Below are 113492 nucleotides of genomic sequence, written 5' to 3' on the forward strand. Positions count from 1 at the left end.
TGACGCAAACGCACCTGGGCTTGGTAGAGGATTTCACCGAAGAGGCGTTGGCGTACTTAGAACAGGTCTATGACCATGTGTTCTTCATCCCGGTTGAGTTTCCGTTACCCCGGGACAACGCGCCGATCAGCGACAGGTTCCAGTTGGAGGCAGGCCAGCAGTTGTTCGGTTTGTTGACCCTGGGCGCCAAACCGGTCCATGTGCTCACGGGTTCGGTGGAGGAGCGCTTGGCGGCCACACTCGGTGTCCTGGGCCTGCGGGAGGCGGCCGTGGCCACGTAACTCCTGATCACGCCGCTGGTCTTGGGCGCCAGGAAAGAAAATTAGTCAGCTTGCTTACTAACTCCGCTATCCCTAGGCTGGATCGCGTCAGACAAACAACTCTCGCAGCAGCGGCACGCGCCCAAAAAGCCGGCCGCACAAGGAGGAGGAACAGTGTCAGAGCACAGTATCGCAGGCAAGAAAGTCGCCTTCCTGTTGACCGATGGCGTGGAGCAGGTAGAGCTGACCAGCCCATGGCAAGCCGTGGAGGAAGCCGGCGGCGAGCCCACCCTTATTGCGCCCGAAAAAGGCAAGATCCAGGGCTTCAACGGCGTGGACAAGGGTGACACCTTCGACGCAACGCTGGCCGTCGCCGACGCCAACGCCTCGGACTTCGACGCACTGGTTCTGCCGGGCGGCGTCGTGAATGCAGACCACCTGCGCGTCGACAAGGACGCCCAGAACTTCACCCGGGCCTTCTTCGAGCAGCACAAGCCCGTGGCGTCGATCTGCCACGGGCCGTGGATCCTGATCGAAGCCGGCGTGATCAAGGGCCGCAACGTCACGTCCTACCACACGCTCCAAACGGACCTTCGGAATGCCGGCGCCAGCTGGAGCGACCAGGAAGTGGTGGTGGATCAAGGCCTCGTCACCAGCCGCAACCCGGACGATCTCCCGGCCTTCAACAGCAAGGTCGTCGAGGAAATCTCCGAGGGCCAGCATGCTGGCCAGACCGCGTAGCGGTCACCGCACCACAGCATCGCAAGGCGGGTGCCGCCGTCGTACTTTCCCGTAAAGCACGACGGCGGCACCCGCCTTGCGCACCCGACCCACCAAACAAGCAACCCAGCAAAATTACACCGTCGTAATGTTGCGTAGATCACATTAGATGCCTAGGCTGGGGGACGCTGCAGCGTGGCAGCACACCAAGGAAAGGCAACACATTGGCCAGCGAGAAGCTCTCCGTAGTTGTTCGAGTGGATGTAGACGGCGAACAAATCCAGATCGCAGCAACCGGTCACGTGACGACGTCGAGCATCCAAGGGCTCTACCCGGTGGTTCAGCGCACCAAGAGCCTGGGTGGCGGACTGGATGTGGAGATGGACCTGTCCGAGGCAATCGTTGACGCGGACGCCTTGGATGAACTGCAGGTCTACTCAGAGCTCTACGAAGTGCCCCTCCGCCTGCCGGAACTCGACAACGTCACAGCGCTGCCGAGTCGCCACCTTGCCACAGCGGGCCGCGCGGCTTAGTTACTGCGCCATCAGCGGGGGTTCCGCCCCGGAAAACGCCTGGTCAAACGTCCGAGGTCTTCCTTCATCCCTCCCCGCCGCCTAACGTGACTCCTGACAATCGATTTGGAGGCTACACATGCGCAAAGTCACTGCCGGACTCTTTCACTCCGTGGATGGCGTGGTTCAGGATCCGTTCAAGTTCCAGTTCGACAGCTTCGACGAGGACCTGGGCAAGGGCCTGACCAAGATGATCAACACCGTGGACACTGTGGTGCTTGGCCGAGTGAGCTACCAGGAGTGGGCGCAGTATTGGCCTAACGCCTCCCGGGACGAGGATTTCGCGGCGTTCATCAACCCCGTCGAAAAGTTCGTGGCCTCACGATCCCTCGATGGACCCCTCGAATGGGAGAACTCCCATCTGATCGAGGGCGATGTGGAGGAGTTCGTGTCCGACCTCAAGTCGCGTGACGGCGGCGAGATCGCAGTCTGCGGCAGTATCTCCCTGGTCCGTCAACTGTTCTTCGCCGGCGTCCTTGACGAGCTGACGCTCATGACGCATCCAGTGATTGCCGGCAGCGGGCGCCGCATTTTCGAAGAGGGCGACCCCGTACACCGGCTGGTGCTTGAGGACCAATACGCCACCAGCAAGGGCAATGTAGTGACCACGTACAGCCTGCGGAAAGACTGAAAGGCCCCGGGACGGACTACTTCTTCCCGGCTTTCAGGTCCGCCACGACCTTCGCTATGCGGCGTGCCCGCGTCTCGGGGGTCTTGGCGTCCCCGATCGGCTCAACATAACGCCGCTGCGCGCTGTAATTGAGGGTTCCATAGAAGGCCTTGGCGTCAGGCTCGGCATCCAGGGCGGCAGCGAGGTCCTCCGGAACTTCGACGACGCGGGGCTGGGTGTCGACTTCGAGGCCCACCTCGAGCGTGTCCCCGGACGAGACACCGGTCAGCTCGCGGTTGGCCGAACTGACGCCCACCATGTACTTTCCGCCCATCACCGCGATGCTGCTGCGATAGCTTTGGCCATTCATCGTCACCACCACCGGCGGCCGTTTGCCTGCTCCCAGCGCCTCGACGATTTCCTCGGGTACGACGATGCCGGCCTTGTTGCCATCGCCAACGATGGTGGTGGTGAACTCCATGTGCCCAGTATGCCGGTAGACGTGCAACTTAAGCAGGACTACGTTCGAACATAACCGTCCCACCAAGCGTAGGAGTCAGAACCATGGACAATCAGGACATCCTGGAACGCATCCAGTCATTGGTGGAAGAGGAACACCAGCTCCGCGATGCCTCCACTCCGGAGGATGGCAAAGCCCGGCTGGCGCAGGTGGAAGCCCAGCTTGATCAATGCTGGGACCTGCTCCGCCAACGCCGCGCCAAGCGCGACGCCGGCGAAAACCCCGATGACGCCGAAGCCCGTCCCGTCAGCGAAGTCGAGGGCTACCGGCAATAGGCGTTACGCGCCCTCGAGGACCTGGTTGGTGGCCCACGCCACGTACTTGCCGGCGTTGGCAACCGCGTCGGCAATGTCCGGGACACCGTCCTTGCGCTGCGCCACGTCCAGCAGCTGGGCAGCCGCCACGATCCCGTGCTTCGCCAGGTCTTCCGGCGTTACGGTGATCCGGCCGGCAACAGCCACCACCGGAATCCCGTGGACGCTCGCGGCATCAGCGAGAGCGATGGGCGCCTTGCCCGTAAGCGACTGCTCGTCCATGGAACCCTCGCCCGTGATCACCAGGTCAGCTTCGCCCAAGTGTTTGGCAAGCCCGGTCAGGCCGGCGACCAAGGCGAAGCCACCTTCCAGCGCGGAATCGGTGAAGGCAAGGAACGACGCCGGGAACCCGCCTGCCGCTCCGGCTCCCGGCACGTTGACGTCACGGCCGGTGGCTTCCCGAAGGAGCGACGCCCAGTTGCGTAGACCGGCGTCGAGCTTTTCCACCGCATCCTCATCGGCGCCCTTCTGCGGGCCGAAGACATGCGCGGCACCTTCCGTGCCGTACAACGGGTTCTGGACGTCGACGGCGATGCGGAACTTCACGCCCGAAAGGCGCGGATCCAGCTCGGAGACATCCAGGGAAACGACGTCGATCAGGGAGCCTCCGCCCAACGGCGCGACGTTTCCCGCGGCATCGAGGGGTTTGAGCCCCAACGCACGCAGGGCACCGCTGCCGCCGTCGGACATGGCAGAACCGCCAAGGCCCAAGACGATTTCGGTAGCACCAGCGTCGAGCGCCGCGGCGATCAGCTGGCCGCAACCGTAACTGTGCGCGCGAAGGGAGTTCTCCGGGGTGGGTTCCATGTGGGCCAGGCCGGATGCCTGGGCGGTTTCGATGACGGCGGTGGTCCCGCCGGACTCCTTCTTGAGCGCCCAGGACGCTCCAACCGGCTTGAGGATGGGACCAACAACGGCGTTGTTCCTTTCCTCGTAGCCTGCGGCGATGGCGGCGTCGAGGGTGCCCTCGCCGCCGTCGGCCACGGGGAACTGGGTGGTTACGGCATCGGGGTAGACGCGGAGGGCGCCTTCGGCCATGGCTGACGCGGCTTCGGCGGCGGTCAGGGATCCCTTGAACTTGTCAGGGGCAATGAGGATACGCATGAGATATATCATGCCAGCTAGCGTGGGAAAGCGCTTGCCGAGCGCGTAATGTTCCGTCCTGCGGCGATGGGTTCATGGGGGCTGGGGGCGTCGCTACCGTTTCCGCCAAGCGCACCCGTAACACCGGGAGCACACAGCGCGAACGGGTGCGCCGCCTGAGCAGAAGGGGAGCACACAGCGCGAACGGGTGCGCCGCCTGGCCACAAGGGGAGCGCACAGGGCGAACGGGTGCGCCGCCTGGCCACAAGGGGAGCGCACAGGGCGAACGGGTGCGCCGCCTGAGCAGAAGGGGGGCGCACGGCGCGAACAGGAGCGCGCAGTGATCCCCCGATTCAGCCGTTCAGCACCCGCACCGGCGAGCCCGCCAGCCACTCCGTCACATCCTCGTATGCTCCGCCGTAAAACTGCCGGTAGCTCTCATGCGTCACATAACCGATGTGCGGGGAAAGCACTGTCCGCCGCGAACGCAGCAAAGCGTGTCCGGCCGGCAGCGGTTCCTCGTCGTAGACATCCAATGCCGCGCCGCGGATCCAGCCCTCGTCCAAGGCACGTATGAGCGCAGCCTCGTCCACCAAGGGGCCCCGGGCGGTGTTCACGAGGAGTCCTTCCGGGCCAAGGAGCCGCAATTCGTTCGCTCCCACAATGCCCTCGGTCCGCTCCGACAAACGCACGTGGAGAGTGACGACGTCGGACTCCCGGAAGAGCTCCTCCTTGGTGACCTTGCGCGCGCCGGCCGCCGATGCGGCCTCGGCCGTGAGGTTCTGGCTCCAGGCGAGCACCTCCATGCCGAAGGCCTGGGCATACCGCGCCATGCGCGAACCGATCTTTCCCAAGCCGACGATCCCGAGGGTCTTGCCTTCCAGTTCAAATCCGACGGCGGATTGCCAGTCGCCTGCGCGCAACGAGTTCTCCTCTACCACCAGGTTCCGGGCGAAGGCCAGCAGCAATGCCCAGGTCATCTCGGGCGCAGCCGCCGGCGATCCGCCGGTGCCGCACACAACAACGCCCCGCTCGGAGGCGGCTTCCATGTCGATGGCAGCATTCGCCATGCCGGTGGTGACCAGGAGCTTCAGATTGACCAGTGAATCAAGGACGCGCCGCGGGAAACGCGTCCGCTCACGCATGGCCACGATGATATCGAAGGGTGCCAAGGCGGCCACAGCCTGCTCCTCCGAAACGAAAGGTGCACTGAAAACCGTGACTTTCACGCCGTCGTCGAGCAGTGACTCCCACGGCGCGTAGTCGCCGGAGACCTGCTGGTAGTCGTCAAGGATGGCCAAACGGTACTGGGTCACGTGAATCTCCTTGGCTCAGAGGCTGGACGCGTAGGTCCAGCCTCTCACGGCGGGCTAGTCCTGGATGGCCTCGTCCAGCAACTGCCGGAACTGCTCCTCCGTGTCCAGGGTGAGTTTCTTGCCGTTGAGGAAGAACGTGGGCGTGCCTGTAACGCCAAGCGCCCGGCCGTCGGCGACATCGCGACTGATCCTGTCCTTCACCGAGGGGTCGGCGAGGGCGGCATCGTAGCGCGGCATGTCCAGGCCGAATTGCTGTGCGTAAGTCCTGAACAGCCCTGCCTGGGAGTCCGTTTTCTCACCCCACTGCGGCTGTGTTTCGAACAGCTTGGCGGCCATTTCCTGGTACTTCCCCTGTTGCGCAGCCGCTTCGACAGCGACGGCAGCCGTCCCGGAGTTACGGTGGCCAGGGAGCGGGTAATAGCGGTGGACGAACGAGATCCGGTCCCCGTACTCCTTCTTCAACTCAGCCAGCAAGGGTTCAGCGGCACGGCAGGATTCGCACTCGAAATCCAGGAACTCCACCAGCTGGGCCTTCTCGGCGGGCGGACTGGTGACGCGGTGGCTGTCGGCCCGGACGAGCTGCGCGTCCGCTGCCGCGAGCGGCTCCGGCTTGCTGGAGGTGATGACGGCATAGGAGATGGCTCCGACCCCAATCACCGCTGCCAGGAGGATCCAGATGGCAAGGCGGACGCGCCGGCCCGTTACGGCCACGCTCATCGGTCAGCCGGCTTGCTGCCGAGGGTCAGGGACACGTTGCTTGGTCGATCCTTGGAGCAGTCGTCACAGCAAGCGTCCGGTGCGCTCTGAGCCACAACGTCTCCCTGGCGGCCGGCCGGCACCGCACAGCACACGTCGCCCTTCCATGCATTGAAGCCTTCACGAACGGCGATGCCTGCGATCACCAGCGCCGCCATGGCGTCCGCCCACCACCACCCAAGGGTGCTGTTCAGCAGCAAGCCCACCAGCAGGACAGCGGACAGGTACGTGCAGAGGAGCGTCTGTTTCGAATCGGCCACGGCGGTCCGGGAACCTAATTCCCTGCCGGCGCGGCGCTGCGCCCAGGACAGCACGGGCATGATCGCGAGGCTCAACGCTGCGATCACGAGTCCTGGCGTCGAGTGCTGGGCCTCCCCCGCCCCCAACAGCGATCTGGCCGCATCCACTGTGACGAAGGCAGCCAGGGCGAAGAAGGAAATGGCGATGATCCGCAGGGTCAGGTGCTCGCGCCGCTCAGGATCCTTGGCGGAAAACTGCCAGGACAACGCGAGCGCCGAGGTCACCTCAATGACGGAATCCAATCCAAAGCTCAGGAGCGCGGAGGAGTCGGCCACTCCACCGGCCCACAGTGCTGCGACGGCCTCAATGACGTTGTAAGTGATGGTGGCGGCGGCGAAGAGCCTGATCCGTCGGGTCAGGACAATGCGGCGGTCCACGGTAAGAGCAGCAAGTGTCACGCGAAGCACTCTCCGTTCGGCGCGCAGCAGGACGGGTCCACCGCCAGGACCACTCCCAGCAGGTCCCGGATGGCGTGGCCGAGCCGCGCGTCCGCGAGTTCGTAACGGCTCCTGCGCCCGTCGGGCACGGCAACCACCAGTCCGCAGCCACGCAGGCAGGTCAGGTGGTTGGACATGCTCTGCCGCGAAACGCCCAAAGTGTCTGCCAGATCGGAAGGGTAGGACGGCGTCTCGGACAAGGCCAGGAGGATCCGGGCACGGGTGGGGTCTGAGACGGCGTACCCGAAACGGGCCAACACGGGAGCTTGCATGAGCGTTTCCATTACCTCAAAGTACAGCCAATCATGTATTCAGCCAAGCTGTATTGAAAGAACCCTTGGAATCGGAAGGCCGAAGATTCTAACGTTGTAAATGATGATTCTTTCCGCTTCAGAAGGAGATATCTTGACCGAGACCGCCCTCCCCAAGCCCGAACACCCCCGCCCCCAACTGGTCCGCGACACCTGGCTCAACCTCAACGGCACGTGGGGTTTCGAGATCGACGCCGGAGACTCAGGTCTGGAGCGAGGCCTCCTGACGCGTGAACTCGCCGGGGAAATTCTGGTCCCGTTTGCGCCGGAATCTGCGCTCTCCGGAGTGGAGAATGTCGATTTCATGGAGGCCGTCTGGTACCGGAAGAGCGTGAGCATTCCGCGGGATTGGGAAGGCCTCAAAGTCCTGCTGCACTTCGGAGCCGTGGACCACGACGCAACGGTATGGGTCAACGGCGTGGAAGTTGCCCGGCACAGGGGCGGATTCACTCCCTTCACCGCCGACCTCAGCGAAGTCACCGAACCCGGCGCTGCCGCCGACATCGTGGTGCGGGCACGCGATTCCCGCCACGACATGCAGGCCAGGGGCAAGCAAGCCACCTGGTACAACAACACGCATTGCCAGTACACGCGCACCACGGGCATCTGGCAGACGGTGTGGCTGGAAGCAGTTCCGGATGTCCACATCAAGCGCCTTCGCATGACCCCAGGCCTGGCCGATTCCAGCCTGACACTTGAGGTGCCCGTCTCCCGGAACCGCACAGGCCACACCGTCGAAGCCGTCCTCACCAACCCCCAATCCAAGGTGCGGATGGAGGCATCGGCGAGGGCCGACGTCGACCTTTCCCCCGCGCTTCGGTTCGAGATCCCTGAAGCGCAGCTCCGTCCGTGGTCCCACGAGGACCCGTTCCTGTATGACCTCCAGGTCACACTCAAGAACGACGTGGGACAAACAGTGGATGAAGTCAGCAGCTATGCGGCAGTCCGTTCCATAGCCTTGGACGGCAGGGTGGTCCGCATCAATGGGAAGGCCGTGTTCCAGCGCCTGGTTCTCGATCAAGGCTATTGGCCCGGGTCCCTCATGACCGCGCCGGATGATGCCGCGCTCGTCAAGGACATCGAACTGGCCAAATCTGCAGGTTTCAACGGCGCCCGGCTCCACCAGAAGGTCTTCGAAGAGCGGTTCCTGTACCACGCGGACCGCTTGGGCTACTTGGTCTGGGGCGAGTTCGGCGATTGGGGTGTCTCCGGCGGTGGCACCCTTGGCCACAACCAACAGCCCACAGCAAGCTTTGTGGCGCAGTGGCTGGAAGTCCTCCAGCGCGACTACAACCACCCGAGCATCATCGGCTGGTGTCCGCTCAATGAAACCCACCAGCATCTGCATGACAGGATCACGGTGCTGGACGACGTCACCCAGGCCATGTTCCTGGCCACCAAGCTCGCCGATCCAACGCGGCCCGTCATCGACGCCTCCGGATACTCCCACCGGGTCCGGGAGACGGACATCTACGACTCGCATTCGTATGAGCAGGACCCGGACACCTTCCGCGTGGAGCAGGCGGGCCTGGCCGGTGGCAAGCCCTTCGTAAACCGCGCGCATGACGGAGTGGAGTACTCCGTTCCCTACAACGGGCAGCCCTTCTTTGTCTCCGAGTTCGGCGGCATTTGGTGGAACGAGGCTGAGGCCCGGCAAGCGGCGGCCGCGGGCAACGACGTCGAAACGTCCTGGGGCTATGGTCAGCGCGTCGCCAGCGAGGAGGAGTTCTACGAGCGGTTCGAAGGCCTCTGCGGCGTTCTGCTGGATAACCCGGAGATGTTCGGCTACTGCTACACGCAGCTCACTGATGTATTCCAGGAAAAGAACGGGATCTTCACCTTCGATCGCTCCGCCAAACTGGACCTCTCCCGGATCAGGGCGGTACAGCAGCGCCGGGCGGCCATCGAGAGGGAGTAGCTGCGAGTGCGTCCGGTAGAAGGGGCGATTCCGTGAGAGAGCGTCCGGGGGAAAGGGCGATTCCGTGAAAGAGCGTCCGGCGGAAAGGGCGATTACGTGAGAGAGCGTCCGGCAGAAAGGGCGATTCCGTGAGAGAGCGTCCGGCGGAAAGGGCGATTACGTGAGAGAGCGTCCGGCAGAAAGGGCGATTCCGTGAGAGAGCGTCCGGCGGAAAGGGCGATTCCGTGAGAGAGCGTCCGATCCTCTCTCACGGAATCGCCCCTTCAGGCAAACGCTCTCTCACCGGCGCGGTTTAGCGCTCCCGCGCTAAACCCACTGGCGTCGATTGATGAGGACTTCTTTGAGCAGGTCCAGCCGGTCGGAAACCAGTCCGTCCACGCCAAGGTCCAGCAAACGGTTCATCTCACCGGGTTCGTTGATGGTCCACACATGGACCTGCCGGCCCACGCGATGAGCCCGGCGGACGAAGCCCCGGGTGACTACCGGGAACCGGCCGTAGCGGGCAGGCACCTGGAAAGCGTCGACGCCGGCAAGCAGCCTGCGTGCCAACGGCGCGGGAAGGACAGGGCCAATGAAGACGAACAGCGCCGTGAGGGTGCTCCCCGCCGAAGAGGCTGTCCTCTCGCTGAGCTTCTTCAACACCGCCCTGCGACGACGGTCGGAGAAGCTCGTCACCAGCACGCGCCCGTGGATACCGTGGCGCTCGATGGCCTCCGCCAAGGGAACCACTGAATTCCAGTCCTTCACGTCCAGGTTCAACCTGGCCTGCGGGAAGGCCACAACGAGCTCATCGAACGTGGGTACCGGCTCACGCCCTCCAATACGGGCTGCGGAGACCTCGCCCGCCGTCAGCTCAGCGATACGCCCTGTGGAATCGGTCACCCGGTCCAGGGACTCATCGTGGAAGACCAACAGGACGCCGTCCTTTGTCGTGTGGACGTCCGTTTCAAGGTGGACGGTTCCCAGCTCAACGGCTGCGCGGAACGCTGCCATCGAATTTTCCAGGCCGTCCAGGGAGAAGCCCCGGTGGGCAAAGGCCAAGGGCCCAGCCGAGCCGTCTTTGCGCAGGAAGTAGGGCAGCGTCACACCCGTAGCGTAACTGACTGCTCCAGTCGGGAGAGCGTGCTCAGGACTCCTGCGGGACGATCGCCACGCCGTCGCTGACGTGCACCAGCGTCCGGCCGCGACCGCCGTCGAGCTCCACCCAAACTGCAGTGGCATCTCCCGTGACGTCGTCCACCACGCCGTGTTCCGCGAAGCCGGGGGTCAGCGTGACGCTGACTCGATCGCCGCGGCGGAGTGAACGCCATTGGTGGTCCGGCTCGATGCGACGAACCGGCGCGGAAGTGAAGTCGTTGATTCGGCGCTTGGCCATGGTTGCCCCCTGGATTCCAACTGCTGGGACGCGATGCGAACGGGTCCTTGGCTGGAAGCCTATGGGCACAAGTTGAACGGCGGTTGTATGGAGTCTGGGAAGTCGGTGACGGCTGCGCGGCTGGCAAACTAAGGGAATGACTGTGTTGATTGCCGGCTGCGGCGACTTGGGAACCGAAGCCGGCCTGCGATTCGCTGCGGCGGGCCACCAGGTGTACGGGATACGGCGGTCTCCGGAGAAGCTGCCGCCGGAAATTCGCGGGGTGAAGGCTGACGTGGCCAACGACGTTCCGGAGGTGCCCGACGCCGACATCGTGGTCGTCGCCCTGGCCGCTGACGCTTCCACCGAGGAGGCCTACCGCGCCGCGTACGTGGACGGCCTGCGGAACGTGCTGGACGCCGTCGGGCGCCAACAGGTGGCGCCCAAGCGGATCATCTTCGTGTCCTCCACCGCTGTGTACAAGGATGCCGGCGGCGCGGTTGTGGACGAATCCACGCCGGCGGAGCCGGACAGGTTCAGCGGAAGGATCCTGCTGGAGGCTGAGGAATTGTTGTTCTCACGTCACCCGCACGCCACCGTGGTGCGGCTCGGCGGGATCTATGGCCCTGGACGCACGCGGTTGATCGACCAGGTCCGCTCGGGCAAGGCGGTGATTCCCGGTCAGCCGAAACACACCAACCGCATCCACCGCGACGACGCTGCAGCCATGATCGTCCACCTCGCCACCATGTCCCCGGACCCCGGACCCGTGTATCTCGGCGTGGATGACGAGTCGGCAGAGCTGGGCGACGTTTTGCGCTTCCTCGCAGCTGAACTCCGGCTTCCGGAACCGCCCGTGGGGCCGGCGTCCGACGGCGGTGCGGGCGACAAACGCTGTTCCAACCAGCGCCTCAGGTCCACCGGTTTCCAGTTCACGTATCCCAGCTACACAGAGGGGTACCGCGCCATCCTGGCCGGAGAAGGCGTGCGGCACCCATGAGTCTTTAGACGGTCTGCCCGGTCAGCTTCGCCTCGAGGATCTGGGCCACTCCGTCATCATCGAAATGCGGAGCCTGCTGCCCGGCCGCGAGGATGGCCTCGGGGTGCCCACTGGCCATGGCATACCCGTGGCCGGCCCAACGGAGCATCTCGATGTCATTGGGCATATCCCCGAAAGCAACCACGTCCGCAGCCTCGATCCCCAGCGACTCCGCGTACTTCGCCAACGTGACGGCCTTGTTGATGCCGGGCACCGACATTTCCAGCAGGGCAGTCCGCGGCGCCGAGTGGGTGGTGGACACCAGGTGGGAGACAGCCGGAGCCACTTCGGCCAGGAACTCATCCGGCGTGCCATTGCGGGTAATCGCCAGGAACTTCACGACGGCGTCGTCCGCAGTGAGCGTCTGGTACAGCGGTGCGGGGGTAAATTCGGCGAGCAGCTCGCTGGTTTCGTTTTCGATGAAGCCCGGCTCGAGGTGGAATCCGAAGAGCGTCTCGGCGCCGAACAAGGCATCTGGACGGATCGACTTGATGATGCGGCGTGCTTCGAGGACGGACGCCAGATCCAGGCCGGTGGACGAGATCGGCTTCTCTGTTGCAAGGTCCCACACCACGGCGCCGTTGGAACAAATGACGATCCCGCTGTGCCCCAACTGTTCCTGGAGCGGGTACAACCACCGCGGCGGCCTGCCCGTGACGAACACGAGTTCCACCCCGGCATCGCGGCAGTCCTGGAACGCCTTGATGGTCCTGGCGCTGATTTTTCCGTCATGGCCGAGGATGGTTCCGTCTATGTCACTTGCTACGAGCCGCATGATGCCAGTCTACGTGGGTGGTATCGGAGCGGGTTCGGGCGCAGGCCCTCGCGGCCCGCAGGGAGTCCGCCATAGTGTGGGTCCATGAGTGAAAAGACGAAGGAAGAGCACAGCACCAAAGGCGCATACGTTACAGGCGGAGAATTCAACCGGGACACCAACTACATCGAAGACCGCATCACTCGCAATGGAACTCCGGGACCGAACGGTGAACCCGGATGGGCCGTGGAGCCCGGACGTTACAGGCTCATCGCGGCGCGGGCGTGTCCGTGGGCCAACCGTTCCGTCATTGTCCGGCGGCTGTTGGGCCTCGAGGACGCCATCAGCCTCGGCCAGCCCGGACCTACCCACGACGCCCGGTCATGGACCTTTGACCTGGACCAGGACGGCAAGGATCCCGTCCTGGGAATCGAACGCCTGCAGGAGGCCTACTTCCAGCGCTTCCCGGACTATCCCCGCGGAATCACGGTTCCAGCCCTGGTGGATATTCCCAGTGGAGCAGTGGTCACCAACAATTACCCGCAGATCACCCTGGATTTCTCCACGGAGTGGACGGAGTTCCATCGGCCGGGTGCTCCGGAACTGTACCCGGAGCACCTTCGCGCCGAGATCGACGAGGTCAACAAGCGCGTCTTTACCGAGGTCAACAACGGCGTGTACCGCTGTGGTTTCGCAGGTTCGCAGGAGGCCTATGACGCTGCCTACTCCCGCCTCTGGACTGCCATGGACTGGCTTGAGGAACGGCTCTCAGCCCAACGGTTCCTGGTTGGCGAGACCATCACCGAGGCGGACGTCCGGCTGTTCACCACGCTGGCCCGCTTTGACGCGGTGTACCACGGCCATTTCAAGTGCAACCGGAACAAGCTCACCGAAATGCCAGCGCTCTGGGCCTACGCAAGGGACTTGTTCCAGACGCCCGGGTTCGGGGACACCATCGACTTCGTGCAGATCAAGAAGCACTACTACGTGGTCCACGAGGACATCAATCCCACACAGATCATCCCTGCCGGCCCGGACCTGTCAGGATGGCTGACTCCGCATGGCCGCGAGTCGATGGACGGCCGGCCTTTCGGCGACGGAACACCTCCCGGACCGGTCAAGACCGGAGAGGAAGTGGCACCCGGTCACGGAGCCCACTGACGTTCTAACCGTGGTTGAGTTCAGCCCTCGACGGCGGATTGGCTCCGGGGCGTGACACCGTGACGGCCGCTGCCCTCGCTGCGTGCTGCATGATCGCAGCCAAAGTCTCGGCCGGCATGGCCCGCAATTCCTCCCTGTTCTGCGCGCCGTCCAGTCCCCGGTCCACGATCGCGGAGAGGAGCCCCGCCATGAAGGAATCCCCGGCACCCACTGTGTCCACTACATCGACCTTGGGTGCGGGAACCTCGGCCTCGCCTGCCTTGGTAATGCCCCAGGGACCTTTGACGCCGCGAGTCACCACCACCAGCGCAGGCCCCTCACTTCCACCCAAGGACAGCCAACGACGCGCCGATTCCAAAGGATCCACACCGGGATACAGCCACTCCAGGTCCTCGTCGGAGGCTTTGACGACGTCGGCCAGGACAACAAAGCGTTCGGCCTGCGTCCGCGCATATTCCTGATCGGTAATGATGGACGGGCGGCAGTTCGGATCGAAACTGATGGTACTGCTCGGATGGGCATGCTCGACGGCGGCCAGCACCTCGGCAGCTCCAGGCTCCAAGGCGGTGGCAATCGAACCCGTATGCAGCAAAGTGGCGCCCTGCAGCATGAGCGGCAACCGGGCGCTGAGTCCGGGCAATTCCCAGGCGAGATCGAAGGTGTAGGTGGCGGCGCCGTCGTCGTCGATCAGGGCGGTGGCCACGCTGGTTGGTTTGTTGTCCGGCGGAATCGGCACCATCACTGAACTGGACCGTAAGTGGGCGCCGACGGAATCGCCGTAGGCGTCCTGGCCGAACCGTCCCAGGAACTGCACGGGGTGGTCCAGCCGCGCCAGGCCCACGGCAACGTTGAGCGGGCTCCCGCCAACATGCGCTTCGATCCCGGTGGGGCGCTGGACGACGTCAACAAGGGCCTCGCCAATCACAGTCAGCATGGGATTACTCTGCCAGAGCAGACCCGCCGCGACCAGCACTCAGGAGAGGAGCCTCTGAATGAGTTCGCGGCACTTCTTGTACGCCACAGCCTTGGGGTCGATGAGATCGAAGTGGTCTCCCGGGACCCTCAAAAGCTGGGCAGCCCCGCCGGAAGCGTTGCTCGCCGCGACGTAGGCCTCCGACTGGCTGGCCGGGACGTCCTCATCTTCCATGGCGTGAACGGCATATACCGGAACATCGATGGGCAGCGATGTCATGGGGTCTGCATATTTATGCCGTTTCGGGTATCTGGCTGAGTCACCACCCATGAGGTTGCAGACCGCTCCGTTGCTGAGGTTCAGGCGCTCAGCGGCCGCCAGGTTCAGCAGACCGGACTGGCTGACCACGCCCGTCAGGTGCACGGCGTTCTCCTCCGGTCCCCGCACAAGTTGGCGGTCGGCGTCGGGATTACCCATCGACGAAAGCCGTTCGCGCCCGGCGGCCCACACTGCCAAGTGGCCACCCGCGGAGTGCCCCAAGGCCACCACTTTGCCCAACTGCAATTCGTGGTCGCCGGCAATCTCGGCCAGGTGGTCAATGCCGGCCAGGATGTCTTCGAAGGTATGGGGCCAACCACCCCCGTTGCCGGCCCTGCGGTATTCAAGGTTCCAAGCGGTAATTCCATGGGCCGCCAGGTCACGGGCCAGGGGCTCGCCCAGCTCGGCACCGTACTGTGAGCGCCAGTATCCGCCATGGATAACCACCGCCACGCCGCCGGAAATCGACGCCGGACCACGATGGTTTCCGTTGCTTGGTTCAGGTATGAAGAGTTCGCCCCACTGACTGGGGTGTTCGCCGTAGCTGTACTTGTGCCGCAACATTGCGCCCTCCTTTGTACCGAGCCTATCGCGAGGTTCCGCTGGTTTGGCTAGATGCATTTAGACGGCGGAGTGTCCGGCTTCGGTGTCGGACCTGCACCGTAAGCTGGGGGCATGGCAAGCAACTGGGACAGCCTGGATCCGGATCAGCGCAAAGCGGTAGAGGCGAACGTAGCACTCTACGAGCGGGTCCGCCCTGCCCTCAAGCGGGTTACCCGGGATGTTTTGCTGACGTTGCGGGACATGCTTAACGACGCAGAAGTGACGCCTTTGTTCGTCACCGGACGCACCAAAACCGTGGATTCGTTCCGCGAAAAGATCTCGCGCACGGATGATCCCATCGAGCCCGGCGGCCCGCGTGTCCTCAAATTTCCAGACCCCTTCCGGACCCTGAATGACATGGTGGGAATCCGCGTCATCACCAAGCTCCCTGCCGAGAATGCCGCGGTGGCCAACATCATCAAGCGCCAGCGCCAACTCTTCGACTGCCGCGGGGACCGGGAGAAGGACATCGGCTCCATCGAATCCGGAACCTACGGCTACTCCAGCCGGCACCTCATTCTGCGCACCATCCAGAACGAGACCGTGAAGGAGTACCAACAGGTCTTCAACCCTGACCTCCCGGCCAACGGCAGCTACTTCTTTGAGTGCCAGATCCGTACGGTCTTCGCCCACGCCTGGAGCGAGATCGAGCACGACATCCGCTTCAAGGCCGAGGATCCCCGTGCATGGACTCCGCACTTCGACCGGCAGTTCACAGCCACGGCCGCGATGCTGGAGACCGTGGAAAGCGCATTTGCCGATCTCCACGAGCGCTATGAAGAAGTCCGGGGCTACTGGGACCTGGAAGGCGAAGGTGGCTCGCCGCTCACTCCCAACCGCGTTCGTGACGTTTGGCGTACCCTGCTTCCCCACGTTGACCGTAAAGTAGATGATGACTGGGGATGGGCAGCCGAACTCCTCGCGGCCCACGGACTGACCAAGACCGTGGAACTTGCCGGACTGCTCAGTGCCAACCGGATCACCGAGGTCCGCAAGGCCCTGGACCACCGCTACTCCCCCGGCCCCGACCGCCTCCTGGACGACCTCCTGCTGTGGCAGTACGGAACCGAACACATTGTTCTCACTGCCGAGGCACCCGACGTCGTTCCGCACCCGCGGCGCGACAGCCTCCAGCGGCGCCTTAAGCAGATTGAGCGATACCGCCAGACTGCCCTGTAACAGGCTGCACTTTAAGGACCCATGACTCCCGAGCAACTCATGTCACTGCGGGTGACCTTCCGTTCACCCCGCCGCCTCCTGACGGAATCCCTTGCCGGACTCGTGGTTGCTTTGGCGCTCATCCCGGAGGCCATCGCGTTCTCGGTGATCGCCGGAGTGGATCCCCGCATCGGCTTGTTTGCTTCCTTCACCATGGGCGTGGTGACGGCCATTGTGGGCGGGCGTCCTGCAATGATTTCGGCGGCGACCGGCGCCGTCGCGTTGGTGATCGCTCCGGTCATGAAGGAACACGGCCTCGACTACCTGATTGCCACGATTATCCTGGCCGGAGTCTTCCAGATCATCCTCGCCGCCCTCGGTGTGACCCGGCTTATGCGGTTCATTCCTCGCTCCGTGATGATCGGCTTCGTCAACGCGCTGGCCATCCTGGTGTTCATGTCGCAGATGCCGGAGCTCTTCAACGTTCCGTGGATGGTCTATCCGATCGTTGCCGTCGGCCTGGCCATCGTGTTTTTCTTGCCGCGGTTAGCCAAGGCTGTTCCGGCTCCGTTGGTGGCGATTGTGCTGATCACCCTGGTCACGGTGTTGGGTGGCATCGATGTGCCCACCGTCAGCGACAAGGGCGAACTGCCCCACAGCCTGCCCGGTTTCTTCTTGCCCCATGTGCCGCTGAACCTGGAGACCTTCCAGATCATCGCGCCCTTCTCCCTCTCCATGGCGCTTGTTGGGCTGTTGGAATCCCTCATGACCGCCAAACTCGTGGACGACATCACGGATACCCGCTCCAACAAGACGCGGGTTTCCTGGGGCCAGGGTGCCGCGAATATCGTCACCGGTTTCCTGGGCGGCCTGGGCGGTTGCGCAGTGATTGGGCAGACCATGATCAACGTCAAGGGGTCTGGCGCACGGAGTCGTCTCTCGACCTTCCTGGCCGGCGTGTTCCTGCTCATCCTGGTTTTGGTGCTGGGCGACGTGGTGGGCATGATCCCCATGGCAGCCCTGGTTGCCGTCATGATCTTCGTTTCCCTGATTACCTTCGACTGGCACTCCATCCGGCCGTCCACCTTGAAGCGCCTGCCCAAGTCCGAGACGGCGGTCATGGTGCTCACTGTTGCCGCAGTGGTGGCGACGCACAACCTCGCGGTGGGTGTCGGCGTCGGGGTTTTGACGGCGAGCGTGCTGTTCGCGCGGCGGGTGGCGCACTTCGCCACCGTGGAGCGGACCGAACTGGAGCTGAACGGCGAAACCGTGGCGACGTACACCGTGAACGGAGAGCTCTTCTTTGCGTCCTCCAACGATCTCTACACGCAGTTCGACTACGCGAAAGATTCCGCAGAAGGCATAGATCGCGTGGTCATCGACCTGCACGCCTCCCATCTCTGGGACGCGTCCACCATTGCCGTGCTGGATTCCGTCACCGAGAAGTACCGGAATCATGGCCGCGAGGTGGAGTTCATCGGTCTCAACGAGGCCAGCATCCGCATGCGTGAACGCCTGGCGGGCAAACTCAACTCCTAACCCATCTGAGTCGCAATAGTGCGCGTTTTGGACGTTCAAAACGCGCACTAATGCGACCCAGTTGGGCGGGGATGACGGATGTCTGACATATACGGCTCGCTGCAAGTAACGAACTCGCCCTCTCCGACCCGCGGGTGTGAGCATGGATGAATGCTTGAGGCAACGAATTCTCCCTCCGAAACCACCACGCCGGCCAACGCAGCCCTCGCCGCAGAGGCCAAGATCGCGCGCATCGCGGTCACGATCTTCCCGATCCTGGTGGTAGTTGCCGGCGTTCTTGGCTTCCTTCTTCCGGACCTGTTCAAGCCCCTCGGCGTCAGCGTTCCCTACCTCCTGGGCGTCATCATGTTCTGCATGGGCCTCACCCTGACGCCGCCGGACTTCGCTTCCGTGGCGCGCCGGCCGTGGGCTGTGGCGTTGGGAATCGTTGCGCACTACGTGATCATGCCCGGCGCCGGCTGGCTCATCGCCGTCTTGCTCCAACTGCCGCCTGAGCTCGCAGTGGGCCTGATCCTGGTGGGATGCGCTCCGTCCGGAACAGCGTCCAACGTCATGGCGTTCCTGGCCAAGGGTGACGTGGCACTGTCCGTTGCGGTTGCTTCGGTGTCCACCTTGATCGCACCACTGGTTACCCCGGCACTCACCCTGCTCCTGGCCGGATCCTTCCTCCACATCGACGCCGGCGCCATGGTTCTGGACATCGTCAAGACCGTCTTGCTTCCCGTCATCGCCGGCCTCGTGGCCCGCCTCTTCCTGTCCAAGCTGGTGGCGAAGGTCCTTCCCGCCCTTCCGTGGGCGTCCGCCGTCGTGATTTCACTGATCGTTGCGATCGTGGTGGCCGGCAGCGCAAGCAAGATCGTCGCCGCAGGCGGAATCGTGTTCCTGGCAGTGGTGCTGCACAACGGCTTTGGGCTGGGCCTCGGCTACCTTGCAGGCAAGCTCGGCCGCCTGGACGACAAGGCCCGCCGTGCCCTGGCTTTCGAGGTTGGCATGCAGAACTCAGGCCTGGCCGCGACCCTCGCTACGGCACACTTCAGCCCACTTGCGGCATTGCCTTCTGCGGTGTTCTCCCTGTGGCACAACATCTCCGGGGCGATCGTGGCCGCGTGGCTGGCTCGTCGCCCGCTGAAGGGCTAACGCCCCTTCCACTGGGCGGGCCGCCACGACCCACATTGGCCGGACTGCCTCGGCGGCACGCCGCAGTAACCCGCGAAGTGGGAGAGAGCGGCGCTCAAAGTAGGTGGCGGCGGCACAGGCTCCCCAGCGGGGCAGGCGCAGCGCCACCCAAGTACGGCAGCAGATGGCTAGCCGAGCGTAGTACCGCGGCGGTGCAGCTTCCAAGGGCTCGCCACGCGGACACCCGCTGCGGGGGCTTTCCCGGCCAAACGATCCAGCAGCATACGCACCACCTGTTCGAAGATCGGTTCCGGGCCGACGGTGGTGAGGGGTGGATCGAAGTCCTGGCCCTCAGTCGAATTGCCCACTCCAACAATCTGGACATCTTCCGGGACCCTGAGCCCCAGGCGGTAGGCCGCGCGAATCGCCTGCAAGGCTTCCATGTCGTCGGTGCAGAAAATGGCGGTGGGCCGGTCCGGCAATTGGAGCAGCTCAAGCGCGGATTGGTAGGCAATCGGCGGCCGGTGCTGCGATGTCCGCACCAGCGATTCATCCAGACGGATTCCAGCCCTCTCGAGCCCGGCAGCATACGCGGTGAAGCGGCTCTTGGGGCGGCCTTCAGGTTCAGCCCTGCGAATGCACCCGATCCGGCGGTGCTCTGCGGTGAGGAACTCAATGCACTCCTGCAAGCCGGCGTCCTGCTCGGGAGCCAGGACATCGAATCCATCCGGCTTCAGGCTTCCGGAAATGATCACTTGGGCCACACCGCGCCTGGCAAGCTCACTGACGGTCTGGTCCGATTCGCGAGCCTCCGGAAAGAAGCCGATGATGACACCGTCGGCGCCACCTGACATGACGAACCTCCGCCAATCGTCACCGAGCAGGATCACGGGCTGGAAGCCGTGGTCCGGGAGGATCCTCGCAGCAGCGGTGGCAAGGGCGCGGTCCCACGGCCAGTCAAGGTTTCCAATGGCAACAGCCACCACGTCCGTCTTTCCGCGGCGCATTCCGCGGGCAGCTTGGTTGGGCACGTAGCCCAAATCCTTGACGGCAGCGAGGACCCTCTCTTGCGTGGGCTGGCTGATCCGGGTGGTTCCGCCGTGCCGGCCGGAAAGGACATAGGAAACCGTGGTCAAGGAAACGTTCGCGGCGGTGGCCACATCCCGGATGGTGGGCTTGGATGCCTTGCTCACGTGCTGCTCCTGATCAACGGACGAATTTCTTGAACTCTATCCGCCCCAGCGCGGACGTACCTTGACGCGCATTGTTGTGAGCGCTAACAATCAGAACTAAACACATCAGCAACATGGGAAGATCAGTCGATGAAGAACTGGGCAGGGAACCTCGAGTACTCCTCCGCGAATGTCTACCAACCCACCTCCGTCCAGGAGGTCCAGCAACTTGTGGCCGACGCCACCCGGGTCAAGGCGCTGGGCTCGCGTCACTCCTTCAACCGCGTTGCCGATACTGAGGGCACCCACATCCTGCTGGACGCCCTCCCCCAGGACATCGCTCTCTCAGCGGACAAGACCACGGTGAAGGTGGGCGGCGGCATCAGCTACGGTGCCCTGTGCAGGGCTCTGGAAGAGAGCGGCTACGCCATCCATAACCTCGCTTCGCTGCCGCACATCTCCGTCGCGGGTGCTATCCAAACCGGCACCCATGGCAGCGGAGTCAACAACGCCTCCCTGGCTGCCGCCGTCGTGGGTATCGACCTGGTGCGCCCCTCGGGCGAGCTGGTGACACTCACCCGGGACGACGACGAATTCCTCGCCAGCGTGGTGGGGCTCGGTGCCCTGGGAATTGTCACAGGACTGGAGTTGGCAATCCAGCCCAGTTTCGAGATGCGTCAGCGCGTCCTCACCAACCTGCCGTGGGACCGGGCCCTGGCTGACTTTGAGGCGATTGCGTCGAGCGCGTACAGCGTCAGTTTCTTCACGGATTACACCGGCGACGCGATCCCCCAGGTCTGGTTCAAGGCGCTCGACTCCGAGCCTGCCCTGCCGGACCTCTTCGGAGCGACCGCTGCCGCAGCAGCGCTGCATCCGTTGCCGGGGATGTCGGCCGAGAACTGCACCGTCCAACTGGATGAACCGGGTAAGTGGCTGGACCGGCTTCCGCACTTCCGGCACGAGTTCACCCCGAGCAACGGCGAAGAGTTGCAGAGCGAGTTCATCCTGCCGCTGCGTGAAGCTCCAGCCGCACTCGAAGCGGTCCGCGCTCTCTCCGGGAAGCTCTCGCCGCTGCTCTTCATCTCGGAAATCCGCACAATCGCCGCCGACGAGTTCTGGCTCAGCCCGTTCCACCGGCAGCAAAGCGTCGCGCTCCACTTCACCTGGAAGCCGCTGCAGGACGAGGTGGAGGCCGTTCTGCCCGAACTCGAATCGGCGTTGGCACCCTTCGGATCGCGTCCGCACTGGGGCAAACTTTTCACGCCGGGCTTGTACAACTTCGCTGCCCTCTACCCGCGTTTTGACGACTTCCGGGTCCTCGTCCACGCCAACGACCCTTCCGGCAAGTTCCGGAACGGGCTGCTGGACAGCGTCCTCGGCGTTCCTGCCCCGGCAGGCAACTAAAGCACGACGGCGGTCCCGTCGCCTTGCGCTGCTCGCGGCAACCCGCGGGTTGCCCGCTCTTCCGTTGCCCGGCAACGAGGGAACGCAGACGTCCGACGGCGGCACCCGTCGCCCTGCGCTGCTCGGCGCCCGCGGCTTGCGGCGACTGGATGACGTTGAAGTGCTACTCGATGTGAGCCAAGACTGCGCCGGTGGTAACCACTCCCCCGGGTGCTGACAGCACTTCCGTGAGCTTCCCCGCCCGGTGCGCAGGGACCTGGGTTTCCATCTTCATGGCTTCGAGCACCACCAACGGATCCCCTGCGGCAACCTCGGCTCCGGGTTCAACGAGCCACTTGACCACGGTGCCGGACATTGCGGCCACGAGGGCTGAGTCGGCAGGTGATGCCACACCGTTGGTGACAGAACCCGGCGTATCGGTCAGGCCGGAGACAGGCGGCAGGCCCTGCCCTGAGCGTGCCCAGCCGTCCAGGAGGTCCGCCGGCAACCCAACGGCCAAGCGCTTTCCGTCGACGTCCACGGTGATGGTCCGCCGCTCACCGGACGGAGCCGCCGCACTGTATTCGGGGTCAACAGGGATCTGGTCCGCGAAGTCCGTCTCGATCCAGCGGGTATGAACGCGCAGCCCTTCCGAAGACGTGAAGTCCTCCGATTCCAGGACAGCCCGGTGGAACGGCAGCACTGTTGCCAAGCCGGCAATGTTCATTTCTGCCAGAGCCCGGCGCGCCCGGCGCAGGGCTTGCTGCCGGTCAACCCCGGTCACGACCAATTTGGCGAGCAGGGAGTCGAACTGAGGAGCCACGATCGAGCCTGCACGGACGCCCGAATCCAAGCGGATGCCGGGGCCGGTGGGCGCCACCACCGAGTCAACGGTTCCTGGCGACGGAAGGAAACCGCGGCCTACGTCCTCGGCGTTGATGCGGAACTCGAAGGAGTGACCCTGTGCCGCGGGGTCCTCGGTGATGCTCAGGGGCAGCCCGGCGGCTATGCGGAACTGCTCCTGCACCAAGTCGACTCCCGCAGTCTCCTCGGTGATGGGGTGCTCCACCTGCAGTCGGGTGTTGACCTCAAGGAAGGCCACGGCCCCGTTGGCTGAGACAAGGAATTCGACAGTGCCCGCACCGTAATACCCGGCCTCGCGAACGATCGCCTTGGCTCCGTCGTAAATCTGCTGCCGTTGGGATTCGCTGAGGAACGGCGCAGGAGCTTCCTCAACAAGCTTCTGGTGGCGGCGCTGCAACGAGCAGTCCCGGGTTCCAACCACAACGACGTTGCCGTGTTTGTCCGCAATGACCTGCGCTTCCACGTGCCGGGGACGGTCCAGGTATTGCTCAACAAAGCACTCGCCCCGCCCAAAGGCCACCACGGCTTCACGGACTGCGGAATCGAACGCTTCCTCCACTTCGGCGAGCTCGCGGACCACCTTGAGGCCACGACCGCCACCGCCGAAGGCTGCCTTGATAGCAAGGGGCAATCCATGCTGCTCGGCGAAAGCCCTGGCTTCGGCCGAAGACTCCACAGGCCCCTCACTGCCGGCCACGAGTGGGGCACCGGCCCGCACGGCGATCTCACGAGCTGTGATTTTGTTGCCCAACTGGCGGATCGACTCCGGCGACGGACCGATCCACTCCAGTCCGGCGTCGAGCACTGCCTGGGCGAAGTCCGCATTCTCGGAAAGGAATCCGTACCCCGGGTGGACGGCGTCCGCGCCGGACCGGGAAGCAACGTCGAGCAGTTTGCCGATGTTCAAGTAGGTGTCAGCCGGGCTGTTTCCGCCCAGGCTGAAGGCTTCGTCGGCAACTGCCACGTGCATGGCGTCCGCGTCGATGTCTGCGTAAACGGCTACCGAGGAGATTCCGGCATCATCGCAGGCTCGGGCGACGCGGACGGCGATCTCGCCGCGGTTCGCAATCAGGACCTTGCGCATCAAGTACTCACTTTTCTGGGATCGGGGTGAAGTCTGGGGAATCGGGGACGAAGCGGAAGCGGATCCGTCCGCCGATGGGGACCTGTGCGGCAAGGTCCAAGTGCTCGTCGCGCACCACGCCAATCACGGGATACCCACCGGTGATCGGGTGGTCGGCCAGGAACAGGACCGGAAGCCCGGCGGGCGGAATCTGAAGGGCACCAGCCATGGTGCCCTCGCTGGGGAGCTCACCTTCACGGTTCCGCTCGAGGGGCGTGCCGTCCAGTCGCATTCCCACACGGTTCGACTGCGGCGTGACCACCCATTCCTGGCCGGTCAGTGATTCAAGGGCAGCCTGATCGAACCAATCGGCGCGCGGGCCTGCGACCACATCAAGGACAGTGACGCCCTGGCCGGGGAATTCGGGCTGGAGCTCGGGGCTGCCGACTGCCGTGGACACCGTCTCCGTTCCCACCTGCAGTATTTGCCTGGGCACAAGGGGCGCGGGCCCAATGCCGGACATAGTGTCCGCTGAACGGCTGCCGAGTACCACTGGCGCGTCGATTCCGCCACGGAGTGCCAGATAGTTCCGGAAGCCGGACGCGGGTGCGCCGAGGGTGAGCACTTCACCGTCGAGCAGCGCGAAAGGCGTGGTCATGGGTACCGAACGTGTGGCGCCTGGCTCCTCGCCGCCGTCGGGCCCTTCCGTATCAGCCCACGACGGCGACTGGACAGTCAGCGTTGTAGGCGCACCTGTCACGGCAATCACCTGGTCGCCGACGGCCTCGACGGTGAGCCCGCCTCCGACGGATTCGATGGCAGCGGACGTCGACGCGTTCCCCACCAGGCGGTTAGCGCGGCGGAGGGACGCGCGATCCAGGGCGCCGGCGGCGGACACTCCCAGGGGGCCGTAGCCTCGGCGGCCGAGGTCCTCAATGAGGCTCTGCGCTCCGGGGCTGAGGATCCTCAGACCGGCAGCCGCGTGGTGTTCAGCGTCGGACTCGGAGTCATGCGAGGAGGCGGTGACCACTTCACGGACAGCACGGTACTGGACCCTGTCGCCAGGCCGAACCAGCGCCGGTTGGGCGCGGTCCAAATCCCACATCCGGGCACCCGTGCGACCGATGAGCTGCCAGCCTCCAGGCGAACGCCGCGGATAAACGGCCGAGTACTGCCCGCCCAAGGCCACCGAACCGGCGGGGACGGCGGTACGTGGCGAGGCCCTGCGCGGAACGGTCAATGACTGGTTTTCTCCCACCATGTAGCCAAAGCCGGGAGCGAAGCCGGCAAAGGCGACGGTCCAGATCTGGCCGGTATGGGAAGCAATCACGCCGTCCATGCTGAGGCCGGTAAGCTCCGCGACATCGGCGAGGTCTTCGCCGTCGTAAACGGTCTCGATGACCACCAGTCGGGAATCCGTATCCTCCGGTGTCGTGAGCTCCAGCTCCAGCAGCCGCTCCCCGATGGCCCGGGTTGCGGACGCTGATTCGCCCACCACCATGACCGTCTCGGCAGCAGCCAGTACGTCAACCTGCCCCGGAAGCGGAGACTTGTTGAGCATGGCCTGCAAGGCAAGCACGTCCGGGAGTCCGTCCAATTCGGCGAGGACTGCTCGCGTGCCCACGGGCCTCACGGAGCGGACCTTCTTGGTGGTTGCGGTTTCCATCACGGTATCCATCATTCATTTCGCCAGCCGTCAGGCGCGCGAACCCTCCAGGAGATGGGCTTCTTCTTCGGGCTTAGGGTCGCGTCCCATGAGCATTCCCACGATGGTCACAATGGCCGCAAGGAGGAGGTAGCCGGCGATGAGGTACCAGCCGTGGTTGGCTGCACCGTAGAGGGCCGTGAAGATGATGGGGGCAAACCCGCCGCCGATGACACCTGCCAGGGTGTAGGCAAGGGAGCTTCCGGCGTACCGGAGCCTTGCCGGGAATTGCTCCGTGATGAAGGCGGCCTGCGGACCGTACATAAAGGCATGCAGCGCCAGGCCAATCACGACGCCGATGGTCAGCATCACCGTGGATTTTCCTTGGATCATCAAGAAGAAGATCGGGATGAAGACTGCAGTGGCAGCGGCCGTAACTCCGTACACCAAGCGACGGTTGATGCGGTCGGTGAGAGCTCCGGCCAGCGGGATAAGGAAAAGTTGGAAGGCGGAGCCGATAAGGATCGCGGCCAGCACGTTTCCTGTAGTCATGCCCAATTCCTTGGTGGCGTAGACGTACAGGAAGACGGTGAAGAGCCCATACAGGATGTCCGGGCAAACGCGGGAGAGTGCCGCTGCGACCAAAGCCTTGGGTTGCGTGGTGAAGACTTCCTTAAGAGGTGCGTTGGGACGTTCGCCCTGCGCTTGGATGGCCTTGAAAACGGGAGTCTCTTCCAGCTTCAAACGGATAATCAGGCCGAAGATGACCAGCAGCGCGGAGGACAAGAAGGCAATGCGCCAACCCCAGGAAAGGAGAGCATCTTCGCTCAGGGAAGCAGCCAATACGGCGAGGACCCCGTTAGCCATCAGGTTGCCTGCGGGTGGGCCGATCTGAGCAGCAGAAGACCAGAAACCGCGCTTGTTGGGATCGCCGAATTCGCTGGACAACAACACCGCGCCGCCCCACTCACCGCCCACACCGATTCCTTGGGCCAACCGCAATAGCACCAATATGGCGGGCGCGGCAGCCCCGATAGCCGAGTAGTCCGGCAAGGCACCGATCAGGACCGTAGCAACGCCGATCAGCACCAAGGTAAAGACCAAGACATACTTGCGGCCGATCCTGTCGCCCAAACGACCAAAGATGACGCCACCGATCGGGCGAGCAAAGTAGCCAACCGCGTACGTGGAGAACGAAAGGATAAGCGCTACGAAATCGTCTCCCGCCGGAAAGAAGATCTTCGGGAAAATCGCGGCCGACGCCACCGAGTAGATCGCAAAGTCGTAATACTCAAGCGACGTGCCGGTGAGGCTGGCGACATATGCCTTGAGGGCGCCGGCCGGTGGCTTCCTTGTCACGGCCTTTGCTGCCTTGTTGGTGCTGGTCATGGTTTCCTCCGGAGGGGATGAGGGGTGCTGCTTGGCCTGTTGGCTAGATGAACGAGCCGATGGTGACACCGGCATCGGTGAGGGCGGACTTCACTGCGGTGGCCATGGCGACGGCACCGGGTGAATCTCCGTGCACGCAGATGCTCTCTGCGCGGATGGTGAAGGTGGAACCGTCAATGGCCTTGACGGTTTCTTCCGTTGCCATGCGCAGGACGTGCTGGGCAACGTCAGCGGGATCGTGAAGGACAGCACCCGGCTGGGAACGGGAAACCAAAGTGCCGTCGGGGTTGTACGCGCGGTCAGCGAAGGCTTCCGAAACCGCCCGCAGGCCGGCCTTTTCCGCCAAACGCAGGACCTCCGAGCCGGGAAGCCCGAGGATCGGAAGGTTGGGGTCAACCGACTTCACCGCTTCCACCACTGCCTTGGCCTGTGCCGTGTGCTTCACGATCGCGTTGTAGAGCCCGCCGTGCGGCTTCACGTACTGGACGCGTGTACCGGAGACGGCGGCCAACGCCTGGAGGGCACCGATCTGGTAAACCACATCGTCCGCGAGTTCCTTGGGGTCGATGTCCAGGAAACGGCGCCCAAACCCGGCAAGGTCGCGGTACCCGACGTGGGCGCCGATAACGACGCCGGCCTTCACCGCCTTTTCGGTGGTAGCACGGATAACGCTGGGGTCGCCGGCGTGGAATCCGCACGCAACATTGGCACTGGAGACGGATTCGAACATGGCGGCGTCGTCGCCCAACGTCCAGCGGCCGAATGACTCTCCGACGTCGCTGTTCAGGTCAATGATTGCCATGCTGTGATCCCTGCCTCGTGATGTGCGTTACATCAAGGATGCACCAAGTTGTGGGATTGTTCAACAATCCAGCGATACCATTTTTCGGCAATCGTGTACTTTTGGTGTCATGGCCAGTGCAGATCAGCAAGCAAGCGAACAAGCTGGCTTCGACACTGCCCGCGCACGCGTGCGCATGCGGGTCCCCTCAGTGGCAGAGCGGGTAGCAGAAGAACTCCGCTATCAACTGGCCGAAGGATTCCTTGTCCCCGGGGCCAAACTCACCGAGGCCACCATCGCTGAGGACCTTGGCGTCTCCCGCAACACCGTCCGCGAGGCTTTCGCAGAGCTGGCCAGTGAGCGCCTCCTGGTCCGTCAGCCCAACCGCGGCGTTTATGTAGCAACGCTGGAAGCCGGCGACATCCATGATGTTTACACCGTGCGCCGTGCCATTGAGGTCAGTTCGATCCGTGCCGGTGGTACGCCTGAGCGCATAGCCGCCGTCAGGGCCGCCGTCGAGGAGGGGAAGAAGGCCGCGGCCGCCAATGACAACGACGGCTTGGGCAGCGCCAACCAGCACTTCCACGGCTCAATCGTGGCCCTGGCCGAGAGCAACAGGCTGAATTCGATCATGAAGCAGGTGCTCGCCGAGATGCGCCTCTACTTCCACAAGGCCACGGTCAACGCGCACTTCTACGTCGACTGGCTCTCGGAAAACGAGCAGATCTGTTCCGCGTTGGAGAATGGCGAGCTGGACAAGGCCGGCGATCTCCTCTTGGCCTACCTCAACCGCTCAGAGCGACAACAGGCCGCCATCCACGGCGAATAGGTCAGCGCTTCCCCTTCTTCCGCGAACCCCGCCCACGGCCCTTGTCCGGATTGGGCGCATATCGCTGTGAAACCGCCGGCTTCTTTATGCCACCGGTGCCCCGCCGGTCCGGCTTCGGAGCCTTCTTGGGTTTCTTCTGCTGCGCCGACGGCTGCCGCGAACTCTGCGCGGTCCGCCCACGTACAATCCCAATGAACTCCTCGATCACGGGGCTGTCATTGCCCGCAAGCCACGCGAGGCCGATCTGCGTACCGGGAACACCGGACAGTCTCCGGCTCACAGTCTGCTTATTGTTCAAGTGCCTGGCCACAGGCATCGGCATGATGACCAAGCCTGCTCCGGACGCCACCACCTGCAGTGCCATGTCCGGGCCACCCATTTCGGCAACGTCCAGGAAGTTTTCCTCTGACAGGTCCTCGAACGCCACGTCTTCGAAGACCGAGATCTCGTGGCCTTTCGGCGCCACCACTGCCTGCTGTTCCTCGTACAGCGGGATGACGTGCAAGCCGTCGCGGTCCACGGGCAACCGCACAAAACTAAGGTCAGCGGAACCGTCACGCAAAACCGCAAGCTGCGATGCGTCGTCGGACATGAAAGCGTGCAACGGAACATCCGGCATCCGCTCTTCCCACCGACGGATCCACTTTCCGGGCGTCACGCCCGCCACGTAGGCGAAGCGGAGCTCGGGTGTTTCGGGGGACTCTTCAGCGTCTGGCACACACTCACAGTACCGGGCCGGATACCCTTGAAGCATGACTCCCAAGAACTCCCAGACCATGAAGCCGGCAACAGCTGCCAAGAAACTCGGTATCTACTTGCCCGCTGCACCGCAGGAGTTCCAGGACTCACCCGTCACGCGCGACGAATACGCCGAACTCCAGGCCAACCCGCCCGAGTGGCTCGCCGAACTGCGCCGCAACGGTCCGCACCCGCGGCCGGTCGTGGCCCAGAAGCTCAACATCTCCATCAGCGGCCTCACCCGCGGTGGCGTCACCGAGCCACTCACGACGGCGGAAATCGCCGAGTTGCTGCAAACTCCCCCGCAGTGGCTGGTGGTTGAGCGCGCCACCCACGCTGCTGTGCGCGCCGAGACCTTGCGGGTCAAGGAAGAGGCCCGCAAAAAGGCCGCCACCAAGGAAGCCAGGGAGAACGCCGCTGCCAAGCGCGTGGCCCCCAAGGGAACCAAGCGCAACTCCTGAACCAAGAGCAGTGGCCGGGGCGGAAACGTCCCGGCCACTGCTCTTTAATTAGTCCTGGTGGAGCATCACAAAGTTGCCACAGCCGTCGTCGAAGACGGCAGTGACACCCGACGGATCCTCCGCAGGTTCGCCCTTGAAGGTCACGCCGGCGGCCAGAAGACGCTCATATTCGGCCCGCACGTCAGGCACCCCGAGGACAACGGCCGGCATCCCCGCTTCGTATACGGCATTCATGTAGTTAGCACCGATGGGGTTATCGATGGGTTCCAGCAACAGGCCTGGAACGCCGTCTCCCGTACCCGGGTCCTTGATGATGAACAGGTTCGCCTCGGGCATGGCCATGAGGGTGTCGAAGCCGAGCGTCTCCGTGTAGAACGTGTGGGCGGCCGCGGGGTCCTTGACGTGGATGCTGCACATTTTCAGTCTCATGGCCCTAGGCTACGCCGCAGCACCGACAGCCAAAACGCGCACAGGATGCGCGCAAGCTACCCGATGTGGAACGCCAGTCCACGTTGTTGAAATCGCCCTGTACCCAAACTCCCCACCGGAACGCATACTGAAAACACAGCCTTTTGCGTCCGGGAGGTACTCCGATGCTCATGTGGGGTTTGGCCCTGATCCTCGCGACGGCGGCCACGACATTTGTCCTCCATCGCAAGCTCACGCACGGTCGCGGACCTGAGCCGGACACCATCTTTTGGGACGTTTTCGCTGGTCTGACAGTGATCGCGCCGGCCATCCTGGTCCCATCCGTGCAGTCTCCTCCCGCAGGACTGGTGATGGTCGCGCTGGCAGGAACGACGGCGGCAGGAACCTTGGCAGCCGCCCGGAAAGTCGAGCGCGTGCACGCCGCCGAGCCGTGGCGCCGTGCAGGTTTTGCCGATGACGCCGCACACCACGAAGTCATTCTGGCTCAATGGCGAAAGTACGAATTGGACCCCGGCCGGACCATCGACTACCCGGCCATGACGGACGTGCGGGTAACAGAAACCGCAACCCTCACCAAAGCCATACGCGAGGCGGAATATTGCAAGGTGACCGCCGGCACCGACTACCGTGCCGCCGTCGAACGCCTTGCCCAAGCCCTTACCGAGGCCGAGCGCGCCGCCGGCGTCCCCAAAGCCACACTGTGAGGCCCGCTCTTCGCCCCATCGCGTGGTTTTAGGGCACACAGCGGGCACCGCAACTCAGTTCTAGCTTCGGGAAGCGCCAGTACGGGAGAAGTTCCTGAAGAACTCGGGACGCACCCGGTACATCACCAGCATGACCACCACGCCCAGCAGGATCACGCCCATGCCCAGGATGAACACCAGGCCGATTCCGCCGACGGAGGAGCCAGAGCCGTAGGCCGGATCCAGCGAGTCGATCGCGGTTTTCACGAACATGACCAAGAGGATCACCCCGCCCAGCAGGGGTGCCAGGAACTTGAAGAAGAACGACCGGACACTGCTGAAGGCGGCTGCACGGAAGCACCAAACACAGGCCAGCGCAGTGATGCCGTAGTAGAAGCAGATCATCATGCCCAGCGCCGTGATGGTGTCCCAGAGGGCGTTCTCAGAGACGGTCCGGGTGATCACGTAGAAGGCCGCTGCGGCAATGGCGGCGGCGATCGTGGCGGTGCTCGGCGACTTGTACGTGGGGCTGATCTTGCCGAACCGGGGCGAGATGGCGCGGTAGTGGCCCATCGCCAGCAAGGTCCGGGCGGGCGACACAAACGTGGACTGCAGGGATGCTGCCGAGCTGCTCAGGATGGCCAAGGACATGAGGATCGCGAACGGTCCCATCACCGGACCGGCCAACACGGCGAAGATGCTCGACTGGTTCTCCGGATTCCCTGCACCGAGGCCGGTATCGCCAACACCCGCGAAGGACAACGTGGCCAGGGCAACGGTCATGTAAATAATGACGATCACCAAGACAGTCACAGTTGCCGCGCGGCCGGGTGTTTTCTCCGGATTCTTCGTTTCTTCATTCATGGTCAGGGTGACGTCCCAGCCCCAATAGATGAAGATCGAGAGGGACACACCCGCCGTGAAGGTGGTGAAGGAGTCGACGGCGAACGGGTTGAACCAGTCGGGCGAAATGGCGGTGGCGTCGAAAGCCGTGCCGTTGGCCACGTGCGCGAATGCGGAAACGGCGAACCACCCAAGCACCAGCAACTGGAAGGCCACCAACACGTACTGCACGCCCTTGGTGGTTTCCATGCCCCGGTAAGAAATCCAACAGGCCGCCGCGATAAAGACCAGCGTCGTAGCGATGTTCAAAGGAAGGATCTTGCTCAGCTCAGCCAGCGACGGGTTGCTGAACACCTGCCCCAGCATCAAGTAGAAGAAGTCCACGGCAACTGCCGCGAGGTTGGACAGCACAATTATCGTGGCCGCGATCAGACCCCAGCCACCCATCCAGCCGATCCACGGACCAAAGGCGCGAGTGGCCCACGTAAAGGAAGTACCGGCGTCGGGCATGGCGTTGTTGAGCTCGCGGTAGCCGAGCGCCACAAGCAGCATCGGGATGAAGCCCACCAGGAAGATCGCGGGCAGGTGGACACCGACTTCCGAGACGGTCGGACCGAGTGCTGCGGTCAGGGTGTACGCGGGTGCGATGCAGGAAACGCCAATCACGACGGCGCCGATGAGGCCCACCGATCCGGCTTTCAGCCCCTTCTCACTCAGGGCCGAATCTTTCGACTGGACCGTCTTTGGTGCAGTTGACATGGGAATTGCCTCTCAGGCGACGGGTGCTAGGAGCGCTGTCGCGTGTAGTCGCGGGGAACCACGATCATTGGTACTGGCAAGGCACGCAGGATGCGGTTTGCAGTGGTGCCCAGGAAGGTGGCGCGGTGTTGCGCCAGGCGGCTGGAGCCGATGAGGAGGATTTCGCCGTCCTCCCACTCGAGCCGGTCTACGGCTTCTTCGATGGTGCGGCCTTGTGCGACGACGATTTCGGGCTCGGTCCCGGAATCGGACGCAGAACCCCCGACGGCGGCAAGACGGTCGGCGGCATGCACCCAGGCGGCGTCGGCGAGCCCGGGCGAGTTACCGCCGTCGAGCGCCAACAGGGAGACGAGACGGAGCGGTAGGCGACGATCCCGCGCAGACTCGACGGCGACGCCGAGCAGTTCATCGGCGCCCGGCCTGGTGCCAAAACCGCAGCTGAGTCGAGTGATGCCGTCCGTTCGTTGGTAGCCGTGCGGCGCCAAAGCAACGGGCAGCGGCGCTGAATGCAGCAGCGAACTCGCTACCGAGCCGATAGTGAAGCGCTTGAAAAGCCCATTGTTGGTGGCACCGATAACCAGGGCGACGGCGTCGAATTCCACGGCTGCATCGATCAGTGCCTGCGCTTCCGAGTCGCCGCGGCGAATGTGTGCGCGGGCGGTGACGCCGTCCGGAACCAAGGCCAGGCCTTCGTCGAGCCACTGCTTCGCCTGCTCGTTGAGAATCGAATCGTAGCCGGGTTCCGGTGGGTAGACCGCGTTGAACGGCGAGTCCTCAGGGACCACCAGGACCAGATCCAGGCTGGCGTCCTGGCCGCGGGCCAGCGCAATGGCGAGGTGGACTGCGTCACGACCCCTCGCATTGGCGGTGTAACCGACGACGTAGCGCATGGTTGCCCTTTCGATACTTAAACAGTGCTGCCGGCAGTCCGGGGACGGCACTTCCCCCGGACTGCCGGTTGCTTGATTCTGCGGCTAGACGGCCACCGAAGCCAGCTTGTTGGCTTCGACGATGCGCGCGGCGGTTGCCTGGCCCATGCGGACGGCACCGTCGACGTGCTGGTAGCCCTCCGCCGCGAGGTCGGAAGACGACCAGTAGATGGGGCCGACGTTCGCGTGCTGGTCCTTGCCGTAGCGGTGCAGGCCGCCAAGGTCATAGCTGGAAGCGTAGGCGCCCCGGGTCCATTCCTCGGAGCCCCAATCGGACTCGTAGTACACCTCGGGGGTCAGGGCCTTGTCACCCAGGAAACCAGCGATCGACTCCAGGATGGCCTTCTTGCGGTCCTCGGCGCTGAGCTCGAACACGGCGTCGGCCTTTTCGTCTGACACGAAGCCCACCAGGGTGCCGCGTGCATCGCCGTAGTTGGTGTTGTCGTAGACCTCCTGGACCAGGGCACCGGCGCCGAAGCCCGTGCCGGAGAGTCCGTCTTCACGCCAGAACGGCGTCTCGTAGACGGCGTGCACCTTGATGACCAGGCCCAGCGACTGGTGCTGGTGCATCTGGTGCTGGCGGCGCGGCAACGGCGGGTTGAAGGAAACGCGCGAGTACAGGTTCGGCGGTACGGCCATGATCACGTAACGCGCGTTGACAGTTGCACCGTCGGAAACCACGGTGACGTTGTTGCCGTCCCAGTTGATGGTGCGGACCGGGCTGTTGAGGACGACGTCGGAGCCCAGCTCAGCTGCCTGGAGCAGCGAGGCCTGCTGCATGCCGCCGATCACTCGCTTGTCCAGGATGAAGTCCTCGTCCGTGAGGTGCGTGAACGAGCCGGCCGAAGCCGCCATGAGGACCGCCTGCAGGGCGGAGAATGCGTGGGCGGGCTTGGTCAGCATGCCGCCGGCGATGAAGAGGCCAATGTTGTTGCAGGCTTCTTCATCGTTCGAGTTCTGGCGGAGCCAGTGGTGGAACGAGATGGTGTCCAGTTCGCGGGACTTGGGGTGCGCCCAGGGTTCGGTGGGCCCGATCTCCGCAGCGAGCCCGTCAAGGATGGCTACAAGCTTGTCCATTTCGGCCTTGGTGGTTTCGCTGACCGGGAAGGTATCGCCGGTGTAGCGGGTGGGGTTGCCGTCTGCGCCGATGTAGACGGATTCACCTTCACGGTAGCGCGAGTACATTTTCAAGCCGAGCTCGTCCAGCAGCGCCATGAGGGCTGTCTGGTCCGGCGAAACCCACTGGCCGCCGATCTCCAGCATGGCGCCGTCGATGGTGTCGGTCCAGGTGCGGCCCCCAACGCGGTCGCGTGCTTCGAGCACTGCAACGCTGAGTCCGGCCTTTTTCAGTTCGCGTGCCGCCGTCAACCCTGACGGCCCGGCACCGACGATCACAACGTCGCGATCAAGATTCTGCATGATGTCCTCTCCGTGGCCGTCCGTTGGTGGCTGACCAATAAATGAATGGCATTCATTTATATCCAGAGTAGCCCGAAAGTCGGCGGCTGTGAAGACCCGATGGAATAATGCTGGTGACACAGGCAGCAGAAAGGCCTCCGATGCCCGCACCCGAACCAGCCCCCTCCGCCACCTCAAGGCGGCGTGCCGGGCGCCCAACAGCGGCGGTCCTGGACCAGGACGGAATCACGACGGCGGCGCTCACGTTGATCAGCTCCAAGGGCTACGACGGACTCACCATGGCGGCGTTGGCACGATCGCTGGGGGTTGCCCCGTCGGCCCTGTATAACCACGTTTCATCCAAGGACGACGTGCTGCTGCTGCTCGAGGACCATCTGGCGGCAATGGTGGATGTGTCAGCATTCGGCGTGGAGCCGTGGGACGTTGCGGTCCGACGCTGGGCGTGGTCCTACCGGGACGTGTTCTCCGAGCACACTCCCCTGATTCCTGTCATTGCCGTGCTTCCCGTCGCGAATGCGCCCAAGACGCTGGCCATGTACGAGGCCGTGACTGCGGGCTTCCGCGATGCCGGCTTCCCCGAGGAACGGATCATCTCCGCGATCGTGGCGCTTGAGGCGTTTGTTTTCGGGGCTGCGTACGACGTCACCGCGCCGGAAGACATTTTCGACGCCGGCAATCTCGCCGACCAGGTCCCGAACTTCACCTCGGCTGTGGACCGGCTGGCCATGGAGAGGCACGAGCGGCCCACGGATGTTGCGTTCAGCCTGGGCCTGGAGGCACTGATTGCGGGTTTCGGGGCACTGCGCGGCTAGTGTGCCTAGGCTTGTGCTCATGAGCCAACCTTTGGAAGACGGTCCCTTCTATCACGGCACAAGAGCCGAAGTGCAGGAGGGGGAAACCCTTTCCGCCGGCTTTCGGTCAAACTACCGGCCTGATGTGGTCATGAACCATATCTACTTCACCGCGCTGCGTGACGGCGCCGGACTGGCCGCGGAGATCGCCGTCGAACTGGCCGGGGGCGAGGGCACGCCGCACGTGTACCTCGTGGAGCCGACCGGGCCGTTCGAAAACGATCCGAACGTGACGGATAAAAAGTTCCCAGGCAACCCCACTCGTTCCTATCGCAGCAGCTCTCCACTCAAGGTGGTTGCGGAAGTCCACGACTGGACACGGCTGACTCCCGAGGCACTGCAGATGTGGCGGGAACGGCTGAAAGTCCTCTTGGGTGACAAGGGCGGGGAGATCATCAACTAGCTTCTTAGTGCCAAAAAAGTGCAGTATGATGCACTACGTGGAAGATGGAGCAGAAGCACTGGCGCGCGCCATTGGGATCCGGGTCAGGCAAGAGCGAAATGGCCTGGGCTGGACCCTCGACCGTCTCGCGGCGGCCGCCGGCGTGAGCAGGCGAATGCTCGTGAACGTTGAGCAGGGCGGGGTGAATCCGAGCATCGGAACCCTGCTGAGACTCAGCGATGCCCTGGGCGTGGGCCTGCCTGCACTGGTGGAGCCTCCCGCTCCACGCGCACCGAAAATCACCCGGGCCGGCGAAGGTGCCGTTTTGTGGACCGGGCCTTCCGGTGGGCGCGGCGTACTGGTCGCAGGCACCGAGTCTCCGGACGTCGTCGAGCTCTGGGATTGGACACTGGCCCCGGGCGAGCGGCACGAAAGTGAGGCCCACGCAGCCGGCACTCGTGAGCTGCTGCAGGTCCAGATGGGTTCCCTCACGGTGGCCGTCGGGACCGAAAGCCATGAACTTAAAGCCGGCGACGCATTCACCTTCCGCAGTGACGTTGCCCATTCCTACGCAAACCCCACCGGTGAACCCACCCGGTTCTCACTCGCCGTCTACGAGCCGGGCGTAGGGGCGGGTCACCGAACGGAGGCTCCGCATGCGTAGGACGCTCACCGCGGCCCCACCCTGGTCCCTGGCGGTTGCGGCAATGCTGGCCATTCAATTCTCCAACGCACTCTCCGTTGCCGTCATCGACCAGGTCGGCCCGGCGGGTACAGCTTGGTTGCGTATGTGCTTTGGGGTGGTGTTCTTATGGATCATCAGCCGTCCGGCCATTCGTTCCCTGCGTCGGCGCGACCTGCCGGCGTTGATCGCACTCGGCGTGGTGACCGGTTTCATGACCACATTCTTCCTCGCCGCCGTCGAACGCATCCCGCTGGGGACCGCCGTCGCCATCGAGTTCCTGGGACCCCTCACCGTGGCCGGGGTGATGAGCAAGAATCGCCGGGCGCTGGTCTGGCCACTCCTCGCCCTCATCGGCGTAGTGCTCCTCACTGAGCCGTGGGCAGCCTCGATCGACTTCGCCGGCGTTGGTTTTGCCTTGGCCGCCGGCGTCTGCTGGGGCCTGTACAACGTCCTGACACAACACGTTGGCGACCGCTTTTCCGGGATCAGCGGACTGTCGCTCACCATTCCCGTCGCAGCCCTGGCCACCCTGCCCGTAGGACTTCCGCAAGTCCTTGGCCACCACTTCGAGTGGTGGGTGCTCCCTGCGGCGGCCGGCATCGCCCTGGTCACACCGGTGATTGCCTTTGGCCTGGAGATGCTTGCGTTGCGGCGGATGACCCACACGGCCTTCGGCACGCTGTTGTCGATCGAGCCGGCCTTCGGAGTGTTGATCGGCGTGTTGGTGCTGGCTCAAGCACCCACCCCCATGCAGTTGGTGGGGATCGCGTTGGTTGTGCTGGCGGGGACCGCGGCCCAGCAGGGTGGTCGCCGCAGCCCGGACGCCGCAGTCACCACCGACGTTCCTGCTACGCCTTCCTAGTGCTTCTTGCCCCCAACGCCGGGCACTGACGCCACCTGCTTCATCCAGTCCGCCAACTGGTTTTCGTCGAGATCGTCCAGGGTCCCGATCTCCACACCCCTCGTTGCCTTGCCCATTCCCACCGGCGTCACGGGAGGCACGGGATTGAGGTTCACACCGTTGATGAACATCAGCTTGACGTGCCCCGCGAACCCTCCGGAGCTGAAGCACCAGCCGTCCCCCACACCGTAGTAGGCCATGCCCCATTTGACGGAGCGTTCCAGGTTGGGGAGGGTTCTTGCGGCCAAGGCATCGATGGCTTCAGCGATGCCGCGCTGGGGCTCCGGAAGGCTGGCGATGTAGTTGAACACCGGCTTATCGCCGACCGCCGCCTTCGCGGGGCTCGCTTTGCCGTTCATGGACTCGGGCAGGGTGAAGGGTGTTTCGTTCATGGGGGCGCTTTGTTCGGCCATGGTGAGGATTATCCTTCGCGCTGCCCCGTGGAGCCAGACCCCCGCCTTCCGGGAACCGGCCTCACTCAGGCTTCCGGCGCGACCTCGACCGTCGGAAAGCGAGCGTCGTCAGTGAAATCAAGGACAGGGCACTCACTCCATAAAGCAATCGGCCCCACGGCGAGTAGTCACCACCCGAGATCGCAAAGGTGTCTGCAAGTCCCATGCCTGCCGGAAAGGACGCCATCCAATGGCTGGGCGCCCCCAGGATCAGCACAAGCAACTCCAGTGCCAGAACGGTTCTGACGCTGAGCGGCCGCCTCAACGCGGCGACCAGAACCGCGGCACCCAAGGCGATGCCGACAACGCTCCACACGAGGACCCGCGGAATCGCCAAGGACTCCTTGGCCCGATCAACGGCGGAATAAATGTCGGCCAACGCCATTCCAGGGACGGCCGCCAAAGGATTCCAAACAAGGATCTGGAATGCGCCTACCACCGTGTATGCGACCACCACCACGAAGCCAATTGCTGCCACCCAAAGCGCAGTTCCCTGACTGCGCGCTCCCCCAAACGCCATGGTGGCAAGCCTAGCGGCTCGGGGGAACGGATAGTCTTATCTCGGCTGGGAATCGCCTGGCAGTAAGAGCACGACCCAATGGGGGATTTGGAAATGAAGAAGTTTGCGCTGCAGAGCGTCGGAATTTCGGCCTTGGTCATGATGGCCGTGAGCGGTTGCAGTGGGTCCACGGGGTCCACCGACGCCGCTTCGCCGGAGGCCACGGCGACGCCTACGCCCACAGTTGCCAAGCAGTACACCAACGAGGAACTCATTGGACTGGTCAAGCAGATCAAGCCGAAGTCCGGTAAGGAATTGACGGTAGCGTCCAGCGAGGAACTCGCGCAGGAGAATCCCATCAAGGCCCTCCTGAGCATGTTCACGATCGAACCTGCCGAGTGCAAGGACCTCGCGACGCTGGGCGGCAACACGACACTGGCAGGTTCTACCACCGCTGCCGGGGCAGATCTGGATGCTGAATCGGGCGTCATGACCATGGTGACCCTGACGTCCGGACTCGATAAGCAGAAACTCCAGGACAGCATCGACCAGAGCGGCGCACAGGCCCAAAAGTGCGCGAAAATGACCCTCTCCATGGCCGGTCAATCGATGAATGTCTCGACTGAAAAGTTCGACGGCATCAGCGCGGTTCCCGGAACTGTGGCTTACAAGACCGAAATGTCTTCAGCCAGCGGCTCGAAGCAGACCACGTACATGGCCTACGCCATAAAGGACGGGGTACTGATCTCGGCTACGGCTTCCGGCAAGGGCGCCGAAGCGAGCGGTGTTGCCACGGCCAGCGACCTCATGGAACAGGCCGCAGCGCTGATCAAGTAGCAGTCCTCTACATACAGGGGCCGCGACCCTCGCCGGGTCGCGGCCCCTTGCTTGTTACGGGGACAGTCCCACATCCTCTTGTAGCACAAGTTCCTAACTTGTATCCTAAGTAAAACAACTTAGGAGACCCCTTGAGCCCCGTAGACCTCATCCGGCACGTCAAACTGTCCACAGCCCGACTGCCCCTGACCGTACCCATCAGCGACGCCAAGGTCTTCACCGGCCGGCAGAAGCCGATGACCGAAGTGGTGTTCCTGTTCGCCGAAATCACCACGGAACAGGGCCACAGCGGCATCGGATTCAGCTACTCCAAGCGAGCCGGCGGCCCCGCACAATACGCGCACGCCAAGGAGGTCGCAGAGGGCATCATCGGCGAGGACCCCAACGACATTGGCAAGATCTACACCAAGCTCCTCTGGGCCGGAGCCTCGGTTGGACGGTCCGGCGTGGCAACGCAGGCACTGGCAGCCATCGACATCGCCCTCTACGACCTCAAAGCCAAACGCGCCGGACTCCCCCTGGCCAAACTCCTGGGCTCCTACCGCGACTCCGTGCAGACCTACAACACCTCCGGCGGCTTCCTCAACGCCACCCTGGACGAAGTCAAAGCGCGCGCAACGCAATCCATCGAGGAAGGTATCGGCGGCATCAAGATCAAGGTGGGCCTGCCGGATTCCAAGGAGGACCTCCGCCGCGTGGCCGGGATCCGCGAGCACATCGGCTGGGACGTGCCCCTCATGGTGGACGCAAACCAGCAGTGGGACCGTGCCACCGCATTGCGCATGGGCCGCCAGTTGGAGGAGTTCAACCTCATCTGGATCGAAGAACCACTGGATGCCTACGACTTCGAAGGCCACGCACACCTCGCACAGGTCCTGGACACCCCCATCGCTACCGGTGAAATGCTCGCCTCCGTGGCCGAGCACAAGGGCCTTATCAACGCCAACAGTTGCGACATCATCCAGCCGGACGCCCCGCGCGTCGGCGGCATCACGCAATTCCTTCGCCTCGCCGCCCTCGCTGACGAGCGCGGCCTTGGCCTCGCCCCGCACTTCGCCATGGAAATCCACCTTCACCTCGCCGCCGCCTACCCGCGTGAACCGTGGGTGGAGCACTTCGACTGGCTGGACCCGCTGTTCGAGGAACGCCTTGAAACCAAGAACGGCCGTATGATCGTCCCGGACCGCCCCGGGCTCGGCGTCACGCTGAGCGACCAGGCCCGAGCCTGGACCACCGAGTCCGTGGAATTCGGCGCGTAATCTTGAACCCATGAGCCGCAACCTGACTACGGACCTCGCCGCCGATCTCCGCAACCGCATTGTGGACGGTGCCATCCAGCCAGGTGAAAAGCTCCCCAGCGAGAACACCCTCATCAGCGAATACGGGGTGAGCCGGACTGTCGTCCGCTCCGCCCTGACGCGTTTGCAGGCCGAGGGCCTCGTAGAGACCGAACGCGGGCGGGGCAGCTTTGCGCTGACCCCGCCCGATGACGGGCCCGTCCATGCGCCAGGAGCGCGTGCCGTAGCCACCATGGAAGACCGCCTGCAGATGCTTGATTTCCGCATCGGCGTGGAAACCGAAGCGGCAGCACTGGCTGCGCGGAATCACTCGGAACGCCAATTGAAGGCAGTCCAGGGAGCCTTGGAACAGTTCACTGCGAGCTCCGGCCACCCCGCACACGCCATGAAGGCCGACTTCGAATTCCATCGGGCAATCGCTGCCGCTTCCGGCAATCCCTTTTATTCGGACTGCATCTCCGCGCTCGGCCAAACCATGATCACCATGCCCCGCCCGCGCTTGGTCTCCAGCGACGAGCCCGACTCCCCGGAGCGCTTCGCCCAGGTGGTCCACGAGCATTCCTCCATCTACCAGGCCATCGCCGAGGCAGACCCCGCCGCTGCCGCCGCAGCGATGCGCCTGCACTTGAGCAACTCACGACGCCGGTTCAAGGCTTCCGCGCGCGGCTGACCTCCCGGCCCACTCCCCCAACTGGGTCGCAATAGTGCGCGTTTTGGGCGTTCAAAACGCGCACAAATGCGACCCAGTTGGGCCCGAAATGTCATGTGACGCATTACTCCGTCCAACAAAGACATATTTCGCCGCATCAAGACCTCATTTAACGAAATGGGAATCCCCACGTCGCCCCATTGAGAACTATTGATTGACGTTTCACGAAACTGGAATCCAAATTCCGAGTGCCGCTAACTTTTGATGACTCATCAAAAGCCTTTGGGTGCTTCGTTGCAGGGATTCCTGTCTTGTCATGCACCCGGACAGAAAGCGCACCGGCATGACAACACAGCAAACAGAAAACGCCACCACCATCCAGGCGTACCTTGAGCAACTCCCCAAGAACATCGAAGCCCTCGAACCAAGCCTGGAGACCAGCCGCTACAGCCACGACGCCGCCACGGCCAAAACAGCGGGCAACAGCCACACGCCGGGACCCGCCGTCGTACTTCCCGCAACAGCAGCCGACGTCCAGGAAGCCGTGAGGCTGGCAGCGGAACTCGGCATCACCGTGGTCCCCCGGGGCGCCGGCAGCGGCCTGTCCGGCGGGGCCACCGCAAGCAGGAACCAGGTGGTCATTTCCACTGAGAAGCTCAACCGGATTATCGAAGTTTCACCGCTGGATGAAGTTGCCGTCGTAGAGCCGGGCGTTATCAATGCCGAACTGAACAGGCACCTGGAATCCCACGGCCTTTTCTACGCACCCGATCCCGCAAGCTTTGATATTTCCTCCATCGGCGGAAATATCGCCACCAACGCCGGCGGGCTCCGTTGCGCGAAATACGGGGTGACCCGCGAATCAATCCTGTCGCTCGACGTCGTCCTCGCCGACGGCAGCCTCATCACGGTTGGCCACCGCTCCATCAAGGGCGTCACCGGGCTGGACTTGACGTCCCTGTTCGTCGGTTCGGAAGGCATCCTTGGGATCGTCACCAAGGCCACTGTCAGGCTCCGTCCCGTTCCTGTGGCCCGAAAGACCGTGAGTGCCTTCTTTGACAGCACGGCGGAGGGCACGGACGGCCTTGCAGCAATCACCCTCTCACCGGTCCGCCCGGCCGCGATCGAGTTCTTCGACACCCCGAGCCTCGCGAATATCGACGCCCACTCCGGAACGGCGCTTCGAGAGCGCGGCGCCGCGCTGATCCTGATCGAACTGGACGGGTACGGCATCGGCGACCAAGCCGCCGACCTCGCCACTGCGCTCAGTGCTGTCGGTGGACGGGTCACCGTGGAAGCGGACGACGACGGCGTGCGGCTCTGGGAGTTGCGGCGCAGTGGCCGCGGCCTACCGCAGGACAAGTGGTACGTCGGCGAGGACATTGCCGTGCCCAAGTCGCAGCTTGCCAAGGTTTACGCAGCTTTCCCGGCGCTCGAAGCCCGCTTCGGCGTCGACATTTCAGCGGTGTCGCACGCCGGCGACGGTAACCTGCACCCGCTCATCACCCTGGACAAAACGCCCGACGACGGCCCCAACCCGCCTGCCTCCCTGCTGGAAGCAGCCACTGAACTCGTGAAGGTGGCGCTTTCGCTCGGCGGGACAGTCACCGGCGAGCACGGCGTGGGGACCATCAAGAAGGAGTGGGCTGCGCTGGAACTGTCCCGGCGCAGCCGCGAGTTGCAGCACGCCATCAAGGCAGCGATTGACCCCCAGCAACTTCTGAACCCCGGCAAAGCCATCTAGCCAAGCATCCAACCCGGCCACCCCAACGGCCGTACCCAACGCATCCAAGGAGCAACCATGAACACCTTCGCTACCCCCGAATTCCGCAGGCGGGCCTTCCTCGCTGGCCTCGGCGCCCTGTCCACCTCGGCACTCATCACCGCCTGCGGCGGGCCTACCGCCAGCACCGGCACCAACGGAGGCACCCCTGTGGAAGGCGGCAACATCACCTTCCTGATCCAGGGCTACGACACTGGCTGGGTCTCCAGCAAGACCTCCATCTCCAGCTACGAGGGCAACCTCTGGGGCCAGATCACGGACAAGCTGGTCTACGTCAATGAGAAGGGCGAGCTCAGCCCGTGGGTTGCCGAGAAGTGGGAAGAGCTCAACGGCGCCAAGGACTTTGTCCTGCACCTGAAGGAGGGCGTCACGTTCTCCGACGGAAGCCCGCTGGATGCCGCCGCGGTGGTGGCCAACCTCACTGCCTGGGCCAAGGGCGATTCGGCACGCGGCATCAGCAAGGTGGGATTGTTCCCGTCCACCAATTTCGTCTCCGCCGAGGCCGCCGACCCCAAGACGGTCAAGGTTTCCTTCTCCTCTCCCGCGCTCGGGTTTATCGCCACGCTGGCGTATCACGGCTGCATCCTGCTCTCGCCGAAGACCCTCGCGCTGCCGGTGGAGGCGCAGGCGGACCTCAGCCAGGAAATCGGCAGTGGCCCGTTCGTGGTGAAGTCCTGGAAGCAGGGCGACAGCTATGTATTGGAGAAGCGAAAGGACTACAACTGGGGCCCTGCGGCACTCGGCCACACCGGCCCGGCCCGACTGGACACCATCACCTACAAGGTCATCAAGGACACCTCCGTCCGGACCTCCACGGTGGTGTCCGGACAAGCGGATGTTGCCTTCAACGTGGAGCCGCAGGAAATCGAGTCGCTGAAGGCCCAGGGCTTCACGGTTGGAACGCCCCGCTACCTTGGCTTCGTGGACGGCTTCCAGGTGAATACCACGGCCTTCCCCACCAATGAACTCGCCGTCCGCCAGGCCATCCAGCACGGCATCGACCGCGAAGAGATCCGCAAGACCGTCTACACGGATGACTGGAACGCGGCCACCACCTTCATCCAGGGCAACGTCCCTGAAGCCGGTGAGTTCAGCGACTCCTTCACGTTCGATCCGGAGAAGGCCAACAAGGTCCTGGACGACGCCGGCTGGGCCAAGGGCTCCGACGGTTACCGCACTAAGGACGGAAAGACCCTCGAGTTCACGCTCACGCCCAACCCATATGTCCCGTCCACCAAGGCCGAGGACGAGCTCATCGCCCAACAGCTCAAGAAGGTAGGCATCAAGGTCAACCTCAAGGTGGTGGACGTTGCCGGCTACGCAGCAATCCAGGCCAGCAAGCCGCCGCTGTTCCAGACCTCGCGAAGCTTCGTCGACGTCGGAACGGTCGCCGGTGTCTTGACGAGCCAGAACAAGGGTGAGGACTGGTTCAGCCTTGGCACCAGCGACCAGAGACTGAACGACCTTTCGACGGCGATTGCCACCGCCTCGGACCGCGCCTCCCGGGAGAAGGTGGCGGACGAACTGCAGAAGTACGTGCTGGAGCAGGGTTACTTTGTACCCCTTAACCAGCTCGTCCAGCGTCTGTACCTGATCAACCCGAAGATCAAGGACGTCCAGTACAACGGCCTGGCGTACGCGAACTTCTACACCGCCTGGATTTCACAGTGACCAGCGACTACCGGCGCTTTGCCCTCACCCGTGTGGGCCAGGCGGTCATCGTGGTCCTCCTCGCCTACGTCCTGACGTTCCTGGTAATCAGCGTGCTCCCCGGCGACGCCATCACCAATTCGCTGCGCGACCCGCAGCACGGGCTCAGCGAGGAGGACATCCAGCGGATCGTGTCCTACTACGGACTCGATCAGCCGGTGATCGTGCAGTTGCTCCTGTCACTTGGCCGGTTCCTGACGGGCGAACTCGGCTTTTCCTTGCAGTCCAACCTCCCGGTGACCCAGATCGTCGGGGATGCACTGCCGTCCACCCTGACTTTGGCGTCGAGCGCCTTGGTCATCGCGATCGTTTTCGCCGTGGGCATCGCCTACGGCGCCCAGTACCTTCCGGGGAAATGGGCCGCGGTTGTCCGTTCCATCCCGTCATTGTTTCTTTCCGTGCCGAACTTCGTGATCGGCCTCATCCTGATCGAGCTCTTCGCGTTCCGCCTGCACTCCTTCACCACGACGGATCCGAACAGTCCGGTAGCAACGCTGTTCGCCGCGATCACCCTGGCAATCCCCGTCTCGGCACCGCTGGCCGAGGTCCTGATTGCCAGCCTGGATCACGAATCCCGCCAGGACTACGCCGTCGTGGCACGTTCCCGCGGTCTGACGGAGGCCAAGCTCTTCGCGAAGCACCTGGTGAAACCTTCGGCGTTGCCGTCAGTGGCGATGGTGGCGTTGATCGTGGGGGAGCTTCTAGGCGGTTCAGTCATCACCGAAACCATCTTCGGCCGCGACGGCATCGGCACCGTGGTCCAGAAGGCTGTGACGGGTGAAGACCAACCAGTGCTTCAAGCAGTGGTTTCCCTCTCCGCCGTGGTGTTCGTGGCCGTCAACCTCTTGGCGGACCTGGCCTCGCCGTTGCTGGATCCGCGCGTCAAACTCCGGGAGAAGGTAAGCGCATGACCGCCCTGCTCAGCAACCCCCAACTCAACCAAGAACCTGCGCAGCGGAAGCTGACGGACGGCCTCCCGCCCGTCACGGTCCTCCTGTCCTTCGCCGTGGTTCTGCTCGTGATCCTGTGGTCCCTGGTACCCGGTCTCTTCACGCACTACAGCCCCGTTACGGGCGACACCGCAAGCAAGTTGGCCGCACCCAGCACGGCACACTGGTTCGGCACCGACTACCTCGGCCGTGACCTGTACGCACGCGTCGTCTACGGTACGGCGTCCTCTGTCACGAGTGCCTTGGTAGCCGTCCTGATCGGCTTGGTAGTTGGCAGCATCATTGGCCTCGCGGCAGGTTTCCGTGGCGGCTGGGTCGACTCGATCCTCGGCCGCTTCGTGGACGTACTCCTGGCCATCCCGGGCTTCCTTCTGGCTGTGGTCATCGTGAGTTCCCTTGGGTTCCAGACCATCAACGCCGCCATCGCAACGGGAGTGTCCGCCGTCGCAGTTTTCGCCCGACTGATGCGTGCAGAAGTGCTGCGCGTCCGCGGCGCAACGTACGTCGAAGCGTCCTATCTGGAAGGCGGCAACCGGCTTCACGCCTTGCTGGGGCACATCCTCCCCAACGCGTACCGCTCCGTGCTGGTGTTGGCCGTCCTGCAGTTCGGCACATCCATCCTGGTCATCGCATCGTTGGCTTTCCTTGGCTATGGCGATCCTCCTCCGGCGTCGGACTGGGGCCTGTTGGTGGCCTCCGGCAAGACCTACGTCACGGCTCCATGGCTCGTGTACGCGCCGGCCCTGGTCATTGTCATCACTGTCTTGTCCGTGAACCGCATCAGCCGCTGGCTGCGAAAGGCGAAGTGACATGAGTTCCCTCTTAACAGTGCAAGGTTTGTCGATCGCGTACGGCCGTGCCGCCGTCGTTCATGACGTGGGGTTTTCGCTCGCCAAAGGTGAGAGCCTCGCGCTGATCGGCGAATCGGGCTCCGGAAAGTCGACCATCGCTAAAGCCGTCCTCCGGCTGCTCCCGCACGACTCCACCGCCACCGGGAAGGTGGAGTTGGACGGCAAGGACCTCTTGTCCCTTGCGGAGAAGCAGTTCCGGCCCTACCGGGGCCGTGAACTCGGCTTCATCCCGCAGGATCCGGCGTCGGCCCTCAACCCGGTGCGGACCATCGGCGCCCAAGCCCACGAGGCCGCCGCGCTGCTGGGCGAAACGGACCCCGAAGTCCGGCGCGCGAAGATCCTGGAGGTCCTCGAGCAGGTGGGCTTGCCGGATCCCGGCCGCGTGTACAACTCCTACCCGCACCAATTGTCCGGCGGTATGTTGCAGCGCGTCCTCATTGCGCTGACGGTACTTCCGCGGCCGTCACTGATCGTCGCGGATGAGCCCACCTCCGCCTTGGACGTCACGGTGCAGAAGCTCATCCTGGACATGCTGACCGAGCTCCGCCGCGAACTGGACATCAGCCTGCTCCTTATTACCCACGATCTCGCCATCGCGGCGGAGCGCGCCGATTCGCTGGTGGTGCTCAAGGATGGCGCGGTCCAGGAAAGTGGTCCGTCGCGCGAAATTTTCGCCGCGCCCGCAACGGAGTATGCACGCAACCTCCAGGCGGACGTTCCCGCCCTGCACCCGGACAGGTACCGGAACCAGCGGTTAACGCACGACGGCGGCTCCCGGACTGACGCTTCAGGGTCACCCGCTGGGCCCGCACAGATTGATGTGCGCGGAGTAACCAAGCGGTTCCACGCCGGCGGGAAGGGCATCGTGGCCGTGGATGGCGTCTCGTTCTCCGTGGAACGGGGACGGACGCACGCGCTTGTCGGTGAATCCGGATCCGGCAAGACCACTGCTGTCCGGCTGCTTCTCGGGCTGGAGCAACCGGACGGCGGAGAGATCGCTGTCGCCGGCCAGTCGACGTCGGGCAGGTCCAGGACAGAAGTCCGCGAGATCCGCCGCCACCTCCAACTCGTGTACCAGAACCCGTTCACCTCCTTGGATCCCACGTGGAAGGTGAGCAGGATCGTCCAGGAACCCCTGGAGCAGTTCGGTCTGGGCACCAAAGCCGAACGGGTCCAACGGGTCCGCGAAGCATTGGAAGCCGTTGGCCTTCCCGCCTCCGTGGCGTCACGCAGGCCGGCAAACCTGTCCGGTGGCCAGCGGCAACGCGTGGCCATCGCCCGCGCACTGGTAGTGCGTCCCGACGTCGTGGTTTTGGACGAACCCACGTCCGCACTCGACGTGAGCGTCCAGGCGGGAATCCTGGAATTGCTCGCCCAACTGCAGCGCGACCTGGGCTTGACATACCTGTTCGTCTCGCATGACCTCGCACTGGTCCGGCAGGTGGCAGACACCGTTTCCGTGCTCAGGCGTGGGCAAGTGGTAGAAGACGGGCCCGTGGAGGACATCTTCCTGCGTCCCCAACATCCCTACACCCAAGCACTGCTCGACGCGATCCCGCTGGCCACGCCTGTCCGGGACCAGACAGAAGCCAAACAACTAGCGGAGGCACCAGCATGACCGTGAACCTGACCACCAACCGCCGGCCCGCCCTGATCGAGGCCTTCACCGCACCCCAGGGATTCGGTGACGCAACCCTGCGCGACAAGCGGGCAGACGCCATCGAACTCCTCGGCGGCATCCCGGATCCCAGTGTCCTTCCCACCACTGCGATCGCCGAAGCGACAGCGCGAGTACTGGCCAAACCGGGAGTTCCCGCCCTTCAGTACTCACGGACTGAAGGCATTTCACCCCTTCGCGAGTGGATCGCCGAACGCGAGGGTGTGCCCGTTGACCGCATCCTGATCACCAATGGCGGCTTCCACGGCTTGTCCCTGGCCATCCAGTCCGTGGTGGAACGTGGCGACCTGGTGGCCGTGGACAATCCGATCTTCCCGTTGTTCCTGAGGGGGTTGCAGCTGTCCGATGCCCGCACGCTGCCCGTCTTTGTGGGGCCGCATGGCTTGGATGTAGACCATCTCAGCGATCTTCTCCGCGGGGGTGCCCGTCCGTCCGCGCTCTACACCGTGCCGGACTTCCACAACCCCTCACAGGGAACCCTCCCGGGTGAGGCCCGACGCGAGTTGGTGAGATTGGCTGAGCACTACGGATTCGTGATCCTGGCGGACAACCCGTATCGCGAGCTCCGTTTTGCCGGTGAGCAGGAAAGCGTGGAGGAGTTCAATAACTCGGACCACGTGCTCCATATCAACACGTTCACCAAGACTTTGGGCCCCGGCCTCCGTCTCGGCTGGACTGTCGCTCCCGGGCATCTGGCCCGTGATCTTGTGGCCCTCAGGAGCCGGCAGGACTCGCACAGTTCCACGTTGGTCCAGGCGATCATCGGCGAACTCGTGACGTCTGACCCCGACATCTTCGACGCCACGCTTGATAAGGCACGCGTCCTGTACCGGAACCGCGCCCAGACCCTTGTGGCGGCGTTGGACCGGGAAGCCCCCGGGGCGTTCGAGTCCGTTTTGCCGGAGGGCGGGCTCTTCTTGTGGCCGCGACTGAGTGACGACTCGGTGGATCCGGACCAGCTCGCCGCGGACGCAAGTGCCGAGGGTGTGGAGTACCAGCGGGGTTCATTCTTCCCGTCCGGACCTGGCACCGACGCCGGGCGCCACCTGCGCCTGGCCTACGGTGACGTGTCCGCGGAGAAACTGGAAGAGGCCGCGGCCCGCCTGGGACGTGCCCTGAAGCGCCAGTCCTGACTGTATACACCCAACTGGGGGACAGCACTTGTCCTGATGAACGCTGATAAGGACGCGATCTGTCCCTTGGTTGGTTCCCCTGCGACGCAATTAAACAAAAGAGCCCCGGTCCAATGACCGGGGCTCTTTCAGATTGCGTGCGCGAGGGGGGATTTGAACCCCCACACCCTTTCGGATACTGGCACCTGAAGCCAGCGCGTCTGCCGTTCCGCCACTCGCGCGCAACTTCTTTTTCAGGACTTTGACCGGGAACCGGCTTCGCTTCCTTCAAAAGCAGCGAGATCAAGCATAACGGACACTTTGGGCAAAACACCAATCGGCCGCCGCAAGGACCCCGGAACGACTTTTCGGGACACACGAACAAGGCCGCAAAGGCAGACAACAACAGCTGAACAGCGAGGAAATTTAGTCCCTGCCCCCGCCCGCCACGACGGGCATGTGGCGAACTTTTCCGGGTCGCAAGGCGTTGTGGATTAAGGCCATTCGCAGTCACTCCCAGTAGTATCGGGAAGTGAAAGGGCCGTTCGGCGCTCACTTCAGTGTGTGCACGGACGGGACCATGGACCGACTATCGAGCCAGGCACCGCGTGTGCCGCGACGAGGAAAGGAGAAGGACCATGGGTCTGCTGGACAAAGTGGAACGCGGCATTGAAAAAGCCGTCCGCAACGTCTTCTCCACGGGGTCGCGGGCACGTGTTGAGCCGGTGGAGATCGCGAGCAAACTGCGGCGCGAACTGGACAACCAGTCCATCACCATTGCGGCGGGACGCACCCTCGCCCCCAACGTTTTCGATGTCCTCCTCAGCAATGACGATTTCACCAGGGCACAGGAATGGGGCACGCCCCTCGCCGAGGAACTCTGCGATGTTGTTATCCAGCATGTGCGCAGCCAGGGCTACACGCTGCAGGGTCCCGTGCGGATCTCCTTCCGCCGGAATGAGGAGGAGCGGGCCGGTCACTTCGAAATCGCCTCCCGTACCGAAAAGTCCGACGGCGGCGCTCCCGCCCCGCAGGCCCCGCGGCCAAACCTTCCAGCGGCACCGGCACGCCAGCCCACCAGGCTCCAACCTGTCCTGGATATCGGCGGCCAGCGGTACTCCCTCAACGCCCAGTCTGTTGTGCTGGGCCGCTCCTCGGAAGCAGACATCCTGGTGGACGACACCGGTGTTTCGCGGAAGCACCTTGAGGTCCGTACGCAAAACGGCACCACCTGGGCCGTAGACCTTGGATCCACCAACGGCAGCTACGTCAATGGCCACAAGGTAGACGGCAGCGTGGAACTCACAGACGGCTCAACCATCACGATGGGACGTACCAAGATTATTTTCCGCCTTCTCCCCCAAAACCCGGGTGGCAACGCGTGAACGACATCAGCGAACTGACCATCACCGCTCTTCGCTTCGGTTTCCTCTTGCTGCTGTGGGTCTTGATCTTCAGCATCGTGTCCACCATGCGCCGCGACTTCCAGATCGGACGCAAAGCCGTGACGGGCACGCCCACGGCGCGTGAGGTCCGCAAGCATCCGGAGTTGGCTGCGTCGCCGCCGCCGGCCATCCAGCATGCCCGGAACCTCGTGGTCACCGAAGGACCGTTGAAGGGCACCACGCTTCCCCTCGCAGCCAGTCCCATTCTCTTGGGCCGCGCGCAGGAAGCCACGCTTGTCCTGGAAGACGACTACGCGTCGGGCCGCCATGCCCGCCTGTTTCCGCAAGGCAGCCGCTGGTTCATCGAGGACCTGGGTTCCACCAACGGCACCTACCTGGCCGATCAACAGCTCACCCGGGCCTTGCCGGTGGAGCTCGGCGTCCCCGTGAGGATCGGCAAGACGGTCATTGAATTGAGGCCGTAGTCCATGGCCGCCCCACAGACCACCGAAGGCAAGGAAACGCCGGCGGAGCGCCCCCTCATCATGCGCTACGCGGCGCGCTCCGACGTCGGTCGGATCCGCTCCAAGAATGACGACTCCGCTTACGTGGGCCGCCATCTTGCTGTCGTTGCCGACGGCATGGGTGGTCACGCTGGCGGCGATGTGGCCTCGGCATCAACGGTCCTGGACATGATCCACCTGGATCACGACGATTACCCGGACGGCGCAGACACTGTCCTCGCGGACGAGATCCAGACCGCGAACTCCCTGCTCTCCGAGCTGGTCCACCAAAATCCCAAGCTTTCCGGCATGGGCACCACCGTGACGGCCCTGCTCCTTGAGGGCCGGAAGCTGCACTTCGCGCACATCGGCGATTCCCGCGCCTACCGCCTGCGCAACAAGAAGTTCGAGCAGGTCAGCATCGACCACACTTTTGTGCAGCGCCTCATCGATGAGGGCCGCCTGCGCCCGGAGGAAGCCGAAACACATCCCCACAAGAACGTCCTGATGCGCGTCCTTGGCGATGTTGACGCCAGCCCCGAACTGGACCTGGACATCCTGGACGTCGAACCCGGCGAACGCTGGCTGCTGTGCTCCGACGGCCTGAACTATGTGGCCGGACACGTCGTGGAGCGCAAGGTCCGCGAGATCAAGGACCTTCGCGAGTGCGTGGAAACCTTGGTGGACCTGACCCTTGAAGCGGGCGCCCCGGACAACGTCACCGTCGTGATGCTGGAGATCGCGGAAGAAACGGACGACGACGTCAGCACAGCCGCCGTCGACGTCGTACCGCCCGCGGCACCCGCCCAGGCCGAACAGGCGGACACGGTCACCGCCAGCAAGTCAGCGGATGAGCCGCCGGCCGCCAAGGACGAGGCGGCGGACGCAGCAAAAGACACCAAGGAACCTGCCGCAGGTTCCTCGTTCAGCGCCCACGGTCCTGGCGACGAGGATCCTGCAGCCCCAAGCAAGGAACCAGCCAAGGACGAGTCCTCCGAGGACAAGGAACCTCCTGCCACGACCGATCCGCACCTGGGCGAGCACCTGTCCGCCGAGGTCCTGCGCGAAGAACTGGCCAGCCGGCCCCACGAACTGGTTGGCGCGGCGGCGACAGCCGCTGAGACCGGCTCGATTCCCACGGTGGCGGGCCGCACGGTGGCCCGCCGGGCAGCAACGGTCCTGACGCACAAGGCCGAACAGGACCGCCTTGAACTCGAAGAACCTCCGCGGCGCCGCATCCGTTGGCTCATGCCTGCCGTGGCCGCCGTCGTGGTCCTTGGCGTGGTGGTGGGTCTCTGGCTCGGTTACGCCTGGACCCAGACCCGCTACTACGTGGGCGAGTTCGACCAGCGCGTTGCCATCTACAACGGCATCTCACAGCGGCTCGGCCCCATCCAGCTTTCCCGGTTGGAGTCGGTAACGGACCTTCGCGTCGACTCGCTGCCCGAATACGGCCGGCAGAGCGTCCGCCAGACCGTTCCCGCGGGAGACCTGGATGACGCCCAGCGGATTGTGGAGAACCTGAAGAACTACGGCAGCGCTTCAGCAAGCTGCCCCAGCTCTTCCCCAACCGCAACTCCCACCCCCTCCCCAAGCACCAGCGTTCCTGTTCCCAGCACGGCAGCGATTGCCACACCAACGCCCTCGCCCGTCCCGACTCCATGTGAGGCGGCAAAATGATCCAGACCGAAACAACACCCAAGCCCCGCCGGAACGTCGAGCTGGTGCTCATCGTCCTGGCCCTGGCCGTGGGCATCGGCGCCAGTGCTTTGGTGAGCATCAATTCCGAGTCCGGCCTGGACAGCGATTTCTGGTTCCAGTCCAGCTTGCTCGCTGTGGCTGCCTTTGCCTTCCACGTGGTCCTCCGGCTCCGGGCTAAATATGCCGATCCGGTAATACTTCCGATTGTGGTTGCACTCAACGGTCTTGGCCTCGCACTGATCCACCGCATGGATGCTCCGGGCGAAGACACAGGGAACAACCAGCTCCGTTGGACGCTCATTGCCATGGCCGTGGCCATCGCCGTCATCTGGTTCCTCAAGGACCACCGGATCCTGCGACGCTTCACGTACATTTCCCTGGCAGTCAGTGCCCTTCTGCTGATCCTGCCTTTGGTTCCGGGCATCTCCGCCGGCGAGGTCCTCGGCGCCAAAGTGTGGATCCGCGTTGGTCCCATGACCTTCCAACCCGGTGAAATCGCCAAGATCACCTTGGCCATCTTCTTCGCGGGCTACCTGTCCTCCAACCGGGACCTCATCCTGTTGGCCGGACGCAAGATCGGGCCCATGCAGTTCCCGCGCTTCAAGGACCTTGGTCCCATGATCACCGCGTGGTTGGTGAGCATCGGCGTGCTGGTTTTCCAGCGCGACCTCGGCTCGTCCATCCTCTTCTTCGGCCTCTTCATCGTCATGATCTACGTGGCAACCAGCCGTATCTCCTGGGTAGTCATCGGCCTGGTCCTGATCCTGGGCGGTGGCTTTGTTGCCTCCAAGATCTTCTCGCACGTCGCGTTCCGCATCGACAGCTGGATCAACGCCTTCACCCCGGAAGTCTTCGGACGGTCACCCGGCGGCAGTGGGCAGATTGTCCAAGGCCTGTTCGGCATGGCCGACGGCGGGCTCGTGGGAACGGGACTGGGCCAGGGCAGGCCGGACCTTGTTCCCTTTGCCAACAGCGACATGATCGTGGCACTCATCGGCGAGGAACTCGGCCTGATTGGCCTGTTCGCCGTGGTGATGCTCTACCTGCTGCTGTTCACCCGCGGCTTCCGTGCCGCACTGGGCACCCGGGATGCGTTCGGCAAGCTCCTTGCGTGTGGCCTGTCCTTCGCCATCGCCCTGCAGTGCTTCGTGGTGATCGGCGGTGTCACCCGTTTGATCCCGCTGACCGGCCTCACCACGCCGTTCCTCGCGGCAGGTGGTTCGTCGCTCCTGGCCAACTGGATCATTGTTGGATTGCTTCTCATGATTTCCAACACGGCACGGGGTCCAGTGGACACTACACCCATGGTCAACAAGCCGCCGGCAACCAGCAGCACCCCGGCTGCCCGTAAGCCGGCCACCGGACAAACCCCCAGCACACCAACAGAGGCGGTGAAGCAGCAATGAACCAGGCTATTAGAAGTTCGTGGATGGCTGCCGTCGCCATGTTTGCCCTGATCCTCGGCGCCATCAGCTACGTGCAGGTGATCGGTGCCGACGATCTCAACAAGAACCCCTGGAACCAGCGCGCCATCCTCGCGTCCTTCTGCAACGACCGCGGGGCCATCATCGTGGCCGGCACGCCGATCGCCGAATCCGTCACGGGGACCGAGTCCTGCGCTTTCCAGCGCAAATACACCCAACCCGAGCTGTACGCCGGCATCACGGGCTACTTCTCCAAGGGCTTTGGTTCCACAGGCCTTGAGCAGTCCATGGGAGATACGCTCGCGGGCAACTCTGACCAGCTGTTCCTGGACCGCGTCAGCCAGATGTTCCTCGGTAACGAACCCAAGGGTGCCTCCGTGGAGCTGACCTTGGACCCCGCCGTCCAGAAGCTTGCCTACGACCTGATCCCGGACGGCCAGCGCGGCTCCATTGTGGTGACGAACCCGAAGACCGGCGCCATCCTGGCCATGGTTTCCAAACCGTCCTACGACCCCAACCTGATCGCCACCCATGACACCAAGGCGGCGCAGGCCAACTACAACGAGCTGAACCAGATTCCGGGCATCAACCTGAACCAGAACGTGAGCGGCCCTACGGGCAACCTGCTGTCGCCGGGCTCTGTCTTCAAGCTGATCGATACCGCTGCGGCGTTGAACTCCGGGAAGTACAACAAGGACAGCGAGCTCCCGAACCCCTCCAGCCTGCCGCTCCCGGGATCCAGCGCAAGCCTCCCCAACTATGCCGGCGGCAACTGCAATGTCCGGGAGACGGCGTCGTTCTCCTTCGCCCTGGAGCAAAGCTGCAACACGCCGTTCGCCAGCATCGCTTTGGACCTGGGCCAGGACGCCATCCGCCAGCAGGCCGAGAAATTCGGTTTTGGTGACTACTTCGGCGACCAGTTGAAACTCCAGATGGCGCCGAGCGTCTTCCCGAAGGACCTTGACCAGGCACAGCTGGCCCAGTCCTCGGTGGGCCAGCGCGACGTCAAGGCGACCCCGTTGCAGATCAACCTCATGACCGCGGCCATTGCCAACGGCGGCGTGCAAATGAAGCCAAACCTCGTCAAGACCGTCAGGTCCCCGGATCTCCGCGTTATCAGCGAGACCAAGCCCGAGGCCCTCCGCACCAGCACCACGGCTCCCATTGCCGGCCAGATCACCGAGTGGATGACCAGTGCCGTGGACAACGGCATCGCCAACGGCGCCGCTGTTTCCGGCGTCAAGGTGGCCGGCAAGACCGGCACCGCGGAGCTGGGCGATTCAGGCCTGAACAACTCATGGTTTACCGGGTTCGCCCCGGCAAACGACCCGCAAGTGGCCGTCACCATCGTCATGGAAGGTGTGGATGTGCTCAGCGGTGCCAAGCTAACCAGTCCGAACGCAAAGAAGATTTTTGAGGCGGTGTTGAATAAGTGAGACCTACTTCGGGAATCACACTCGGCGGCAGGTTCCAGTTGACCAGTCGCATTGCGATTGGTGGCATGGGCGAGGTCTGGAAGGCCAAGGACCAGATCCTGGGCCGGATCGTGGCCATCAAGGTGCTCAAGGAGGAATACACCGGCGATCCCGGCTTCCTGCAGCGCTTCCGTGCCGAGGCCCGCCACACAGCACTGCTCAACCACGTGGGTATCGCCAATGTGTTCGATTACGGCGAGGAAGCCGGCTCGGCGTACCTGGTCATGGAGCTTGTTCCGGGCCACCCGCTCAGCGCCATCCTTGAGCGTGAGCAGGTGCTGTCTCCGGACATGACGCTCTCCATCATTTCCCAAACGGCACGTGCCTTGGCTGTGGCGCATGCACAGGGCCTGGTGCACCGCGACATCAAGCCCGGCAACCTGTTGATCACGCCGGACAACCGGGTCAAGGTGACGGACTTCGGCATCGCCCGCCTCGCGGACCAGGTGCCGCTGACCCAGACCGGACAGGTCATGGGAACTGCCCAGTACCTCGCACCGGAACAGGCCACCGGCCAGACCGCCACGGGGTCCTCGGACATCTACTCGCTGGGTGTCATCGGCTACGAGTGCCTCACGGGCCACCGGCCTTTCTCCGGCGAGTCGCAGATTGCCATTGCCCTGGCCCAGGTGAATGACGCTCCGCCACCCCTTCCGGAGACGCTTCCCACCCCGGTGCGCGCGCTGCTCATGTCCATGCTGGCCAAGGATCCGAAGAACCGTCCTGCCAACGCCATCAAGCTGGCCGAGGCGGCGGAAGCCATCCGCAACGGCGACATCGCTACGGCACACGCCGCCGTTCCCGGCATGCTCCTCTTCGAGGGTGCCACCGGACCCATCACCGCTCCGGTCAACACTGCGACGGCTCCGACGGGCGTGGTTGCCTCGCCGTTCGGAAAAGAGCAGTCGACGACGGCGACCTCCGCACTTCCGGTGGTTGGCGCCGCCGCTGCCGGGGCTGCTGTGGGCGCCGCGGCCGCTTCGTCGGACAATGCTTTGACCCGTGCCAATGCCTTGGAAGCAGAACGCCAGCTCAACGACGACGAGACCGTCTACAGCGACGATGACGGCAACTACGACGACCAGGAACCGGAGCGCAAGAAACGCAGCCCATGGACCTGGCCGCTCGTGGCGTTAATCCTGCTGGTCCTTTTTGCCTTGGTTGGATTCCTGATTTCACAGTCCGGCTTCTTCTCGCCGAGCCCCAGCCCCAGCAGTTCCTCCTCCAGTCCCAGCGTGTCCTCGAGCCCCACCAGCAGCTCAGCCTCACCAACGCCGTCCCAGACCTCGCAGACGCCGACTCCTTCGCAGTCCACGCAGTCCAAGATCAATGTGATCCCGGAGCAGTTCCAAGGACAGCAGTTCCCGAAGGTCAGCTCGGAACTGCGGGCAATGGGCCTGGGCGTTGACGGCCAGGAGGTCTTCAGTAACACGGCCGCACCGGGCGAGGTCATCAGCCTCAACCCAACCGGTCCGGTTGACCCTGGCACCACCATTACCGTCCAGTACTCCAAGGGTCCGGAGATGGTGGCTGTCCCGAGCATCGGCGTGGGCCTGCCCGAGGACCAGGTACGCGGGCTCATCGAGGGCGCAGGCCTTCGTTGGGTGGCCGGCGATCCCGTCAACGGCTCCCCGACGCAGCAGCCCGGGACGTTCGTCCGGTCTTCGCCCGCTGCGGGCACCAACGTGGAAGCCGGCTCGCTGGTTACCTACTACCTGTCCAAGTCCGTGGTCCCCACTGGCCCGTCGTCATCGTCCAGCGCGAGCCCCAGCGCCCAGGCAACCAAGTAGTTCACCATGTCAACGTCACGGCCCGGTCCGGCACACCGAGAGGAAAGGACGCCTGTGTCTGAACAGCGCATCCTCAACGGTCGCTACGAACTCGGTGAGCTGATCGGCCGTGGCGGCATGGCAGATGTATACCGCGGAACGGATACGCTCCTTGGGCGGACCATTGCGGTTAAAGTCCTCCGGGCGGACCTCGCCCGCGATCCACAGTTCCAGGCCCGCTTCAAGCGCGAAGCGCAAGCCGTAGCTGCGCTCAACCACGCCTCCATCGTGGCCATCTTCGACACGGGTGAGTACTCGGTCCCCGGCGGCCCCGGAGAGGACGTACGCGTCCCATACATCGTCATGGAGTTCGTCTCAGGCCGTACCTTGCGGGACATGATCAAGGCCAAAGAGCTGACGGTCGAGGACTCCATTGGTTATACCCTCGGTGTGCTGTCCGCCCTTGAGTACAGCCACCGGGCCGGAATCGTCCACCGGGACATCAAGCCCGCCAACGTGATGGTCTGCGGAGACAGTGGCGACGTGAAGGTCATGGACTTCGGCATCGCACGCGCCATGGCGGATTCGTCCGCCACCATGACCCAAACGCAGGCCGTGGTGGGAACGGCGCAGTACCTGTCGCCGGAGCAAGCCAGGGGCGAGACCGTCGATGCGCGCAGTGACCTCTACTCGGCGGGTTGCCTGCTTTTCGAGCTCCTGACGGGTCGTCCGCCTTTCGTGGGCGACAGCCCGGTCTCCGTGGCCTACCAGCACGTGCGGGAAACTCCGGACCTTGCCAGCGCCCACAATCCCGAGGTCTCCGAGGCCCTCGATTCTGTCCTGACCAAGGCCCTGCAGAAAAACCGCAGCGACCGCTTCCAGGATGCCGCGGCCTTCCGTCGCGCCCTCAGGGCAGCGAGCAACGGCATCCCGGTACCTGCCGTCGCCGCCAGCGAGGCGCCTACGGATCCCAACGACCTTGTGGATGACGAGGGCCCCGCAACCCAATTGCTGAGCGCCACCGCCGTCGGGTTCCTCGACGTGGACCAGATCAACGAGGACCCCGAGCGGGCCGGTTACAACGAGCCGCAGGCCTACGCCACCCGCGCCCAGGAGGAACCGCTTCCGCTGGGCCTCCCACCGGAACGGGAGCGGACCCCACGGCAGAACTCCCGCCGTCGTGCGTGGGCAGCCACGCTCGCCATCTTCACCATCCTGGTCCTTGCCGGCGCCGGATTCTGGATCTACAGCGTGGTCAACACACCCCCGCCCGCGCCTGCCAAGGTGGCTGTTCCCACCGTCGCGAACATGTCCGAGTCGCAGGCGATCCAGGAGCTTTACGGCGCCAAGCTGGTACCCAAGACGGCACGCGTGGCCAGCGATTCGGTGGCCAAGGACATGGCCATCGGCACTTCGCCAACGGCCGGAACCATGCTCGAGCAGAACGCCGAGGTGACCCTCAGTATCTCCAGCGGCCCAAGTTCCGTGACCATTCCGAAGGACATCGCTGGGCGCACGGAAGCGGACGCCAGGGACTACCTCCGAAGCCTGGGAATCACTGGCACCATCTCGACCGTCCGGACCAACAGCCCCACAGTCGCTGCCGGCCTGGTGATCACCACGGGTCCTGCGCCCGGAGCACCCATAGCTGCCGGGTCCAACGTGGAACTACAGGTCTCCTCGGGCAAGGTGCTCATGCCGCAACTCATCGGCCTTGCGCAAGCAGAAGCCGAGGCCGTCCTGAAGGAAAACGGCTTGGTGATGGCCGTCGTCGAGCAGGAAAACAGCCAAGTGGAACCCGGCAAGGTGACCGCCCAGAGCGACGCATTCAACGTCGAAGTGGATCAGGGCAAGACCATCACTGTCACGGTGGCCAAGGCGCCGGCCCCGAGTCCCACTCCCACACCGACGCCCACGGACAAGCCGAAGCCCTCGCCGTCAGCCACCAAGAAGGACTGACGGCCGCGCCCACCAGCCTCCGCGTGTTGCTCCTTCGTCGCTTGGACGCACGCTTCCGGCTGCCGGCTCGCGACAGTCAGTGCTCTCCGCAGCTAGTGCTGGATCAGCGGGCTCAGCTTGGACGCACGTTCGGCGGCGCCCTGCATGCCCAGCGACTCCAGCCAGTTGCCCAGCATCTGATAGCCGCCTTCGGTGAGCACGGATTCCGGGTGGAACTGGACACCGCACAGCGGTGCGGTCTTGTGCTGCAGGCCCATGACCACGCCGTTGGTGGTTTCGGCGGTGATCTCCAGGACATCCGGGATGGAATCGCGGACAGCAGCGAGTGAGTGGTAGCGGGTCGCTGTGACCGGGGAGGGGAGTCCCGCGAAGACGCTCTTGCCTTGGTGCTGTACCGGCGACGTCTTGCCGTGCATCAGTTCCGGTGCGTGGGTCACCACGCCACCGTAGGCTTCGGCGAGGGCCTGGTGGCCCAGGCAGACGCCGAACATTGGTTTGCTGTTTTCGCCGCACCACTTGATGAGCTCAATGCACACACCCGCTTCGGCAGGCGTGCCGGGACCAGGCGAGACAAGGACGCCGTCGCGGGCTGCAGCGAGTTCCTTCGCTTCAGCGAGCGTCACGTCGTCGTTGCGGACCACGGTGGTTTCGGCACCGAGTTCCTGCAGGTATCCAACAAGGGTGTAAACGAAGCTGTCGTAGTTGTCTACGACCAGGATTTTTGTTGTGCTCATGGCTGCTGTGCTGCACCAATCGTTGAGTCGGTCAGGGTGGTGAATTGGGAAAACCAGGGGAAAAGGAACTCGACCATAAGTACCAGGGCCGCTCCCACGAGGACCACTGAGGTCAGGATCCGCACCCACAGGGGTCCGGGAAGGTTACGGAAAATCCAGGCGTACATCCGCTATCCCTTTCCTTGGGCTTGGGCGACCAGGGCGGCAATGTCCGACGGCGGTCCGGCTGACGAAGGTTGCCAACTGTCCAGTACTGAGTAGGCGATGATTCGTTCCTGTGACCCGAAACGGGGGTTGCAACTGGTCATGGTCAGGATGCTTTCGCTGGGGGTGGCCCCTTGTTGGGTAGGGACGGGCAACAACACGTCGGTCCGGCTCGGAAGCACGATCTGGTTGTTGCGGAAAACGTAGGTGTAGTAGCCGTCTTTGGTCTGGACGTAGATCTTGTCGCCCGGTACCAGGGTGTGGATGCTGTCCAGGACCGCGCCGTGGGTTTGCCGGTGCCCGGCCACGGCAAAGTTTCCGACCGCTCCGGGCATGCTGGTGCTTCCGTAGTGCCCCAGACCCAACGTGTCCAGGACGTCGGATCCGGTGCCCTCAATGATGGGACGCGTGTACGTTGCCCCAAAGCGGGGAACGTACATGATGCCAATGGTTCCACCGTTACCCGGTGCCGTACCCACCACGGGCTTGCCGTAGTCTGCCGGTGCGGCGGGCGTGACGGGGCCGGTGAACTCCTGCGCGAAGCTCTTGACGGCCTCGGTCTGCTTCGCGTCGGCCTCGACGTTGGTCCACCAGAGTTCCCATGCCACGAAGAGAAGAAGGACTACGCCGGCGGTGATGAGCAGTTCACCGATGATCTGGCTGATTTTGCGGAGTACATCCATGGGCCGGAGCTTCCGGCGCGGGGCTTTGTTCCTCCGGCTTTCGGCAGACGGCACAGCAGCAGCGGCTGAGGTCTGCTGGTGCGCCACGGGCTCTCCTCGTCTGGGGACGCGGGCGGCGCAACCGGCCCTTTGGTTACGGCTAGACTTGACAGCTAGACCAACCCGGAACGCCGCTGGCCGTTGACCGCTGGAATTTTCCTTCCTGCAGGATATCAAGGCAGGCTGCGACGGGTTTATGTGAACCAGCCAAGGAGGATCCGTGCCCGAGTCCAAGCCCCGCAAGAGGCCTGCCCGTCAGGAACAGCAGACTTCCGCTGCGCAGCAGTACAAGCCGAATCCGGTCTGGTACAAGCCGGTGATGTTTGGCCTCATGATCATCGGCCTCATCTGGATCATCACCTTCTACATCACTGAAGGGCAATTCCCGGTCCGGGATTGGGCCTCATGGAACATCGTGGCTGGCTTCGGCATTGCGATCGTCGGCTTCCTCATGACCACCCGCTGGCGTTCCTAGAAACTCCAACCTCACATTTCCGTGCCAGTGAACGTCTACAGGGTATGAACAGCAGGCACACCACCATGGATTCCCCGTTGGGGCAGTTGACGCTGACTGCCCGCGGGGAATTTTTGACGGGCATCTTTTATGAGGGCCACTGGCATTTGCCGCCCACCGAGTACTTCGGAGACGCGGTGGATCCGGAGGATACCGTGTTCTCGCAGGCCGAGTCAGAGCTCCGTGAGTTCCTGGACGGCACCCGGACCCACTTCGGCGTAGCTTTCAAGACCAGTGGAAATCCCTTCCAGGAGCGGGTCTGGGAGCGGCTGCAAAGTATTCCGTTCGGGGAAACAGTCACGTACGGCGAGTTGGCCGCCGAGTTGGGCGATCCCCATCTGGCCCAGGCTGTCGGATCTGCCGTGGGCCGCAACCCGATCAGCATCATCATTCCCTGCCACCGCGTGGTTGGTCACAAGGGCCAGCTCACGGGCTACGCCGGAGGGTTGGCCAACAAGCGATTCCTGCTGGAACTGGAGGAACCCCCGTCCATCAGAGAGAGCAAACTCTTCTGATGGGTCCCACTCCGGCTGTACCCATCAAGAGACCCTTCGAGGCGGTGGTCCAGGACCACGGCGCCACGGTCCTTCGGGTGTGCCGCGCGGTGCTTGGAATCCACGAGGCCGACGATGCTTGGTCCGAAACCTTCCTCGCAGCCCTTAAGGCGTACGGCGACCTTCCGGCGGACGCCAACGTCGAAGCCTGGCTCGTGACCATCGCACACCGGAAATGCCTTGACCTGCTGCGCGCGGCGGGCCGGCGCGCAGTCCCTGTGGACGCACTCCCGGAGGCGCCGTCCCGGATCGGTATCCCTGGTGATGGGCACGCGAATGTCCTCAAGGCCGTGGGCCAGCTGCCACCAAAGCAGCGCCAGGCCGTGGCCTACCACTACCTGGCAGGGCTTCCCTACAAAGACATTGCAGAGCTGCACGGCGGCACTCCCGAGGCCGCGCGTCGGGCTGCAGCGGACGGCGTCAGGGCACTCCGGACGGCCCTCGCCGGCCAATCCATGAACCCCCACCCCACCCTGGTATCGGCAACACCGAAAGGAGCCTCCCGATGACCCCCGAATCCTCCGCGGACCACGGCGACGTCGCCACCCTCCTGAAGCCCTTGGATTCCGGACTTGAAACGGCGCTGGCCAGTCTTCATGCCCGCCTGATCCGTGACGCCCTGGAGGACAATTCGCTGGAAATCGCCTACACGGTAGTCGACTCTCCGGTTGGCAAACTCCTGCTTGCCGCCACCGCGCAGGGGATGCTGCGTGTGGCCTTTGAATTGGAAGACCACCAAGCAGTCCTCCAACTCCTCTCGGACAACGTGAGCCCCGCCATCCTGAAGGCTCCGTCCCGCTTGGACGAGGCCGCCAGGCAGCTGGACGAATACTTTGGCGGCACACGTCACAGCTTTGACCTTCCCCTCGATTTCCGGCTGGCACGCGGGTTCAGGCTGGATGTCCTCCACCACCTTCCCCGGATCGCCTACGGCAGCACAGAGAGTTACGCCCAGGTGGCCCAGGCCGCGGGCAGTCCCAAGGCCGTCAGGGCAGTCGGCACCGCTTGTGCCACCAACCCCTTGCCGGTGATCGTTCCCTGCCACAGGGTAGTCCGCTCTGATGGCTCGTACGGCGGGTACCTTGGCGGCACCGACGCCAAACGCACCCTGTTGGCCCTGGAGGCGGCATGAGCGATGACGCGCTGTTTCCGGTGGAGCTTGTCCAGCCGGACACGCACGACGCCGGTCCCCGCCTGATTGCCCCGGGTGCAGTCCACGTGCCGGGTTGGCTCACCCTGGAGCAGCAGCGATGGATCGTGGACCGCTTCGGAGAATGGACCCGTGGCCCGGTTCCACTGCGTGCTGCCACGCTGCCCGGCGGCCACCAAATGTCCGTCCGGACCGTATGCCTCGGCTGGCACTGGCAGCCGTACCGCTACACACGGGAGGCTACGGATGTGAACGGCCGTCCCGTTCTGGACTTCCCGGACTGGATGGTGCGCCTCGGCAGGAAGGCTGTCGCGGCCGCCTACGCCCCGGAACTGGCCAAGGACTCATCATTGGCTGACCTGGCCGCGTACTACACCCCGGACGCAGCCTTGGTGAACTTCTACAACAATGCTGCAGCCATGGGCATGCACCAGGACAAGGATGAGCAATCGAACGCGCCCGTGGTTTCGCTGAGCATTGGCGATTCCTGCCTCTTCCGCTTCGGAAACACAGAGACCCGCACCAAGCCGTACACGGACGTCCACTTGCGCTCCGGAGACCTCTTCGTCTTCGGCGGTGCTTCGCGGTTCGCCTACCACGGCATCCCCAAGGTGCATCCCGGAACGGCACCCTCGGACTGCGGGCTGTCCGAGGGGCGGATCAACATCACCATGCGTGTCACAGGATTGTCGTAGCCAGCAGGCAGAATATCCACAGAACACCCAGCCGTGGCAGGCCGCACCCTGGCTGCTTCGGAGGATGCCACAGAGGAGCACCGCATGACCCCGGGAGAAAACGGCACCATTATTGGCCAAGACGGCCTTGCACGGCCCGTGTGGGCCGCATCAGACCCATTGATGCAGTCCTACTACGACCATGAATGGGGCATGCCGGTCCGGGACGAGCAGGGGATGTACGAGCGCATTAGCCTCGAGGGCTTCCAAGCGGGCCTGTCCTGGGCCACCATTCTCCGAAAACGCGAGGCCTTCCGGAAAGCCTTCATGGACTTCCACCCGGAGAGTGTTGCGGCTTTCACTGAGGAAGACGTCGAAAGACTGATGCTGGACGCCGGGATCGTCCGCAACAGGCTCAAGATCCGCGCCGCCATCACCAACGCCAAAGCCACCATTGCCTTGCGTCGGGAGGGTGGCCTGGTGGACTTCGTGTGGTCCTTCAAGCCCGAATCCACACCTGCGCCCAGAACCTTGGCAGACATAGCCACCACGTCGCCGGAGTCCACCGCCCTTTCCAAGGCCCTCCGCAAGAAGGGTTTCGCCTTCGTCGGTCCCACCACCATGTACGCGCTCATGGAAGCCATCGGGATCATCGACACCCATTTAGTGGACAGCCACCGGCGCGGGTCCTCAGGCGTCTGGGGTTAACCGCCGGGGTTAACCGCCGGGGTTGGCCACCGGTCTGTCCACAGAAGTGGGTAAAGTTATCCACAATCGGGGATAACTCGTGTGGACATCCACGCATTTCTTGCCCTCTTCGCCGCCATTGCGGCAATGACGGGCCTCCAACGGTTCTGAACAGGGTTATACCCACTGTGCATCACCCTGTGGATAGTGTTCGCTTCTTCATGGAAAGTTCACCTCCGGAGCATTGCGTCCTTCACTCTGCGCCGGGCTGCCCGGGTTCCCCTAAGAGGCCCTGGCAGAAGTTGTCCTGGGGGCGACTATCCACTTAACAACAAGCGACTACACACAAGTTATCCACAGATGGGGAAAAGGTGTGGGTTGATGCCAAGAAACCCGCGAATTGGCGGGCTCTCCGGGGCTCATCCACTCCTGAACTACACAGCTGTAAGTTATTAACAGTGTTGATAACCCTGTTGATACACCCTTATTAACAGGTGAATTAACAGGGTTTTCCACAGCTCGAGCCCCAAGCGGCCGTTTGTCCACATAATCACCGTCTACGGGGACAAAGTTATCCACAGATGTGGATGAAAACATGCCAAACGGGGGATATCTACCCGCTGTTCCCCGGATGCAGGCCTCGTCAAGGCTAACTACACAGATGTAAGTTACACACAGTGTGGATAACATCTGTGGATAAGCAACATGCGAAGCTGTGAACGGGGGAGAGGCATGGGCGGCGAGAGCAAGATTGACTTCAAACGGGAAATCCACAGCTACAAGGCCCGTGCAGGGCAGCTGGAACTGGTGACTGTTCCTCCGCTGCAGTTCCTCATGGTGGATGGGCACGGTGATCCCAATACGGCCCAGTCCTACACGGACGCGCTATCCACCCTTTATCCCGTGGCCTACACCCTGAAGTTCTTCAGCAAGAAGGAGCTGGGCCGCGACTATGCAGTCATGCCTCTGGAGGGCCTGTGGTGGTCCGAGGACATGGCCAGCTTCACCAGCTCGCGGGATAAGTCCAGATGGGACTGGATCATGATGATCATGGCTCCGGACTGGATCACTCCGGAGCACGTGGACGCAGCACGGGAAACTGTGGCGGGCAAGGGCGGTGCCCCCGCACTGGACTCACTCCGCCTGGAAAGCCTCGATGAGGGCTTGGCTGTGCAGACCCTGCACGTGGGCCCATACGACGCTGAGGGGCCGGTACTGGAGGAAATGCACCACGGCTACATCCCGGAGAACTCGTTGCGGATGACCGGCAAACACCACGAGATCTATCTCAGTGATGCCCGAAGAACTGCTCCGGAGAAACTCAAGACCATCCTCCGGCAACCCGTAGCCCGCGACTGACCCTCCCAACTAAGTCGCAGTTGTGCGCGTTTTGGACGTTCAAAACGCGCTCTACTGCGACTTACTTGGGTGGAACGGCAGCTAGCCGGCAGAAACGCGGAACCAGGTAACGATCGCCAGAAGCGCGGCAACCAGGACCAGCCCACCCGCCTGAAGGAGTGCCTGGTTCTTACCGCGGGGAGCGTAGGCGATGGCCGCTGCTGCCAGGCCGCCAGTAATCAGGCCACCCAGGTGGGCTTGCCAGGCGATGCCCGGGATGAAGAAACCGATGGCACCGTTGATGGCTATCAGGACCCACAGCTGGCGGGTTTCGCCGCCCCGATGGCGCTGGACCACCAGCATGGCCCCGAAGAGACCGAAGATCGCACCGGAGGCGCCCACAACACCGATGGCAGGTTCATCGGGCGTCAGGAGCAGGAACCCCACAGAACCACCCACGGCGGACAACACGTACACTGCCAAATACCGGACACGCCCGAGCAAGGGCTCAAGGGCTTGGCCGAAAATCCACAGGGTGTACATGTTCAAAACGATGTGGAGCAGGAAGCTCTGCGAGTGAAGGAACGCCGCCGTCAACATCCGCCACGGCTCCTGCTCCGCCAAGACGTTGGCGAACGCAAACTCTCTGTAGACGGCGTTTCCGGGGACAATCCACTGCAAAATGAAAACCAGGACGCACAACCCAATGATCGTGTACGTCACCAAAGGCCGGCCCACGTCCAAGGCCCCGCCATACGCAGAGCGGTACGCCGGCGTCGTGCGTTTTTGCTCGTTGACGCAGTCAACGCATTGGAACCCGACGGCGGCCGCCCGCTGGCACTCCGGGCACGCAGGGCGCCCGCAGCGCTGGCACCTGACGTAGGAGGGCCTGTCCGGGTGCCGGGGGCACACCGGAATATCAGCGGACGGCTCGGCCGACGGGACTCCGTAGCTCATGGGTTCTGGCTAGAGCTGTTCGATGTCGATGCTGTTGATGACAACGTCTTCAACAGGACGGTCGCCCATTCCGGTGCGGACGCCCTCGATTGCGTCAACAACCTTGCGGGATTCCTCGTCCGTGACCTCGCCGAAGATGCTGTGCTTGCCGAACAGCCAGTCGGTGTTGACCGTGGTGATGAAGAACTGGGAACCGTTGGTGCCCTTGCCCATCTGGATGCCGGCGTTGGCCATGGCCAGCTTGTACGGAGCGTTGAAGGTCAGCTCGGGGTGGATTTCGTCATCGAAGTTGTAACCGGGTCCGCCGACGCCGCGGCCCAGGGGATCGCCGCCCTGGATCATGAAGTCCTTGATGATCCGGTGGAAGATGGTGCCGTTGTAGAGCGGGGTGCCGGTCTTGTCTTCGCCGGTCTCCGGGTGGGTCCAGGACTTTTCGCCAGTGGCCAGGCCAACAAAGTTGGCGACCGTCTTGGGGGCGTGGTTACCGAAGAGGTCAACCTTGATGTCGCCCAGGCTCGTGTGGATTGTTGCTTTTGCGGTTGCAATGGTCATGCGCCCATTGTTTCATGCAGGGTCAACGCCGTGGCGGCCCTAAAGCCGGTTCCGCGCTCGGTGAAATCCGGCAGGAATCTTACGGATGAATGGCCCGTCTTCCTTGGGACACGTAGGCTAGCAACAAACCAGCATGTGTATCGGGAGGTAGTTGTGAAGAAATCAGACCGTATTGCCCGCGACATTGAGCACTCTGTTGCATCCGGTGTTGACAACGCCCGCGACTGGGCGGCACCACGTGTTGAAGCAGCCGTCAACTGGGCTGTTCCGCGTATCCAGCACGGTATTGACAGCGCATCTCCCAAGATCCAGGAAGGCCTGAAGTCGGCCGCCCATAACCTTGCGGACGGCGTCGAGAAGGTCACCCCGAAGATCCAGGACGGCCTTGCCCAGTTGGCGCCGAAGATCCACGACGCCGTCGAGGACGCAGCACCCAAGATCCAGGAAACCCTCAACAAGGCCACACCGGCTTTGGGCGTTGCCCGGGACAAAGTGGTTGATGAGTACCTGCCTAAGCTCTCCGAGCAGTTGGGCCACGCCTCGGTAGCCGTGCACCACGCCCTGGAGAACGCTCCGGCACAGGTGGACGCCGTGGCACAGAAGCTGGTGGACTCGGGCGTCGTCCACAGTGTCCAGGAACAGGCACAGGCCACCGGCAAGCACATCAAGGCTGTTGCCGATGAGACCACCAAGGCTGTGTCCAAGCAGCTGGGCAAGCAGCAGAAGCCCAAGAAGCGCGGCTGGCTGGTAGTCACCGTGATCGCGGCCGCCGTTGCAGCCGGTGTAGCTGCCTGGAAGGCTGCCAAGCCGGTTGAGGACCCGTGGAAGACACCATCACCGGTGACTCCCACCCCCGCGCCCGTTCCGGCTGACGCTGCGGCCTCGGCCACGGCCAGTGCCAAGGAAGCAACCGCCGCAGTGGAAGAAACCGCCAAGGACGTCGCAGAAAAGGCCGAGGACACCACCGCCAAGGTTGCCACCGACGCCAAGACGGCCGTCAAGAACATCGCTGCCAGCATCCACAAGGATGAGGAAAAGGGCTCCGGAGCCTAGGCGCCACGGCTCACACAGCTGAAGAACACTGAAGGGATCCCGTCACCGGGGTCCCTTCAGTGTTAGTCAGCTTGTAACCCGGGCGTCCGCCGGTGGCGGAGGCCCGGGTGTTAGATTTGAAGGGATGTCAGCTGATAGACCCGTGGTGGGTGAACTCAAGGACGTCCCGGAGCCTCCGGGCGTTTCAATTGTCATCCCGGCGTATAACGAGGAAAGCGTCATTCGCCAGTGCCTCATCGCTGCCATCTACCAGTCTGTTCCCGCCGAGGAAATCATCGTGGTGGACAACCTGTCCACGGACCGCACCGCCAGGATCGTGCGGCAGATGCAGCAGGAATACCCCGAGAGCCCCATCATCCTGCTTCGACAGGCTGACAGCCAGGGCCTCATCCCTACGCGCAACTACGGCCTCAACCATGCCACCGGCCAGATCGTGGGCCGGATCGACGCCGACTCGGTGCTTGAGCCTGACTGGGTGGAGCAGGTCCAGAAGGCCTTCGCCGATCCCACCGTCCAGGCAGCCACGGGCCCGGTGGTCTACTACGACATGCCCATGCGCCGCTTCGGGCTGAAGGCCGACGACAAAATGCGCCAGCTGATGCTCCGGCTGGCCAAGCACCAGTACCACTTCCTTTTCGGCTCCAACATGGCACTCCGGCGCTCGGCGTGGGAAACCATCCGCGACGAAGCATGCCTCGATGAAAAGGATGAGATGCACGAGGACATTGATTTGTCCCTGCACCTGGCAGAACACGATCTCCATATCCAGTATTGGCCGCAGATGGTCTCCGGAATGTCCGCGCGGAGGCTTGAGGATTCCCCGCGGGATTACCGGTACTACGTCACTCGGTTCGACCGGACGTACAAGGCCCACAACGTCAAGAAGATGGCCTTGAAGGCGCCCATGGTGGTGTTCTTCTCGGTGTACTTCCCCGCGAAACTGCTGCGCGCCATCCACGCGGCCAACGCTGCCCAGGGCGGCGTCCGGCGCGGGGGCATGTAACCCCAACGGGTAAACGCACGACGGCGGCTGCTTCAGTCCGCGCCCAGCTCGGCTTCGCGCCTGTCTTCTTCCACCCTGCCGCGCCGCTGCCCGATCACCACCACGGCCAGGCCAACCAGGATCAATGCCAGCCCGGCGTAGGTGCCACCGGGAAGAGTCTCGTTCAGGAAAACGGCGGCGAGGATGGCCGCCCCGGGGATCTCCAGCAGGATAATCATGGACACCACCAGCGGACTCATGGTGGCCAGCAGATGGTTGAACGCCGTGTGCCCCACCAATTGCGCACACACGGTGATGGCGATAATCCCAAGCCAGCCTCCGGCGTCGAACCCTGAGAGCGGCTGGCCGGCCACCAAGGCCATGACGGCAACCAGCGCGGCACACATTCCGTAGCAAAGGGCCGTATAGGTTCCGGTGCCCATCGTCTGGCGGGCCTTGCCTCCAGCGAGGGTGTAGAGGCCGGCCAAGGCGCCACCGGCCAGAGCCAGGACATCGCCCAGGAGCGCTTCGGGGGAGGACCCCATGTCGAAACCCGTAATGGCAACCACACCACCGAACGCGATCCCCAAGCCAACCAGCACCGGCCAGCGGTGTCTGGTTCCCCGAAACAACTGGAAGACGGCAATCCACGCTGATTGCAGACAAACCAGCGCCGTGGCCGCGGCAACCGACGTCAGCTGGAGGGCTGTGATGAAGCAGGCGAAATGGAAGGCCAGGGCAACAGCCGCAAACGCCGACCACCCGAATTCGCGCCGGGTGACCCGGCCGAACTGCCTTGGAGTGCGGATAGCTACGGGGGCGGCCATCACCACGGCGCCAATCGCGTTCCGCCAAAAGGCAATCGCCAGGGCTGTCACCGAGGTGGCACCCAGTGTGCCGGCGATCAGTGGTCCGGAGGAGGCGACGCCCAAAACACCCAGGGCGGAAATGAGGAGGTTCACGCATCAACCTTAGTGGGGCAGGAAAACCGGAACCGCACTATCTGCGGCGTGATCAGTGTGATTGTCTTGACACATCGTTTCAGAAACCCAGGGAGATACCTGATTGAACGCAGCATCCGCCCATCCCGGAGCCAAGCGGAGGCGCCGGGCCTTAATGCTGTCCGCTGCTGCGATCCTGGTAGCCGCACTCGTCGCGGGCTGGTTTATTGCGTCCAAGGACCGTCAGACCACCCCTGGCGGCCACCCAGCAAGCCTTCCGGGCATCTATCCGGTGCCACAAAGCGCAAGCGCCTCGTCCGGTCCTTCGGTGCCGCTGAACGGTCGGGTGTACATCGTGGCGCCACCGGGGACGGACCAGCCGTCCCTTGCAGCGGTCCAGGACCTGGTGAAGGCCAGCGGCGGCACCGGTGAGGTGGTAGCCACAGTGGACGATCCGGCCGATGGTTCCTCCGCTGTCTACCTTGGAACCTCGGAGGGATCTTCCGCAGGAACGGTGCTCAAGGAGCTCGGGCGGGACAACGCGGACTCCAACCAGGAAGCCCTCAAGCGTGCCGAAGGCTATGCGATGGCCACGGGAACCTCCGGAGGGATCCCGACGGCGGTCCTCGCCGGCAGCGACGCGGACGGCCTCTTCCACGCCGTCCAGACCCTTCGCCAGGTACTGAAGGACGGTTCAGTACCTCCAATCCGCGTCAGTGACTGGCCGTTGATGGAGACCCGCGGTGTCATCGAAGGCTTCTACGGCACGCCCTGGTCCCATCAGGCCCGTCTGGACATCATCGAGTTCGCTGCCCGCCAGAAGATGAACACCTACATATATTCCCCCAAGGACGATCCCCTCCTGCGGGACAAGTGGCGGACGCTCTACTCGGACCAGGAGCTCACGGAACTGCAGGAGCTCATCGATACCGCCACGGCCAACCACATCCGCTTCACGTACGCGTTGTCGCCAGGGATCGATGTTTGCTATTCGCGGGACGCGGACCTGGAAGACGCCATCACCAAGCTCGAGTCGCTTTACTCCTTGGGTGTGCGGTCCTTCGTCATTCCCTTGGACGACATCGCCACGAAGGTCCAGTGCTCCGAGGACGTCAAGGAATTCGGCTCCGGCCAAGCCAACCTCGCGAAAGCCCAGGCGTCCTTCCTGAACGAACTGAACCAGCGTTTCACGACCGGCAAACAGGCCCTCCAACCATTGGAAACAGTGCCCACGTTCTACTCCGGTTCCGGTGGCACGCCCTACAAGAAGGAACTCGGCCGGGCCCTGGATCCCGGAATCGTGGTGCAGTGGACCGGAGAGGACGTGGTGTCCCACCGCATCACCCGCGACTCTGCCGAAACCGCCCGGCGCAGCTACGGAACGCAAGGAGCGCCGCGGGACCTTGTCATCTGGGACAACTACCCGGTGAACGACTTCTCGCAGGACCACCTCTTCCTGGCGCCACTCATAGGGCGGGACGCGGACCTCTACAAATCCCTCCGCGGTGTTGTCACCAACCCCATGATCCAGCCCTACCTGTCCTTGCCCGCGATCTTCAATTACGCCGACTACTCCTGGAACGGCCCGGCCTACAATCCGCAAAAATCCATGGACGCCGCGCTGGCACAGGTTTCCGGTCCGGATCCGGACGTGCAGGCCGCCGTGAAGGCGTTCGTGGACCTGAACCAGGACTGGCAGGACGACGAACTCACACCGTCGGCCCCGGCGCTGCGGCGCGATATCGACCAGTTCTGGAGCGATTACGACGCCGGCAGGTCACCTTCCGGAGGATTGCAGGCCCGTGCTGGGCTGCTTGAACGCTTGCCCGAGCTCCTGCCGAAGATGGCAGTGCCTGGCTTCGCAGACGATGCAATGCATTGGGCTGCCGCCGCAGGCGAGTACGGCCGAGGCGTCACGGCGGCCCTGTCCATGCTTGATGCTGCCAAAAAGGGCGATTCGGCGGCGGTTGCCGATGGCCGGAAGAACGTCCAGGCAGCGCTGGCCTCCGCCGGCGCGAAAACCCAACCCACACTCGATCTGGGAGTTGTTACCCCCGTGCTGGGCGACAGCGAACTGAAGACCTTCCTGGAAAGGGCTCTCAAGACAGTCCCACCCAACTGAGTCGCATTTGTGCGCGTTTTGAGGGTTCTAAACGCGCACTACTGCGACCCAGTTGGGGGCCGTGGGTTGGGAGGTCCCTTCTCGGAAGGGGCCGGCGCTTAAACAAAAAAGTCCCGGTCATTCCTGACCGGGACTTTCCTTATGGTGGAGGCAAGGGGACTCGAACCCCTAACCCCCTGCTTGCAAAGCAGGTGCGCTACCAATTGCGCCATGCCCCCATAAGAAGCAACCCGTCAATCATACCCCACGTCCTGACTGGTTTTTGCCAGTTCAAGACCGGGATCCGGGCTAGTCCACCTTGTCGGTTGACTTGCTCCAGATATCTTTCCGGGCTTCGGATTCCTGGGCCTTTTTGTAGACCAGGACACCTGCGACCGCCGCTGCAACTACAACCAGCAACTTCTTCACAAGTACCTCGTTCCGGTTCAGTTTCCTGAACCTGTTAGGTTCCGTGGGCGTACCAGGACTTGAACCTGGGACCTCTTCGTTATCAGCGAAGCGCTCTAACCGCCTGAGCTATACGCCCCGATGCCTCATCGGGCCGAGATATGACTGTACAGCACATCCCGGCCCGATCTCAAATCGAGGCATTTTCGGCTCGGATTTCCGCGTGAATCAGCGTGAATCCGGGGATTTTGGCTAGTCGTCGGTGAGGGTGACGCCGATGCCGCCGACCAACGTTGCGGAAATGTTATACAGCACCGCAGAGAGCATCGAGAGGGCAGTCAGCAGGACCACGTTCACCACGGCGATGATGGTGGCAAAGGAGGCCACCTGGCCGAGGGATGCGATCTTCTTCAGCTCGAAGCCACTGCCTTCAGAACCGGCAAGGGTGCCCAAAAGGCTATCCACCTGGTTGAAGATGCCGGTGAGGTCCAGCACAGTCCACAGCACGATCGCCGCGACCACCGTGACGATACCCAGGGCCACGGACAGCAGGAAGGCCATCTTCAGGACAGACCAGGGGTCCACCTTGCTGACCAGGAGCCGGGCACGGCGAACCTTGGCCTTGGGAGCAGGCTTGACCAGGCCCGGACCGCCTTGTGCAGGACGCTGTCCGGGAGCGCCGGCAGGGCGCTGGCCGGCGGAAGCGGGACGCTGGCCGGGTTGGGCCGGGCGCTGGCCAGCCGCACCGGCGGGGCGCTGGCCGGGAGCCCCGGCCGGACGCTGCGGAGAGCCACTCGGGGTCGCCGGGCGGGCTGCGCCGGCGCCAGGGCGCTGCTGCGGCGGTGCGGGCGTCCCTGACTGGGTGTTGCCTGCTGGCTGCCGGAGTCCGCCGGGGACACCTGTGCTCGGCTTGGGATATGAGTCGGAATTACTCACTCGTTACCTCCGGTGTTGTCTTCATTCAGCTCCGCGCCCGCTTCGGTATCCGGGTCTGCGTCGTTTTGCGTTTCTGACGTGACGATCGCCTCAGCAGCGCCGTCTTCTGCAGCCAACGTTACGTCATCGTCCTGCCCGTCTTCGGATTCTTCGCCTTCCAAACCGCGTTCGCTGTTGCGGGCAACCTCGATGATGCGGTCGTTCTTGTCCGGCTTGGCGAAGATGACGCCCATGGTGTCACGCCCCTTGGCAGGGACGCCACTGACGGCCGAGCGGACAACCTTGCCGCCCTCCATGACCACCAGGACTTCATCCTCTTCCTGCACGATCAGGGCTCCCACAAGGTCGCCCCGGTCCTCAGCCAGTTTGGCAACCTTGATACCCAAACCACCACGGCCTTGCAGGCGGTATTCGTCCACGGCGGTGCGCTTGGCGTAGCCGCCCTCTGTGACCACGAAGACGAAGGATCCGTCCTGGACAACGTCCGCGGCCAACAATTCGTCATCTTCACGGAACTTCATACCCGTCACGCCGGACGTCGCACGTCCCATGGGACGCAGGGCATCATCCGTGGCCGTGAATCGGATGGACTGGCCCTTGCGGGAAACCAACAGGAGGTCGTCGGTTTCGCTGACCAGCTGGGCGGAGACCAGTTCGTCTTCATCCCGCAGGTTGATTGCGATAACGCCGGCGGACCGGTTGGTGTCGTAGTCCTCAAGCCGGGTCTTCTTGACCAAGCCGTTCTTCGTGGCCAGCACCAGGTACGGAGCCTGCTGGTAGTCGCGGAGATCCAGAACCTGGGCAATGTGTTCGTCCGGCTGGAACGCGAGCAGGTTGGCTACGTGCTGGCCCTTGGCGTCACGCCCGGCTTCAGCAAGTTCGTAGGCCTTGGCACGGTATACGCGACCCAGGTTGGTGAAGAACAGCAGCCAGTGGTGCGTCGTTGTCACGAAGAAGTGCTCAACAACATCGTCACCGCGCAGCTGCGCACCCTTGATGCCCTTGCCGCCGCGCTGTTGCGAACGGTAATTGTCGCTGCGGGTCCGCTTGACGTAGCCACCACGCGTGATGGTCACGACCATTTCCTCTTCGGGGATCAGGTCCTCCACGGACATATCGCCGTCGAAGCCCATGAGGATCTGCGTCCGGCGGTCGTCTCCGTGCTTGGCAACGATCTCGGCGAGCTCTTCACTGATGATCTGGCGCTGGCGTTCTTCCGAGGCCAGGATCGCGTTGTACTCCTCGATCATGGCTTCGAGTTCTGCGTGGCGGTCCTGGATCTTCTGGCGTTCCAGCGCTGCAAGTCGGCGAAGCTGCATGTCCAGGATGGCGCGCGCCTGGAGTTCGTCGATCTCCAGGAGTTCCATCAGGCCCTCGCGTGCCGCCTCCGTGGTGTTGGAGGCACGGATCAGGGCAATGACCTCGTCCAGCATGTCCAGCGCCTTGAGCAGCGCGCGCAGGATGTGGGCTTCTTCCTCAGCCTTGCGCAGGCGATACCGGGTGCGGCGTGCAATGACATCCATCTGGTGCGCAACCCAGTGCCGGATGAAGGCATCCAGGCTCAGGGTACGAGGGACGCCATCCACGATCGCCAACATGTTTGCAGAGAAGTTGTCCTGCAGCTGCGTGTGCTTGTACAGGTTGTTCAGCACAACCTTGGCCACGGCGTCGCGCTTGAGCACGATCACCAGGCGCTGGCCGGTACGGCCGGACGTCTCATCGCGAAGGTCGGCGATGCCCTGGATCTTGCCGTCCTTGACCAGTTCGGCAATCTTGATGGCCAGGTTGTCCGGGTTGGCCTGGTAGGGAAGCTCTGTGACCACCAGGCAGGTACGGCCCTGGAGCTCCTCCACGTTCACCACAGCCCGCATGGTGATGGAGCCGCGGCCGGTCCGGTACGCCTCCTCGATGCCCTTGTGGCCCAGGATCGTTGCGCCCGTGGGGAAATCCGGTCCCTTGATGCGCACCAAGAGCGCCTCAAGCAGTTCTTCACGCGTTGCACCGGGGTTGTCCAGCGCCCACTGCACACCGTCAGCCACCTCGCGGAGGTTATGCGGCGGAATGTTGGTTGCCATGCCCACGGCGATGCCGGAGGAGCCATTGACCAGGAGGTTCGGGAACCTCGCCGGCAGGATGGTGGGTTCCTGGTTCTTGCCGTCGTAGTTGTCCTGGAAGTCGACGGTTTCCTCGTCGATGTCCCGCACCATCTCCATGGCCAGCTGGGCCATCTTGGTTTCGGTGTAACGCGGAGCTGCGGCGCCGTCGTTGCCCGGGGAACCAAAGTTGCCCTGGCCCAGGGCCAGCGGATACCGCATGGTCCAGTCCTGGATCAGGCGGACCAAGGCATCGTAAATGGCCATGTCGCCGTGCGGGTGGTACGTACCCATCACGTCACCCACAACGCGGGCGCACTTGTTGAACGCACGGTCGGGGCGGTAGCCGCCGTCGAACATGGCGTAGAGTACGCGGCGGTGGACGGGCTTCAGTCCGTCACGGACGTCGGGCAGCGCGCGGCCGACGATGACGGCCATGGCGTAGTCCAGGTAGGAGCGCTGCATTTCTGTCTGCAGGTCTACTTGTTCCACACGGTCCGTCAGCACATCGCCCTCGAGGATCACATCCTCGGACTCGGGGTTTTCCGCCGGGACTTCAGGAGTTTCGTCGCTCATAGTCTAAGTTTTCCGTTTCAGGTATATGTCAGTTCTGGAATATTAAGGAACCCTGTGGGGCCCTAAATATCAAGGAACCTGACGTCCTTGGCGTTCTGCTGGATGAAGTTTCGGCGCGATTCCACGTCTTCGCCCATCAGCACGGAGAAGGTCTGGTCTGCCGCCAAGGCGTCATCCATGGTGACCTGAAGGAGCGTCCGACGTTCGGGATCCATGGTGGTGTCCCACAGTTCCGTGTAGTCCATCTCGCCAAGGCCCTTATAACGCTGGATGCCGTTGTCTTTAGGGAGTCGCTTGTTCAGTGCCGCACCCTTGCGGATGGTTTCATCCCGTTCGCGGTCGCTGAACACGTAGTCGTGTGCTGCGTTGGACCACTTGATCCGGTACAGCGGGGGCTGGGCCAGATAGACATAGCCGTTCTCGATCAGCGGGCGCATGTAGCGGAACAGCAACGTCATCAAGAGCGTGGTGATGTGCTGGCCGTCGACGTCGGCATCGGCCATGAGCACAATCTTGTGGTAACGCAGCTTGGAGATATCAAAGTCCTCGCCGATACCGGTACCGAAGGCCGTGATCATGGACTGGACCTCGGCATTGCCAAGGGCCTTGTCCAGGCGGGCGCGCTCCACGTTGAGGATCTTGCCTCGAAGCGGGAGGATGGCCTGGGTTTCCGGGTTGCGGCCGCGCTTGGCGGATCCACCTGCGGAGTCACCCTCCACAAGGTAGACCTCGCAACGCGACGGGTCCTTGGAGGAGCAGTCGGACAACTTGCCGGGCATGCCGAAGGATTCCAGCGGGCTCTTGCGGCGTGCATTGTCGCGGGCCTTGCGGGCAGCCATGCGGGCCTGGGCTGCCTGGATGGCTTTGCGGATCACATCGCGGGCAGGGCCGGGGTTGCGCTCCAGCCAATCGCCCAACTGGTCCGTGACCACGCGCTGGACGAAGCCCTTGACCTCGGAGTTGCCGAGCTTGGTCTTGGTCTGGCCCTCGAACTGGGGCTCGGACAGCTTCACCGAGATGACCGCGGTCAAACCTTCGCGGATATCGTCACCCGTGAGGTTGTCTTCCTTCTCCTTGATGATGCTCTTCTCCCGCGCATAGCGGTTGATCAGGGACGTCATCGCAGCACGGAAGCCTTCTTCGTGCGTTCCACCCTCGTGGGTGTTGATGGTGTTCGCATAAGTGTGGACGCTTTCCGAGTATGCGGTGGTCCACTGCATGGCTACTTCCACGGAGATGTGGCGCTCGGTGTCCTCGGTTTCGAAGGCGATGACATCCTCGTGGACGATTTCCACCTTCTTGTTGGAGTTCAGGTGCTTGACGTAGTCCAGCAAACCGTCCGGGTATTCGTAGATGACCGTCCGGTGCTCGGCAGCGACTTCGCCTTCGGTGGCCACGGCGTCGAGATCCAGATCGTCTTCGCCTGACTTTGCGGGCGGCCGCTCATCCGTCAGCGTGATCTTCAAGCCCTTGTTGAGGAACGCCATCTGCTGGAAACGGGCACGCAGGGTCTCGAAGTCGAACTCGGTGGTTTCGAAGATGGTGCCGTCAGGGTAGAACGTCTGCGACGTACCGGTCTCTTCAGTGGCTTCACCCTGGACCAGTTCGCCCTGGGGCTTGCCGCCGTCGGCGAAGGACATACGCCAGACGTGGCCTTGGCGGCGCACTTCCGTCTCCACGCGCCGGGACAGAGCGTTGACCACGGAAATACCCACGCCGTGAAGGCCGCCGGAAACGGCATATCCGCCGCCACCGAACTTGCCGCCGGCGTGCAGGATGGTCATGACCACCTCAACCGTGGGCTTGCCTTCCGTGGGGTGGATGTCCACGGGGATGCCACGGCCATCGTCCACAACGTTGACGCCGCCATCGGCTTGGAGGGTAACTTCAATGTGGCTGCAGAAGCCGGCCAGGGCCTCATCGACAGAGTTGTCCACAACTTCATAGACCAGGTGGTGCAAACCCCTTGGTCCGGTGGAGCCGATGTACATGCCGGGGCGCTTGCGGACGGCTTCGAGCCCTTCCAGCACGGTGATGTCGCTGGCGCCATATTCCCTGGGTGCTTCCGCCGCGGCCGGCGTGGAAGCTGCCTCCCCCGCGGGCTCTACTGCCAAGGTCTCTGCATTGTCGTTAGCCACAGGCGCTTTCGACTCCTCTGTGATAGATGACGGCCGCGCCGCGTCGGGTCCGGCATGCGCGGAACCTTCAAAGGCACGTGACTGATTGCGCCGATTACTCCAACGAAGGGGGTCCTGGATCCACCACAGTGGATCCCGAACCCCTGACGGTGTTTCACCGGCGCTCAGTATCTAGGCCAATTCTATCGTGGAAAAGCCCGAATCCCTGCAAATACGAGGGCAGCCGAGAGCTGAATATGCCGATGGGAGGCCACTGGCCCCCTCTGGAACGGCCCTGTGGAGGTCCCGATGGGGGCCTATACGGTCCGGGGGCGTTGAATCGCCCTGCACGCCGTTCAGCCGTAGGTGTCCCGGGGTCCCCGACCGTTCACGCTGCGACCACCTTTTCGCCAGTTCGGCGCCGACGGACCGAGGACCTGGATGCTCGTGACAACACCGTCGCCCAGCTCTTTCCGGAACATTTCCAGCAAGCTGGTGCTCAGCAAACGGAGTTGGGTGGCCCATGCGGTCGAATCGCAACGAACCTGGAGGGTGGTGTCGGTAAAGCTCTCCGGTGTGCAGTGGGCCGCGATGTCCGGTCCTACCAGGGCATCCCATTCGGCCATGACGGATCCCACGGCAACCGGCGAGGTCCAGCCGCGTTCGGCAACCAGTCGGCCCACCACTTTTCCAAGGCCCAACGGATCACGGCCGCTTCCATGGAACTGCGAAAATCCCTTGGTGTCGCGCAGGCCGGTCCGTTTGGGAGTGGATCCGGGACGGGGAGCGCGTTGGCGCACTTCACCGCGGGCGGCCGCGGCTTCGCGCATGCGGTTCAAGGCGGCCTGGGCTGCGTCGATTTCGTCAGGATCCCGGCCGGGTTGACGTCCGTCGGCGCTATCCCTCGCCATCGATGCCTCCCGGAACAACGGTTATGCGCCGTCCGGCCAGCTCCTCCGGGATGTCGGCGTCGACGGCGGCGGTCACCAGCACCTGTTCGGCACCGGCCACGATTGCTGCCAGTTTACGCCGCCGCTGGACGTCGAGTTCGGCGAAGACATCGTCCAGGATGAGGATCGGTGCCGTGCCACCTGTTCGGGCGTCGTCGAGCATCACGTAATAGGAGGCCAACCGCAGGGAGAGGCACATGGACCACGTTTCGCCGTGCGAGGCGTAGCCCTTGGCAGGTGCCTGGCCCAGGACCAGTTCGAGTTCATCCCGGTGCGGACCCACCAAGGAAATCCCACGTTCCAGTTCCTTCTTCCTGCTTGCTGCGAACGCCTGGATGTACCGCTCGGTGAGCTCGTCCACGGATAGCAGCCGGAGGTCATCGGCCGACGCCGGAGGTTCCGTTGACGGGGCGCCTGCACCGCCGTCGTCGTCAAGGATGCCCTGGATGGTAGAGCGGTAGACCGCGCCGGCGTCCTTGGAACCGTCAGTCAACTGTGCGTAGGCGCTGTTCAGGTGAGGACGCAGGCGCTCCACCAGTTCCAGCCGTGCGTGCAGGAGGTGGGCTCCGGCGCGGGCCATGTGCTGGTCCCAGACATCCAGGGTTGCCTCGTGCCCTGCGGTGAACTTTCCGGTCCGCGCGGATTTCAAGAGCGCGTTCCGCTGCTTCAGGACACGGTCATAGTCGCTGCGGGTCGCCGCATGCCGGGGAACCAGGCTCACCAGGAGTTCGTCCAGGAAACGGCGGCGGTTGGATGGATCCCCCTTGACCAGGGCGAGGTCCTCCGGAGCGAACAACACGGTGTGGCAAATGCCCAGGATATCCCTGGCCCGCACCGGATTTCCGCGGTTGATGCGTCCACGGTTGGCACGGCCGGCGTTGATCTCCAGCTCGATGATGCTGGACTGTTCGCCACGCACCAGCCGTGCCCGGATCAAGGCACGTTCGGTTCCGAACCGAAGCAGCGGCCCATCTGAGCTGACGCGGTGTGAGCTCAGCGTTGCCAGATACCCGATGGCTTCCATGAGGTTCGTCTTGCCGATCCCGTTGGAACCCACCAGGACAGTAACGCCCGGGCCAAGCTTCAGGTCAACCTGGGCATAGCTCCGGAAGTCGGTCAGCGAGAGATGTTCGAGGTACACGCCGTTTGCTGGACTCCTGCGGCCTTAGTTGGCCGGGCGGGTAGCGTGTCCGCCGAACTGGTGGCGCAACGCGGAAACCATTTTCATGGCAGGCGAAGTGTCCTCGCGGGAAGCGAAGCGGGCGAACAATGCGGCCGTGATGGCGGGAGCCGGGACGGCATTGGCGATTGCTTCCTCAACCGTCCAGCGGCCCTCACCGGAATCTTCCACATAGTCGTCGATCGAGGCGAGGCCGGGATCTTCGTCGAGGGCCTTGACCATGAGGTCCAGGAGCCAGGAACGGACTACGGTTCCCTTCTGCCACGCCCGGAACGTCCCGGGCAAGTCCTTCACGATGTCCTTGGCAGCCAGCAGTTCGTAGCCTTCGGCGTACGCCTGCATCAGGCCATATTCGATTCCGTTGTGGACCATCTTGGCGTAGTGGCCGGCGCCGACTCCGCCGACGTGGACGAAGCTGTCCGCGCGGTCGCCTTCCGGACGGAGGGCATCGAATACCGGCATGGCCAGCTCAATGTCTTCCTCGGAGCCGCCGGCCATGAGTCCGTAACCGTTCTGCAGGCCCCACACACCGCCGGAAACGCCGCAGTCTGCGAAGCGGATGCCCTTCTCGGCCAAGGCTGCGGCGTGTTTCTGGTCTTCGGTGAAGCGCGAGTTGCCGCCGTCGATCACCATGTCACCGGGGCTGAGCTTCCCGCCGAGTTCCGTGACGACGGCATCGGTGATGGCACCGGAAGGAACCATGACCCAGACGAGCCTTGGTGTGGGCAGGGCGGCGACAAGGTCATCGACCGTTGCAACGTCGGTGACGTCCGGATTGCGGTCGAAACCAGTTACCTCAATGCCACCGTTCCGCATGCGCTCACGCATATTGAAACCCATTTTTCCAAGACCGATCAGTCCAATGTGCACAGTGTGACTCTTTTCTGCGGAGGGTGGCGGGAAAGTTGCAAGCCGCGTCATTCGTTGGCGATCCGGGTAGTGGATCATCAACGATTGGCGGTTAGTTCGGCAGGCGGACCGGCATTACCAGATAGCGGTAGTCGTCCTGGTCTTCGCCGTCAGCTTCGGCCTGGGCCGTGATCATGGCCGGCTTGGGAGCTGACGTGAATGAGAACCGGACAAACTTGGTCTCAATGACGCTCAAACCCTCCACCAGGTAATGCGGGTTGAAGGCAACGGTGATGTCATCGCCGGAAAGCTGGGCTTCGAGTTCTTCCGAAGCCTGGGCATCTTCACCGGTGCCTGCGTCGAGGTTGAGCAGCCCCTGGCTGAAGGCGAGGCGAACAGGAGTGTTGCGTTCGGCCACGAGTGACACGCGGCGAACGGCTTCAACCAGTTCCTGGGTCTGGACGGTTGCGTGGATGGGCGTGGAGTCCGGGAAAAGTGACCGGATCTTCGGGTAGTCGCCATCCACCACCAACGAAGTGGTGGTGCGCCCGCCGCTTTCGAAGCCGATGAGGCGGCTGTCGTCATCGGCAAGGGCGACATTGATGTCACCACTTCCGCCAAGGGTCTTTGCAACCTCGTTGAGGGTCTTGGACTTGACCAGCGCACTGGTGGAAATGCCTGGAGTGACTGGCTTCCACGGAACTTCGCGCATCGCCAGGCGATACCTGTCCGTTGCGAGGAGGGTGATCATGTCATCCTCGATCTCCATGCGGACACCGGTAAGGATGGGGAGGGTGTCGTCCTTGCTGGCAGCAATGATCACCTGGGAAACAGCTTGGGCGAACGAATCGCCGGGAAGCGTGCCACTGATTGCCGGCAAGGCGGGCAAGGCGGGGTACTCGGATTCGGGCATGGTCGCCAGATGGAAGCTGCTTCGACGGCACGTGAGGGTGACTTTGCTGCCATCGGTTTCAACTTCCACGGGAGCGGAAGGCAAGCTTCGGCAAATATCTGCCAGAAGTCGTCCGGAGACAAGGATGGTGCCCTCGGTGGTGATGTCGGCGGGGATTTCCAGACGTGCCGACGTCTCGTAGTCGAAGCTCGAAAGGCTTACGGTTCCAGCCTCGGCTTTGAGGAGGAGGCCGGAAAGCACAGGTACGGGCGGCCGCGGAGACAACGACCGCGCGGTCCACGTAACGGCTTCTGCCAGGACGTCGCGGTCGACTCTGAACTTCACGGAGGGGTGCCGCCTTTCATTGCTGCTGCCAAGTAGTAGCTGCGGATTCCTGCCTGGAACCCACCAAAAATCCGCGTTCCGGCACCGGGAGCTGCATGGTCCGCGCTTAACGAACTACAAAACATACCCAGGGATGGGAGCGCTGCTGACAGCTTAGCCGGAACATCTGGGATTAACCCATCCCCGTTTGCCCGGACTCGTCCTATGTGGACAGCCTCGGCTGTCCGTTGGTCCTGTCCCAGGGGCAGACGGTGTGCGGGAGAGGGAGATTGTTATTTGAGGGATTTCGATTTTTGGGATTCGTAGTGTTAATAACTGCTGTGGAAACTGTGGATAAGTGCTTCCTGCCGCGCAGTTCCGCGGTTGAGCCCTGTTCACGGAGTGTGCGTTAACTGGGTTTTAAACAGGGTGTGGATGGGGACAACTCCAAAGCCACTTTTTAACGATCCACAGACGGCTTAAGGGTTTTAAGCCCATTAACCGCGCTTGTCCCCTTAACAATCCACAGGGTTATCCACATGCGCCTGTTAATAAGGTATGTAGTGAGCAGTGTGATGTGGATTCAGGAGTCCCGTTGCTGTTGCTTGATGCGGTTGGTGAGCTCGGTGACCTGGTTGTAAATCACACGCCGCTCAGCCATCAGCTCGCGGATCTTCCGATCGGCGTGGATGACAGTGGTGTGGTCGCGGCCGCCCAGCTCCTGCCCGATCTTCGGCAGGGACATGTCCGTCAGTTCCCGGCAGAGGTACATCGCGATCTGACGGGCGGTCACCAGGGTGCGCGTACGGGACTTGCTGCAGAGTTCTTCCATGCTGAGCTTGAAGTAGTCCGCGGTCTGGTCGAGGATCTGCTTTGCCGTGATCTCCTGGGCGCCGTCGTCGGTGATCAGGTCCTTGAGGACCATCTCTGCGAGGGCCACGTCCACGGGCTGGCGGTTCAAGCTGGCGAACGCCGTGACCCGGATGAGGGCGCCCTCGAGTTCGCGGATGTTGCTGGAAATCTTCGAGGCGATGTACTCCAAAGCATCGTCCGGGGCAGACAGGCCTTCGCTGAGGCCCTTCTTGCGGAGGATGGCGATGCGCGTTTCAAGTTCGGGCGGCTGGATGTCCGTCAGGAGCCCCCACTCGAATCGCGAGGTCATGCGGTCCTCGAAGCCGGCAAGCATCTTGGGCGGCTGGTCAGAGGTGATGACAACCTGCTTGTTGGCGTTGTGCAGGGCGTTGAACGTGTGGAAGAACTCTTCCTGGGTCCGGTCCTTGCCCGCCAGGAACTGGATGTCGTCGATCAGCAGCACGTCCACGTTGCGGTACGTGGTCTTGAAGCTGGTGCCCTCGTCGTCGCGGATGGAGTTGATGAAGTCGTTGGTGAATTCTTCGGAGTTCACGTAGCGGACGCGGATACCGCTGTAGAGGCGCCGGGCGTAATGGCCAATGGCGTGCAGGAGGTGGGTCTTGCCCAGCCCGGAGTCGCCATAGATGAACAACGGGTTGTAGGCCTTGGCCGGCGCCTCGGCTACGGCCACGGCCGCAGCGTGGGCGAAGCGGTTGGAGGAACCGATCACGAAGGTGTCGAAAATGTACTTCGGGTTCAGTCGGCCAAACTCGTGCGAAGTGCTGGGCGGCGTGGGCTGCGGCTTCGGTTCCATGGCCAGGTCCGGGGCAGCGGAAAGCTCGACGACGGGTTCCGGCTCCGCGTGGACGGGCACCAGATCGGTGTCCACGTCGATGGCGCAGCGGATGTCGTCGGAAAAGACGCTGCGGAGTGCATCGTCCAAGGCATCCTTGACCTGGGTTTGCAGGACTTCCCTGGTGAGCTCATTGGGCACGGCAACCAGGAGCGTGGAACCGATGAGGCCCTGTGCCTGGGCGAGGATGACGAAACCGCGCTGACGGGGTGAAACCCGGTCGTCTTGTTCCAGGAGGCTCAGCACCCTGCGCCAGGAACTTCCGACAGTATTGGCGTGGTTGGCTTCGTCTACTGTCATCAATGTGTTCCTAAATGCTTGCTTGCCGGCGTTGCTGGCAGCCGAAAAGCCTCCGACATGCGGCGGTTCCGGGGATTAATCCACAGACTTATGCACAGCGGGTGGACAATGGGCTACTGAGCCACTCTAGGGGATGATTTCCCCAGAAGATAGCTGGGAAGTTGCTTGTGGATAATTACACCGTTGTTGTTCTGGATCGGGCGTTGTGAGCCACTTCATCCACAGGCTTGTTCCCATGGTTTGCCACAGTTGTGGACAGCTTCCCGGGTGGCTCCCGGTTTGACTGGGGGTCCCTTTTTGCCCTAACGTTGTGAAGTCCTTTGTGTCCGCTTTTGCGATCAGTTGCACCCCTGTACGTTTACCGTGCGGGAGGCAACGGCGGCAGGCACATACAAAACTTAGCGTCGGCCAGTTCTTCCCCTTTTGATCGGGTGGGCGCACCTTTGATCCACTGGAGTAACTAACGTGAGCAAGCGGACTTTTCAGCCGAATAACCGCCGTCGGGCCAAGAAGCACGGCTTCCGCCTTCGTATGCGTACCCGTGCAGGCCGCGCCATCCTGGCTGCCCGTCGCGGCAAGGGCCGCGTCGAGCTGTCGGCCTAAATAACTGACTTGTCGGTCAGGGTCCTTTCGGGGGTTCGTCGGTGCTAGCCACCCCAAACCGTCTCCGGACGTCTACCGACTTTTCAACAACTGTACGTTCCGGCGTCCGCAATGGACGCCGGAACTTAGTGTTATATACGGCTCCTATCGGGGCCGCGGAGCCGAGTCGAATCGGCTTCATTGTCTCCAAAGCCGTCGGGAACGCCGTGACCAGGAACCTCGTTAAGAGGAGACTGAGAGAAGCAGGCGCGTTGTCTTTGCAACAGCATGGAACGGGCCTGGCGGTGGTAGTCCGCGCATTGCCTGCAGCTGCATCAGCCAGTTGGGATCAATTGCTCGCGGACTACAACGCCGCATTGGCAGTGACGACGAAGCGACTGGGTGGCTCAGCTCCGCACAACACTTCGCCGGACAGCAACGGCACCACTACGGAAGGGACACCGCGTGCATAACCATAGTGCCGCCGTCGTTCCTTCCTTTGGTGACCCCGCTGACGAGGTTCCCTCCCAAAGCTGGCTTGCTGTGATCGGCAAGTTCGTCTGGGGCCTGCCCAGGAACGTGTTGATCCTCCTGTTGAAGGCCTACCGCAAAGTGGTCTCGCCCCTGTACGGCCAGGTTTGCCGATTTTTTCCGTCCTGCTCGGCGTATGCGCTCGAGGCTGTCACGGTGCATGGCGCCGTCAAGGGCACTTGGCTTGCAGCCAGAAGGCTCGCCAAATGCCACCCCTGGAATGCCGGCGGTGTGGACCACGTCCCCGCCGGGCATCGTCATTGGCCTGAAGGCCGGACGCCCACAATTGTTGTACTGAACAACCCGGACCAGTTCCTGGCTGCTCAGGCTGATGAAGAAGGCCGCCCTGCGGCCTGACGAATAGGGATATCGTATGGACTTCTTTGAAACAATCATGTTTCCGTTCAAGTGGTTGGTGTCAATCATCATGGTTGGCTTCCACGAGGGACTGAGCTTCATTGGCCTTCCCGCCGCGAACGGCTGGACGTGGACCTTGTCCATCATCGGCCTGGTGCTGGTGATCCGCGCTGCCCTGATTCCGGTCTTCGTCAAGCAGATCAAGGCCCAGCGAGGCATGCAGCTCCTGCAGCCTGACCTGAAGAAGCTGCAGACCAAGTACAAAGGCAAGACCGATCAGCTGTCCCGCCAGGCCATGGCGCAGGAGCAGATGGCGCTGTACAAGAAGCACGGCACCAACCCGTTCTCGGCCTGCTTGCCGATGCTGATCCAGATGCCGTTCTTCTTCGCGCTGTTCCAGGTGCTGTCCGGCATTTCGAACAACGCCAAGGCTGGATCCGGCGTTGGCGCCATGAGCCACGAGCAGGTTGTGCAGTTCGATCAGTCGAGCATCTTCGGTGCGCCCTTGTCGGCTTCGCTGCTGCACGGTGACCCCAGCGGCAGCGGTAGTGCTGTTGCTGTCTGGGTTCTCTCCATCATCATGATCCTCGCCATGACTGCCTCGCAGTTCATCACTCAGAAGCAGATCATGGCCAAGAACATGTCCGAGGAAGCCCTCGCCAGCCCGTTCATGCGCCAGCAGAAGATGATGCTCTACATCCTGCCGCTCGTGTTCGGTATTGGTGGCATCAACTTCCCGATCGGTGTCCTCATCTACTGGACCACCACCAACCTCTGGACCATGGGTCAGCAGTTCTTCGTCATCCGCCGCATGCCCACTCCGGGTTCCCCGGCCGCCAAGGCGCTCGAGGAGCGTCGGGCCGCCAAGGGCCTGCCGCCGCTGCTGGGTGGCAAGAAAATTGACGACGCCGAGGCTGCCGCTGCCGCCGCTGCTGCTGAAGTCAGGGCGCAGCGCGTCCAGCCGCAACGTAAGAACAGGAAGAAGAAGTAATGTCTGCTGAGAGCACCGAGGAAGTAACTGCCGCCGTGACTGAAGACCAGGACGACGCCCAGGAAGAGACGCTGTCCAAGACGGCAAGCCGCCTGGAAGAGGAAGGCGACATTGCCGCCGATTACCTCGAAGAGCTCCTTGATATCGCAGACATCGACGGGGATATCGACATTGAGGTCCGCAATGGGCGTACCTACATCTCCATTGCGGCTGAGGACGAGTCCGAAGCTTTGGAGAGCCTGGTAGGCCGCGATGGCGAGGTCCTTGAAGCACTTCAGGAACTGGCCAGGCTTTCCGTTCTTTCTGCAACGGAGAACCGCTCCCGCCTGGTGCTGGACATCAACGGCTACCGCAAGGACCGTGCCGGTGTTCTCCGGCAGATCGCCGAGGATGCCGTGGCCAAGGTCAAAGCCAACAGCGGAACGGTTGCCCTCGAACCGATGAGCGCCTACGAACGCAAGATTGTTCATGACGCCGTGGCCGATCTTGGTTTTGTTTCTGAATCCGAGGGTGAAGGCGCAGGCCGGCACATCGTGGTTTCGGCTGACTAGCGGCTCATGGTTGAGATTTCCGCAACTGAACTGCAGGCAGCTGAGAAGATTTTCGGGGCACGCTTGGATCTCGCCAAGCGCTATGTGGAGCACCTGGCAACGTCCGGCATTGAACGCGGACTGATAGGTCCCCGGGAGGTTCCCCGTTTGTGGGGCCGGCATGTCCTGAACTGTGCCGTCATCGAATCCGCCATTGCCAAGGACAAGCATGTGGCCGATGTCGGATCCGGTGCCGGACTGCCGGGCCTGTGCCTGGCGATTGCCCGTCCCGACCTGGAACTGACTCTTATCGAGCCGCTTGAACGCCGGGTTATCTGGCTTCAGGAAGTGGTGGACGACCTCGGACTGGATAATGTGACCGTCATGCGGACGCGTGCGGAACTGGCCGTAGGTCTCGTCGACGCCGACGTAGTGACCGCCCGCGCGGTCTCGGCGCTGACCAACCTGGCTGGACTGACCATCCCGCTGCTCAACGGCAAGGGTGAGGTAGTTGCCATCAAGGGTCGGAGCGCGGCGGACGAAATCGAGAAGGCCAGGAAGGTCATTCGTAAGCTCGGCGGCGTTGAAACGTCCGTTGTGGTTTGCGGACAGGAGCTTTTGGAGGAACCCACCACCGTGGTGAGGATCATCGTCAACAAGCCCGGAAAGACGGCGTAGGCAGGGTTTGGTTTCCCGCGTGTCGGCGGCGGAGCGGTTAGGCTAGAGAACGGCAGCAAGCGCCGAATGAGAGTGAGAGTGTGACCAGTGGGCAGTAGCGAAACCTCCACGCAGCGGATCCCCCCATTTATGTCTTTGGGGTCTGCGCGGTCCATTGCCACACCCTCCGCATCTCTGCAGTCCGCGATTGTGCGTACCGAATCGGTTGAAAACGCCGTTTCACGTGAAACCCTTACCGACGATGGGCCTAACCTCATGGACTCCATGGACGATTCAAGCCCCATTGCCCGCGAGCTCGCGCACGAGACCCGGCGTCGTGAGCGGCTGATCGGCCGCCAGCTGCCAAGGCCTGAAAAGACACGAATCTTCACAGTGTCCAACCAGAAGGGTGGTGTTGGTAAGACCACCACCACTGTCAACATCGCGGCCGCGCTGGCGTCCGCGGGGCTCAACGTACTCGTCATCGACATTGACCCACAGGGCAACGCCTCCACCGCGCTCGGCATCGAGCATCACGCAGATGTGGACAGCATCTACGACGTCCTGATCAACGACCTTCCTTTGAACGATGTTGTTGCGCCGTGCCCGGATATCCCCAACCTTTTTTGCGCGCCGGCAACCATTCACCTGGCTGGCGCCGAGATTGAACTCGTGTCCCTCGTTGCCCGCGAACAGCGGCTGCGCCGGGCGATCGACGTCTACGCCAAGGAGCGCGAAAAGAACGGTGAGGGCCGGCTCGACTATATCTTCATCGACTGCCCGCCGAGCCTCGGCCTCCTGACCGTCAACGCTTTCTGCGCCGCCAGTGAGGTGCTGATTCCCATTCAGTGCGAGTACTACGCGCTGGAAGGGCTCAGCCAACTTCTCAAGAACATCGAAATGATCCAGAAGCACCTCAATGCGGACCTGGAGGTTTCGACCATTCTCCTGACGATGTACGACGGTCGGACCAACCTCGCGGCCCAGGTGGCTTCGGAGGTCCGTCAACACTTCCCCCAGCAAGTTCTGAGTGCCGTGGTGCCGCGTTCGGTGCGTATCTCCGAAGCGCCCAGCTATCAGCAAACTGTCATGACGTATGATCCCTCATCGAGCGGCGCGTTGTCCTACATGGAAGCCGCTGCTGAAATCGCTGAACGCTAGAATTCTTGAAACACTGCAACAGCCTGAGTCGCCCCGCGCTCGGCTATCCATCGGAGGGATGAATCAATGAGCGAAAAGCGAAGAGGCCTGGGCAGGGGTCTTGGGGCTCTCATCCCCAGCTCCGCCGCCGCAGGGTCCGCAGGCAATGGAGCGTCGCCTTCGCGTCCGGTGGATTTGTTCTTCCCCGACGCACGCAAAGCGGCCGAACCGGTTACCGAGGCACCCACCGCGGATGCTCCAGTTGTAGAGTCACCTTCCGAGTCCAAGGACTCAGGTTCCAAGACCGCGAGTGGTGCACGTTCGACTTCCACGGAAAAGGCTCCTGCCAAGACCGCGGCGAAGGCGCCTGCCGCCAAGGCTCCGGCTGCCAAGCGTTCCGCTGCTGCCTCGGCGAAGGCCCCTTCCGAGGAGAGTACGACGTCGACCTCCTCACCGGCTGCTGCTGCGGCTGCACCAGTAACTTCAGCGCCTGACGTCGAATTGGTGGAGGTCCCTGGCGCAAGGTTTGCCGAAATTCCCGTTACGGACATCCACCCCAACCGTAAGCAACCGCGTACTGTCTTCGACGAAGAAGATATGGCGGAACTGGTGCACTCGGTCAGGGAAATCGGCGTCCTCCAGCCAATTGTTGTACGTACTTCAACTGAAAAGGGTGGAGAACCGTACGAGCTTGTCATGGGCGAGCGTCGTTGGAGGGCAGTTCAGGCCGCCGGCCTCGATACGATCCCTGCGATCGTCCGCGACACCACGGATGACGACCTCCTCAGGGATGCCCTGCTTGAGAACCTTCACCGCAGCCAACTGAACCCGTTGGAAGAGGCAGCCGCTTACCAGCAGCTCCTTGAGGACTTTGGCACCACGCATGAGCAGCTCGCCGATCGTATTGGGCGTTCCCGACCGCAGGTGTCCAACACGCTCCGGCTGCTGAAGCTTCCACCGCTGGTCCAGCGGCGTGTAGCTGCCAACGTTCTCTCAGCAGGACACGCTCGTGCCCTGCTGTCACTGCCCGATGCTGCCGCCATGGAGCGCTTGGCACAGAAGATCGTGGCTGAAGGCATGTCCGTACGGGCTACCGAGGAGGCTGTGGCCCTGTACCAGGACCCCACGACGCCGCCTAAGAACAGCATCCCCAAGCCCAATGCCCGTCACGAGCGCTTGGACTACTTGGCGTCGTCGTTGTCAGATCGTCTGGATACCAATGTGAAGATCACGCTCGGAGCCCGCAAGGGACGCGTGAGCATCGAGTTTGCCAGCGTCGAGGACCTCAACCGCATCATGGATGTCCTTAGTCCCGGAGCTGAGGGCTAGTTCTCTTTTATTCAATTCAAATGGGGTTCACTTCCTGCGAAGTGGGCCCCATTATTGTTGGGTGACGTGAGTGCAGGCGCGTTACTACGTGCCTGGAAGATCTCGCGCTCTGAACGTGGGTTTAGCCGGTGTAGCTATGGTTTTGTCTCTGCCTTTGTTTGGCTATTCGTAGGATGCCGTGTGCCCATCCGAGAGGGCCGCCAGGTCAGCTCTTGCTCGCGGAGCGGCCGCTGAGCAGGCCTCTCGGCGTCTCGACGCCCCGCCGTGCGGGAGACGGGGTGCCTACGGATTCGGTTCCAGACCCGGCTTAGCGGACATTCGGTCGTCTCCGAGAGCTGGTGCGGGGCAGCATAGGGCATTTGCGGGTCTGTTGTCGCACTCACCGCTGAGTAAGCATTTGCTCCTCCCGGGGAAGCCATTCGGTCGGCGGGGCATTCACGGGTTCGGTCCCCCACGCACCGTTCAAGGCATGTGCCCCTTCTGGGAAGCTTTCGAGCGGACGGGGCGTTCCCGGGTTCGTTCCCCACTCACCGCTCAGCAGGCATGTGCCACTCCTGGGAAGCTTTCGAGCGCACGGGGCATTTGTTGGAATGCAACTCTCCCCTTCCGCCGCTGACAGCCCAGAACAGGACACTGAGGCCTGGAGCGTACGGGCTACGGTTGCTACCATAGTGCTCGTTCTTTCGTGAGTGGACTGGTGTGCCGTGAATACCCTCGTTTTCTGCCACTCGCGCGTTGCTAGGAGGTGCTCGCTCCCGGCGGATTCAGTGCTTACCTCGCGGCAAGCGGGCTAATTGTTCAGTGTCGCCGTCCTAGAGGTGCTGCTAAGGGATGCTTTGGAGTCCGGCGTGGCACAGGGATGTGCATCCACAGCGCTTGTTGCAGCGGAGGGCGAATGTTTCACGTGAAACAGGGCGACTTTGGGCGGATTCACTCGACGTACGGCGACGCCGGTCTCTAGATAGAGCGTGGATGCTCCATGTCGGCTCCACCATGCGCATGGAGACTCGAAGTGCTGATGTCCTTGTTGTCTCGCGGTGAGCCTCCTAGCGTTATGTGCCCCTCAGGGCGGGCCCTGGCTCTGCCCGGTGAGAACACAGGCCCAGGAGCGTAAGCTTCTCCATGAGCTCTCCTTGTGACTGTTGATGCCTAGTTTCACGTGAAACAATGAGTGTTGATTTCGAGCGGCCCCAGGGAGTGCAATGTTGTAGGGATTCCTGGAGAATTCAGATCCGGCCGGCTGAGGCACCTAAGGACGCAGCGTTGAGTGCCATCCCAATTTATCTCGGATGGATGGGTTCGTCGGGAATTGCCGTGACGATGCCCTGGGTCGTTGTGCGACGGCAGAGGCCCGTTTGAATGTCGCCTTCCTAGGGTTCTTGAGACAGAGTCGGACGCAGCTGAACGCACTCACCTTGGCTCGAAGGCGTGGCGTTTCACGTGAAACATGGTGCATGATGGCAGACCATCGTGGTCGAAGCTGAGCGTTGTATGAAGCGCCAAAGCCCTTGGGGAGTGGAATTCCTCAATCCTCCCGTATTCGGAGTGTTCGTGGGACGAAATTGCATCTGACGGTAGAGGACGGCAGTGCGCTGGTTCGGACGCTCGCCGCTTGGCTGCAGCACTGTTTCACGTGAAACGCCGTTCGATCGACTGGGTCTTGAGGCGGAAGAGCAACTCCCCCGCAACTTCAGGAAGTAGGCTGGGGACACCAACCTCGAATTATTCTGGTTGGTGATGAGGTATCAGTGAGGACTCAAAGGTGCGTCCATGCGGCCCTCGCTTCAGAATCGGTGTGGAACACTCTACGAGCCCAAGTATCAATGGTGCGATCGACTGAGGATGTGAAGCCGACTGGGTGGAGTGCACGCGAGGAGTAGAGGGTCGCATAGGTGGAAGAACTGCGAACCATACCCGTTCAGATTGAGTTGGTCGCAGTCGGGTGACGGGTCGTCGTGCATCTCGCCTGGTTTCCTGGTCTATCGACGTATGCCCAACATACAAAGGGCGTTCGTTGCCGCTGGCCGTCGCGATCACAACAGTCACGCTTTAGGGTCTTGTATCGATCTTCGCAGAACCTGATGGCCTTCGCGCATGGCTGACGAAGTTGTTTGAGTTGAGCAGCCTCAGTCAGGAGAGTCGGCTTTACGTGAGACAGAGATAATGGACCCTCCCCTGTTTCCCGCTGCGCCACGGGTTCCGATGCGCCTGGTTATGGTCGACGGTAGTGCGGAGATTGCGCCGAAGCGGTGTCCCCAAGCTAAGACAGGGGCGCTGTGGCGTACTCATGACTGTGAACATGAGTTCCAACAAAGACTGAGGCACGTGGCGTACGTACTCATGACTGCGAGCATCAGGACCAGCTACGACGTGACCAACGAGCGCGCCCACTCCCAGAGCTCTCCTGCGGCGGGTTGCAGCACTCTTGCATGACAAGGGTGCAGAAGGGTCCAGACACGAGAGTGTAACGAACTCGGGTGTGCTCAGGCGCACTCCACAGCCCAAACCTCGTACCTTCGTACCCTGCACCCTCGTACCCTGCATTCTTCAGACAGAGGCGGCGGCTCATAGCAGAATGCTATTCCACGAAGTCCAGTCCACTGCCTTGATACGCGCCTGAGCAGCTTTCGGAATTGTTCGGCTACACGATCGGTTGCTGTGCGGCAGTGGTTAGTGACATTGTCCGCTCGCATGACCGTACCGGGAGTGCTGTGCACACACAGTTCACTCTCATGCTGGGCCAGGCCATGGCCGGTACACGTGGGTGTAAACTTCACGCAATGGCCGGGCGTAGTCTTCGAAGTGGTACGGAAGCGTCTATCAACCATCCATACGCGCGGCAGTAATCGGCTCCCACTCCTACGTGACGCACTTCCCAGCCCATATCCCCCGATTGCGTAGGACGCGGCCTACTCGACTCTCTGCGTCCGACCGTGCTGTTCAGATCGTGGCGCCGACTCGTTGACTGGGCTGTGGACACGAAGGTCCGAGTCATACTTTGGATAAGGCCCGCGCATCCATGAGAACACAGCGGGTGTTCTCTTCCACTGTGTGCTCGGGACCGTCGGTGAGCTTTGGTGACAGCGTACCGTGGGCCTTGATCGACCAAGACCCAACCGGGCCTCCTTGTCGCGCCTCCTCGGCTTGGTCGGACTGAACGCGGAACAGCAGACGTAAGTGCCGATGGTGCCTGCAGGCGACTATGCCTTCACGACCAACGGATTGACGAGTTGCAAGTACGTGGACACTCGCGCTCTCTCATCCCAAAGTCAATAATACGATGAGTCCTGGGTGCCCAGTTCTGGATCAGGGTGATTCGAAAGAGATCTGATGTTGTACGTTTCGGAGCACGTCCGTTCGGCAGGGTCCAAGGAAGCACCTAAGTCTTTGGGCCGTGTGATCGACTGCGAACTGGCTACGTTCGAAGCTACTCATTCCGAAGCAACGCCGTCGAGGCCGATCAGACGCCCAAGCTGCGTTGTCTGTTTCACGTGAAACATGGTGCCGCCTCTGGATCCTGGCAGTTTCGATCGCTCACTCCCCGCCTGTGAATCCAGATGTTGGAAGTGGAAAACCCGGTGGATATCCCTGTGGATAACTTTGGGGATAACGCGGGGGGTCTCGGGAGAGTTGATCGTTCTTCTGAGGCTGGGCCTGTGCTCCGCTTGGGCCCATCTTGGCACCACACGAGCAACTCCTGTGGTAAGGCCGGCAGTCCGACGCGGCATGGTGAGATTATTGTCATATTGCCGGAGAATTCGTTGATTTATGGAGATTCTGGCGGGGGTGCCCCGGTGGACTCAGCCACAGCTCATGCATGTCGCCAACTCGGCGGGACTACCAAGCTTTCGTGCACTCGATTCCCTTGCAGAAGGTCGACGACGATGGGTATGGACGGCAGTGGATAAACCTGTGGATAACTTTGTGAATAGGTCGCGCGGTGTGTGAGGTCCGGGCTGCCTACACGGTCCGATGCGCCGACTCATCGATGGGCGTCCTTAGTCAGAGTCTCGTGGTCACACTATCAGGCATGGCGCAATCGGGGGCTCCGCCTAGAGCCTCTAGCGTGCCCGCACATCCAGCAAGTCCCTCCTGCCCCTAACTGTAACTGGGGCGCAGGACGGAACTGCGAAGTCGATCTTGAATGCACTAAGAGCTAAGACTAGCCAACAGGGTCCGAGGCTGACGCAGAGGGTCGTTTCATCGGATGTCTCTTCGCGCAGGGTCGGGCGCCAGGGAGGAACGCTGATTGGCCGAGATGATGCTGCTGGTGGCATGCCGTGATCCAAGCGCCCTTCCTCGTTGCGAACCTTAGGCGTAGGCGCCCAAGTTTTACAGTCGAAAGCCGGCCTTCTAGGTGCGTGACGCTGACTTGTACCCTGAGTTGGCGAGGACGCTGCCTTCGTGCCCATGGTCGTCGCTGCTGTTTCACGTGAAACATCGATCCCTCTATCATCCAGCGGTGAGTCCGAAGCCTGGTCCGCTCGTTAGGATGCCCGACCTTTGAAACCATCGATGCGGAAGGAGCCGTCCGGCGGCAACCCGGAGTTGTGACTACTTTTTAGGGAGCTGGACCTATGTTTCACGTGAAACAAGTTCTGCTCTGACTCCGAGTTCCATCGAAGGTTGCCAGGCTACTACGGTCGGAAGGGCTGCTCTTTGCAGTGTCGAAGAGGGCGCCCCGGCTCTCTTGGGCAAGTCTGCAGAACTGACCAGCAACTATCTGCGTCCGCATGTGGAGCGTGGAGGGCCTACAGCCTGCAGGGCCAATCAAAACCCAAGAAAGGACCGAGCAGGACCGAGCAGGACCGCGGGATGCTGTGGGTAGAGGTGCGGAGGCGCGGGTGTAGTTACATCCGAGCGAGCGGTGACGAGCGGTGACGAGCGGTGGGGAGGCGCGGGTGCAGTTACATCCGTGGGTACGGGCTGGACGTAGAGAGGTCCTATCAGACGACATGCCCTCAGCATTGATCCACTGGATTCCGTATGGAACTCCGGGAGCAGCAGACGCAGTCTCCCAGGCGATACCGAGCCCCGAATAGAGCCAATGGGTCCATGTGATCGCGTTTGTGGGCGGCCTAAGAAACCCCTATGCGGCCCCTTCCAGGCTGGGGTCGTTCTAGCGTGAGTTTCGGCCGGGAAGGCGGCTTCCGTGCCCAACGGCACCCTTCCGATGTCATGTTGCCGACTGGCCGTGTCGCTATCCACGTCTTGTAGCGTTGAGATCGCCTGACAAAGTTCTGGAGCTTTGTCGTGGCCTTGACGCCTTGTGTGTTCGCCGGCGGTGTCGTCCAGGCTTCCATGGCGATATTTGACTGGCTCTTAGAGGCCTTTCGGTGTCGTGACGTGGAAAGCCAGCCGTACGCGGGGTGGTCGAGGTGCTGTGTGGGTTTCTCCTAACCAGTTGAATCAGCGGAACGGCGAAGTTGGCGGCTAATGGGGTGTGCCTCAGGCCCGGAGGATCGGCTTTTGGGCGCCGGATGCGTCTTCAGGGCCAGGGCCAGGGTCGCCAGGTCCCTGTTGGTGGCCCAACGTGCGTCGGGGCGGGAAGTCGGCTGTTGGGCGCCGGATGCGACTCCAGGGCCAGGGCCAGGGTCGCCAGGTCCCTGTTGGTGGCCCAATGTGCGTCAGGGCCGGAGGATGGCTCTCTCAGTCCGCTGGGGTCCCAGGGCTGCGTCATCCGTCGGCCGAGTGAGCACCAACAGTTTGAATCTGGCGGATTGCACGGACAGGGATCTGTGTCGGGCGATGGTCCGGGTGCCGCTCCTCCGCAGACCTCATGCTTTTGGTATCCAGACAGGCAGCCGCACTGTCCCGCATAAGAGTTGTGATTGCATTGAAGGCGTTGCTCAATCTATTCCGGGGTCATACCGATGAAGGTCTACCGCGGAGATCGCGGACCCTTCGAAGGCAGGCCGCGCGATGAGGTTAGCAGTTGTGTTGGGGAGTCTACGAGAACGACGGAGTGGCTGCGGTGAAGGTGATTCAGTGATAACTATGGCGATATGAGCGGCTGGATGTAGGACGGTGCTGACCTTGCTGTATGGCGTCTGGGCTGTTCTCGCCTTCTGGGTACTGGAGGCCCTATGGCGTCTAGGCTGCTCGCGTTTTCTTGGCACTGCAGCCAGTGCTGCGTCGCGGGAGGAGCCCCTCCCCGAGGTGTTGGCACTGAGGAGGTACTCAGCAGTATGGATGATCGTTGTTTCACGTGAAACGATGATCGCCCACGTCGAGTCCGGACCTAGAGGTGCCTTGAGCGAATGTGTGAGCACGTTTCACGGTAGTGCGAAAGACGTGCAGGAGAGGGGGATCAGACCGAATACCGATGCCGAAGTAGGTGAAGGGTGCGGCGGCTCCAATCAGCAGCTGAAAGCCCGATGGAGGACGCTTGGGGTGGAAAACAATCTTTCTGATGGGCGAATTGGCAATCTGATCGGTGGCAGAGGGTGAACTGCATGGACCGTGACGTGGATGGGCAAAGCAAACGGAGCAGCCGGCTGAGCGAAGTGGATCCGCGCAGCTTCGCAACCGGTAGCTGAACTTGGGGGCCTGAAAGAAGGGTCGGTCGATCAGCGCAAGTCCGTCTCCAGGAGGTTTCGTGTCGTGTCGGATATGGTTCCACACCTCTTCGGGGTGGATCGCAGAAACTGTGGCTTCAACCTCCGCTGAGCTGAAAGCTCGCTACGCGCTCGTTCCACGTGAAACATTCCAGAACGTCGTGGATTGGTTCAGCCAGCGTCCATCGCAGACTGCTCGAAGAGTTGGTCGACTCCGCGGCTCGCCTCTTCGTAACGCCGGGTCCCGGGCGGATAATTCAAGAGGTCGCTCAGCACCGCGGGGTCGTATCCTACGAGCCGTCACAGAAAGCGTGTTTTCGAGCCGCCCCAAAGAGCCCACTCCAGGCAAGCCACGCCACGTTTCTCGCAACTGGTGAAGTAGAGGGTTCCCTGGGCAAGGACTGCCACTAAAGCAACCGCTGGGGATTCATTCCCGGAAAAAGCAAGAAGCCGACGGCTACCTTGTCCCCATAAGGGGCAGGAGCCGCCGGCTTCCGACGGTGAATCAGGAACTAGGACAAGACGTCCGAGAATTCCTTTTCGAAGAACTGCTTGGGCTTGGCACCGATGACGGTGCTCTTCACCTCTCCCCCGCTGAAGAGGTACACAGCCGGGATGGAGGTGATGCCGTACTGGGCTGCGATAGCGGGGTTGTCGTCGACGTTCAGCTTAACGACGTCCACCTTTTCGCTGTACTCGACCGAGATCTCGTCGAGGATGGGACCGAGTTTGCGGCACGGACCGCACCACTCTGCCCAGAAGTCCACGATAACCGGCTTCTCGGAAGCCAGGACATCCGTGCTGAAGCTTGCGTCAGTTACGTCTTTGGCGTTGCTCATAACTTTTCCCTTCGTATGGTTGCTGGATGCAGCTTAGGAGTGCAGGTCGGCCAGGTAGTGCTCCACGTCGAGAGCCGCCACACAACCGGAACCCGAGGCTGTGATGGCCTGGCGGTACGTGGGGTCGATGACGTCGCCAGCAGCAAACACGCCCTTGATGTTGGTACGCGAGCTGCGGCCTTCAACGGCGATGGTTCCTTCGGCGGTGAGGTCCACCTTGCCCTTGACCAGATCGGTTCGGGGATCGTTGCCAATGGCCACGAAGACGCCCGTCACGTCGAGTTCGGATTCAGTGCCGTCCACGAGGTTCTTGAGCTTCAGGCCCGTGACCTTGTCGCCACCCAGAACGTCCTCAACGGCCGTGTTCCACACGAAGTTGATCTTCTCGTGCGCTTGCGCCCGGTCACCCATGATCTTGGAAGCCTTCAGGGTGTCGCGGCGGTGCACTACGGTAACGGACTTGGCGAACTTGGTGAGGAACAGTGCCTCTTCCATGGCAGAGTCGCCACCACCGATCACGGCAATGTCCTGGTCCTTGAAGAAGAAACCATCGCAGGTTGCACACCAGCTGACGCCGTGGCCGGAGAGGCGCTTCTCGTTCTCCAAGCCGAGCTCGCGGTAGGCAGAACCAGTGGAAAGGATGATGGCCTTGGCCTGGAACTTCTCCCCCGTGCCGATGGTGACTGTCTTGATGTCGCCGTCGAGCTCCAGTTCGGTGACATCCTCGAAGAGGATTTCGGTGCCGAAGCGGGCAGCCTGCTTCTCGAAGTTTTCCATGAGGTCAGGACCCATGATGCCCTCGGGGAAGCCGGGGTAGTTCTCCACGTCCGTGGTGTTCATCAGTTCGCCACCAGCGGTGACGGAACCAGCAATGAGCAGCGGCTTCATGTTGGCGCGGGCGGTGTAAACGGCGGCAGTGTAGCCGGCCGGGCCGGAGCCGACGATGATGACGTCACGCACCTGCGATGCGCTGTTTTCTGCAATGCTCACGTGGCGTGAACCTCTTCCTTGATCGATGCTGCGGCTTTCGGGGCAGCCACCTGACTCAACCCCCGTAAGGCTCCAAATATTCCGTTGGAATGTGGGGACAGGGAAGCACCCTGAAATCCACCATTATTCAGGGTACCGGGTGCAGGCGTGCCGAATCGAAGCGGTGACGCCAAGGTAAGTAGCAGAAGAGGCCGTTCTGATGAGTCAAAACGGCCTCTACTGCTACTTGGTTGGGTTGGGCTACTGGATGGTGACCTCGGCCAAACGGAGTCCGTAACCGAAACGGGTCTTTGGTGCGGCCAGCTTGGGCAGGGACTTGATGACCACAATGACGTACTGTGTCTGCGCCGGAGCGGCCAGGGGCATGGTCAGCTCCGGCGAGGTGAAGCTATTGGTGCCCACCAGCTTGGCTCCGTCCATGGCAGGACGATCGTTCGTGTAGACGCTGATGCTGCCGCCAGAGCCACCAAGCTGGTTCAAGACCACGGACTTAACCTCTGCGGGTTCCTTGAGCTTGACTACCAGCGGCATCTCACCTGAAAGCCCGCCCCAGTCGGGAGTCGCGAACTCCATATCCGACCAATAGCTGGCTGCGTTGCCGTCGAACGCCTTCACGAGGTCCTTGTCGAAGGACGCCGCGAATTCGAAGTTCCCCAAGCGGGTGATTTCCTGGATGGCCGGCGGAGCAGCCGGGGGCGCAGTTTCCGATGGGGTCGGTTCGGCGGATTCGGATCCGGAGGCCTGTGGTGCCGTGGTGTCTTGGGTAGCGGCTGGCTTGGAGCTGGGCAACAGGCTGCCGAGGTTGGTGACGGCGAGGACCAGGCCCACAACCAGCACGGCGGCGAGCAATCCGCCAACCAGCCAGCGCAGGGAACGGGGTTCGCGCTGGGGCGCCTCGTCCTCGTAAACCTCGTCGTCATAGTCATCGGCCGCGGCCGCCGATGCCGGGAAACTGCTGGCCGCACGGTCGTAACCAGAACCGGAGCCACCGGAAGCTGCTTCACCGCTAAAGCCGTAGTCTTCCTGGGACCAGAGCGAAACCTTGGGTTCCGTGGATGGCTGCGGCGAAGGAGTCGGAGCGGCCGGCTGTGCGGATACCGCCTGGGTGGGTGGCTGCGGCGACGAGGCCGGAGCGGCCGGCGGGGTGGACACAGCCTGGGTGGGAGGTTGTGCCGGTGCGCTCGGCAGGTCCGACCCCGAGGAGCCAGCGCCAGCACCGGCGTCGTTCGTCTTGGAACCGGCGTTTTTCAGGGCTGCGGCGGCAGCGGCACCGGCCGCACCGGCGCCTGCAGCCGCGGCAGCGATCTTGGCGCCGAACCCCTTGCCCGCGGCAGGTGTTGCTTCGGGCTTGGGAGGCACGTTGCCCGCGGGCGCAGCGGGGGCCTCGGAAGCATTCTCGCTATGGATGGGGTAGCCATCGTTGTCGTACTGGATGTACTCGGCTTCGTGCTCGTCATCCTCATACAGGCCGTCGTATGTTTCGGGCTCGTAGGTGCGTGACTGGCCGAAGATCTCGGTGCCGAGGGCCTCCGTGAAGAACGGTTCCACGTACGGCGGGTTGGTGGCGACCACCAGGTCCAGCAGGTCAGGCGCGGTGCTGTGGTTGGTGATCAGGTACGTGGTGTTGTCGCTGACTCCGAGGTCCAGGATCTGGACGTGGCCCGGGCGCTCCCCCGTGGCGACTTCGCGGGCGCTCTGGGCTACCTGCTCGGCATTTCCGGGTCCGGCAACGAGGATGCTCACGGGACGGTTGAGGACTTGGTCCACGCCGTCGAGCACCAGATCTTGGTCATGCGAGGTCAATACGGTGGCCGTGACCTTGTAGCGGCCGCCAAGTACTGATCCGACGTCGATCGGGTGGGACACGTGTTCCTCCTAGGCTGTCCGGGAGCTGCGGGTCCTGCAGGCGGGCACCCACTGAGCCGGGAAAACCGCTTTTGCAACTACCTATATTCGTTTCTAGCCTAGCCGATAGCCGCCCTGCGCCCACGTTGGCGCCGCCGCTTTACCTCTTCCTGTTGTCCTCCACAGGGAAGTAGGGATTCCGTCCAGCCTCGCCCTGGTAGGTCCGGCGTCCGGGCAGCGGTACCTGGGGACGGAACTTCCCGCCCATGGCCGTACTGGGCACATCTTCGTCCGGAATGTACTCGGCTGCGCCAACCACATCAGGGTGGCGCTCGACGGCGGGTTCCGGCTCGAGTGCCGGGCCGGCCCTGAAGGATGCGGCGTCGAATTCGCCCGAGATGCGCGGAATCAGGCCGGTGTCGTCCGAAACCGTGGCGCGTGCCGCCGTCGTGGGTTCAGCAGCGGCGCCGGCGGGGACCGGTACGCCCCGGCCCAGGCGGCCGAGCAACGGTCGCAGCAGGTCGCGAAGTTCGGTGACGCGGAAAACCCGCAGCAACAGCAGGTAGGCAACCAACATGACAGGCCCGACGACGACAACCGTCACCAGGGCGGCGAGCCGGCTGCTCCAAGCGAATCCGTCGGCGCGGTAGCTGCCGAGCAACCACAGCGCCAGGGCACCGGCAATGGCCGAGCCAAGGCCTGCGTAGCCCATACGGATATACGAGTTGGCGATGCGTGGACCGTCGAGGTGGCCCAGCAAGCGGCGAAGGAACACCACGCTGATCACCACGGAAAGGATGTTGCCCAGGGTATAGAGGACGGCGATCGCGTAAATGATCTGTCCCACCGGCAGGAACTGGATGATGAACGCGCCCACCACGTAAACCACGGCCAGCAGCAACTGAACGTAGAGGGGTGTGCGGGCGTCCTCGTTGGCATAGAAGACGCGGGACATCATGAAGTTGGCGCTCATAAAAGGGGTGCTGAGGGCAAGGATGGTCAACGTCTGCGCCAGCATGACGCCGTCCTGTGGCTCACCGCCGGAGAAGAACATGCCCAAGGGGCCGGCGAGGGCGAACAGTGCCAAGGCACCGAACACGGTGGCGACCGCCATGGTCCGGAGGCCGTGCGACAGGGCGTCGCGGAGTTCTGCCTTGTTGCCGTCCTGGGACGCACGGGTCATGCGGTTAAAGAGGACAGTGGCCAAGGAGAGGGCAATGATCGAGTGGGGCAGGAGATACAACTGGCTCGCGACCTCGAGGACCGCGTTGCCGGGAAGCGTGGAGGCCGCGGTGGTCTCCCCCGCGTTGCTCAGCCGAAGCCGCTCGGCGCCGGGAATCGTGGCGATCCTCATGACATAAAGGAACGCCAACTGCCCGACGGCGGCAGTCAGCAGCGTCCACACGCTCAGCTTCGCTGCCTGGCCCAGTCCAACGCCCCGCCAACCGAAGCGCGGCCGGAGGCCCAGCTTCAGCCTCAGGACCGGTATGAGCAGGATGGCCGTCTGGGCCACCACGCCGATGGTGGAGAAACCGGCCACGAAGAAGGTCTGTATCGGCCCCCAGTTATCCAGCGTGTGCGGATTGGTGATGTTGGCACCAAGGATCCAGATGAACATCCCCAGGCCCGCAATGGCCACGAGGTTGTTCAGGATGGGAGCCCACATGGCAGGCCCGAACGCTCCGTGGGCGTTGAGGACCTGGGTAAGGAGGGCATATAGCCCGTAGAAGAAGATCTGTGGGAGGCACCAGAACGCGAAAGTGACCGCGAGGGCCTTCTGCTGCTCCGAGTAGTCCTGCGTGGTGAGGTCGATGACGAGTGGTGCCGCCAACGTTACTATCGCGGTCAGGGCCAGGAGCACCAGGACTGCGAGGGTCAGGAGCCGGCTGAGGTAATCCGCTCCACGGTCCTCGGCCTTGCTCGCCTTGATGATCTGGGGCACCAGGACGGCATTGAACACGCCGCCGGCAACCAGGAGGAAGATCAGGTTGGGCAGGTTGTTCGCGTTAATAAAGGTGTCAGTAACTGTGGAACCCAGGCCCAGGGCGGCACCAAGCATCCACGTTTTAGCGAAGCCAAGGAACCGGGAAACCAACGTTCCCGCGGCCATGATGGCGCTGGAACGTGCTTCTCCGGATTGAACGGACTGGGTTGTTTTGGCTTCAGACATCGCCTTTATCGTCCCATGTACCCGGCTCAGAGGTGTTCCGGCAGCACTTCCCGTGCCAAATCGGCGATGCGGCGTTCATTCGGGAAGGAGAGCTTCCGGGCCAATTCCTGGATGGGAACCCACGCAGCGTCCACTGCTTCCTGGTCCGGATCGTTCTCGATGGTCAGCTCGCCGCCGGTGGCCTGCAGGAGGAAATGGTGGACCGTTTTGTGCACGCGGTGGCCGCTGACTGTGAACCAGTAGTCAATGCTTCCCAACGGGGCCAGGATGCTTCCCTCGATGCCCGTTTCCTCCGCGATCTCGCGAACGGCAGCTTCCTCGTTGTTTTCGCGGCCTTCCGGGTGCCCCTTGGGCAGGCACCACTCCAGCCGGCCACCCCTGTTAAGGCGGGCGATGATCGCAACCCGGAGTTCGCCGTCGGACGTGTCCACCACGACGCCGCCCGCCGATACTTCCTCGACAGTGGGAAGCGAGGCCTGGACCGGGTGCTGCGGGGCAGGCGCGACGTGCGCGCCGATTGCCGACGGCAACGGTGCGTTTGTCCTCCTGCCGGGAGCGCTCGGTACGGGATTGGCCATGAAGTCCACTCTAACGACTCTTGCCCTCGAGTGATGACCGGGACATGGCCGCAAGGTGGACTGCAAAAGACAGCGGTTCCGCAGCACTGCGTATTTGCTGCCTTCCGTGGCCCAACGCCGCCCAAAAATCTGCCAAGCTTAAGGGACTATGGCGCACGTACTGGACAGCTCTTCTGTTAACTTCACCATCGACCCGGTGGTGCTCGATCTCGGGCAGCGCTTTGTCGATGCCGGATTCGAACTGTCGCTGGTAGGCGGCCCCGTGCGCGACCTTTTCCTGGGCAGGACCTCCCCGGACCTCGATTTCACCACCGATGCCACACCGGACCAGACCATCTCCGTCATCAGGAAATGGGCGGACAACTTCTGGGAGATCGGTCGCGCCTTCGGGACCATCGGGATGCGCAAAGACGGCTTCCAGATTGAAATCACCACGTACCGCGCCGAGGCCTACGATGCCGATTCACGCAAACCGGTAGTGGCGTTCGGAAACTCCCTGACGGACGACCTCCTTCGCCGCGACTTCACCATCAACGCCATGGCACTCAAGCTGCCCAGCCTGGAACTGGTTGATCCCTTCGGCGGCGTCCGTGATCTGCACGCGTCCGAACTTGCCACGCCGGGAGCTCCCGAGGCCTCTTTCTCCGACGATCCCCTGCGCATGATGCGGGCAGCCCGTTTCGCCTCGCAGCTTGGAGTCTCCGTCCATGACGACGTCCGGCTGGCCATGTCCCAGATGGCTGATCGCATCAAGATCATCTCGGCAGAACGTGTCCGTGACGAACTCATCAAGCTCATCAATGGGGCGCAACCCCGCGTCGGCATCGACCTGCTGGTGGACACGGGGCTGGCTGAGTATGTCCTCCCGGAAGTTTCCGCCCTCCGCCTCGAATCCGACGAGCACCACCGGCACAAGGACGTGTACCAGCACTCGCTGCAAGTCCTGGAACAGGCCGCGGACCTGGAGACGGGTCTGGACGGCGCGGTCCCGGGTCCCGACTTTGTGCTGCGGTTTGCAGCCTTGATGCACGACGTCGGCAAGCCGGCTACGCGCAAATTCGAACCGGGCGGCGCGGTAAGCTTCCGGCACCACGACGTGGTGGGCGCGAAGCTGACGGCGAAACGCATGAAAGCCCTGCGCTTCGACAACGACACCATCAAGGCTGTCGCACGGCTGGTTGAGCTGCACATGCGTTTCTACGGTTACGGCGATGCCGGCTGGACGGATTCCGCGGTACGCCGCTACGTGACCGATGCCGGACCTCTCCTGGAACGGCTGCACCGGCTCACCCGCTCGGATGTCACCACACGCAACCAGCGCAAGGCCGACCGCCTGTCCTTCGCCTACGATGACCTTGAACAACGCATTGCCACCTTGCTGGAACAGGAATCGCTGGCAGCCGTTCGGCCGGACCTGGATGGCGCGCAGATCATGGCGCTGCTGGGGCTCAAGCCGGGACCCGTCGTCGGACGCGCTTACAAGTTCCTCCTGGAAGAGCGCATGGAACACGGACCGCTCTCCCCTGAGGAAGCCGAGTCCAAACTCCTGGCGTGGTGGGAAGACCAACCCGAGTCCGCCGCCGTCGATCCTGAAACCGAAACTGAGGAGCCTTAATTGAACGCCGCGACCTCCCCGCGCCCGCAACTCTGGATCCTTCGCCACGGCGAGACGGAATGGTCCAAGAGTGGCCAATACACGGGACTCACCGACCTTCCGCTAACGGTGGAGGGTGAACAGCAGGCCGTTGAGGCGCGGAAGGTGCTGGAAGGCATCGACTTCGACCTTGTGCTGACTTCCCCGTTGCGCCGCGCGCGCCGCACTGCCGAACTGGCTGGCTTCCCGGACGCCGTGCATGAGCCGCTGGCCGTGGAATGGAATTACGGTGACTACGAGGGCATCAGCTCGGACCTCATCCGCAAGGACAACCCGGACTACCTCATCTGGACCGACGGTGTCCCCAACGGCGAAACCTTGGACGAAGTTGCGGCACGGGCAGACAAGATCATCGGCCGCGTCCTCGAGTCCGGAATGGACAACGTCCTGGTAGTGGCACACGGGCATTTCTCCAGGATCCTCACGGCCCGGTGGCTTGAAATGGATGCCACCCAAGGCCGTCATTTCCTGTTGGGCACAGCAAAGGTATGCACCCTTGGTTGGGACAAACGAACTCCGACGATTATCCGCTGGGGACTCTGAAAGAAGATTTTTCACATTATTTTGCAGAATTTGCGATTTTGGCTGGCCAAATACACTAATTGTGCTGTACCTTAAATCTTGTTCCCAGGGCGTCTTGCCGGGAACAAAGCGTGCACTCCCCGGTTAGTCTGCCGGGTTGATTGCCTTGGCGGGCTGCTTACGGCCAGAGAAGGAGGTTGGGAAAAATGATTACTTTGACTAGCGGACGGAAGATGACTTTCACTGCTGCCCCGGCCTCTGCTGCTGACGCGCGCCATTTTTGGAGCCACTGACCACTCCTGTTTCACCGGCCCGGCCTTGACGCCGGGGGTGTTACAGATCCAGGGGTCCACCTGGATCTGTATGAGTGCTCAGTTGTGCGAGCGGACCGCAGTACGTCGCGGGTACGCAGTTTTCCCATAGTTCGGAACCAGCTTCTTGTTGGGTTAATTGCCCGTATTCTTCGTGCGGACAATTCGTGTTCCACTGTTCCGGTCTGCTCACTAGTCCATTAATTCCGGCTATTTGTGCCTTTTCGACCCTTGAATTCAATGGGTCTATTTATTGTGCCCAAATTCCGGCCTTTCACCCAAGGAAAGGAGGTGAACCGTGCCCAGGAACCTCAAGGAACTGCGCTTCTTCAAGAGCACCGATGCTCCCAAGGACCGCACCCTGTTCAACGGCCAGCTGCTCGACCAGCGCCGTGAAGACGTTTACGTCGTCCTGCACCAGATGGGAGTCATCCGCTGATGCCTCCCCCACCCGAAGGAGTCTCCGGTGCCGCATGGTCACGCTGAACCCTTGGAAGCCCGCGCGGCTACGCGTGGGCTTCCCCCTTTTAACGCGAACCACCATGGCACGTTAACGCGAACCACCACGGCACGGGCGACCGCTTGCCGGACTGTAAGCTCGACTCATGCAGGAGACGAAGCCGCACCGGCAGCGAGAACGGGTCCGCTTTGTGGTTCCCAGCCGCAGCGACTCTCTGCTCCGTAACTTCACCGAACTGGTAGGTGGTCCGCTCGGCCGCCATTCCTCGCCGGGCAAGATCTCCCCCGGACCGTTCACTGTGGAACGGGTGCTCATCATCTTGACCGTCCTGGCCGCATTGTTGGCTATGCTGGCCAAGGACTATTGCCGGGCCAACGGCTGGGAAACCCCCTCACAGTTCTACGCCACCTGTTATTCAGACTTCCCCGAGTTGTTCAAGAACCGGGGGCTGGGAGACGGCGCCTTCCCCTTCTTCACCCAAGGAAGCCTCTTTGAGTATCCGGTGCTCATGGGCATCATTGCAGGCCTGACGGCGCTGCTGGTTCCGGGCAAAGGCGTGGGCAACGAACGGATCCTCGGGTACTTCGACGTCAACGCGACGCTCATTGTTGCTGCGTGGATTGTCACGGTCCTCCTGACGGCCCGCATCAACAGGCGCCGTCCTTGGGACGCAGCGATGGTGGCCCTTGCGCCGGGGATCATCCTTGCCGGCTTCATCAACTGGGACATGTGGGCAGTAGTACTCCTGGCCCTGGGCATGTACTTTTTTTCGCGCGAAAAATTGGTGTGGGCAGGCATCTTCATCGGACTGGGTACGGCAACCAAGCTCTACCCCCTCCTGATCCTGGGGGCTGTGCTGGTCCTGGCCCTGCGGACGGGTCGCCTCCGTGCCTTCTTCATCACGGCCGGCGCCACGGTGGCGTCCTGGCTGGCGGTCAACCTGCCCTTCGCTGCGATTGACCCGGCCGGCTGGCGCTACTTCTTCGAGTTCACCCAGAACAGGCCTGCTGGATACAGCTCACCGTGGTTCGCTTTCAACCTGGCAGCGGACAGGCTCCACTGGACGCAGCTCAATGCGGCAACCATCAACTCGCTGGCCCTTTACCTGTTTGTCATTGCGTGTGCCCTGATCGGAATCCTCGCGCTGACAGCTCCCAGGCGTCCGCGTCTGGCCCAGCTCGCTTTCCTGATAGTTGCCGCGTTCATCCTGACCAACAAGGTGTACTCACCCCAGTTCGTCATCTGGCTCATTCCGCTGCTGGCCCTGGCCCGCCCACGCTGGCGTGACTTCCTCATTTGGCAGGCAGCCGAGGGGCTGCACTGGGCGGCCATCTGGATGTATCTGGGACAGGCGACCAGCGGCGGCGCACCCCAGCACAACATTGATATGTCCGCGTACGTGTTGGCGGTGGTCCTCCATATGGTTGCCACGGCCTACCTGATGGCCCGCGTGGTGATGGACATCTGGGATCCCTCGCAGGATCCAGTGCGGGCATCAGGTGAGGATGATCCGCACGGCGGCCCCTTTGCAGGCGCAAAGGACTGGTTGAGGATCCACCTTGCCCGTCCGTCCGCATCCACCCTGCCATGGCGGCCGAAAGCACCCCTTCGCGAGGAGATCGGCAGCGATGGCTGACGTCGCCGTCGTCGGGTCCGGACCGAATGGCCTGGCAGCAGCCGTGGTCATGGCGCGGGCCGGACTGGACGTGCACCTCTACGAGGCCGGCGCGACGATCGGCGGCGGAACCCGGACATCCGAGCTTATCCAGCCGGGCTACCTGCACGATGTCTGCTCGGCGGTCCATCCGATGGCCGTGGCATCGCCGTTCTTCAAGGCGTTCGAGTTGGCCAAGCGCATCGAGTTGCTCGTACCCGAGGTGCAGCACGGCGCTCCCTTGGACGTGGGCGGTGCTGCCGTGGCCTACCAGTCCCTGGAACGCACCGCCGACGAACTTGGCAACGACGGGCCGGCTTATCGGCGTTTGCTGCAGCCCCTGCTGGAGAGAGCTGCGGGAATTGTGGACATCTCTTCCTACCAGTTGCTGCGGGCTCCACGGGATCCGCTCGCCGCCTTGCGATTGGGGCTGGCCACCCTGGACCAGGGCACACCGTTCTGGAATCGACGTTTCAGGGAGGAAGCGGCGCCCGCCCTGCTGACGGGCGTCATGGCGCACGCGGTGTCAGCGCTTCCATCGCTGACCGCTACGGGTGCCGGGCTGATGCTTTCCTTGCTGGCCCACGCCGGCGGTTGGGTCATTCCGGTGGGAGGTTCGCAGTCCATCGCGAAGGCTATGGCTGACGACCTTGTTGAGCATGCCGGCACCATCCACACAGGGCAAGCCGTTGAATCACTCCACCAAGTGAGGCCGGCCAAGGCGATACTGCTTGATGTGGCTGCTCCGGCACTGCTCCGGCTGGCTGGATCCGAGGTGCCGGACAGATACCGGAGGGCCCTGGAAACATTCCGGTTCGGGAATGCAGCGTGCAAGGTGGACTACATACTCTCTGAGCCCGTGCCATGGCGCGATCCTGCCTTGGCCAAGTCCGGAACGGTGCACGTGGGAGGCTCCAGGACCGCAATGGCCGAGGCGGAGAACCTTGTAGCCATGGGGAAGCATCCCAGCGAGCCGTATGTCTTGGCGTCACAGCCATCCTTGGTGGACTCCACCCGGGCACCAGCCGGGAGGCGCATTCTGTGGACCTACTGCCACGTTCCGGCTGGTTCGGACGTGGACATGGGAGAAGCCGTCACTGCTCGCCTTGAGCGGTACGCGCCGGGCTTCCGCGACGTGGTGGTGGCTTCAAAAACCACGACGGCGGCAGGGCTGGCCGCCTACAACCGCAACTACGTGGGAGGAGACTTCAGCGCTGGAATGATGAACCTGCGGGGCTTGCTTCGCCGGCCGGTGTTCTCAACAGTTCCTTGGCGGACCCCGATTCCGGGTGTGTACCTGTGTTCGTCCTCCACCTCACCGGGACCCGGAGTGACAGGCATGCCCGGATACAACGCGGCGAAATATGCCTTGAAGGATATATTCCAGAAGCGTGTACCCGGGCTGGGCCTGGCGTAGTTCTGCCCGCGCTAGTTGGCCGCGGTGAAGCGGGAGCGACGGTGGGCCGGGCTCTCGATTTCGTCCAGCATGGCTACGGCGAAGTCCTGGGAGGAGATGGAATTGCCGGCCGGGGTGTCCTTTGCCACCTTGTACTCGCCCGTGCGCTCACCCGGCTGGATGAGGGGTGCGGGCGCGAAGACGGTCCAATCAAGGGACTCGGGGCTCTGCTTGACGGCTTCGAAGGCCTTGGCGGCCGTGGTGGCTTCGGCCTTGTAGGCTTCGGGGAAATCCGGGGAGTCGAGCAGTCGGACGCCGTCGACTGTCAAAGTGCCTGCGCCGCCGACAATCAGGAGGCGGGTTCCCTCCGCGTTGCTGTAGGCCGTAGCCATGGCATTGAGCCATTCCGCATGGTCACCGCCGGTACGGCTGGGGCCCGTTGCCAGCACGACGACGTCGTGGTCTTTTGCAATGGAAGCGAACGCCTTGCTGTCGGCCTGATCGGCTGCCTGGGCCGCGGCGCCGGGAACCTCGGTTCCCTTACGGGAGATTGCGGTGACGCTGTGGCCGCGGGTCAGGGATTCCTTGACGATCTGGCTGCCGACCATGCCCGTTGCGCCGTAGACTGCGATTTTCATTGCTCTCCTTGGGGTTGGTATCCTTGCAATGACACAAAGGTATCCACTGGATACTGATAGCTTCAAAGGAACCTAGTTACCTCATGGATACCAATAGCCTCCCCGGCAACATTCTCGACCCCGATTGCCCCTCCCGCGTGATCTTCCAGCGCATCGGCGACAAGTGGGCGTCCCTGGTGATCCAAGTCCTGGGCGATGGTCCCGTGCGCTTCTCCGAGCTCCGCAAGATGGTCAGCGTGGTCACGCCGAAGGTCCTGACCCAGACCCTGCGCGCCCTGGAACGCGATGGACTGATCACCCGCACCATCCATGCCCAAGTTCCACCCCGGGTGGACTACGAGCTCACCCCCATGGGCCGTTCCCTGCTGCAACCCCTGGGAATGCTGCGGGAATGGGCCGAGAGCCACGTGCCCAGCATCCTGCAAGCCCGGGACGCGTATGACGATGCCCAGGATGAAGCCGTGCTCGGCGCCCCCAACTAAGTCGCAATAGTGCGCGTTATGAGGGCTCAAAACGCGCGCAACTGCGACTTAGTTGGGCAGGGTGGCTGGGACGACGGCGCGGCTGATGCGGCCGTCGCGCATGGTCGCGACGGAGTCGGTCAAGGGGAGGAATTCGGTGTCGTGCGTGACCATGACGGTTGCCGTTGAAAACTGGTCCGTCACATGGCGCAGGAGACGAACGATAGCCTCACTCCTCTCGTGATCGAGCGCCGCCGTGGGCTCGTCCACCAGCAGGACCGTTGGCTCCCCCATGAGCGCCCGTGCGATATTGACCCGTTGGCGCTGGCCGCCGGAGAGCTGGTGCGGACGCTTGTTCGCTGCCGCGCTGAGGCCCACCACATCCAGCAGCTCCCCAGCCCTTCGACGGCCGTCCCTTGCCGCCTTCCCCCGCAAGTGCTCGCCAACCAGTAACTGCTCGACGGCGGTCAGTGAAGGCAGGAGGTTGGGTTGCTGGAAGATGATGCCCACCTTTTCGCGGCGCAGTCTGGTGCGTTCGGCCTCCGTCACTGCGGTGACGTCTTCGCCGTCAATGACAACAACGCCTGAGGTGGGTTTGATCAGTTTTGCAGCCACGGCCAGAAGCGAGGATTTTCCGGATCCAGAAGGACCCACCAAGGACAGGAACTCGCCTCGACCCACCCGGAGATCAACGGAGTCAAGGGCTTTGAGGGTGGACGAGCCGTCGGGATATTCGAGCGTGACGTTGACAAGGCTGAGAACAGACATGTGTATTCCTTTCCGGGAATGAATCAGTTGCCGCCGAGGGCAAGGAGGGGATCAACTGTGGTGACGCGTCGAACGGCAAGGGCGGCACCGGCCAGGCCAAGCACCAGCACGCCTGCAACGGGAAGCAACGTGGTCATGGGTGTTACCAAAAAGGGCGCAGCCTTCGAGGCCGCCCATCCCCCGGCAAGTCCCACCGCGCCACCCGCGGCGGTCCCGGCCAGTAGAACCAAAGCAGCCTGGGCTAAAGCGTCCCGGAGAACGTAGCCGGTAGACCCACCCAAGGCCCGGAGTACGGCGATGTCGCGGGTGCGCTGCACGGTCCATACGGTCAGGAATGCCACGATCACCAGTGCAGAAATGCCGTAGAGGAAGGCCTGCATCAGCATCAACGAGCCGTTCTCACTCTTGTACGACCCCAAAGCCTGGAAGGAACCCAGAACGTCAGAACTGACCGTCCCGGCCGCCGCGTTGGCGGCGTCGGCACTCACGGAGGCGCCGGCGTCGTACGTGACTCCCAAGACGGTTGCCGTATTCGGTGCGGCGTGCGCAATGCTTCGCCAGTCCGGCAAGGTGGTCCAGACGACGCCCGTGTGCGAGTACCACTGGTCCTCAACCACGTCCGCCACGGTCAGGTCAGTACCGCCAAGGCGTACGCGGCTGCCGGGTTGGAGGGCCAGGTCCTTTGCCACGGTCTGGCCGATCACCACTGTGCCCTCGCCAACGATGGAAGGGGTCAGTGCACCTCCGAAGACCGCCACGTTGGCCGTTCCGGTGGCCGATCCATCGCCGGCCAGGGACTGGAAGCGGGTCTGGCTGATGCCGACGGCCTGAACTGACGAGACGCCCGGTTGGTCGCGCCAGGCCTGGAGCTGTCGCGAGGATACTTCGGACTCCGTGTACGAGGCCTTGGGTTCGCCGCCGGCCGGTGCGCCGAAGACGATCTGTTGGACCGGCAGGTTCTTGATGGCCGACGTCGACTGGTCGCCAAGTCCGGCGGTCAACCCGGAGAGCATGACGAGCAGGAGGGTGATGAGGGCCACCACACTGCCCATAAGTGCGAAGCGGCCCTTCGCGAAACGGATGTCGCGGATGGCAAGAAACATCGGATTCCTTCGGTTGGGTGCGGGCTTTGTCCCGGCACACTCCACTTTTCCGTCCGGCATGCTTGGGCACATCGGAAGCGGGGTGGATTACCAGCGGACGTCGGGTTGAGGGGTTCATCAACCGAATGGTTGATTCAGGCGTGATACCGCGGTTTTCGGGCTCATCCGCTCCGCGGCGCGGATACGCTGGGAAGCGTGAATGCACACCCCGGAGAAGACCGACTGGAGACGCCCACAGACGCCATCCTCCGCGTCCTCCGGGTGAGCCTCCATGTGGGTTTCGCGGTGCTGTTGCTGGTGGCGGTGATCCGGTTGCTGGCAGGCGCCGGCGCGGCGCCCTCGGCCGTGGCCCTGGCCGCTGGCCTGGGACTTTCCGGCGCCCTGGCACTTGTCTATTTGGCCGGGACGGTGCTGGAGAAGCGGCACGCGAGCGGTGCGTCGCCGTTCGATCCCACCCCCTACGCTCGCTGGTGGTTGGCCACGGTCATGCTCCTGTGGCTGCTGCTCCTGCTGGTCAGCGGCGATTTCGCCTGGGTGGCCTTCCCGCTCTTCTTCCTCCAACTGCACATCCTGCCGCGCCGGGCCGCGCTTCCGGCGATCGTGGTGAGCACGGCGCTGCTGGT

General features: G+C 63.0%; 106 protein-coding genes and 3 tRNA genes (2 of these 109 running past the window's edge). 60 read left to right on the plus strand and 49 right to left on the minus strand.

From position 1 onward, the window contains the following. From ACIQTZ_RS10610 to ACIQTZ_RS10625, 4 genes are all read left to right on the plus strand, one after another. Positions 1-281, plus strand: partial view of an AAA family ATPase gene (locus ACIQTZ_RS10610; RefSeq protein WP_402980237.1) — the final stretch only. It extends 322 nt beyond the left edge of the window; only the last 281 of its 603 coding nucleotides appear in the window; its start codon lies off the left edge, out of view; it ends in the stop codon at positions 279-281. A 153-nt stretch (positions 282-434) separates the two neighbouring features. Beyond that, entirely contained in the window at positions 435-1001 is a 567-nt protein-coding gene (locus tag ACIQTZ_RS10615; RefSeq protein WP_400334785.1) for a type 1 glutamine amidotransferase domain-containing protein, read from the plus strand. A gap of 203 nt (positions 1002-1204) precedes the next feature. Further along, the gene (locus tag ACIQTZ_RS10620) at positions 1205-1513 is read left to right on the plus strand and encodes a hypothetical protein (RefSeq protein WP_402980240.1); all 309 of its coding nucleotides are present in this window, start codon (positions 1205-1207) and stop codon (positions 1511-1513) included. 118 nt (positions 1514-1631) lie between these two features. Further along, positions 1632-2183, plus strand: coding sequence for a dihydrofolate reductase family protein (locus tag ACIQTZ_RS10625; protein WP_402980243.1), 552 nt, complete (start codon positions 1632-1634; stop codon positions 2181-2183). Between the two features lie 16 nt (positions 2184-2199). Here ACIQTZ_RS10625 and ACIQTZ_RS10630 read toward each other — a convergent pair whose 3' ends face one another. Beyond that, the gene (locus tag ACIQTZ_RS10630) at positions 2200-2643 is read right to left on the minus strand and encodes a YdeI/OmpD-associated family protein (RefSeq protein WP_400334790.1); all 444 of its coding nucleotides are present in this window, start codon (positions 2641-2643) and stop codon (positions 2200-2202) included. Between the two features lie 83 nt (positions 2644-2726). Between ACIQTZ_RS10630 and ACIQTZ_RS10635 the strand changes: the two genes are divergently transcribed. Next, a complete protein-coding gene (locus ACIQTZ_RS10635; protein ID WP_400334792.1) occupies positions 2727-2957 on the plus strand; it encodes a DUF2630 family protein in 231 nt (76 codons plus the stop codon). Positions 2958-2960: 3 nt separating this feature from the next. Here the strand turns inward: ACIQTZ_RS10635 and ACIQTZ_RS10640 are convergent, their stop codons facing one another. From ACIQTZ_RS10640 to ACIQTZ_RS10660, 5 genes are all read right to left on the minus strand, one after another. Beyond that, the gene (locus tag ACIQTZ_RS10640) at positions 2961-4100 is read right to left on the minus strand and encodes a glycerate kinase (RefSeq protein ID WP_402980246.1); all 1140 of its coding nucleotides are present in this window, start codon (positions 4098-4100) and stop codon (positions 2961-2963) included. 332 nt (positions 4101-4432) lie between these two features. After that, entirely contained in the window at positions 4433-5395 is a 963-nt protein-coding gene (locus ACIQTZ_RS10645) for a D-2-hydroxyacid dehydrogenase family protein (protein WP_402980248.1), read from the minus strand. A gap of 54 nt (positions 5396-5449) precedes the next feature. Next, on the minus strand, positions 5450-6112 hold the full coding sequence (locus ACIQTZ_RS10650) for a DsbA family protein (RefSeq protein ID WP_402980250.1): 663 nt from the start codon (positions 6110-6112) through the stop codon (positions 5450-5452). After that, a complete protein-coding gene (locus tag ACIQTZ_RS10655) occupies positions 6109-6849 on the minus strand; it encodes a cation diffusion facilitator family transporter (RefSeq protein ID WP_402980253.1) in 741 nt (246 codons plus the stop codon). The genes ACIQTZ_RS10650 and ACIQTZ_RS10655 overlap by 4 nt, the downstream gene beginning before the upstream one ends. Then, positions 6846-7172, minus strand: coding sequence for an ArsR/SmtB family transcription factor (locus ACIQTZ_RS10660; RefSeq protein WP_402980256.1), 327 nt, complete (start codon positions 7170-7172; stop codon positions 6846-6848). Before ACIQTZ_RS10660 ends, ACIQTZ_RS10655 begins: the two co-directional genes overlap by 4 nt. A gap of 121 nt (positions 7173-7293) precedes the next feature. On the opposite strand from ACIQTZ_RS10660, the gene ACIQTZ_RS10665 reads away from it, so the two are divergent. Beyond that, complete coding sequence (locus tag ACIQTZ_RS10665; protein WP_402980259.1) at positions 7294-9117, plus strand: glycoside hydrolase family 2 protein; 1824 nt, start codon at positions 7294-7296, stop codon at positions 9115-9117. Positions 9118-9423: 306 nt separating this feature from the next. Here ACIQTZ_RS10665 and ACIQTZ_RS10670 read toward each other — a convergent pair whose 3' ends face one another. Next, positions 9424-10203 (minus strand): glycerophosphodiester phosphodiesterase, encoded by a 780-nt coding sequence (locus ACIQTZ_RS10670; protein ID WP_402980262.1) that lies wholly within the window; start codon positions 10201-10203, stop codon positions 9424-9426. 40 nt (positions 10204-10243) lie between these two features. Then, positions 10244-10492 (minus strand): hypothetical protein, encoded by a 249-nt coding sequence (locus ACIQTZ_RS10675; protein ID WP_402980265.1) that lies wholly within the window; start codon positions 10490-10492, stop codon positions 10244-10246. Between the two features lie 136 nt (positions 10493-10628). Between ACIQTZ_RS10675 and ACIQTZ_RS10680 the strand changes: the two genes are divergently transcribed. Further along, positions 10629-11471: an SDR family oxidoreductase gene (locus tag ACIQTZ_RS10680; RefSeq protein ID WP_402980268.1), complete on the plus strand. Its 843-nt coding sequence runs from the start codon at positions 10629-10631 to the stop codon at positions 11469-11471. A 4-nt stretch (positions 11472-11475) separates the two neighbouring features. On the opposite strand, the gene ACIQTZ_RS10685 is transcribed toward ACIQTZ_RS10680, so the two are convergent. Beyond that, on the minus strand, positions 11476-12285 hold the full coding sequence (locus ACIQTZ_RS10685) for an HAD family hydrolase (RefSeq protein ID WP_402949878.1): 810 nt from the start codon (positions 12283-12285) through the stop codon (positions 11476-11478). A gap of 84 nt (positions 12286-12369) precedes the next feature. On the opposite strand from ACIQTZ_RS10685, the gene ACIQTZ_RS10690 reads away from it, so the two are divergent. Next, entirely contained in the window at positions 12370-13425 is a 1056-nt protein-coding gene (locus ACIQTZ_RS10690) for a glutathione S-transferase family protein (protein WP_402980271.1), read from the plus strand. Between the two features lie 4 nt (positions 13426-13429). On the opposite strand, the gene ACIQTZ_RS10695 is transcribed toward ACIQTZ_RS10690, so the two are convergent. Together ACIQTZ_RS10695 and ACIQTZ_RS10700 are read right to left on the minus strand one after the other, a co-directional pair. Beyond that, positions 13430-14359 (minus strand): carbohydrate kinase, encoded by a 930-nt coding sequence (locus tag ACIQTZ_RS10695; protein ID WP_402949872.1) that lies wholly within the window; start codon positions 14357-14359, stop codon positions 13430-13432. Positions 14360-14398: 39 nt separating this feature from the next. Next, positions 14399-15220: an alpha/beta hydrolase gene (locus ACIQTZ_RS10700; protein WP_402949869.1), complete on the minus strand. Its 822-nt coding sequence runs from the start codon at positions 15218-15220 to the stop codon at positions 14399-14401. A 111-nt stretch (positions 15221-15331) separates the two neighbouring features. Here ACIQTZ_RS10700 and ACIQTZ_RS10705 point away from each other — a divergent pair, with 111 nt between their 5' ends. The 3 genes from ACIQTZ_RS10705 (at position 15332) to ACIQTZ_RS10715 (ending at position 19093) form a co-directional block, all read left to right on the plus strand. Next, complete coding sequence (locus ACIQTZ_RS10705) at positions 15332-16438, plus strand: GTP pyrophosphokinase family protein (RefSeq protein WP_402980274.1); 1107 nt, start codon at positions 15332-15334, stop codon at positions 16436-16438. Between the two features lie 21 nt (positions 16439-16459). After that, complete coding sequence (locus ACIQTZ_RS10710; RefSeq protein ID WP_402980276.1) at positions 16460-17956, plus strand: SulP family inorganic anion transporter; 1497 nt, start codon at positions 16460-16462, stop codon at positions 17954-17956. A gap of 150 nt (positions 17957-18106) precedes the next feature. Beyond that, positions 18107-19093 (plus strand): bile acid:sodium symporter family protein, encoded by a 987-nt coding sequence (locus ACIQTZ_RS10715; protein ID WP_402980278.1) that lies wholly within the window; start codon positions 18107-18109, stop codon positions 19091-19093. Between the two features lie 167 nt (positions 19094-19260). Here the strand turns inward: ACIQTZ_RS10715 and ACIQTZ_RS10720 are convergent, their stop codons facing one another. Next, positions 19261-20265, minus strand: coding sequence for a LacI family DNA-binding transcriptional regulator (locus tag ACIQTZ_RS10720; protein WP_402980280.1), 1005 nt, complete (start codon positions 20263-20265; stop codon positions 19261-19263). 129 nt (positions 20266-20394) lie between these two features. On the opposite strand from ACIQTZ_RS10720, the gene ACIQTZ_RS10725 reads away from it, so the two are divergent. Continuing rightward, entirely contained in the window at positions 20395-21648 is a 1254-nt protein-coding gene (locus tag ACIQTZ_RS10725) for an FAD-binding protein (RefSeq protein ID WP_402980282.1), read from the plus strand. 163 nt (positions 21649-21811) lie between these two features. Here the strand turns inward: ACIQTZ_RS10725 and ACIQTZ_RS10730 are convergent, their stop codons facing one another. From ACIQTZ_RS10730 to ACIQTZ_RS10745, 4 genes are read right to left on the minus strand one after another with little or no spacing between them, the layout of a single operon-like run. After that, the gene (locus ACIQTZ_RS10730; protein ID WP_402980554.1) at positions 21812-23575 is read right to left on the minus strand and encodes an acetyl/propionyl/methylcrotonyl-CoA carboxylase subunit alpha; all 1764 of its coding nucleotides are present in this window, start codon (positions 23573-23575) and stop codon (positions 21812-21814) included. 7 nt (positions 23576-23582) lie between these two features. Then, positions 23583-25232, minus strand: a complete 1650-nt coding sequence (locus ACIQTZ_RS10735) for a 5-oxoprolinase/urea amidolyase family protein (RefSeq protein WP_402980557.1) — start codon at positions 25230-25232, stop codon at positions 23583-23585. A gap of 18 nt (positions 25233-25250) precedes the next feature. After that, the gene (locus tag ACIQTZ_RS10740) at positions 25251-26588 is read right to left on the minus strand and encodes an MFS transporter (protein WP_402980284.1); all 1338 of its coding nucleotides are present in this window, start codon (positions 26586-26588) and stop codon (positions 25251-25253) included. A 43-nt stretch (positions 26589-26631) separates the two neighbouring features. Then, on the minus strand, positions 26632-27390 hold the full coding sequence (locus ACIQTZ_RS10745; protein ID WP_402980286.1) for a LamB/YcsF family protein: 759 nt from the start codon (positions 27388-27390) through the stop codon (positions 26632-26634). 109 nt (positions 27391-27499) lie between these two features. Here ACIQTZ_RS10745 and ACIQTZ_RS10750 point away from each other — a divergent pair, with 109 nt between their 5' ends. After that, positions 27500-28198 carry a GntR family transcriptional regulator gene (locus ACIQTZ_RS10750; protein WP_402980288.1) on the plus strand — a complete coding sequence of 233 codons (699 nt, stop codon included), beginning with the start codon at positions 27500-27502 and terminating at the stop codon, positions 28196-28198. A 1-nt stretch (position 28199) separates the two neighbouring features. Here the strand turns inward: ACIQTZ_RS10750 and ACIQTZ_RS10755 are convergent, their stop codons facing one another. After that, positions 28200-28916 (minus strand): LysR family transcriptional regulator substrate-binding protein, encoded by a 717-nt coding sequence (locus ACIQTZ_RS10755; protein ID WP_402980290.1) that lies wholly within the window; start codon positions 28914-28916, stop codon positions 28200-28202. Positions 28917-28950: 34 nt separating this feature from the next. On the opposite strand from ACIQTZ_RS10755, the gene ACIQTZ_RS10760 reads away from it, so the two are divergent. Next, entirely contained in the window at positions 28951-29397 is a 447-nt protein-coding gene (locus ACIQTZ_RS10760; RefSeq protein ID WP_400334835.1) for a DUF5997 family protein, read from the plus strand. A gap of 48 nt (positions 29398-29445) precedes the next feature. Here ACIQTZ_RS10760 and ACIQTZ_RS10765 read toward each other — a convergent pair whose 3' ends face one another. Continuing rightward, positions 29446-29826, minus strand: a complete 381-nt coding sequence (locus ACIQTZ_RS10765) for a VOC family protein (RefSeq protein ID WP_402980292.1) — start codon at positions 29824-29826, stop codon at positions 29446-29448. A gap of 164 nt (positions 29827-29990) precedes the next feature. Between ACIQTZ_RS10765 and ACIQTZ_RS10770 the strand changes: the two genes are divergently transcribed. Then, a complete protein-coding gene (locus ACIQTZ_RS10770; protein ID WP_402980294.1) occupies positions 29991-30530 on the plus strand; it encodes a hypothetical protein in 540 nt (179 codons plus the stop codon). Between the two features lie 60 nt (positions 30531-30590). Here the strand turns inward: ACIQTZ_RS10770 and ACIQTZ_RS10775 are convergent, their stop codons facing one another. The 3 genes from ACIQTZ_RS10775 to ACIQTZ_RS10785 form a co-directional block, all read right to left on the minus strand. Next, the gene (locus tag ACIQTZ_RS10775) at positions 30591-32111 is read right to left on the minus strand and encodes an APC family permease (protein ID WP_402980296.1); all 1521 of its coding nucleotides are present in this window, start codon (positions 32109-32111) and stop codon (positions 30591-30593) included. Positions 32112-32137: 26 nt separating this feature from the next. Continuing rightward, entirely contained in the window at positions 32138-33001 is an 864-nt protein-coding gene (locus tag ACIQTZ_RS10780; RefSeq protein WP_402980298.1) for a universal stress protein, read from the minus strand. Positions 33002-33085: 84 nt separating this feature from the next. Next, on the minus strand, positions 33086-34459 hold the full coding sequence (locus tag ACIQTZ_RS10785; protein ID WP_402980300.1) for a flavin monoamine oxidase family protein: 1374 nt from the start codon (positions 34457-34459) through the stop codon (positions 33086-33088). A 107-nt stretch (positions 34460-34566) separates the two neighbouring features. On the opposite strand from ACIQTZ_RS10785, the gene ACIQTZ_RS10790 reads away from it, so the two are divergent. Genes ACIQTZ_RS10790 through ACIQTZ_RS10805 form a run of 4 tightly spaced genes read left to right on the plus strand, consistent with a single transcriptional unit; the run spans position 34567 to position 37239 of the window. Continuing rightward, positions 34567-35271: a TetR/AcrR family transcriptional regulator gene (locus ACIQTZ_RS10790; RefSeq protein WP_402980302.1), complete on the plus strand. Its 705-nt coding sequence runs from the start codon at positions 34567-34569 to the stop codon at positions 35269-35271. A gap of 19 nt (positions 35272-35290) precedes the next feature. Then, positions 35291-35713 (plus strand): NAD(+)--rifampin ADP-ribosyltransferase, encoded by a 423-nt coding sequence (arr, locus tag ACIQTZ_RS10795; protein WP_402949834.1) that lies wholly within the window; start codon positions 35291-35293, stop codon positions 35711-35713. Positions 35714-35741: 28 nt separating this feature from the next. Beyond that, positions 35742-36356, plus strand: coding sequence for a helix-turn-helix domain-containing protein (locus ACIQTZ_RS10800; protein ID WP_402980560.1), 615 nt, complete (start codon positions 35742-35744; stop codon positions 36354-36356). After that, positions 36349-37239: an EamA family transporter gene (locus tag ACIQTZ_RS10805; RefSeq protein ID WP_402949828.1), complete on the plus strand. Its 891-nt coding sequence runs from the start codon at positions 36349-36351 to the stop codon at positions 37237-37239. The genes ACIQTZ_RS10800 and ACIQTZ_RS10805 overlap by 8 nt, the downstream gene beginning before the upstream one ends. Here ACIQTZ_RS10805 and ACIQTZ_RS10810 read toward each other — a convergent pair. Both ACIQTZ_RS10810 and ACIQTZ_RS10815 read right to left on the minus strand, forming a co-directional pair. Next, positions 37236-37691: a DUF1801 domain-containing protein gene (locus ACIQTZ_RS10810; RefSeq protein WP_402980304.1), complete on the minus strand. Its 456-nt coding sequence runs from the start codon at positions 37689-37691 to the stop codon at positions 37236-37238. The genes ACIQTZ_RS10805 and ACIQTZ_RS10810 overlap by 4 nt on opposite strands. 61 nt (positions 37692-37752) lie before the next feature. Continuing rightward, a complete protein-coding gene (locus tag ACIQTZ_RS10815; protein WP_402980307.1) occupies positions 37753-38208 on the minus strand; it encodes a hypothetical protein in 456 nt (151 codons plus the stop codon). Positions 38209-38343: 135 nt separating this feature from the next. Between ACIQTZ_RS10815 and ACIQTZ_RS10820 the strand changes: the two genes are divergently transcribed. From ACIQTZ_RS10820 to ACIQTZ_RS10860, 9 genes are all read left to right on the plus strand, one after another. Beyond that, positions 38344-39066, plus strand: a complete 723-nt coding sequence (locus ACIQTZ_RS10820) for a hypothetical protein (RefSeq protein WP_402980310.1) — start codon at positions 38344-38346, stop codon at positions 39064-39066. Between the two features lie 131 nt (positions 39067-39197). Beyond that, positions 39198-40325, plus strand: a complete 1128-nt coding sequence (locus ACIQTZ_RS10825; RefSeq protein ID WP_400334864.1) for a mandelate racemase/muconate lactonizing enzyme family protein — start codon at positions 39198-39200, stop codon at positions 40323-40325. A gap of 10 nt (positions 40326-40335) precedes the next feature. Next, entirely contained in the window at positions 40336-41034 is a 699-nt protein-coding gene (locus ACIQTZ_RS10830) for a FadR/GntR family transcriptional regulator (RefSeq protein WP_402949814.1), read from the plus strand. A 322-nt stretch (positions 41035-41356) separates the two neighbouring features. Further along, a complete protein-coding gene (locus ACIQTZ_RS10835) occupies positions 41357-42757 on the plus strand; it encodes an FAD-binding oxidoreductase (protein WP_402980313.1) in 1401 nt (466 codons plus the stop codon). Between the two features lie 57 nt (positions 42758-42814). Beyond that, positions 42815-44467 carry an ABC transporter substrate-binding protein gene (locus ACIQTZ_RS10840; RefSeq protein WP_402980316.1) on the plus strand — a complete coding sequence of 551 codons (1653 nt, stop codon included), beginning with the start codon at positions 42815-42817 and terminating at the stop codon, positions 44465-44467. Further along, positions 44464-45417 carry an ABC transporter permease gene (locus ACIQTZ_RS10845; protein ID WP_402980318.1) on the plus strand — a complete coding sequence of 318 codons (954 nt, stop codon included), beginning with the start codon at positions 44464-44466 and terminating at the stop codon, positions 45415-45417. The genes ACIQTZ_RS10840 and ACIQTZ_RS10845 overlap by 4 nt, the downstream gene beginning before the upstream one ends. Next, a complete protein-coding gene (locus tag ACIQTZ_RS10850; protein ID WP_402980320.1) occupies positions 45414-46265 on the plus strand; it encodes an ABC transporter permease in 852 nt (283 codons plus the stop codon). The genes ACIQTZ_RS10845 and ACIQTZ_RS10850 overlap by 4 nt, the downstream gene beginning before the upstream one ends. 1 nt (position 46266) lies before the next feature. Then, positions 46267-47925: an ABC transporter ATP-binding protein gene (locus tag ACIQTZ_RS10855; protein ID WP_402980322.1), complete on the plus strand. Its 1659-nt coding sequence runs from the start codon at positions 46267-46269 to the stop codon at positions 47923-47925. Next, the gene (locus ACIQTZ_RS10860) at positions 47922-49118 is read left to right on the plus strand and encodes a PLP-dependent aminotransferase family protein (RefSeq protein WP_402980324.1); all 1197 of its coding nucleotides are present in this window, start codon (positions 47922-47924) and stop codon (positions 49116-49118) included. Before ACIQTZ_RS10855 ends, ACIQTZ_RS10860 begins: the two co-directional genes overlap by 4 nt. A gap of 138 nt (positions 49119-49256) precedes the next feature. Here the strand turns inward: ACIQTZ_RS10860 and ACIQTZ_RS10865 are convergent. Then, a tRNA-Leu gene (locus tag ACIQTZ_RS10865) sits at positions 49257-49339 on the minus strand. A gap of 396 nt (positions 49340-49735) precedes the next feature. On the opposite strand from ACIQTZ_RS10865, the gene ACIQTZ_RS10870 reads away from it, so the two are divergent. From ACIQTZ_RS10870 to pknB, 7 genes are read left to right on the plus strand one after another with little or no spacing between them, the layout of a single operon-like run. Further along, complete coding sequence (locus tag ACIQTZ_RS10870) at positions 49736-50482, plus strand: FhaA domain-containing protein (protein WP_397324250.1); 747 nt, start codon at positions 49736-49738, stop codon at positions 50480-50482. A gap of 5 nt (positions 50483-50487) precedes the next feature. Continuing rightward, positions 50488-50967: an FHA domain-containing protein gene (locus tag ACIQTZ_RS10875; RefSeq protein WP_387437643.1), complete on the plus strand. Its 480-nt coding sequence runs from the start codon at positions 50488-50490 to the stop codon at positions 50965-50967. A 3-nt stretch (positions 50968-50970) separates the two neighbouring features. Continuing rightward, positions 50971-52665 (plus strand): PP2C family protein-serine/threonine phosphatase, encoded by a 1695-nt coding sequence (locus ACIQTZ_RS10880; RefSeq protein WP_402948701.1) that lies wholly within the window; start codon positions 50971-50973, stop codon positions 52663-52665. Beyond that, positions 52662-54092 carry an FtsW/RodA/SpoVE family cell cycle protein gene (locus ACIQTZ_RS10885; RefSeq protein ID WP_400334881.1) on the plus strand — a complete coding sequence of 477 codons (1431 nt, stop codon included), beginning with the start codon at positions 52662-52664 and terminating at the stop codon, positions 54090-54092. The genes ACIQTZ_RS10880 and ACIQTZ_RS10885 overlap by 4 nt, the downstream gene beginning before the upstream one ends. Beyond that, positions 54089-55546, plus strand: a complete 1458-nt coding sequence (locus tag ACIQTZ_RS10890; RefSeq protein ID WP_402980326.1) for a penicillin-binding transpeptidase domain-containing protein — start codon at positions 54089-54091, stop codon at positions 55544-55546. Before ACIQTZ_RS10885 ends, ACIQTZ_RS10890 begins: the two co-directional genes overlap by 4 nt. After that, positions 55543-57375, plus strand: a complete 1833-nt coding sequence (locus ACIQTZ_RS10895; RefSeq protein ID WP_402980328.1) for a protein kinase — start codon at positions 55543-55545, stop codon at positions 57373-57375. Before ACIQTZ_RS10890 ends, ACIQTZ_RS10895 begins: the two co-directional genes overlap by 4 nt. A 6-nt stretch (positions 57376-57381) precedes the next feature. Then, on the plus strand, positions 57382-59313 hold the full coding sequence (pknB, locus tag ACIQTZ_RS10900; protein WP_402980330.1) for a Stk1 family PASTA domain-containing Ser/Thr kinase: 1932 nt from the start codon (positions 57382-57384) through the stop codon (positions 59311-59313). 92 nt (positions 59314-59405) lie between these two features. On the opposite strand, the gene ACIQTZ_RS10905 is transcribed toward pknB, so the two are convergent. From ACIQTZ_RS10905 to ACIQTZ_RS10915, 3 genes are read right to left on the minus strand one after another with little or no spacing between them, the layout of a single operon-like run. Next, positions 59406-60047, minus strand: a complete 642-nt coding sequence (locus ACIQTZ_RS10905) for an aminodeoxychorismate/anthranilate synthase component II (RefSeq protein ID WP_400334889.1) — start codon at positions 60045-60047, stop codon at positions 59406-59408. Further along, entirely contained in the window at positions 60044-60214 is a 171-nt protein-coding gene (locus tag ACIQTZ_RS10910; protein WP_397324240.1) for a hypothetical protein, read from the minus strand. The genes ACIQTZ_RS10905 and ACIQTZ_RS10910 overlap by 4 nt, the downstream gene beginning before the upstream one ends. Positions 60215-60217: 3 nt before the next feature. Continuing rightward, positions 60218-60934: a class E sortase gene (locus ACIQTZ_RS10915; protein ID WP_402980562.1), complete on the minus strand. Its 717-nt coding sequence runs from the start codon at positions 60932-60934 to the stop codon at positions 60218-60220. A 259-nt stretch (positions 60935-61193) separates the two neighbouring features. Between ACIQTZ_RS10915 and ACIQTZ_RS10920 the strand changes: the two genes are divergently transcribed. The 7 genes from ACIQTZ_RS10920 (at position 61194) to ACIQTZ_RS10950 (ending at position 65911) form a co-directional block, all read left to right on the plus strand. Further along, positions 61194-61448, plus strand: coding sequence for a cell division protein CrgA (locus ACIQTZ_RS10920; protein ID WP_387437502.1), 255 nt, complete (start codon positions 61194-61196; stop codon positions 61446-61448). A 44-nt stretch (positions 61449-61492) separates the two neighbouring features. Continuing rightward, on the plus strand, positions 61493-62002 hold the full coding sequence (locus ACIQTZ_RS10925; protein WP_402980332.1) for a methylated-DNA--[protein]-cysteine S-methyltransferase: 510 nt from the start codon (positions 61493-61495) through the stop codon (positions 62000-62002). After that, positions 62002-62550, plus strand: a complete 549-nt coding sequence (locus ACIQTZ_RS10930; protein ID WP_402980334.1) for an RNA polymerase sigma factor — start codon at positions 62002-62004, stop codon at positions 62548-62550. The genes ACIQTZ_RS10925 and ACIQTZ_RS10930 overlap by 1 nt, the downstream gene beginning before the upstream one ends. Beyond that, on the plus strand, positions 62547-63173 hold the full coding sequence (locus ACIQTZ_RS10935) for a methylated-DNA--[protein]-cysteine S-methyltransferase (protein WP_402980336.1): 627 nt from the start codon (positions 62547-62549) through the stop codon (positions 63171-63173). The genes ACIQTZ_RS10930 and ACIQTZ_RS10935 overlap by 4 nt, the downstream gene beginning before the upstream one ends. After that, positions 63170-63886, plus strand: a complete 717-nt coding sequence (locus tag ACIQTZ_RS10940; protein WP_402980338.1) for an alpha-ketoglutarate-dependent dioxygenase AlkB family protein — start codon at positions 63170-63172, stop codon at positions 63884-63886. The genes ACIQTZ_RS10935 and ACIQTZ_RS10940 overlap by 4 nt, the downstream gene beginning before the upstream one ends. Positions 63887-63970: 84 nt before the next feature. Next, entirely contained in the window at positions 63971-64573 is a 603-nt protein-coding gene (locus tag ACIQTZ_RS10945) for a DNA-3-methyladenine glycosylase I (protein ID WP_402980341.1), read from the plus strand. A gap of 711 nt (positions 64574-65284) precedes the next feature. Next, positions 65285-65911 carry a GyrI-like domain-containing protein gene (locus tag ACIQTZ_RS10950; protein ID WP_402980344.1) on the plus strand — a complete coding sequence of 209 codons (627 nt, stop codon included), beginning with the start codon at positions 65285-65287 and terminating at the stop codon, positions 65909-65911. A gap of 81 nt (positions 65912-65992) precedes the next feature. On the opposite strand, the gene ACIQTZ_RS10955 is transcribed toward ACIQTZ_RS10950, so the two are convergent. Both ACIQTZ_RS10955 and ACIQTZ_RS10960 read right to left on the minus strand, forming a co-directional pair. Beyond that, positions 65993-66847, minus strand: coding sequence for a rhomboid family intramembrane serine protease (locus ACIQTZ_RS10955; protein ID WP_402980347.1), 855 nt, complete (start codon positions 66845-66847; stop codon positions 65993-65995). A gap of 9 nt (positions 66848-66856) precedes the next feature. Then, the gene (locus ACIQTZ_RS10960; protein WP_397324233.1) at positions 66857-67399 is read right to left on the minus strand and encodes a peptidylprolyl isomerase; all 543 of its coding nucleotides are present in this window, start codon (positions 67397-67399) and stop codon (positions 66857-66859) included. Positions 67400-67552: 153 nt separating this feature from the next. On the opposite strand from ACIQTZ_RS10960, the gene ACIQTZ_RS10965 reads away from it, so the two are divergent. Together ACIQTZ_RS10965 and ACIQTZ_RS10970 are read left to right on the plus strand one after the other, a co-directional pair. Further along, a complete protein-coding gene (locus ACIQTZ_RS10965) occupies positions 67553-68452 on the plus strand; it encodes a hypothetical protein (RefSeq protein ID WP_400334906.1) in 900 nt (299 codons plus the stop codon). A 124-nt stretch (positions 68453-68576) separates the two neighbouring features. Next, a complete protein-coding gene (locus tag ACIQTZ_RS10970; protein WP_402980350.1) occupies positions 68577-69455 on the plus strand; it encodes a glycosyltransferase in 879 nt (292 codons plus the stop codon). Positions 69456-69487: 32 nt separating this feature from the next. Here ACIQTZ_RS10970 and ACIQTZ_RS10975 read toward each other — a convergent pair whose 3' ends face one another. Beyond that, entirely contained in the window at positions 69488-70396 is a 909-nt protein-coding gene (locus ACIQTZ_RS10975; protein WP_402980352.1) for a DMT family transporter, read from the minus strand. Positions 70397-70499: 103 nt separating this feature from the next. On the opposite strand from ACIQTZ_RS10975, the gene ACIQTZ_RS10980 reads away from it, so the two are divergent. Beyond that, the gene (locus ACIQTZ_RS10980; RefSeq protein WP_402980354.1) at positions 70500-72497 is read left to right on the plus strand and encodes a beta-N-acetylglucosaminidase domain-containing protein; all 1998 of its coding nucleotides are present in this window, start codon (positions 70500-70502) and stop codon (positions 72495-72497) included. A gap of 142 nt (positions 72498-72639) precedes the next feature. Here the strand turns inward: ACIQTZ_RS10980 and ACIQTZ_RS10985 are convergent. The 11 genes from ACIQTZ_RS10985 to dnaA form a co-directional block, all read right to left on the minus strand. Then, positions 72640-72715: transfer RNA gene (locus ACIQTZ_RS10985), tRNA-Ala, on the minus strand. 70 nt (positions 72716-72785) lie between these two features. After that, positions 72786-72905, minus strand: a complete 120-nt coding sequence (locus ACIQTZ_RS10990) for a DLW-39 family protein (protein WP_400334914.1) — start codon at positions 72903-72905, stop codon at positions 72786-72788. A gap of 44 nt (positions 72906-72949) precedes the next feature. Next, a tRNA-Ile gene (locus ACIQTZ_RS10995) sits at positions 72950-73023 on the minus strand. A 113-nt stretch (positions 73024-73136) separates the two neighbouring features. After that, a complete protein-coding gene (locus tag ACIQTZ_RS11000) occupies positions 73137-73820 on the minus strand; it encodes a DUF3566 domain-containing protein (protein ID WP_402948662.1) in 684 nt (227 codons plus the stop codon). Beyond that, positions 73817-76489 carry a DNA gyrase subunit A gene (gene gyrA / locus ACIQTZ_RS11005; protein WP_400334918.1) on the minus strand — a complete coding sequence of 891 codons (2673 nt, stop codon included), beginning with the start codon at positions 76487-76489 and terminating at the stop codon, positions 73817-73819. The genes ACIQTZ_RS11000 and gyrA overlap by 4 nt, the downstream gene beginning before the upstream one ends. Before the next feature lie 62 nt (positions 76490-76551). After that, positions 76552-78627, minus strand: a complete 2076-nt coding sequence (gene gyrB / locus ACIQTZ_RS11010) for a DNA topoisomerase (ATP-hydrolyzing) subunit B (protein ID WP_400334920.1) — start codon at positions 78625-78627, stop codon at positions 76552-76554. A gap of 335 nt (positions 78628-78962) precedes the next feature. After that, complete coding sequence (locus tag ACIQTZ_RS11015) at positions 78963-79517, minus strand: DUF721 domain-containing protein (protein WP_397324225.1); 555 nt, start codon at positions 79515-79517, stop codon at positions 78963-78965. Continuing rightward, positions 79504-80697 carry a DNA replication/repair protein RecF gene (gene recF / locus ACIQTZ_RS11020; protein WP_402980357.1) on the minus strand — a complete coding sequence of 398 codons (1194 nt, stop codon included), beginning with the start codon at positions 80695-80697 and terminating at the stop codon, positions 79504-79506. Before recF ends, ACIQTZ_RS11015 begins: the two co-directional genes overlap by 14 nt. 24 nt (positions 80698-80721) lie before the next feature. Continuing rightward, positions 80722-81606: a phosphogluconate dehydrogenase (NAD(+)-dependent, decarboxylating) gene (gene gnd / locus ACIQTZ_RS11025; protein WP_402948656.1), complete on the minus strand. Its 885-nt coding sequence runs from the start codon at positions 81604-81606 to the stop codon at positions 80722-80724. 91 nt (positions 81607-81697) lie between these two features. Continuing rightward, positions 81698-82822, minus strand: a complete 1125-nt coding sequence (gene dnaN / locus ACIQTZ_RS11030; protein ID WP_402980359.1) for a DNA polymerase III subunit beta — start codon at positions 82820-82822, stop codon at positions 81698-81700. 562 nt (positions 82823-83384) lie between these two features. Continuing rightward, entirely contained in the window at positions 83385-84806 is a 1422-nt protein-coding gene (gene dnaA / locus ACIQTZ_RS11035; protein WP_400334927.1) for a chromosomal replication initiator protein DnaA, read from the minus strand. Between the two features lie 465 nt (positions 84807-85271). On the opposite strand from dnaA, the gene rpmH reads away from it, so the two are divergent. The 8 genes from rpmH (at position 85272) to ACIQTZ_RS11075 (ending at position 90923) form a co-directional block, all read left to right on the plus strand. Next, positions 85272-85409, plus strand: a complete 138-nt coding sequence (gene rpmH, locus ACIQTZ_RS11040; protein WP_011776797.1) for a 50S ribosomal protein L34 — start codon at positions 85272-85274, stop codon at positions 85407-85409. Positions 85410-85450: 41 nt separating this feature from the next. Beyond that, complete coding sequence (rnpA, locus tag ACIQTZ_RS11045; protein ID WP_402980361.1) at positions 85451-85861, plus strand: ribonuclease P protein component; 411 nt, start codon at positions 85451-85453, stop codon at positions 85859-85861. Between the two features lie 70 nt (positions 85862-85931). After that, a complete protein-coding gene (yidD, locus tag ACIQTZ_RS11050; protein WP_402980565.1) occupies positions 85932-86276 on the plus strand; it encodes a membrane protein insertion efficiency factor YidD in 345 nt (114 codons plus the stop codon). Positions 86277-86292: 16 nt separating this feature from the next. Next, positions 86293-87267, plus strand: coding sequence for a membrane protein insertase YidC (yidC, locus tag ACIQTZ_RS11055; protein ID WP_402948651.1), 975 nt, complete (start codon positions 86293-86295; stop codon positions 87265-87267). Next, complete coding sequence (locus ACIQTZ_RS11060) at positions 87267-87818, plus strand: protein jag (protein WP_402980363.1); 552 nt, start codon at positions 87267-87269, stop codon at positions 87816-87818. The genes yidC and ACIQTZ_RS11060 overlap by 1 nt, the downstream gene beginning before the upstream one ends. 6 nt (positions 87819-87824) lie before the next feature. Next, the gene (rsmG, locus tag ACIQTZ_RS11065; protein ID WP_400334934.1) at positions 87825-88475 is read left to right on the plus strand and encodes a 16S rRNA (guanine(527)-N(7))-methyltransferase RsmG; all 651 of its coding nucleotides are present in this window, start codon (positions 87825-87827) and stop codon (positions 88473-88475) included. Between the two features lie 87 nt (positions 88476-88562). Then, positions 88563-89615: an AAA family ATPase gene (locus tag ACIQTZ_RS11070; protein ID WP_402980366.1), complete on the plus strand. Its 1053-nt coding sequence runs from the start codon at positions 88563-88565 to the stop codon at positions 89613-89615. Between the two features lie 66 nt (positions 89616-89681). Further along, positions 89682-90923 (plus strand): ParB/RepB/Spo0J family partition protein, encoded by a 1242-nt coding sequence (locus ACIQTZ_RS11075; RefSeq protein WP_402980368.1) that lies wholly within the window; start codon positions 89682-89684, stop codon positions 90921-90923. A gap of 7069 nt (positions 90924-97992) precedes the next feature. On the opposite strand, the gene trxA is transcribed toward ACIQTZ_RS11075, so the two are convergent. The 5 genes from trxA to ACIQTZ_RS11100 all read right to left on the minus strand — a co-directional run bounded on the left by trxA (position 97993) and on the right by ACIQTZ_RS11100 (position 103854). Beyond that, the gene (trxA, locus tag ACIQTZ_RS11080) at positions 97993-98319 is read right to left on the minus strand and encodes a thioredoxin (protein ID WP_387437532.1); all 327 of its coding nucleotides are present in this window, start codon (positions 98317-98319) and stop codon (positions 97993-97995) included. Positions 98320-98352: 33 nt separating this feature from the next. Next, entirely contained in the window at positions 98353-99309 is a 957-nt protein-coding gene (trxB, locus tag ACIQTZ_RS11085; protein ID WP_400334940.1) for a thioredoxin-disulfide reductase, read from the minus strand. A 240-nt stretch (positions 99310-99549) separates the two neighbouring features. After that, positions 99550-101175 carry an ABC transporter substrate-binding protein gene (locus tag ACIQTZ_RS11090; RefSeq protein WP_402980370.1) on the minus strand — a complete coding sequence of 542 codons (1626 nt, stop codon included), beginning with the start codon at positions 101173-101175 and terminating at the stop codon, positions 99550-99552. Between the two features lie 139 nt (positions 101176-101314). After that, the gene (gene murJ, locus ACIQTZ_RS11095; protein ID WP_402980372.1) at positions 101315-103324 is read right to left on the minus strand and encodes a murein biosynthesis integral membrane protein MurJ; all 2010 of its coding nucleotides are present in this window, start codon (positions 103322-103324) and stop codon (positions 101315-101317) included. 26 nt (positions 103325-103350) lie between these two features. Beyond that, complete coding sequence (locus tag ACIQTZ_RS11100) at positions 103351-103854, minus strand: NUDIX hydrolase (protein ID WP_090822121.1); 504 nt, start codon at positions 103852-103854, stop codon at positions 103351-103353. Between the two features lie 196 nt (positions 103855-104050). Between ACIQTZ_RS11100 and ACIQTZ_RS11105 the strand changes: the two genes are divergently transcribed. The 5 genes from ACIQTZ_RS11105 (at position 104051) to ACIQTZ_RS11125 (ending at position 109920) form a co-directional block, all read left to right on the plus strand. Further along, positions 104051-105517: a CCA tRNA nucleotidyltransferase gene (locus ACIQTZ_RS11105; protein WP_400334946.1), complete on the plus strand. Its 1467-nt coding sequence runs from the start codon at positions 104051-104053 to the stop codon at positions 105515-105517. Then, positions 105518-106099 carry a histidine phosphatase family protein gene (locus ACIQTZ_RS11110; protein WP_397324211.1) on the plus strand — a complete coding sequence of 194 codons (582 nt, stop codon included), beginning with the start codon at positions 105518-105520 and terminating at the stop codon, positions 106097-106099. It begins immediately after the preceding gene. Between the two features lie 588 nt (positions 106100-106687). Then, positions 106688-106828, plus strand: a complete 141-nt coding sequence (locus tag ACIQTZ_RS11115) for a hypothetical protein (RefSeq protein ID WP_400334948.1) — start codon at positions 106688-106690, stop codon at positions 106826-106828. 166 nt (positions 106829-106994) lie between these two features. After that, entirely contained in the window at positions 106995-108485 is a 1491-nt protein-coding gene (locus ACIQTZ_RS11120) for a glycosyltransferase family 87 protein (protein ID WP_402980374.1), read from the plus strand. Then, entirely contained in the window at positions 108478-109920 is a 1443-nt protein-coding gene (locus tag ACIQTZ_RS11125; RefSeq protein ID WP_402980376.1) for a phytoene desaturase family protein, read from the plus strand. Before ACIQTZ_RS11120 ends, ACIQTZ_RS11125 begins: the two co-directional genes overlap by 8 nt. Positions 109921-109931: 11 nt before the next feature. Here ACIQTZ_RS11125 and ACIQTZ_RS11130 read toward each other — a convergent pair whose 3' ends face one another. After that, entirely contained in the window at positions 109932-110537 is a 606-nt protein-coding gene (locus tag ACIQTZ_RS11130) for an NAD(P)-dependent oxidoreductase (protein WP_402980379.1), read from the minus strand. A gap of 83 nt (positions 110538-110620) precedes the next feature. On the opposite strand from ACIQTZ_RS11130, the gene ACIQTZ_RS11135 reads away from it, so the two are divergent. Continuing rightward, a complete protein-coding gene (locus ACIQTZ_RS11135) occupies positions 110621-111019 on the plus strand; it encodes a winged helix-turn-helix transcriptional regulator (protein WP_400334956.1) in 399 nt (132 codons plus the stop codon). Between the two features lie 48 nt (positions 111020-111067). Here ACIQTZ_RS11135 and ACIQTZ_RS11140 read toward each other — a convergent pair whose 3' ends face one another. Further along, entirely contained in the window at positions 111068-111766 is a 699-nt protein-coding gene (locus ACIQTZ_RS11140; RefSeq protein WP_402980382.1) for an ABC transporter ATP-binding protein, read from the minus strand. Between the two features lie 23 nt (positions 111767-111789). Next, positions 111790-112869, minus strand: a complete 1080-nt coding sequence (locus ACIQTZ_RS11145) for an ABC transporter permease (protein WP_402980385.1) — start codon at positions 112867-112869, stop codon at positions 111790-111792. A 195-nt stretch (positions 112870-113064) separates the two neighbouring features. On the opposite strand from ACIQTZ_RS11145, the gene ACIQTZ_RS11150 reads away from it, so the two are divergent. After that, positions 113065-113492, plus strand: the beginning of a protein-coding gene (locus ACIQTZ_RS11150; RefSeq protein ID WP_402980388.1) for a sensor histidine kinase. The gene runs 865 nt beyond the window's last position; only the first 428 of its 1293 coding nucleotides appear in the window; the start codon lies at positions 113065-113067; its stop codon lies off the right edge, out of view.

Source organism: Paenarthrobacter sp. NPDC090520 (genome assembly GCF_044769205.1).
In the GTDB taxonomy this organism is placed as follows: domain Bacteria; phylum Actinomycetota; class Actinomycetes; order Actinomycetales; family Micrococcaceae; genus Arthrobacter.

Bases quoted from the DNA above. Each gene is read 5' to 3' on its own strand.
- ACIQTZ_RS10625 (WP_402980243.1), top strand. From the start codon at position 1,632: ATGCGCAAAGTCACTGCCGGACTCTTTCACTCCGTGGATGGCGTGGTT.
- ACIQTZ_RS10630 (WP_400334790.1), bottom strand. From the start codon at position 2,643: ATGGAGTTCACCACCACCATCGTTGGCGATGGCAACAAGGCCGGCATC.
- ACIQTZ_RS10635 (WP_400334792.1), top strand. From the start codon at position 2,727: ATGGACAATCAGGACATCCTGGAACGCATCCAGTCATTGGTGGAAGAG.
- ACIQTZ_RS10640 (WP_402980246.1), bottom strand. From the start codon at position 4,100: ATGCGTATCCTCATTGCCCCTGACAAGTTCAAGGGATCCCTGACCGCC.
- ACIQTZ_RS10650 (WP_402980250.1), bottom strand. From the start codon at position 6,112: ATGAGCGTGGCCGTAACGGGCCGGCGCGTCCGCCTTGCCATCTGGATC.
- ACIQTZ_RS10660 (WP_402980256.1), bottom strand. From the start codon at position 7,172: ATGGAAACGCTCATGCAAGCTCCCGTGTTGGCCCGTTTCGGGTACGCC.
- ACIQTZ_RS10675 (WP_402980265.1), bottom strand. From the start codon at position 10,492: ATGGCCAAGCGCCGAATCAACGACTTCACTTCCGCGCCGGTTCGTCGC.
- ACIQTZ_RS10680 (WP_402980268.1), top strand. From the start codon at position 10,629: ATGACTGTGTTGATTGCCGGCTGCGGCGACTTGGGAACCGAAGCCGGC.
- ACIQTZ_RS10685 (WP_402949878.1), bottom strand. From the start codon at position 12,285: ATGCGGCTCGTAGCAAGTGACATAGACGGAACCATCCTCGGCCATGAC.
- ACIQTZ_RS10690 (WP_402980271.1), top strand. From the start codon at position 12,370: ATGAGTGAAAAGACGAAGGAAGAGCACAGCACCAAAGGCGCATACGTT.
- ACIQTZ_RS10695 (WP_402949872.1), bottom strand. From the start codon at position 14,359: ATGCTGACTGTGATTGGCGAGGCCCTTGTTGACGTCGTCCAGCGCCCC.
- ACIQTZ_RS10700 (WP_402949869.1), bottom strand. From the start codon at position 15,220: ATGTTGCGGCACAAGTACAGCTACGGCGAACACCCCAGTCAGTGGGGC.
- ACIQTZ_RS10705 (WP_402980274.1), top strand. From the start codon at position 15,332: ATGGCAAGCAACTGGGACAGCCTGGATCCGGATCAGCGCAAAGCGGTA.
- ACIQTZ_RS10710 (WP_402980276.1), top strand. From the start codon at position 16,460: ATGACTCCCGAGCAACTCATGTCACTGCGGGTGACCTTCCGTTCACCC.
- ACIQTZ_RS10715 (WP_402980278.1), top strand. From the start codon at position 18,107: ATGCTTGAGGCAACGAATTCTCCCTCCGAAACCACCACGCCGGCCAAC.
- ACIQTZ_RS10725 (WP_402980282.1), top strand. From the start codon at position 20,395: ATGAAGAACTGGGCAGGGAACCTCGAGTACTCCTCCGCGAATGTCTAC.
- ACIQTZ_RS10730 (WP_402980554.1), bottom strand. From the start codon at position 23,575: ATGCGCAAGGTCCTGATTGCGAACCGCGGCGAGATCGCCGTCCGCGTC.
- ACIQTZ_RS10735 (WP_402980557.1), bottom strand. From the start codon at position 25,232: ATGGATACCGTGATGGAAACCGCAACCACCAAGAAGGTCCGCTCCGTG.
- ACIQTZ_RS10740 (WP_402980284.1), bottom strand. From the start codon at position 26,588: ATGACCAGCACCAACAAGGCAGCAAAGGCCGTGACAAGGAAGCCACCG.
- ACIQTZ_RS10745 (WP_402980286.1), bottom strand. From the start codon at position 27,390: ATGGCAATCATTGACCTGAACAGCGACGTCGGAGAGTCATTCGGCCGC.
- ACIQTZ_RS10750 (WP_402980288.1), top strand. From the start codon at position 27,500: ATGGCCAGTGCAGATCAGCAAGCAAGCGAACAAGCTGGCTTCGACACT.
- ACIQTZ_RS10760 (WP_400334835.1), top strand. From the start codon at position 28,951: ATGACTCCCAAGAACTCCCAGACCATGAAGCCGGCAACAGCTGCCAAG.
- ACIQTZ_RS10765 (WP_402980292.1), bottom strand. From the start codon at position 29,826: ATGAGACTGAAAATGTGCAGCATCCACGTCAAGGACCCCGCGGCCGCC.
- ACIQTZ_RS10770 (WP_402980294.1), top strand. From the start codon at position 29,991: ATGCTCATGTGGGGTTTGGCCCTGATCCTCGCGACGGCGGCCACGACA.
- ACIQTZ_RS10775 (WP_402980296.1), bottom strand. From the start codon at position 32,111: ATGTCAACTGCACCAAAGACGGTCCAGTCGAAAGATTCGGCCCTGAGT.
- ACIQTZ_RS10780 (WP_402980298.1), bottom strand. From the start codon at position 33,001: ATGCGCTACGTCGTCGGTTACACCGCCAATGCGAGGGGTCGTGACGCA.
- ACIQTZ_RS10785 (WP_402980300.1), bottom strand. From the start codon at position 34,459: ATGCAGAATCTTGATCGCGACGTTGTGATCGTCGGTGCCGGGCCGTCA.
- ACIQTZ_RS10790 (WP_402980302.1), top strand. From the start codon at position 34,567: ATGCTGGTGACACAGGCAGCAGAAAGGCCTCCGATGCCCGCACCCGAA.
- arr (WP_402949834.1), top strand. From the start codon at position 35,291: ATGAGCCAACCTTTGGAAGACGGTCCCTTCTATCACGGCACAAGAGCC.
- ACIQTZ_RS10800 (WP_402980560.1), top strand. From the start codon at position 35,742: ATGCACTACGTGGAAGATGGAGCAGAAGCACTGGCGCGCGCCATTGGG.
- ACIQTZ_RS10805 (WP_402949828.1), top strand. From the start codon at position 36,349: ATGCGTAGGACGCTCACCGCGGCCCCACCCTGGTCCCTGGCGGTTGCG.
- ACIQTZ_RS10810 (WP_402980304.1), bottom strand. From the start codon at position 37,691: ATGGCCGAACAAAGCGCCCCCATGAACGAAACACCCTTCACCCTGCCC.
- ACIQTZ_RS10820 (WP_402980310.1), top strand. From the start codon at position 38,344: ATGAAGAAGTTTGCGCTGCAGAGCGTCGGAATTTCGGCCTTGGTCATG.
- ACIQTZ_RS10830 (WP_402949814.1), top strand. From the start codon at position 40,336: ATGAGCCGCAACCTGACTACGGACCTCGCCGCCGATCTCCGCAACCGC.
- ACIQTZ_RS10835 (WP_402980313.1), top strand. From the start codon at position 41,357: ATGACAACACAGCAAACAGAAAACGCCACCACCATCCAGGCGTACCTT.
- ACIQTZ_RS10840 (WP_402980316.1), top strand. From the start codon at position 42,815: ATGAACACCTTCGCTACCCCCGAATTCCGCAGGCGGGCCTTCCTCGCT.
- ACIQTZ_RS10850 (WP_402980320.1), top strand. From the start codon at position 45,414: ATGACCGCCCTGCTCAGCAACCCCCAACTCAACCAAGAACCTGCGCAG.
- ACIQTZ_RS10855 (WP_402980322.1), top strand. From the start codon at position 46,267: ATGAGTTCCCTCTTAACAGTGCAAGGTTTGTCGATCGCGTACGGCCGT.
- ACIQTZ_RS10860 (WP_402980324.1), top strand. From the start codon at position 47,922: ATGACCGTGAACCTGACCACCAACCGCCGGCCCGCCCTGATCGAGGCC.
- ACIQTZ_RS10870 (WP_397324250.1), top strand. From the start codon at position 49,736: ATGGGTCTGCTGGACAAAGTGGAACGCGGCATTGAAAAAGCCGTCCGC.
- ACIQTZ_RS10880 (WP_402948701.1), top strand. From the start codon at position 50,971: ATGGCCGCCCCACAGACCACCGAAGGCAAGGAAACGCCGGCGGAGCGC.
- ACIQTZ_RS10885 (WP_400334881.1), top strand. From the start codon at position 52,662: ATGATCCAGACCGAAACAACACCCAAGCCCCGCCGGAACGTCGAGCTG.
- ACIQTZ_RS10890 (WP_402980326.1), top strand. From the start codon at position 54,089: ATGAACCAGGCTATTAGAAGTTCGTGGATGGCTGCCGTCGCCATGTTT.
- pknB (WP_402980330.1), top strand. From the start codon at position 57,382: ATGTCAACGTCACGGCCCGGTCCGGCACACCGAGAGGAAAGGACGCCT.
- ACIQTZ_RS10905 (WP_400334889.1), bottom strand. From the start codon at position 60,047: ATGAGCACAACAAAAATCCTGGTCGTAGACAACTACGACAGCTTCGTT.
- ACIQTZ_RS10910 (WP_397324240.1), bottom strand. From the start codon at position 60,214: ATGTACGCCTGGATTTTCCGTAACCTTCCCGGACCCCTGTGGGTGCGG.
- ACIQTZ_RS10915 (WP_402980562.1), bottom strand. From the start codon at position 60,934: ATGGATGTACTCCGCAAAATCAGCCAGATCATCGGTGAACTGCTCATC.
- ACIQTZ_RS10925 (WP_402980332.1), top strand. From the start codon at position 61,493: ATGAACAGCAGGCACACCACCATGGATTCCCCGTTGGGGCAGTTGACG.
- ACIQTZ_RS10930 (WP_402980334.1), top strand. From the start codon at position 62,002: ATGGGTCCCACTCCGGCTGTACCCATCAAGAGACCCTTCGAGGCGGTG.
- ACIQTZ_RS10935 (WP_402980336.1), top strand. From the start codon at position 62,547: ATGACCCCCGAATCCTCCGCGGACCACGGCGACGTCGCCACCCTCCTG.
- ACIQTZ_RS10940 (WP_402980338.1), top strand. From the start codon at position 63,170: ATGAGCGATGACGCGCTGTTTCCGGTGGAGCTTGTCCAGCCGGACACG.
- ACIQTZ_RS10945 (WP_402980341.1), top strand. From the start codon at position 63,971: ATGACCCCGGGAGAAAACGGCACCATTATTGGCCAAGACGGCCTTGCA.
- ACIQTZ_RS10950 (WP_402980344.1), top strand. From the start codon at position 65,285: ATGGGCGGCGAGAGCAAGATTGACTTCAAACGGGAAATCCACAGCTAC.
- ACIQTZ_RS10955 (WP_402980347.1), bottom strand. From the start codon at position 66,847: ATGAGCTACGGAGTCCCGTCGGCCGAGCCGTCCGCTGATATTCCGGTG.
- ACIQTZ_RS10960 (WP_397324233.1), bottom strand. From the start codon at position 67,399: ATGACCATTGCAACCGCAAAAGCAACAATCCACACGAGCCTGGGCGAC.
- ACIQTZ_RS10970 (WP_402980350.1), top strand. From the start codon at position 68,577: ATGTCAGCTGATAGACCCGTGGTGGGTGAACTCAAGGACGTCCCGGAG.
- gyrA (WP_400334918.1), bottom strand. From the start codon at position 76,489: ATGAGCGACGAAACTCCTGAAGTCCCGGCGGAAAACCCCGAGTCCGAG.
- ACIQTZ_RS11015 (WP_397324225.1), bottom strand. From the start codon at position 79,517: ATGGCGAGGGATAGCGCCGACGGACGTCAACCCGGCCGGGATCCTGAC.
- dnaA (WP_400334927.1), bottom strand. From the start codon at position 84,806: ATGACAGTAGACGAAGCCAACCACGCCAATACTGTCGGAAGTTCCTGG.
- yidC (WP_402948651.1), top strand. From the start codon at position 86,293: ATGGACTTCTTTGAAACAATCATGTTTCCGTTCAAGTGGTTGGTGTCA.
- ACIQTZ_RS11060 (WP_402980363.1), top strand. From the start codon at position 87,267: ATGTCTGCTGAGAGCACCGAGGAAGTAACTGCCGCCGTGACTGAAGAC.
- rsmG (WP_400334934.1), top strand. From the start codon at position 87,825: ATGGTTGAGATTTCCGCAACTGAACTGCAGGCAGCTGAGAAGATTTTC.
- ACIQTZ_RS11075 (WP_402980368.1), top strand. From the start codon at position 89,682: ATGAGCGAAAAGCGAAGAGGCCTGGGCAGGGGTCTTGGGGCTCTCATC.
- trxA (WP_387437532.1), bottom strand. From the start codon at position 98,319: ATGAGCAACGCCAAAGACGTAACTGACGCAAGCTTCAGCACGGATGTC.
- murJ (WP_402980372.1), bottom strand. From the start codon at position 103,324: ATGTCTGAAGCCAAAACAACCCAGTCCGTTCAATCCGGAGAAGCACGT.
- ACIQTZ_RS11105 (WP_400334946.1), top strand. From the start codon at position 104,051: ATGGCGCACGTACTGGACAGCTCTTCTGTTAACTTCACCATCGACCCG.
- ACIQTZ_RS11120 (WP_402980374.1), top strand. From the start codon at position 106,995: ATGCAGGAGACGAAGCCGCACCGGCAGCGAGAACGGGTCCGCTTTGTG.
- ACIQTZ_RS11125 (WP_402980376.1), top strand. From the start codon at position 108,478: ATGGCTGACGTCGCCGTCGTCGGGTCCGGACCGAATGGCCTGGCAGCA.
- ACIQTZ_RS11130 (WP_402980379.1), bottom strand. From the start codon at position 110,537: ATGAAAATCGCAGTCTACGGCGCAACGGGCATGGTCGGCAGCCAGATC.
- ACIQTZ_RS11135 (WP_400334956.1), top strand. From the start codon at position 110,621: ATGGATACCAATAGCCTCCCCGGCAACATTCTCGACCCCGATTGCCCC.
- ACIQTZ_RS11140 (WP_402980382.1), bottom strand. From the start codon at position 111,766: ATGTCTGTTCTCAGCCTTGTCAACGTCACGCTCGAATATCCCGACGGC.
- ACIQTZ_RS11145 (WP_402980385.1), bottom strand. From the start codon at position 112,869: ATGTTTCTTGCCATCCGCGACATCCGTTTCGCGAAGGGCCGCTTCGCA.